The following is a 107,088-nucleotide window of genomic DNA, read 5'->3' as shown; positions in this document are numbered from 1 at the left end:
TGTACCGTCCACAGTGTAGAAAACGGGAATTTTCCGCTTGAGGTGCGCCTTGACAGTCCATACCGCTGCCTTCTAGTGTCCACTGTCAGACCAACTGTCCACAAAGTGGATAGCTACGAACTCAATGAGGAGACGCCCGTGTCAAAGCTCCAGCCCACTCCCGCCGCGGCCCTCGCCGGCACCCTCCAGGACGGCATGACCCTCGCCGTTGGAGGCTTCGGCCTCAGCGGCATCCCCGCAGACCTGATCGACGCCGTCCGCGACTCCGGTGTCAGGGACCTGACCGTGGTCTCGAACAATATGGGGGTGGACGGCAAAGGGCTGGGCATCCTGATCGAAGCCGGCCAGGTCCGCAAAGTCATTGCCAGCTACGTAGGCGAGAACAAGCTCTTCGCCGAGCAGTACCTTGCCGGCCGCCTGGAGGTGGAGTTCACGCCGCAGGGCACGCTGGCCGAGCGACTGCGGGCAGGCGGCGCGGGCATCCCCGCCTTCTACACCAAGACCGGCGTAGGCACCCTGGTGGCCGAAGGCAAGCCGCATGAGGAGTTCGACGGCGAAACGTACGTCCAGGAGCGCGCCATCCGGGCCGACGTCGCGCTTGTCCATGCCCACACCGCCGACACGGACGGAAACCTGATCTACCGCTACACCGCACGGAACTTCAATCCGGTGGTCGCGACCGCCGGGATCCTGACCCTCGCTGAGGCCGAGGTGATCGTGGAGCCGGGCGCGCTGGATCCGAACCACATTGTCACGCCCGGCGTCTTCGTCCAGCGCTTGGTCCAGGCCAGCAGCAGGGCCAAGGACATCGAACAGCGCACCGTCCGGCCGCGCACTGCTGCGGTACCGTCCGAACCGCTGGCCGTCTGACCACGCATCACTTATCGAAAAGGAGCACCCCATGGCCTGGACCAGGGATGAAATGGCTGCCATTGCAGCCGAAGAATTGAACGACGGCGACTACGTGAACCTGGGAATCGGCATTCCCACACTGGTGGCCAACAACCTGCCCGACGGCGTCCGGGTTGTCTTGCAGAGCGAGAACGGCCTGCTGGGCATGGGCCCGTTTCCGTACGAGGGCGAGGAGGACGCCGACCTCATCAACGCCGGCAAGCAGACCGTCACGGTCCTGCCCGGCGGAAGCATTTTCGACTCGGCCACGTCCTTCGGCATGATCCGCGGCGGCCACGTGAAGGTGGCAATCCTCGGCGCCATGCAGGTGTCCGGCAGCGGAGACCTCGCCAACTGGACCATCCCCGGAAAAATGGTCAAGGGCATGGGCGGCGCCATGGACCTGGTGGCCGGGACCCCGCGGGTAGTGGTCCTCACCGAACACAATGCCAAGGACGGCAGCGCCAAGATCGTGCGGCAATGCAGCCTGCCCCTTACGGGACTGGCGTGCGTGGACCGGATCGTCAGCGACCTGGCTGTCTTCGACCTCTACAAGAACGACGACGGCGGGCGGCAGCTCACCCTGACCCGGCTCGCTCCCGGGGTCACCGTGGAGGAGATCCGGGAGAAGACGGAGGCCGGCTTCACCGTCGCACTGGATGACGCGGCCGCCGCAGAACCCACCCTGGAAGGAGCCACGGCATGAGCCTGCAGGAACAGTTTGGCAAGGATGTCCTGCTGACCGGCTGGGGCCACAGCCGGTTCGGCAAGCTCAGCGATGAGACGCTGGAATCCCTAATCGTCCAGGTGTCCACCGAGGCCATTGCGAATGCAGGCATCGAGCCCGGCCAGATCGACGAAATCTACCTCGGCCAGTTCAACTCGGGCATGATGCCCCTGGCATTCCCGTCCTCGCTGGCGCTGCAGGTCTCACCCGAGCTTGCCAACGTTCCCGCCACCCGGGTGGAGAATGCCTGCGCCTCCGGTTCGGCCGCATTCCAACAGGGCACAAAATCACTGCTGGCCGGCACCGCCAAGACCGTCCTGGTGATCGGCGCTGAGAAAATGACCCACGCCGGCGCGGACGTGGTGGGGGCCGGCCTGCTGGGCGCCGACTACGACATGGCGGGCAAAGCCTCCACCACTGGCTTCACGGGGCTCTTTGCCGAGGTGGCCAAGCACTACGCGAAGCGCTACGACGCCGACGGGAACCTGGGCGACGTCCTGGGCAGCATCGCCGCCAAGAACCACCGCAATGGCGTGGACAACCCGTACGCCCAGCTCCGGAAGGATCTCGGCGAGGAGTTCTGCCGCACCGTCTCGGACAAGAACCCCATGGTGGCCGATCCCCTGCGCCGCACTGACTGTTCCCCCGTCTCGGACGGTGCTGCCGCCGTCGTGCTGTCCACCTCCGCTGCCAGCGGCGCCACCGCGCCCGTGCGGCTCGCCGGCTTCGGCCAGGCCAACGACTTCTTCCCGGCAGCCCGCCGCGACCCGGTGGCCTTCAACGCCACGCGAATGTCCTGGCAGCGCGCATTGGCGATGGCCGGCGTCGGAATCGAGGACCTGGACTTCGCCGAAGTGCATGACTGCTTCACCATCGCCGAACTGCTGATGTACGAGGCGATGGGGCTGGCCGAACCGGGCCAAGGCGCCCGCGCACTTGAGGAAGGCTGGGTGTACAAGGACGGCAGGCTTCCCGTCAACGTCTCCGGCGGCCTCAAGGCCAAGGGCCACCCCGTGGGCGCCACCGGAGTGTCGCAGCACGTCATCGCCGCCATGCAGCTGTCCGGGACCGCCGGGGCCATGCAGTTGGCCAACCCCCGCCGCGCGGCCGTCCAGAACATGGGCGGCGTGGGCATCGCCAACTACGTCAGCGTCCTCGAAGCCGTCTAACCCCCTCGGCCCTGGGAGGGTTAGCCGCGGGAACGGATCAGGGCCGCGATCCCCGCGAAGCCCAGGCGGTCCGCATTTTGCAGGGCGGTCCTGCCTTCGGGGTCGCGGATCTCGGGGTCTGCGCCGGCCTCGAGGAGCAGGCGGACCACCTCCTGCTGCCGCGGCCCGCCGCTGTTCAACAGGATGGCCTCCTGCAGCGCGGTCCAGCCCAGGTTGTTGACATGGTTCACCGGCACTCCCGCCTCGATGAGGATCTGCACCGTCTCCACATGCCCGTGCTCGCTGGCCGGAATCAGCGCCGTGCCGCCGTACCGGTTGGTGCTGGCGACGTCGACCCCGGCGGCCAGGGTCAGCGTGAGCACCTCGTTGTAACCTTCCGCTCCCGCGTAGAGGAACGCGGAATCCTGGATGGCATCCTTGGCGTTCACGTTGCCCCCGCGCGCAATCAGCTCCCGGACCAGCGGCGCATCGTTGGCTTTGGCGGCGGTGATGAGTTCCTGGTCAAGCTGTGTCTGTTCCGCTGCGGACAGTACCGGTGCAGCGGGAGGCTGCAAGGTTGGCGGCGGGGTTGGCGGCGGGGTTTCAGGACCGGCAACGGCCGACGGCGGAGGGGCCGGCGGCTGCTGCCCCTCCTTCGGCGCCGCCTGGCACGCCGTTACCGACACGGCAAGGCAGGAGACCACACACAGGGCCACGGACCACCTCATGCGCCCAGCCTACTGAGCGGCGGCAGCGACGGCATCGGCTCCGGCTGCCGCGCATGCCTCGTCCAGGGCACCGTCGGGAGCACCGCCGACGCCGATGCCCGCCACGGAAACGCCGTTTACCTTCAACGGGACACCTCCAGCGAGGAAGAGCGTGCCGGGAAGGTCGGCAATGCTGGGACCGGTTCCGTTGACCCGCTTGGCGAGTTCACTGGTGGGGGCACCAAACGCGGCTGCGGTGTAGGCCTTCTGCCGGGCCGCCTCAATGGTGTGCTCAGCGGCGTTGTCTCCGCGCAGCAGCGCCTGCACGGTCCCGAAGCGGTCCACCAGCGCCACTGTGACGAACGGCAATATGTCCGCCTGGCACTTGGCAAGCGCGGCCTGCACGGCCTTGGCCGAAGCGCCCACGGAGATCCGGTTTTGCTGCACAACGTTCTCGGGTATCGGCTGGATGTCTGCGGCGGGGACAGCCGTTGAAGCGGGGCCGGCCCCGGCGTTGGCGGCTGCCGTCACACCGGCGGTGAGGGCAAGGGCGCCGGCGGCTGCGGCGGCAAATACTTTCGTGGACTTCTTCATGCTGTTTTCCTTTGGTGGGCAGGGCCTGAACGGGTACGCATCAATCCTTCCGGGAACAGCCCTCCGTGCCATCGGGCCTTTGGCTGCTCCATCCTGCTCCAAAAGGCCAGCCGTATCAGCCAAAAGGCTGAGAGACGCAGCGAAGGCCCGGGCAATAGCATGGTGGATAGCCTTCCCCCTCCCCGAACCGGAATCCCATGCCTACCCGAGCCTCCGCCCCTTCCCCTGCCGATGCCGCTGCAGATGCAGATGCCGCGGCAGGGATCCTGGCACGCCGCGCGGCCAGCACCAGGAATGCCGCCCCAGTCCCCTTGGCCGGCATCGCCGCGGCCGTCCACCTCGGTTTTGCCGTGCTCCTGGTGGCATCCCTGGTCCGCTACGTGATGCGCCACAGCCCTGCGGACAACCTGCTGGTCCTGGGACTGGCCGCGGCCGCCTGCCTGCTGTACGCCGTCGTCGCCGTCCTGGCCTGGCGGAAGCGCCCGGGGGTGCCGTGGGTGTTCGCCCTGGTGGCAGTCTGGGCCGTCCTGGTCATCGCGGCGCCCAGCTTCGCCTGGTGCTCGTTCGCGCTCTTCTTCCTCAGCCGGAGCGCCTTGGCCGGCGGCGCCGCCTATGCGGCAGCGGGCGTGACCGCCACTGCCACTGCCGCCGGCCTGTTCCGGATGAGCGACGGCACGGACCTGGCCATGCTCCTGGGGCCCCTTGCAGTGGGAGCCATGCTGACGCTCATCTACGACAGGATCCAGGACGATGCCCAGGAGCAGCGCCGGCTGCACGCGGAAGTTTCCCTCGCCCAGGGTCAGTTGGCGGCCAGCGAGCGCCGCGCCGGAACCATTGCCGAGCGTGAGCGGGTCTCCCGGGAAATCCACGACACCGTGACCCAGGGGCTGGCGAGCAGCCTGCTCCTGCTTGAGGCGGCTGGACGCGCCTGGCCGGAGCCCGCCGCCCGGGCGGACCTGAACCGGGCCACCACCCTGCTGCGGGGAAACCTGTCCGAGACCAGGAGCCTGGTGCATGAGCTCGCGTCCCCTGGCCTGGACGGGTCCGCGCTGCCGGATGCCTTGCTGGTGGCGGCCAGGCAGTATGTGCCCGAGGTCCGGCTCCTGGTCACCGGCGAGCCCCGCCCCGTGCCTGCTGAAGTCCGCCACGCCCTGCTCCGCGTGGCGCAAAGCGCCGCCTCCAACATCGCACTGCATTCCGGCGCATCCATTGCCACGGTGACCATCGGTTACCTGCCGGACACGGTCACGCTGGATATTTACGACGACGGTGCGGGCTTCGATCCTGCGGCGGCAGCACCGCCGTCGAACACCGGAGGGTACGGACTGCGTGCCATGCGGCAGCGCGTGGAGCAACTGGGCGGGACCTTCTCGGTACAAAGCGCCCCCGGTGAAGGGACTATCGTGGCAGCCCAGGTCCCCGCACCCGGGGACGGGCGGCATCCAGTGGAGGACCAAGCATGAGCGCGATCACCGTGCTGCTGGTGGATGACCATCTGGTGGTGAGGAGCGGGCTGCGCGCCCTGCTGGGCACCCAGCCCGACCTGCAGGTGACCGCGGAGGCGGCATCCGGGGAGGAAGCGCTGCGACTGGTGCAGGAGCACGGGCCGGCTGTGGTGGTCATGGATCTGGCCATGGGACCGGGGATGGATGGGATCGAGGCGATTCGAAAGATCCGCGAGCGCAACCCGAGGCAGGCCATCCTGGTGTTCACCACCTATGATTCCGACGCGGATATTGTCCGTGCCGTGGATGCCGGGGCCATGGGTTATTTGCTGAAGGATGCCGCGCCCGAGGAAATTTTTGCGGCCATCCGGGGCGCGGTCCAGGGCAAAAGCGTGATGAGCCCGCCAGTGGCGTCGCGGCTGTTCCAGCAACTGCGCAACCCGGAGGAGGTCCTCACGCCGCGCGAAGCGGAACTGCTGAGCCTCCTCACCCAGGGGCTCAGCAACAGGGAACTCGGACAGCGGCTTTTCATCTCTGAAGCCACCGTGAAAACGCACCTTGCCCACATCTATGCCAAGCTCGGGGTGGACACCAGGGCAGCCGCAATCGTTGCCGCCATCCGCCGTGAAGGGATGCGTTGACCTCGACAAATGTGGCGTTACCCTTGCAACCGCGGCCTGCGCCCCGTACGTTGGGGACTGCGGGGGACGTTCTCCCCGCACTCCTGGCCGATGGCCCGGGGAGAGAATCAGAGTCACACGAAGGAATGCAGCCATGGCAACAGGCACAGTTAAATGGTTCAACGCCGAAAAGGGTTTTGGCTTCATTGCCCCCGATGACGGGTCCGCTGACGTTTTCGCCCACTACTCCGCAATCGCCAGCAGCGGATACCGCTCACTCGATGAGAACCAGAAGGTTGAATTCGATGTGACCCAGGGCCCCAAGGGCCCGCAGGCGGAGAACATCCGCCCGCTCTAAGGCTTAGGTGACCGCCGGTCCGCCGGCGGAACCCCGTATCCTGCAGCGGCCTCTTCAGCATCTTTGCTGGAGGGGCCGCTGTTTTGCTTCCCTCCTGCTTCCGCTGCCCCGCCGACGTCCATTTTTGGGATAATTGCCTGGTGAGCGGACAGCACCAGGACCCCTGGGAAGAGTTCGACAGGCTCGGACCTGCAGTGCCCGACCGTGTTCCCGGGCACCCCGGCGGCGAACCCCTCGGCTTCGGTTTCCGCACCGGAGTCCGCAGCGCGCGGGTCGCCCTGGGGTTTGCCATCTACACCCTGGCCCTGGGGACGGTCCTGGCCCTGACCGGATGCGTGGTGTTCGCCGCCCGGGGCCAGTGGCTCCTGGTAGCCCTGATGCTGGCCATCGAGGCGGCCTTTATCTTCGCCTTCAGCCGGCTGGTGGCCCTGGCCCGGACACGGTCCCCCCGCCGCCCACCGGGCCATGGGTTCCCCGAAAAACCTGCTTGACCTTGACGCAGCGTCAACCCCTACGCTCAAAGCATGCAAGCAACAGAGGGGAAGGCGGGGCCAGACTGGTCGATCCAGGACGTGGCCCGGATTACCGGCACCACCAGCCGGACCCTGCGCCATTACGACGACATCGGGCTGCTGAAACCCAGCCGGGTGGGCAACAACGGCTACCGCTACTACGACGGCGCCGCCCTCCTGCAGCTTCAACGGATCCTGCTCCTGCGGGAGCTTGGGCTGGGCCTGCCGGCCATTGCCGAGGTGTTCCGCCAGCAGGGGGATGCAGTGAGGGCTTTGAGCAGCCACCTCGAGTGGCTGGGCCGGGAACAGGAAAGGCTGTCGCGGCAAATGGCATCCGTCCGGCAAACCATCGAGAAAGTGAAAGGAGGAGGCGACATGGTGGCGGAAGAGATGTTTGACGGCTTTGACCACACGCAGTACAAGGACGAGGTGGAAGAGCGCTGGGGCAGGGACGCCTACGCGAAGAGCGACGCCTGGTGGAGGGGCATGGGCGTGGCGGAAAAACGGGACTGGAAGGCACGTGCCGAACAGCTCGGAAGCAGTTGGCTGGCTGCCGCCGCTGGAGGAATCCCGGCCGACGGGCCGGAGGCTGAGGACCTGGCTGGACAGCACGTCGCCTGGCTGGCTTCCATCCCGGGTACACCTGCCTCTGAGCGCGGTGGAGATCTTAAAGGCTATGTCATCGGGCTGGCGGAGATGTATGTTGCGGACGCGCGGTTCGCTGCCAACTACGGGGGCGAAGCCGGGGCAGGATTCGTTCGGGATGCGCTGCGGGCGTACGCGGAGAAGCACCTGTAAGCGCGCAGCCGCCTTCGGCGGCAGTCAGGCCGGTCAGCCACGCAGCTTCCGTAAGGCCGCTGCGGTCCCGGCCAAGGCGGCCGCGCCCATGATCCGACGCTGCGCGGTGCGACGCCTGCCGTGCCAGCCGCCCGTAACCGAACCTTTTCGAATCGTTTCGGATGGGCGGTGGAGGTTTCCGGCGGTGATGGGCGTGGGCTTCCGCCGGGGCAGCTGGGTTTTGTCCACCTGCCGGGCGATGGCGCCTTCCACCTTCCGGGGGCTGACCTTGTGCTGCAGGATCAGCAGGCGGCCCGCTGGTCCCCCCACCACGGTTTCCCGCCGGGGCCGGGTAATGGTTTTCTCCACGGCCCGCGCCACCCGTTCCGGCGTGAAGACAGGAGGCATCGCGGACGCGCGTCGGCCCGTGTAATTGGCGGCATGCTGGTAGAACGGTGTGTCGATGGTGGCCGGGAGGACAGTGCATGCGTCCACACCGGACACCTTTTCCAGCGCCAGCTCAGACCGAAGGCTGACGGTGAGGGCACGGACGGCGGCCTTGGACATGGAATAGGCCGCGTTGTAGGGCAGGGGGGTTTCTCCCACCACGGAGGCAATGTTGATCAGGACTCCGGAGTTTTGGGCAGCTTGCAGTTTCAGGGCCGCACGGGCACCGTTCACGTAGCCGGAGATATTGACGTCCAGGACCCGCTGGAAGTCCGCGGGCGGAATGTCGGCCAGCCGTCCGAATGCCGCTACCGCCGCGTTGTTGATCCACACATCGAGCCGTCCGAACTCCGCCACGGCACGTGCTGCCAGGCCCTCCACCATCGCCGGATCCGTTACGTCCGTTGTTACCGCCAGCGCCTCTGCGCCGCGTTTCCTGCATTCCTCCGCCACTGCTTCAAGTTCTTTGGTGCCACGGGCCGCCAGGACCAGCCGGGCTCCCTTGTCCGCTAAACGAAGCGCTATGGCCCGCCCGATTCCGCTGGACGCTCCGGTGATGACAACTACTGATTTCCTGATGCGCATCGGATTCCCTTCCGCCTCCGCCAAGGGAGCATAACTAAAGTAAGTATGCTTATCTCTTTGATGCTAGCCAGTGGCAGGCCCAGGGACAACGGCAAGGGCCTGCGCCGCAGCAGCACCGCCGCGCACTGGCCGGCCTGCGCGGCGCCCCGGCGGGCGCGGGTTTCAGGTGAATGCAGGTGTCGTGTGAATGCGGTTGTCGGGCGACTGCCCCCGTCACGTGAATGCCGATTTACCTGTCACGGCCCGGCCCACAATGAGGGAGTTGATCTCGTAGCTGCCCTCGTAGGTGTACAGGATCTCCGCGTCGCCGAAGAGCTTGGCCATCTCATAATCCGCGCTGATACCGTTGCCGCCCAGCAGGGAGCGTCCCATCGCCACTGACGCCCGCGCGAGCCTGGTGGTGGTGGCTTTTGCCATGGCTGCCTGCACCATCTCCAGCTTGCCCTGCTCCTGGACCCTGGCAAGCTGCACCATGAGCGCCAGCGATGCGGTGGCGTTGCCCAGGATGTCCGCAAGCTGCTGCTGGACGAGCTGGAACCCGGCCAGTTCCCTGCCAAACTGCCGGCGGCCCAGAGAGTAAGCGCGGGCTACGTCGAAAGCGGCAAGCTGGATTCCCGCGGCCTGCCAGCCCACCCAGGCCCTTGAGTCCCGCAGGAGTTCGTTCGCCCTGCCAAAGCCGGTGGCTCCCGGCAGCAGGTTGGCAGCCGGAATCCGGACATCCTGCAGGGTAATGTCGGCGTTTTGCATGATCCGCAAGCCGATCTTGTTGTTGATCTTGGCGGCCGCATAGCCCGGCCGGTCCGTTTCGACAATGAAGGCTTTGATCTGCAGGTCTGCCTCGTCCCGGGCCCACACCAGGGCGAAATCGGCGATGGTTCCCGCCCCGATCCAGCGCTTTGAGCCGTTCAGGACCCACTCGCCGCCATCCAGCCGCGCCGAAGTGGCGAGCCCGCCGGCGATGTCCGAACCATGCTCGGGTTCGGTCAGGGCAAACGCCCCCAGCCGGGTGAAAGTCTTCAGCCCCGGCAGCCAGCGGCGCTTCTGTTCCGGGGACCCCAGCAGGTCAAGGGTGCCGATGATGAGCTCGTTGTGGATGCCCGCCAGCGCCGAGAGGGAAACGTCCGCCCTGGCCAGCTCGACGTACATGAGTCCTTTGAAAAGCGTGGAGCTGCCGTCCAGCTGCAGGGCGCCGAGGCCGTGCCCGCCCATCTCCGCCAGCAGGCCGAAGGGGAACTCTTCACGGTTCCAGTAGTCGATGGAGGCCTTGCGCACGTCGGCCTGCAGGAAGTCGCGGATGTCCAGGTACCGCATGTGTTCATGCGGCGGCAGGAGGTCTGCCACGTACATGAGGTCGGCATCGGGGAACGGAACTTCCTTGCGGCTTTCCCGGGGCTGCACCGGCGTCAACCCCTTCCGCTTCCCTGACGATTGGATGTCCTAGTATATTCACAACGCAGGCAAAGGGTGACGCAGGTCACGCGGGTGAAAGGTTCTCTATGGGTATTCCGCTGCCCCGCGATCCCATTGCTGAAGCACGGCGGAACTGGGAAGAACACGGCTGGGCGGACGTCGCAGCCTCCATGGCCGCCATCACGGCCATCATGCGGACCCAGCAGATCCTGCTGGCGAGGATCGAGTCCACCCTCAAACCCTTCGGCCTGACCTTTGCCCGTTACGAGCTGCTGGCGCTGCTGAGCTTTGCCCGGAACGGTTCGCTGCCCATGAAGAAGGCGAGCGCCCTGCTCCAGGTCCACCCCACGTCCGTCACCAATGCGGTGGACCGGCTGGAGCGCGCCGGGCTGGTGGCGCGGTCCCCGCATCCCACGGACGGCCGGACCACACTGATAGAGCTGACCGCCAAAGGCCGGGCCCTGGCCAAACGGTCAACAGCGGCGCTCAATTCAAGGGTCTTCAGCGCTCCGGGCTTCGAGCCGGCCGACGTGGACCAGCTGATCCGCATCCTGGCGGCGTTCCGCCGGAACGCCGGCGACTTCACGGACGATGGCAAGTAAAGGGAAAACTGCGCGGCGTGGTCCGTCAGCTGTTGACTTTCTGCCGCTTCAGCCGCCTGGCCACCAGCAGGGCCACGGTGACGGCCAGTGCGCCATACACCGCGTAGTTCAGGAACCGCGAGTACTCCTCGATCAGCCGGTATTGGGTGCCCAGCAGGTACCCCAGTCCTATCAGGGCCCCGTTCCACAGTCCGCTCCCCGCCACCGTGTACAGGCTGAAGGTCCCCAGCGGCATGCCGGATGCCCCGGCCGGGAGTGAGATGAGGCTGCGGATGCCGGGCAGCAACCGCCCGAAGAAGATCGAGGACCTGCCATGGCGGCGGAACCAAGCAGCTGCGCGCTCGAAGTCGTCCCGGTCCACCAGGGGCAATTTTGACAGCCCGCGGATGGAACGCTCGAGGCCCAGCCTGGCGCCAAGCCAGTAGAGGAACAGTGCGCCCAGGTAGGCACCGAGGGTGCTGGTGACAAAGATAAGGACCAGGTTCAGGGACCCCTGCTTGGCCAGGTAGCCCGCCAGCGGCAGAATGACTTCGCTGGGAATGGGCGGCAGCACGGTTTCTGCCAGCGTAAAGGCGCCCACTCCCCATTCACCCAGCTGTTCGATGGCCCGGGCGGCCATACCCACCAGCCCGGTGAGGTTATCCGTCGATCCCGCTGCGTCCCCCGCCATTCCCCACATACAACTCCCCGTCCGTATCCAGGCCTTTCTGCCCTGTCTACCTTACGCACCTGTGAAAAGTCTGGGTCGTGCGGGGTTCAGGCCGGCCTGGCCCGGACGTGCATCCGCTCCCCCTGGGTCCCGAAGAGACTGAGGAATTCCACTGCCTTGCCGTCGGCCCGGCCAAACCAGTGCGGTACCCGGGTGTCAAACTCCGCCGCTTCGCCTGCTTTGAGCACCAGGTCCCGGCTGCCCAGCACCATGCGCAGCTTTCCGTTGAGGACGTACAGCCACTCGTACCCTTCGTGGACTTTTGGATCCGGTTCTTCCAGCGGCCCGGCAGGCAGGATGTGCTTGTACGCCTGGATCCCGCCGGGCTTCCGCGTCAGTGGAACAATGGTCATCCCGTGGGCCTCGATGGGGCGCAGGTGGACCCGGGGATCACCGGTAGCGGGAGCACCTACAAGTTCATCAAGGGGCACCTGGTGCGCCTTCGCCAGCGGCAGCAGCAGTTCAAGGTTGGGCCGCCGCTGGCCGGATTCCAGCCTGGAGAGCGTACTCACCGAAATACCGGTGGCCTCGGCAAGGGCTGACAAGGTTGTTTCGCGGCTCAGCCGGAGGGCCCGCAACCTCGGACCGACAGCAGCCAGGACATCGTCCATCTGGTCATCCATACTGTCATTTTGCCATTACGGCAAAACACTTTGCCAGTTCTGAATGTGCCGTTCCAGGCTTGAACCATGACCAAAAACAAAGAACCAATTGCAGACGTCCTGATTATTGGGGGCGGCGCGGCCGGTCTCAGTGCAGCCCAGATGCTGGGCAGGTGCCGCCGCTCCGTGACAGTGGTGGACAACGGCCAACCGCGCAACGCCCCCGCCCAGGCAGTCCACGGCTTCCTGTCCCGGGATGGAATCAACCCCGCCGAGCTCCTGGCAGTCGGCCGTGCCGAGGCAAGGCAGTACGGCGCGGTTATCGTCCGGGGCACTGTGCTGGCTGCGGGTGGAAATTTGGAGCAGGGCTTCGAGGTAACGCTCGACGACGGCACGCCCCTTCGCGGCCGGCGCTTGCTGGTTGCCACGGGCCTCGTGGATGAGCTGCCCGCCATCGAGGGGCTCCGCGGGCGCTGGGGCAAAGACATCCTGCACTGCCCGTTCTGCCACGGATGGGAAGTCCAGGACCAGGCCATCGCGGTTGTGGGCAGCGGTCCCTGGTCCGTGCACCAGGCACTGCTTTTCCGTCAGTGGAGCAGCAACATCACCCTGTTCCTCAACGACAAGCTGGTTCCCGCAGACGCCGACGCTGAGCAGCTGGCATCACGGGGTGTCAAGGTGGTGGCCGGGCGGGTGGAGGCCGTAAGGGTTGAGCAGCGCCGGCTCCGGGGGATCGCTTTGGCGGGAGGCCCGGAAATCGCCGTCGAGGCGGTGGTGGTGGGACCCACCGCCCAGGCCCGGCTGGAAGCTTTCGCCGGCCTCGGACTGGTTCCGTCCGTCCACCCGGCAGGCGTGGGCACCTACCTCGAAACCGATGCCGACGGCGCCACGTCAGTCCCCGGCGTCTGGGCAGCGGGCAACGTCACGGACCTGAAGGCCCAGGTGCTGGCCTCGGCGGCAACCGCGGCCTGGACCGCCGTCGTGATCAATAACCACCTGATGGCCGAAGAAACGGCGGCAGATGTCCGCGCCTACCGGGAGAAACTTACCCTCACCGGTGCTTGAACCCGGGCTGGCGTTTCTCGGTGAACGCGGCCATCCCTTCCTTTTGGTCCTCCGTGGCGAAGAGGGAGTGGAACAGCCTGCGTTCGAAGAGGACGCCCTGCGCGAGTCCGGTTTCGAAGGCAGCATTCACGGCTTCCTTGGCCACCATCGCCACCGGCTTGGACTTGGACGCGATCACCTCTGCCACCTTGATGGCTTCGTCCACCACGTCCTCGGCCGGGACCACGCGGGACACCAGCCCGCACCGGTCCGCTTCCTCCGCCCCGATGAAACGGCCGGTGAGGATCAGGTCCATGGCTTTGGCCTTGCCCACCGCGCGGGTGAGCCGTTGCGATCCGCCCATGCCCGGCAGGACACCGAGGTTGATTTCGGGCTGGCCGAACTTCGCGTTGTCCCCGGCGATGATGAGGTCGCACATCATTGCCAGCTCGCACCCCCCGCCCAGCGCGAACCCGGATACCGCGGCCACGGTGGGGATACGGAGCCGGGTGAAGTCCTCCCAGCCGCGGAACCAGTCGGCGGCGAACATGTCCATGTAACCCTGGTCCGCCATCTCCTTGATGTCTGCTCCGGCGGCGAAGGCCTTCCCGGAGCCTGTAATGACCACCGCCCCCACCCCGGGATCGGCATCCATGGCCCTGACGGCGGACACGAGTTCCTCCATGGTTGCCTTGTTCAGTGCATTGAGGGCCTGCGGCCGGTTCAGCATTACCAGGCCCACCCGCCCCCGCTGCTCCACCAGGATGTTGGCGTATTCCGTCACTCGGGGCTCCCGTCGTCGTGTGCTGCGCCGGCTGGTTCAGCGGGCGCTGCGTTGGATGATGCGTTATCTGCTGCAGTGTCCGGTCCGGCGCCGGCGGCGTGGGTGGACTTGTCCCGGATCTCCGTGATGATGCCCGAGAAGTCTCGCGCAGCTCCCTCCCCCGCCGCAAACGATCCGTAGATCTCCGCCGCGAGGGGCCCCATCCGCGCGGCCACGCCCGTGCTTTGCAGGGCGTTAAGGGCCAGCTTGAGGTCCTTGGCCATCAGGGCTCCGGCGAAGCCCGGCTGGTAGTCCCGGTTGGCGGGACTGCCGGGAACGGGACCGGGTACGGGGCAGTTGGTGGTAAGGGCCCAGCACTGCCCCGATGCCGCCGATGCCACGTCGAACAGCGCCTGGTGGCTCAGGCCCAGCTTTTCGGCCAGGACAAAAGCCTCGCTGACCGCGATCATGGAGACGCCCAGGATCAGGTTGTTGCAGATCTTGGCGGCCTGGCCCGCACCATGGCCTCCGCAGTGGACCACGCGCTTGCCCATGACCTCCAGCAGGGGCCTTACCGCTTCGAAGTCCTCGGCGCCGCCGCCCACCATGAAGGTCAGGGTGCCGGCCTCGGCGCCCACCACGCCACCGGAAACGGGGGCGTCCACGGAACGGTGTCCGGCGCCGACGGCCAGCTCCGCTGCTTCCCGCGCCTCATCAACGTTGATGGTGGAACAGTCCAGGAACATGGTTCCGGGCCGGGCTGCCGCCAGGAGCCCCTGCTGGCCTTCCATCCCGCGGTAGGCATCCAGGACCTGCTGCCCGCCGGGGAACATGGTGAGGACAACATCAGCCCCGGCCACCGCTTCCGCGGCACTCGCTGCAACAGGAACCCCCTTGGTCCGCGCTGCTTCCAGCGCAGCAGGCACCACGTCGAAGCCTGTCACGGGATAGCCTGCCGCCACGAGATTGAGGGCCATGGGCCCGCCCATGTGCCCGAGGCCCAGGAATGCGACAGTGTATTTCTCAGGCATGGTCAGGCTCCTTCGGGTTCGGTTCCCGGCTGAAGTGCAGGGCTGGCTGCAGGTGCACCGTGGAGAGGTCCAGTTCCCGGCTGCCCAGCGGTTCGAAGAATCCCTCCACCCGCGCCGGCAGCACCTCAGCAAGGGTGGGCGGGTCCCAGCGCGGGGTCCGGTCCTTGTCCACCACCTGCGCCCGGATGCCCTCCCGGAAGTCAGGCGCGGCCAGGAACCGGAGCCCCACCCGGTATTCCTGCGCGAGTGCTTCGTCCAGTGTCCGTCCCCTGATCCGGCGCAGGGAGGCCAGCGTGACCTTCACCGATGTGGGCGACTTCGCTTCGATAGTGCCGGCAGCTGCCACAGCATCGGCACTTCCTGCACCTTGGTAGGCCCGCAGCCGGCGGACAATCTCCTCGGCGTCATCGGAGGCGTAGCAGTCATCGATCCACTGCCGCTGCCCTTGCAGCACTGAAGGCGGGGCTTCTTCGCTGCAGCGGCCGACGGCGGCCTCCGCGGGTTCCGCTTCAAGCGCTGCCACGAGTGCGGGGAGTTTTTGGGACGGAACGTAGTGGCTGGCCAGGCCCAGGAACAGGGCATCCGGGCCAGTAAGGTGGGCCCCCGTCAGGGCGGCGTGGGTTCCGGTTTCACCGGGTGCCCGGGACAGCAGGAACGTCCCACCCACGTCAGGGGCAAACCCGATGGTGGTTTCCGGCATGCCCGTCCGCGTACGTTCGGTAACCACGCGGAGGCTGCCATGGGCGGAGATTCCCACTCCGCCGCCCAGCACCAGCCCGTCCATCAGGGCCACATAGGGTTTGGGGTAGCGGGAGATGAGGGAGTTGAGCCGGTATTCGGCCTCCCAGAAATGCGCCGTTTTGTCACCGCCCCCCAGCATGTCATCGTAAATGGCCACGATATCGCCACCGGCACACAGCCCCCGGTCACCCGCGCCCTGCACCAGGACCGTGGCAACGCCGTCGTCGTCCGCCCAGGCGGTGAGCTGCTCCAAGAGCCGCTCCACCATGCCCACCGTCAGCGCGTTAACGGCCCGGGGCCGGTTGAGCGTCATTACGCCCAGCCGCCCGCGGCGCTCGAACACCACCTCGCCGGCGCCGTCCGCCGTGAAGCCCCCGCCTGTCATCCCGCCCGCTGCACTTTCCGTCATCAACTTCCTTCCGGCATCACGAAACTGGCGCCGTGCCGTAGTCCCGAAGGCCAGCGCGTGGTCACCGTCTTGGTTTTGGTGTAGAAGCGGAACGCGTCCGCGCCGTGCTGGTTGAGGTCCCCGAAGCCCGAGGCCTTCCAGCCGCCAAAGGTGTAGTAGGCAAGGGGCACCGGGATGGGGACGTTGATGCCCACCATGCCCACGTCCACCCTGGTGGCGAAGTCCCGGGCGGCGTCCCCGTCGCGGGTGAAGATGCCCACCCCGTTGCCGAATTCGTTCCCGCTGCACGGCTGCAGGGCCTCGTCGTAGCCTGCCGCCCTGACCACGCTGAGCACCGGGCCGAAGATCTCGTTCCGGTAGATGTCCATGTCCGGGGTGACGTTGTCGAACAGCGTGGGCCCCACCCAAAAGCCGCCTTCATGGCCGGGCACGGTGAATCCGCGGCCGTCTGCCAGCAGGGTGGCACCCTCATCCACTCCGGACTGGATGTACCCCTCAATACGTTCCTTGGCGGCCTTTGAGACCACGGGGCCGAAGTCGGAACCTTCCGCCAGGCTATGGCCCACCTTCAGGGCGGCCACGCGGTCCCGCAGTTTGGCCACCAGCCGGTCTGCCGTTTCCGCGCCTACCGGGACTGCCACCGAGATGGCCATGCAGCGCTCCCCGGCGGAGCCGTAGCCTGCACCGATCAGGGCATCCGCGGCCTGGTCGAGGTCCGCGTCGGGCATCACCACCATGTGGTTCTTGGCTCCGCCAAAGCATTGTGCGCGCTTCCCATGGGCTGCCGCGGTGGCATAAATGTACTGGGCAATCGGCGTGGACCCCACAAAACCCACCGCTTTGACCTGGGAATCCTCCAAGAGCGCATCCACGGCTTCCTTATCGCCGTTGACCACATTGAAAACGCCATCGGGCAGGCCCGCCTCGGCATACAGCTCCGCGAGCCGGAGCGGCACCGAGGGATCACGTTCCGAGGGTTTGAGGATGAACGCGTTGCCGGCGGCCAGGGCAGGGCCGGACTTCCACAGCGGAATCATGGCGGGGAAATTGAAGGGCGTAATGCCGGCCACCACACCCAGCGGCTGGCGCAGCGAGTGGATGTCGATGCCCGGCCCGGCGTCGCTGGAAAACTCGCCCTTGAGCAGGTGGGGAGCGGCGGCGGCGAACTCCACTACTTCCAGGCCCCGCTGGATATCTCCCCTGGAGTCGGCGAGGGTCTTCCCGTGTTCAGCGGACAAGAGCCGTGCCAGTGCGTCCAGATCCCGGTTGACCAGGTCTACGAACCTGAGCAGGATCCGGCCGCGCCGCTGCGGATTCATGGCCGCCCACTCCGGCTGCGCCTTCCCGGCGACGGCGACGGCGTTCTGCACCTCGGCGCGGCCCGCCAGCGGCACCAGGGCCTGGACCTCGCCGGTGCACGGATCAAACACGTCGCCAAAACGCCCTGACAGGCCGTCCACATGCCGGCCGCCAATGTAGTGGGACAGTTCGCGGGCCATGACTGGACGCTCCTTCGACTGTGATCCAGGCCATCTTTGATGCGAATATACTCGGACTTCCTACTAACTGCCACTGGGCCGGTCCAGCCCTGGTCCGGGTCCGCAATTCCGGCGCTCACGGTAAGTTAGGAACTGTGAAGATAGCTACCTGGAATGTGAACTCGCTCCGTGCCCGCGCCGACCGTGTTGAAGCCTGGCTCCAGCGCAGCGACTGCGATGTCCTGGCGATCCAGGAGACCAAGTGCAAGGATGACAACTTTCCGTGGGAACTCTTCGAGCGGATGGGCTACGAGGTGGCCCACTTCGGAGTGAACCAGTGGAACGGCGTGGCCATCGCCTCCCGCGTGGGGCTCGAGGACGTGGAACGGACCTTCCTGGACCAGCCCTCCTTCGGCAAGGCGGGCAAGGACCCTGTCCAGGAGGCCCGCGCCATGGCAGCAACCTGCGCCGGGATCCGGATCTGGAGCCTGTATGTGCCCAACGGCCGGTCCCTGGACGACGAACACATGCCCTACAAGCTCAAGTGGCTGGAAAGCCTCAAGACGCACGCGCAGGAACTGGTCACGCAGGACCCGCAGGCCCAGGTGGCGTTGATGGGCGACTGGAACATCGCGCCCTTCGACGAGGACGTCTGGGACATCGACCTGTTCATCAACAACCGCTCCACCCATGTCAGCCCGCCGGAGCGCGCCGCCTTCCATGCCTTCGAATCAGCGGGCTTCACTGATGTGGTGCGTCCGTACACTCCGGGGCCGGGCGTGTACACGTACTGGGATTACACCCAGCTGCGCTTCCCCAAGAAGGAGGGCATGCGGATCGACTTCGTGCTCGCCTCCCCGGCCCTGGCCGCCCGGGTTACCGGCGCATCCATCGACCGCGAGGAGCGCAAGGGCAAGGGTGCCTCGGACCACGCACCTGTTGTGGTGGAATTGGCGGATTGATGACTGCTTCCTGGACCCACGCAAGGAGACCGTGATGACCGGAAACCTCTACCGGGGCCAGGCCGGCCTGCCGTTCTCCTCCACGCTCCGCGTCTACGAGCCGCTGGAGGCCTTCCCCGAGGAACAACAGCAGGCAATCAAGTCGGCAGGGGCTCGTGCTGCGTCCCGTGCCGCCGTCGAAAACGCTGAACTGCTGGCGTCCCTTGGGCGGATCACCCGTTCCGGCGGTGATCCCTTCCCCACCGGCCGAACGGACCTGGTGCGGGTCACCACTGCGCCCGCTCCCGCAGGAGGAACGTCCGACGACGGTGCTGACGCCGAGCCTGTCCTGTTGTACTGCCCCAGCCAGCTGGTGCTGCGGGCAGGACTGGCGGCGAACGCTTTGATGGAAGGCATCCACGGGCCCCTTGCGGAACTGCTGATTCCCGAGGAGCAGCGGGACAAGCACCAGGAACGGATCGACCAGGTCAAGGCCCGCGACGGTTCGATCCGGGTCCACACCCGGGCGTCCACCTGGGGAATTCCCTTCAGCTGGTTCTCGCTGTTCATGGAGTCGGACCGCAAGGACGTGGTGGAATCAGGCGGGCGGATCGTCACGGTCCGGGTGTGGGCGCCAATCACTGAGGCCTTGGAGCGCGCCCGCTATGCGGTGGCCAACCTTGCCCTGGCCGCCCCGGACCTGGACATGCTTGACGACCTGGCCCAGCTCACCGAGTGGCTGGAACAGTTCCATGTGGACTCGATGGTGGAACTGGATTACGGCGCCGTCGCGGACAAGGTGTATCCGGACGATTCGCCCATGGACATCAGGCTGGGAATCGAGTGCCTGGCGGAGGGCGACATGACCGGTGCCGCCGCTGCGTACCGCCGGCTTGCCTCCCGCTGGATCCCCATCCGCCAACTGGCCCGGGCTTCCTGAATCCGCGCTTCCTGCACCCGCGCGGAACCCGCGTCAATCGCTAAGACTGGGGCGGCGCCGTCGTCCTTCGGATGATCAGTTCATGGGGCGCGACGGCAGACTGTACTGCACCGAGGGCTCCGTCCAGTTCATCCAGGAGCATCTTAGTGGCCAGCTCAGCCTGCTCGTCAGGGCGCTGCCCCACGGTGGTCAGGCCCATGGCGTCAGCGAAATCATGGTTGTCGATGCCCACCACGGACAGTTCCTCCGGCACCCGGACCCCCAGCCGGGTGGCTTCGAAGATGACGCCCATGGCCATCTCGTCGGAGGCGCAGAAGATCGCCGTCGGCTTTTCCCCTGGTTTGGCCCAAAGCCGGCGGAAGGCTTCCTGCCCGCTGCGGACGGTGAAATCCCCCCACTCGTCCCATTCCGGCCTCGTCGGGAGCCCCGCCGCGGTCATCACATCCTTGAACGCAAGGATGCGGACGCGCGGAACGTCGAAGTTTAAGTCCGTTTCGTCGTCGCCATGCAGCAGCGCGATGTTGCGGTGGCCCAGGTCGATCAGGTGCCGGACTGCGGTGGAGGCGGCAGCGTAATCGTCGATCCCGATGTAGGCGCACTCTTCAACGTGCCCGCCCACCACTACCAGCGGAATGTCGATTTTCTGGAGATGGTCCAGTTCCTCATGGGACAGCGCCATACAGAGCACCAGCAGGGCATCGATCTGCTTGTAGACCATGGTCTTGCTGAAGAGCCGCTCCCGGTTGCTGCCGTGTCCGCCGAGATTGAACAGCGAGAGGTTGTAGTTCCGGGCGTGAAGTTCCCGGTCTGCGCCTTCGATGGCTTTCGAGAAGAACCACCTGCTCACGAAGGGGGCCAGCACTCCAATGGTCCTGGTCCGTCCCGTTGCCAGGCCGGAGGCGGAGGAGGAAGCCACATATCCCAGGTTCCCGGCGACCTCCAGGATTTTTTCCCTGGTGGCGGGCGAAACCCGGGGAAGGCCCCTTACTGCCCGGGACACTGTTGCGGTGGAGACTCCCGCTGCGGCTGCCACGTCCTCGATGCTGACTCCGCTGTGGCCGCCCCGTTGAGACCTTTCAGTTATGCGTGCCACGCTGTCCCCTCATGTACTCCCTGCAGGCACCGGTCCTGCTTTGTAGCGATGCTGCCATGGTATTTCGGGCGCGGGCTTGCATCGCAGTGTTACCCGCTTCCGGAAAATCGACGGCAGGCGGGCCGGGGAGCTTATCTCCGGTCCGGAAGCCGCCGCCGGAGCCGCACCATTCCATACAAGGCCAATAGGGTTGCCAGCAGGCCAAGAGCCCAGCCGAGTGCAGGCTGCGCGGTCACCTCCATCCAGACGGTGACGACGAGGAGGACCAGGGCCCAAAAGCCGAGGAACCCGATGATGATGTCAAAGTCCTCGCCGGACCTGACCCGCCGGCGGTCGCCTCCCGCCCCGGCGGACCGGGAGCGGGAAGCTTCGCCTGTCACTTGACCGCACCTGCCGTCAGGCCGGCAACGATCTTGCGCTGGAAGACCAGCACCAGGATCACCAGAGGAATGGTGACGATAGTGCCGGCGGCCATGATGGCCGTGTACGGGATCTGGTTGGGTTGGGCGCCGGCAAAGCTGGCGATAGCCACGGTGACCGGCTGTGTCGCGTCATTCGACAGCTGGCTGGCGATCAGGAATTCATTCCAGGAGGAGATGAACGCCAGGATCGCCGTCGTGAAGATCGCCGGAGCGGCCAGGGGCATGATGACCTTCCGGAACGCCTGGCCCTGGGTGCAACCGTCAACACGGGCCGACTCTTCCAGTTCCCACGGCATTTCGCGGAAGAAGGAGGTCAGCGTGTAGACGGTAAGCGGCAGGACGAAGGAAATGTTCGGGATGATCAGCGCCTGGTAGGTGCCCATCCAGCCGATGTTGGTGAAGAGCTGGAACAGCGGGGTGATGAGGGCAACGCCCGGGAACATGGAAGCGCCCAGGATGAAGCCCAGCACCAGGAACTTGAACCGGAAATTCAGTCGGGCAAGTGCGTACGCGGCGAACACGCCGATCACCAGCGAGATGACTGTAACCGTCACGCCGATGAACACGCTGTTCAGCAGCGCTTGGCCGAACCTGTTGCCGAACGATGTGTCGAAGGCGGTGGCGAAATTGTCCAGGGTTACGTGCGTGGGCCACGGGGTTGTGTCGTAGGTGAATCCGACCTCGCGGAACGCCGTCACCACCATCCAGTAGGCGGGCGCCAGGCACCAGATCAGGATGACGGCGGCGCTGATGTATGTTCGGGCGCTCGCCCACTTCTCCCGGGTTTGGGCAGCCTTGCGGCCCTTGTCCTGCTGCGCCCGCAATGCCGTTGCGGCAGTTGTGGATGTCATTTCTTCCCCTTACCGGTGGCTCCGCTTTGCTCCACGACATTCGCACCAAGGAACCGGACGAAGATGAATGCGACCAGGAAGATGATGAGGAACGTGATGGTGGACAAGGCAGCAGCCGAGTTGAACCCTTGCCTGATCTGGTTAATCACCAGGATGGACAGCGTTGTGGTGTTGTTCGCACCGCCGGTCAGGATGTACGGAAGGTCGAACATGCGCAGGGCGTCCAGGGTACGGAAGAGGATGGCCACCATGAGGGCGGGCTTCACCAGCGGGAGCGTGACCAGCCGGAAACGCTGCCAGGCAGATGCCCCGTCCACCTTGGCGGCTTCGTAGACCTCGGCCGGAATCATCTGCAGGCCGGCCAGGATGAGCAGCGCCATGAACGGCGTCGTTTTCCACGTGTCGGCAATGATCACGGCCCACTTCGCCGGCCATTCACTGCCGGTCCAGAGGATCGAAACGTTGAACAGCTTGTTGATGATGCCGTTGAAGTCGAACATGAAGAGCCAGAGCTGGGCGGTGACAGCGGTGGGGATGGCCCACGGAACGAGGACTGCTGCACGCACCAGGCCGCGTCCCTTGAAGGTCCGCGCCATGATCATGGCCATCCAGAAACCAAGCACCGTCTCGAAGGCCACGGTGATAACCGTGAAAAGGAACGTGGTTCCGGTGGCCGTCCAGAACTGGCCGCCCAGGGTACCCGGTGGGCAGGCGACGGTGCCGCCGCCCGGGGCGGCACACTGCTGTCCAAGCCAGTTCACATAGTTCTGGATGCCGGCAGGGCCCCCGGCGGTGAACAGGCCGGTGGCCGGGTCCAGCCCCGCGTCCTTCTGGAAGGACATCACAATGGCGCTGATGATGGGGTAGACAATGACGATGCCCAGGGCGATGATGGTCGGCGCCAGCAGCCAGGAGGCCCATTTGCCCTGGCTAAGGATCCGGTTGTCTTCGCCTACGCCCTTGGGGCCGTGATGGACATCGGGCGTGCCCGACGCCGGCTTTACCGGCGTCGGGCCCAATTCGGTAGCCATGGCTGGTTACGATCCTGCGCCAGCGGACTCGATGGACTTCTGCATATCGGACAGTGCGTCCTTAGCGGACTTCTCGCCCTTCAGTGCAGCGTAGGAGTTCTCCTGGATGGCCTGGGTGACTGCCGGGTAGAACGGGGTTACCGGGCGCGGCACCGCGTTCTCGATGGAGGTCTTCAGGACAGGCAGGTACGGCAGCTTGGCAACCAGTTCCTGGTCTTCGTAGAGATCACCGAGGACCGGTGCCAGCGAACCCTGTGTGGCGAAGAACTTCTGCTGCTCTTCCTCGATGAGGAACTTCACGAAGTCCCGGGCCGTGGCCTTGTTCTTGGAGTAAACGCTGATGGCGGCATTGTGTCCGCCGAGCGATGAAGCACCGGGGCCATCCTTGCCGGGCAGTGCAGCCATGCCCAGGACATCCTTCACCTTGGATGAACCTTCAGTGGTTGCCAGGTTGTAGACGTACGGCCAGTTGCGAAGGAAGAGCAGCTTGCCTTCCTGGAAAGCGCGGCGGCTTTCCTCTTCCTGGTAGGTGATGGCCTCGGCCGGGATGTTGCCGTTCTTGAAGGCGTCCACCAGGTTGTTCAGGCCTTCCTCGGCCTCAGGGGTGTTCAGGTTCGGCTTGCCCTCGTCATTCAGGACGGATCCGCCGGCTGAGTTAATTGCCTCGGACGCGTTGACGGTGAGGCCCTCGTACTGCTTGAACTGGCCTGCGTAGCAACCCATGTTGTTTTCCTTGGCGATGGAGCACATGCCCATCATCTCGTCCCAGGTTTTGGGTGCTTCGGGAACGAGGTCCTTGCGGTAGTAGAGGATGCCGCCGTCGGACGAAACAGGGGCGGTGTACAGCTTGTCCTGGTAAGTGCCTGCCTCGATGGTGGGCTGAAGCATGCCGTCCGTCTCGATGGCCATGTCGCCTTCGAGCGGCTGCAGCCAGCCGCGTGCTGCGAACTCAGCAGTCCACACGACGTCCACGCTGACGACGTCATAATTTTCGTTCTTGGCCTGGAAATTCTGGACCAGGTCATCGTGCTGCTGGTCGGCCTGGTCGGTCTGCTCCTTGAACTCGACCTTTTCGTCCGGGTGGGCAGCGTTCCACTTTTCGAGGAGGGGACGCACAACATTGCTGTTGTCCTTGCCCTGGACATAGGTGATAGGTCCCCGGCCCTCAAGATTGGCTTCGGCGTCGCTGCCACCACCGGTGGTCCCGCCGCCGCCTCCGCCGGCGCATGCGGTCAGGGAAAGGGCCAGGATGCCTGCGGTTGCAGCTGGCAGTAGGAATCTAGGGGTTTTCATTAGCTTGAAGCTCCTCGCTGAGTGACAAGTAAGTCGGCAGTGCGCTTGCTGGGTGAGGTTGATGTGGTGACCATCACACTAGTAAGGTTGCCGCAGGTAATGCAAGCGTTTACATCAAAAAGTTATCTGAGAGGAACCAAATGTCCAAGCTGGCCGTTCCTGCCTCCGATGCAACCAGGCAATGGTGGACTGACGCCGTCGTCTACCAGATCTATCCCCGCTCCTTCGCCGACGGCAATGGCGATGGCATGGGGGATCTACGCGGCGTCATGGATCATCTCCCGTACCTGGAGCGGTTAGGCGTGGATGCCATCTGGCTGTCCCCGTTTTACAAGTCGCCGCAGGCAGACGGCGGGTACGACGTTGCCGACTACCGGCAGGTGGACCCCCTGTTCGGGTCGCTGGCGGACTTCGACGCGATGTTGCAGGAAGCCCACCGGCGCGGCCTGAAGGTCATTGTGGACCTGGTCCCCAACCACACGTCTGACGAGCATGCCTGGTTCCAGGCCGCGCTTGCCGCACAGCCAGGCTCCCCCGAACGGGACCGCTACATCTTCCGCCCGGGCAAGGACGAGGCGCCGGGCTCCGGTGACGGCAATCGGGCACCGAACAACTGGAAGTCCATCTTTGGCGGACCCGCCTGGACCAGGATCAAAGAGAAGGACGGCTCGCCAGGCGAGTGGTACCTGCACCTCTTCGACACAAAGCAGCCGGACCTCAACTGGGAAAACCACGAGGTGCAGGAAGAAATGCGCTCTGTTCTGCGCTTCTGGCTGGACCGGGGCGCGGACGGATTCCGGGTTGACGTGGCCCACGGCATGGTCAAGGAGCCAGGCCTTCCCGACTGGGAGGGCGTGGCCGCAATGGTTGAGGGAACCACCGCCGACCACAAAGTGGAGGTTCGGAGGGAGCCCCCACCCCCGGGAGATGCCCCCGGAGCCCACACAAATGCCGAGGAACCCCACCGGGCGGTATCGCCGGTCTACCCGCCCTCGCCTTTCTTCGACCAGGACGGCGTGCACGACATTTACCGTGACTGGCACCGGGTCCTCGAAGAATACGGCAGCGACCGGATGATGGTGGCCGAGGCCTGGGTGGAACCGGCCGAACGCCTGGCCCTCTATGTGCGGCCGGATGAGATGCAACAAGCCTTCAACTTTGACTTCCTGATGGCCGGCTGGAACGCCGAGCGCATGGCCGAAGCAATCGACGCGTCCCTGAAGGCCGCCGCAGCAGTTGGGGCACCCTGCACCTGGGTGCTCAGCAACCACGATACTGTCCGCCACACCACCCGGTTCGGACTCGCGGATCCCACCACATTCCCCAAGGGCATCGCCGCGTACGATGAGCAGCCGGACGCCGCCCTGGGACTGGCGCGCGCCCGTGCCGCCACCCTGGTGGAACTGGCCCTGCCTGGTTCCGCCTACCTGTACCAGGGCGAGGAGCTGGGACTCCCCGAACACACCACCCTTCCGGACGACGCGCGGCAGGACCCCACGTTCTTCCGAACCCAGGGGGCAGAAACCGGACGGGACGGCTGCCGGGTACCCCTCCCCTGGGCCGCGGAAAAGCACGGATACGGCTTCGCCGAGTCATTCCCCGGTGATGCGGCTCCCCCATGGCTCCCGCAGCCCGAAAGCTTCGGCCCCCTCGCTGCGGACCAGCAGGACGGCGAGGAAGGCTCCACCTTGGAGCTGTACCGGGCTGCCCTGGCGTTCCGCGCCGTGCGGCAACTTGGAAAGGGCTCACTGCAATGGGACGAGGTCCACGCACCAGAGAGCGGCCTGCTGGCCTTCCGGAACCGTGACGTTCTGGTCCTGTCGAACATGGGGTTCGCCTCGGCGCCCATCCCGGAAGGCTATTCCGTGGCGCTCTCCAGCGGGCCGGAGCCAGAACAGGAATGGCGGCTCATGGATGAGGTGCCGGTAGACTGCACCGTCTACTTGACCAGGAGCCCTGCCTGACCAGACGCAAGCGTCAGCGGACGCGTTCGGCCCTGCCGAAGCGCGTCCGTGCGCCGGCACCGATGTGGATAAGGACGGGGATGTCCTTGCCGAGGACGGATTCAAGGGCTTCCACCAGTCCAGCAACTTCTGCGGCGAGCAGGTGCGGCGCCACCCCCTGCCGGGGCAGGAGCCGGACCTTCAGTGCGGGTGACCCCTTGACGTCATAGGTGACCACCGTGGCGCCGGCGAGGTCCGGCCGGCCCGCGAGGGCGTGTTTGAGTGCCTGCTCGGCCACTCCCCCGCCGATCCGGACATCTCCCGGAACCGCTCCGGGATCGTAATCCGCGGCGAGCAGGTTGGCGCGGCCTTTGCCTTGCTGGGCAATCCAGGCCACCATGAGGCCGATCAGGACCAGCAGGGCGAGGGCTACCAGGATCCACAGCCAGCTTTCCGGCCGGCCCGGGAACCTGGTGGCATTAAAGGCATTGTTGGCTCCCTGCCAAATGCCTGCAGCCCAGGAATGCCACCAGGTGGCCACCGCAGGGACTGCAGCCAGCAGCATCAGCAGGCCGCCCACGGCAAGCAATATGAGGCCCAGGACCGCGATGAGAATCCGGTTCAGCAGGCTCGGAGTGCTGTTCACGCGCCGATCACCCCCGAAGGGGCAACATTGATGCGGGGCTCCGGTGAGGGCTCCAGCGCCATGGCGTTGAGTTCATCGCGGACGGCGGCGAGCACGCCTTCCTCGTCTACCGGCACGCCGGATGTTGGCCGGACATTTACTGTGACCTGCCGTTGCGAGACCACCACCATGACCTGCTCCGGCGCCACGTTGGCGGCGAGCCGGGCACGCCGGGCCAACGAGGAGGCAACCACCTCGTCATCCACCACTACGGCGGGACCCCGAGCGTCCAGGGCATTGACTGACAACAGGTGCCGTGCACGCCGCCCGGGCAGTACCCCGTTGAGGAAGAAGACCAGGCCCACCATGGCCAGGACCGCACCGATCGCGCCGAGCAGCAGCAGCGGAATCCCCGAGGGCAGGGCCACGATCCGTTCCGCTGCCACTTGGGGCTCTATGAGCCATGCCGGCTGCCCGATGGCATGCACCGCGGCCTCGAGGAGGCCATACGCGGCGAGCGCCATAACCATCACAGCTGCCACGGTGGCCACAACAGCCCGTGTTGAATGGGTTTCGCGATGCAGGATCCTCTGCATGTCCGGCCCCTGGTTTCCGCGCCTGTGCAGGGCCGTGGCGGAGCTGGCGGTTCCTTCCGCGCTTCCGCTCTGGTCCGTCCGACTCATTTCACCCGCCCTCCTTCCCTGATCCTGACGCCGCTGATCCTGATATCCACGCGGCTCAAACGCGCGCCGCTGAGCTTCGTGACGGTTTCCAGGATGTGGGTTTTGGCGTTGACGGCGCGGTCCCAGATAGAGCCGCCGAACGCCGCCACCCGCCCGGGGTCCGTGGCCACCGGCTGCAGCGGCGGAACGCTGATGGGCGCGACGAGGGACAATGCCAGCAGCCCGTCGTCGTCCGCCCAGTCAGCCCGCACGTCCTGGGCGTCGACGTCCAGCGCCTGGGCGGCCGCCACCTTCGCGAGGCTGGTCAGTGCCTGAGTGCTGATCCTGTTGTGGCCGCTGAGCACCTGCGCCCGCACGGCCGGCGCGGCGGGGTTCATGAGGATGAGCGCCGGCCGATGATGGCATCCAGCACGCCGCGCAGGTCCAGCTTCCCCTCGGCGGCACGGCCCAGCAGCGCGCCGATCGCCATGAACAGCAGCGACACCAGGAAGCCCCAAAGGCCGAACTGCAACGACATGAAGGCGACGAACGCGCCCATCGCCATGCCCGCAACGGTGAGATTCACAGCAGAGCCTCCCTGTCAGTGGAGCCGGAGGGGGTGGGTTTGACGGGAGGGGGCACGTAGACGTCCGTGATCTCCACGTTCACCTCGATGACCTGCAACCCCACGAGTTCCTCCACAGCGCGGTAAACAGCGGCCCGCACCTGGTCGGCCAGCGAATGCAGCGGCGTCCCATAACTTGCCACCAGGCTGATGTCCACGGCCACTTGGGTTTCACCCACTTCCGCATGCACACCAGCCGCATGGTCCGAACTGCCGACGGCGTCACGGATGGCGCCCAGTGCACGCGAAGGCCCGGAGCCCAGGGAGTAGACGCCCGGCACGGCCCTGGCGGCGATGCCCGCCACCTTGGCCACGGCTGTTTCGGAAATCACGGTGCGCCCCAGCGCGGAAGCAGGGACAGGAACCGGCGCGGCGTGGCTGTAGATGCCCGCCTCGGGTTGTGGGTTCTGGTATTCCATCAGGCACTCCCCCTTCTGTTGTTCCCAACCCTATCCCTTGGCTGCGACTTAACGGCAGCAGGCAGGGACGCCGGAATACCGGACGTCCCTGCCTGTATTTCAGCAGCTGTTGGGGCAGCCGTTTACTTGTAGTGGCCCTCGCCGCCGACGCGGACGTTGGTGGGCAGGTAGCCGAACGGGCCAAGGCCGTTCTGGCCGAAGCTGCGGTCCACCTGGGTCACGCCGTTCTTGAAGTTGATCTTCACGGTCGGGGAGAGCGAGCCGCCGCGCACGCCGTTGACGTTGTCAATGAACGACTGCACGAGGCCGTTGGGCTGCACGTAGTGCGAGTAGGCCTGGAACTGCCGGCCGTTCTGCTGGCCGGAGATGCTGCCGCTCGGGTTGTTCGCGGGCAGGTTGAGGTCGGTGGGCGAACCGAGTGCCAGGCCGGAATTGTTGACGGGCTGGTAGTCGGAGCGCACGCCGTCGCCCACGAAACCGTAGACGCCATCGGGGCCGCGCATGCCGGCCGCGTACGTGAACTGGTGGCTGATCGTGTACAGGTAGTACTTGTTCTTGCCGTCCTCGTTCTGGATGAAGATCTGCGGACGCTCAGTCTGGTCGTTGACGCAGTTCGCGGAGAGGATCGGCGGCAGGAAGGACCACTTGGTCAGGTCCTTGTTGTCCGCGACGGCGAGCCCCACATTGCCGGTCTGGTAGTAGGCGCCGCTGCTGTTCACCTCGTCGAGGGATTCTGCGTTGGCATCGCCCTCACGGTAGCCAAGGTCTTCCTCGGTGCACTGGTACTCGCCGCGGTTGCCGCCCGTGTTGCCTTCGAAGACCATGAAGGTCTTGCCCGGGTGGGCCGGGTCGGCGAACGTGAACGGGTCGCGGAACGCGAAGCCCGGGTTCTGCTCCTTGGTCTGGTACATCGTGCCGTCCGGCTCGAGCAGCTTGGTGTGCTCGAAGCCGTCGAAGGTCACGCCGTTTTCGTCAGCGTGGATCTTGCCCAGGGCCTTGGCGATGGCTGCGTCCGGGGCAATGCCGCCGCCGCCGGCGTTCCGCTCTGCCGCGTCGTGGAAGGTGGTGGCCGTGTAGAACACGTTCACGTGGTTGCCCTGCATGAGGCGGGTGGAGCCGGACCATTCGGTGTTGCCGATGGAGGCGCCGTCCACGAAGAGGTGTCCGCCGTAGTTCCACTTGTCCTTGGCCGGGTCGGCGTTGGTCTTCCGGAAGAAGTAGCCGATGCGGGCGTTCCAGTGGCGCTGGTCGAAGTTGTACCCGGCGTGGCGGTCAGCGACGAGCGAGAAGATGACGTCGTAGCCCTTGTAGCTGATCTGGTTGGCGTTCTCGTCCGTCAGGGACCAGGTGTCCCAGACCCAGACGTCCTCGTTCATGGTGGGGAAATCCTCGGGGATTTCCGGCATGGTGACGTCAGGGCTCATGGAGTTCTGTCCGGGAGCCACGGTGGTGTCGCTCTGCGCCATGATCTGGCTGGCATCGGCGCGCGTCCACTTGGAGGTGAAGTCCGACGCCGGGTCGAAAGCCTCCTGCGTATGTTCCGTTGGGAGGGGGAACCCGGGGGTCGGGGCGGGCATCTGCTCGGCTGCCGGCGGATCAGCTGGTTCGTTGGCCTGGGCGGAGGGAACGGCCAGGAAGGCCGAAGCCGCTACGGCCGTCGCCAGCGCTGCGGCGGCAGGACGCCACCGCAGCAACCGGGAGGTTCGGGGGTGCTTGTGCATGTTTTGCTCTTCTCGCGGAGTTGAAACTGTTCGTGGAAGACGGGCTCACGCCCAACCCTTCGAACTCCGGCGGTCCCAGCGACACTTTGCAGGCGTCATCGGGGACGCCGTTGTATCGAGGGGAACGGGGATGGGTGGTCCCCGTAGAAGGAGCCAGCAAGTGGTGCTTTTCTGGCCCGGCTCCACGCTAGGCAAACCCCGCGGAAGAGATCAAACCATGTTTCGGCAGCGCCCCCGGCCCTACCAGCGAGTAGGTGCAAGCGCTTACGCATTCCAAGGCGCGCGCGTGCCATAACGGTTTTTCTCAAGCAAATGTTTCACATGTCAGACAAATTTTCTTTCTTGTCTACGGCGACGGGACTCTATCGCTGCGCTTTCCGTCCGGCTCCCCAGGGTCCGGAGCTGCGGTTCCGGCGTGCCCGAACAGAAGCTTGTTCGCGGATCCCGGCCATCGAGGGCAGGATTTCTGAACAAGCCCAGGAGACAGCAAGCAGGACGCGACGCCAACAGAAACGCACGGCCAGTGAGAGAGCGTGAGGCCAAAACAAGCATCAAGTGAGAGAGCGATCGGCCAAAACCGGCATCAAATGAGAGAGCGTCGGCTGGGGCGGGGAGAACGGGATGACGCCAACAACCCCGGCTTGGCGGCTCAAGAGCCCGCCCGGGTTTGAAGTTAAAGCAGAAAAGCACCAGTTCCGAAGAACTGATGCTTCCCAGTGGTGGCTCCGACCGGCGTCGATCCGGTGACCTTTCGATTTTCAGTCGAACGCTCTACCAACTGAGCTACAGAGCCTAGGTGACTAGTCACCATGAGAGCCGGAATCTCTTCCAACAATCAGAGCGACCCTGACGGGACTTGAACCCGCGACCTCCGCCGTGACAGGGCGGCGCGCTAACCAACTGCGCTACAGGGCCTTGCGTTTCTTGCTTCAGCAGCATCTCTACCGCTTTTTTCAAGGCTTCCAGCCTACCAGACATTTTCTGCCTGCTTGACCAGTTCCTTGCGTACCCCCAACGGGATTCGAACCCGTGCCGCCGCCGTGAAAGGGCGGTGTCCTAGGCCGCTAGACGATGGGGGCCAGAACCCGTTCGGAACAAAATAAAAGGCGTAAAGCGGGGCTTTGCGTCTTTGTCCTTTGCGTTTCTCCGAACTGGACTCTAAAACTATAGGGCCTAGTCAGGAATAATCCAAAATCGGCCAAAAACACCGGCGGAGAGCCGGCCGGACGGGTGAAGATGGACGGATGGACGCCGTAGCAGCCCTCAACGAGATCGCCTTCTGGCTGGAGCGCGGACGCGCCGCCACCTTCAAGGTCCAGGCTTTCCGCAAGGCGGCTGCGGCCATCAGCCCGCTCCCCCCGGAAGAAGTGGCTGAGCGGGCCAGAACCGGGCGGCTGAAATCGATGAAGGGTATCGGCGACCGCACCTACCAAGTCATCCGCGAGGCGGTGGAGGGGCAGGTCCCCGAATATCTGGCAGACCTCCGCGAGAAGGGTTCCCAGCCGCTGGCGTCCGGCGGCGGCGCCCTCAGGGAAGCGCTGCGCGGCGACCTGCACAGCCACAGTGACTGGTCCGACGGCGGCTCCCCCATCGAGCTGATGGCAGCCGCCGCGGGGGTACTGGGGAGGGAGTACCTCGCCCTCACGGACCACTCCCCCAATCTCACCATCGCAAACGGCCTCTCCGCCGAGCGCCTGCTGCAGCAGCTGGACGTGGTGGCTGCCATCAATGACGGCTCCCGCCCCGGCCCCGACAGCCAGGCCGGCAATCCCGCCAGGCTGTTGACCGGCATCGAAGTGGACATCCTGGAATCCGGGGAACTGGACCAGGACCCTGAGCTGCTGGACCGCCTGGACATCGTGGTGGCAAGTGTCCACTCCAAGCTGAGGGCGGACCGGAAGACCATGACGCGCCGCATGCTGGGCGGCATCCAGGACCCGCACACCAACGTCCTGGGGCACTGCACCGGCCGTTTGGTGGAGGGGTCCCGGGGCACGCGGCCGCCGTCGGAATTCGATGCCAAGGAGGTGTTCGCCGCCTGCGCGGAACACAACGTGGCGGTGGAGATCAATTCACGGCCCGAACGCCAGGACCCGCCGGACGCCCTGATGCAGCTGGCGCTCGAGGCAGGCTGCCTGTTTTCGATTGACAGCGACGCCCATGCCCCCGGCCAGCTGGACTTCCTGCAGTACGGCGCAGAGCGGGCGGAGCGCAACGGCGTCCCCGCAGAACGGATCATCACCACCTGGCCGGTGGACCGCCTGCTGGCATGGGCGGCCGGCAACTAGGCCTATCGGGCAGCGTCCGCGAGTTTTTGCCTGAAGTCTGCCTTTGTGCTGAGGGTGAGCTTTTCGCCGTTCAGGAAGAAGGTGGGCGTTCCGGAGACGCCCAGCGCCTCACCGTCCGCAATGTCGGCCAGGATCCGGTCCTCGGTGGCCGGGTCAGCGATGGCTGCATCGTAACGCGCCAGGTCAAGCCCGAGTTCCCCGGCATAGGTGCGGAAGAGGGGAGCCTGGGACTGCTGGCTCCCGGCCCATTGGGACTGGGTTTCAAAGAGCCTGTCTGCCATCTCCTGGTACTTGCCCTGCTGCCCTGCCGCCTCCGCCGCCAGCGCCGCCTGCCCCGAATTCGGGTGGGCGGACAAAGGGAAGTGCCGGTGCACGAACGTGATCCTGTCGCCGAACTCCGCCTTGAATTCCGCCACCACCGGGTGGATGGACGCGCAGGAGGGGCATTCGAAATCAAGGAACTCCACCAGTTGCGCCCTCTCCACGGCCGGGCTGGTCAAGCGGTGGCTGTCCGCCCGGACGAGCTGCTCCGCTCCGCCTGCCGGGGGCGCGGACTCCTGTGGTTTCCCGAGGGTCATGGCCGCGTACCAGGCCGCTCCGCCAACAACTATCAGTGCGAGGACAATCCAGATGATTTTCCTGACAAAACGTGCAGTATCGCGGGGTGGAGCAGGATGTGAGACCATAACCCGCATCCTAGCCGAGGAGCGGATTCCCGCAGGCGCAGCGGCAGGGATCTTTGGCAGGAAGTTGCTTAGACATGGCTGATTTCCGCCAGCCCGGGGCCTCTTCCCACGGCTAGATTGGCTCCATGGCTTCAAGCACCCCCGTCGGCACGACGACTCCCCCAACCACGCCCGCCTCCCGCGTCACGGCACTCGGCGTGGCGGCCATGGTAGTGACGGTGGTCCTTTGGGCGTCGGCCTTCGTGGGGATCCGGGCTATCGGCCCCCACTTCTCCCCCGGCTCCCTGACGCTTGGCAGGCTGGCGATTGCCGCCGTCGTACTGGCCGTGCTGGTCCTCCCGCAACTGCTGAAGAGCCGCCTCCTGCCGAGGGGCCGGGAGTGGTGGCCCATCCTCGCGTACGGGGTGATGTGGTTTGGCGGGTATAACGTGGCCCTTAACGCGGCCGAGCACGTGCTCGACGCCGGGACCAGCGCCCTGCTGATCAACGTCAACCCCATCCTGGTAGCGATCATGGCGGGCGTTTTCCTCAAGGAGGGCTTCCCGCGGTGGCTCATCATCGGAAGCCTGGTTGCCTTCGCCGGCGTGGCGTTAATCGCCTTCGGCTCCAGCCAGGCGTCCACGCCCGGGGAACGGCCGACGGCGGACATGGCAGGCGTGCTCCTCTGCCTCCTTGCCGCCGTGCTCGCCGCCGTCAGCGTCATCATCCAGAAACCAGTGCTGCGCAAGTTCCCGGCGGCCCAGGCCACCTGGTTCGGGATCCTGGTGGGGGCACTGTGCTGCATTCCCTTCGCAGGCCAGCTCGCGGCGGAGCTGCAGGCGGCGCCAGCGCAGGCAACGTGGGGCCTCGTCTACCTGGGGATCTTTCCCACGGCAATCGCCTTCACAACCTGGGCGTACGCCCTCTCACTGGTTGACGCCGGAAAACTGGCCGCCACCACCTACCTCGTCCCCGGAACCACAATCCTGATCTCCTGGCTCCTGCTCGGTGAGATCCCCACGGTGCTGGGCCTGGTGGGCGGACTCGTCTGCCTGGTTGGCGTGGGACTGACCCGGCGCAGGGGCGGACCAGCGCGGCGCGCCACAACCGCGGGATCCCGCTAAAGTCGGAGTATGCCAGCCAGCCTGCCGCCGGGCCTGCCGATCATTCCGGAGGGTCCCAGCGAGCCCCTCCACTTCACCATGTCCGCGGATGAGTTCGAGGTGGCCGTCCAGGACGCACTGGACAGCATTCCGGACAAGCTGGCCCGCGCCATGGACAACGTGGCCGTCTTCATCGAGGACGACTACGTGCCCCGGCCCGGGGAGGACCCGGACACCGTCCTGCTGGGGCTTTATGAGGGCGTTCCGCTGACCGAGCGGGACTCCTGGTGGGACGCCGGTTCCCTGCCCGACCGGATCACGATCTTCAGGGAACCCATCCTGGAAATCTGCGCGTCGCGTGAGGACGTCATCCACGAAGTGGCAGTGACAGTGGTCCACGAGATAGCCCACCATTTCGGGATAGACGACGAGCGGCTGCACGAGCTCGGCTGGGGCTAGCCTTGTAGGCATGGGACACGACCACAGCCACACCCACGGCATTACCGCCACCGGCCGGCACCGCAACCGGCTTGTGGCAGTCCTGGCCATCACGCTCGCCGTGGTCCTGGTCCAGGTGGCGGGGGCCATCCTTTCGGGTTCACTGTCCCTGCTCGCCGACGCCGGGCACATGCTCTCTGACGCGGCGGGCGTCACCATAGCCCTGCTGGCCTCGTGGATAGCAGGGCGGCCCGCCAGCGACCAGCGGACCTACGGCTACCAGCGCGCCGAGGTCCTGGCGGCCCTGGCCAACGCGCTGATCCTGATCGTGATCTCGGTGGTCATTTTCACCGAAGCCATCCGGCGGATCGGTGCGGCCCCCGAGGTCCAGACAGACATCATGCTGTTTGCCGCCATCCTTGGTACGGCAGCCAACGTGGCCTCCCTTGTCATCCTGCATGGCGCCCATCAGCAGTCCCTCAATGTCCGCGGGGCCTACCTGGAGGTCCTTGGCGACCTCCTGGGTTCCTTTGCCGTGATCGCCGCGGCACTGGTCATCATGGCCACCGGGTTCCAGGCTGCCGACACCATTGCCTCGGTCCTGATCGCCCTGATGATCCTCCCGCGGGCCTGGGCCCTGCTCCGCGACGTGGTGGATGTCCTGCTGGAAGCGAGCCCCAAGGGCGTGGACGTGCAGATGATCCGGGAGCACATCCTGTCCGTCGAGGGCGTGACGGATGTGCATGACATCCACATCTGGACAATCACCTCGGGTGTTCCCGTCTTTTCGGCCCACGTGGTGGTAGAGGACGGTGTGCTCAACGCCCGCGGCGCCGACCAGCTGCTGGACAAGCTCATCACCTGCCTGGGCTCGCACTTCGACACAGACCACTGCACGTTCCAGCTGGAACCCGCCAGCCATTCCGAACACGAGGCGCACCAGCACGCGTAGCCGCGGCCTGACCGGTAACGGCATCCTGCCGCGACACGCGGGACCAGCCTGCGCTCGAATGACAGCCTTGTGGTTTATGTTACTGATGTGACTTTTGTTGCCAAAGTGCATACTGTCACGTAACCTCGTACTGCTGGCGGGCATTAGCGGGGCAAAACCCATGCCTCCACCAGAACCTCCAGCGGTAACGTTTCGAGGTTTCTGCACATGGTTTTGATCAGATCCGGGCGCAGGCCCCGGTGCTCCCGCGGCTCTTCGTTCCCCGTCCCGGGCACGTCCCCCGCCAGTCGCATGGACAAGCCGACGGCAGGATCATGGCGCGCAGCCAGTGCAAAACCACTGCTCAGGGCGGCTGCCCTGGCCGCCGTCGTTATGGTTGGAATGCCAGCCACCGCGGCAATTGCCTTCCCCGCGCCGCAATACCCGGGCATTTCCGTCCCCGCCTCGCCGGAAGTCCCCTCCGCGGAGGACATCGCCGCTGCCAAATCAAACGAGGCTGCAGCGGCGGACCAGGTAACCACCATCGAACGCATCCTTGACGAGGCAGCGGGAGCACAGCAGGCCGCCTTTACCGTAGCCATGCAGGCCAACAATGCGTACAGCGAAGCCTTGGTGGAGCTCCAGCAGCGCACTTCGGCTGCAGACGTTGCGTCGGCCAGGGCCGCCACGGCACAGGAACAGCAGGACAAGAGGCGCAAGGAGGTAGGGCAGCTTGCCGGCGACCTGTACCGGAACGGCGGACTGAACCCCAGCCTGGGCACCTTTGTCAGCGGCGGCAGCGAAACCCTTCAGCAGGCGGCCACGCTGCAGGCCCTCTCGGCCAGCCGGAACCGGGCCTTCCAGGCGGCAGACTCCGCAGCCGAGGCGTCCCGCTCCCTGACCGCAGCCGCAGAGGATGCCACCAAGGCCGCCAACGACGCGGCCAGGACCGCCGAAACACGGAAGACCCAGGCCGAGGAAGCCAATGCTGCGTCTGCCAAAGCCGTGGCGGATGCCAAAACCCAGCGCAGCGTCCTGGTGGAGCAGCTGGCACAGCTGCGGAACACCACCGTGGCGCTGGAATCGGCCCGGGTGGATGCCCTGGACCGGCAGCGGGAAGAGGCCCGGCTGGCGGCGCTGACGGCCGCAGCGGAGCGGGCAGCGGCAGCACAACCCCAGGAGCAGCGTGCCCCGGCGGTTGACCGTCCGGAGGGGGCAGCGCCCGCCCCTGCAGCACCCGCCGCGCCGGCGGTTCCGGCCCCAGGGCCAGTGCCTGCGCCTGCACCGGCTCCGGCACCTGCGGCACCACCTGCGGTTCCAGCACCCGCTCCGGCACCCGCACTAGCTCCAGCTCCGGTGCCCGCACCGGCCCCAGCGCCAGCGCCAGCGCCTGCACCGGCTCCGGCTCCGGCGCCCGCACCGGCTCCGCCGCTGGGCGGCGGGACCCACGAAGCGGCCATCTCGGTGGCCCTGGGCAAGGTGGGCGCTCCCTACTATTACCAGTGGGGCGGAACGGGCCCCTACGGCTTTGACTGCTCAGGGCTGGTGCAGACCGCCTTCGCGGCCGCCGGGAAGTATCTTCCGCGCACGGCTGCCCAACAGTACGCCGCCGCACCGGTCCACGTGCCCATCTCGCAGGCACGGCGCGGCGACCTGCTGGTGTGGGGATCGCCGTCGAACTTCTACCATGTGGCCATCTACCTGGGGAACGGGCAGGTTGTCCAGGCGCTGAACCCGCAGGAGGGCATCGGCGTCACCCAACTCAGCGCCATGGCCGGCATGCAGCTCTACCCGTACGCGGCACGCTACTGAGACACAGCGGATTTCCTCAGCTCAGGATGTCCTTCGTGACGAACCTGCCGTAGGCGAGCGCACCGAAAACCGCCACGTAGCCGGCCTGCAGCAGGGCGTTACTGGCAAACGAGTCCCACAAAACAGGCTGCCGGAGCAGGTCCCCGAACCCCAGCCAATAGTGGCTGAACAGCCACGGGTGCAGCCACTCAAGCTGGGGAAGCTGGTCAAGGACCTGGGACACCACCGAGAGCACCACCGTGGCTGCCATTGCCCCGACCGGCACCACTGTCAGGGTGGACAGGAACAGGCCGACGGCGGAGAGCCCTGCGAGGGAAACGGCCAGGTACGCGGCGATCAGGAGGAGACGGAGTGCTGCCTCCGGCGGCTGGATCACGTCACCCGATAAGAGGGTCACGGGTCCCACCGGAAAGAGCAGTGTTCCAATGGCCGCTCCTGCTGCGGCGACTGTGAGCGGCGCGGCGAGGCAGAAACTGAGCGCACCCGCATACTTCACCAGGAGCAGCCGGACCCGGCCTGCCGGGGCGACCAGCAGGTACCTCAGCGTTCCCAGATTGGCCTCGCCCGCTATGGTGTCCCCCGCAACCACGCCCACCGTGAGCGGCAGGAAGAGCGGGACGGATACCAGCATGGCCGTAAAGGCGACGAAGAGCCCGTTTTGCGTGATGCGGTCCAGGAACGCGGGACCCCGGCCGGGAGGAACCGCTGAGGAAATCCGGACAGCCACTGCAATCAGCACCGGGATGGCAGCCAGTGCCAGCAACAGCGCCCAGGTGCGCCGGCGCCGGAACAGCATCGTTATTTCCGACCACAGCAGGGACAAGCCTCCTCCCCGGGACCTTCTGGAGCTATTGGGCCACATCGAAGCCCTCCCCTGTAAGGGCAACAAACCGGTCTTCAAGGCTTTCGCGTTCCACGGCAAAGCCTCGGATCCTGACGTCCGCCCTGACCAGTTCCGCCACGATGTCCTCCGGTGCCGGCCCTCCCGTGCGGGCATCGACCCCGTTCTGGGTGCCTGCGAGGAAGGCCGTCACCACGTCCCCCTCCGGCTGGGCCTGTGCGCCCTCCGGCGCCAGCCCGAGCGCGGCGAGGACAGCGGACGCCGGCCCCGGGTCAGGTGTGACCAGCCGCAGGCGCGAACTCCCGGATCTTCGCAGTTCGGACAGCGGCCCCTGGGCCACGAGCCGGCCTGCGCTCATGACTGCGGCGTGGGTGCAGATTTGTTCCACCTCGGCCAGGAGGTGGCTGGACACGAACACGGTTGTTCCGTCCGCGGCGAGTGACCGGACCAGGTTCCGTACTTCCCGGGTGCCCTGAGGGTCCAGGCCGTTGGTGGGCTCGTCCAGCACCAGCAGTTCCCGGGGTGACAGGAGGGCATTGGCTATGCCCAGCCGCTGCTTCATGCCGAGCGAATAGGCGTGGACGCGTTTGCCGGCCGCATGGCCCAGCCCCACACGTTCCAGGGCCCTGCCCACCCGCGCCCGGCGCGTGGCTGGATCGGCATGCGGACCAGCGGCGTCAAGCCGGTGCAGGTTCGCGGTCCCCGACAGGAAAGGGTAGAAGGCCGGGCCCTCCACCAGCGCCCCCACGCGGGGCAGGACGTCCTTGAAACTGCCGGGCATCTCCTTCCCCAGCAACCTGACGGTCCCGGTGCTGGCTCCGGCGAGGCCCAGCAGCATGCGGATGGTGGTTGTTTTGCCTGAGCCATTGGGGCCGAGGAATCCAAAGACGGAACCGGGCGGCACGGCAAGATCCAGGCTGTCCACGGCAACCTGCTGCCCGAACCGCTTGGTCAGTCCCAGGGTTTCAATGGTCAGGCCATATGTCCAGCGTTCGGGGCCTTCCGCGGCCCCCGTCACGGGGCAGACGATGCGGCTTGCAGCTTGTCCGCCGGGACCATTCCCGCAAAGACGCGGCCGTCGTCGGTGAGCAGTATGTTCACGAGTGCGGTGGAGAGCAGCCGACCGCCGGGGACGGCGACGGCGGCTTGGGACAGCACCGGATTCTGCGCCAGTGCGGTACCCAGGCTGGAGCCTGCACCCGAATCAGCCGGAATCTCCACCACGGTTTCCCAGCCCTTGCCACTCAGGTAGGGACTGGCCTTGTCTTCCAGGCTGGCAGCGGGGCCCTCCGGGAACGCGGGACTGAGCGGCCTGTGGGGAGGCTGCCGAAGCTGCAGTTCCTCCACCGTGCTTCCCGGCGGGGGGACGAAAGTGAAGAGTGCATCATCCGGTGCTTCCAGTGAGAGGCTGGTGAAGCCGGCTGTGAAGGCCGGTTCCGCGGCGCCGCGGGCTGTTACCGCCACGGAGAGCGGCATACCGTTTTCCCCGTCGACGGCGATATCCACCTTGCCCACCAGCGTGCCGGCGGTGCGGGGTTCCAGGACCAGGTTGTACGCGGGCCGCCCGGCCACCTGGACGTCCTCACCGACGAACACCGCGGTGGAGCTGTCTGCCGCGGCAAGGAACTTCCGTGCAAGCTCCTCCGGAGTGGGCGGGACCGGCGGGGCGTCTCCGCTTTCACTTGGCTGAGGGCCCGGGAGGGCCGGGTCCGTTAGCGGCAGGTCCTGCGCGTGCGCGGGCAGGGTGAGGTGCGCCGCAGAATTGTCGCGGGATGAGTAGAACCATACGTCGCTGCCGCGCCTGATGACGTCCCGTTCCGCCAGCCGGTCCACTACCTGGATCCGTGCCTTGTCCTTCCCGCCCATGAACACGCGCGCCGTGTGCTCGCCGGTGAGGAATTCGATCGCCGATGCCGCTCCCCCCACTGATGCCGGGCCGGACGTCGGTCCGGTTGCAGGCAGCTCCGGCAGCCCGAGGTCGGAAGTCTGTTTAAGTGTGCCGGAGAAGGTGTGCGTGCTGTGGGTGCCGAGGAGCACCAGGACCTCATCGGGCGTCTTCACGGGAAGCGGGTCGCCGGCGCGGGCCGGGATGGAACCAATCAGTACGCCGGCAGCAATGACTGCCGGGACAGCGGCAGCCGGCACCCACCGCACCCAAGCCGGCGCCGTGGCAGGCCGTGTCATGGGGGGCCGGTCGAGGAGCGGCAGTTTCATGGCAGGACGTTTCGTGACAGGACGTCTCCGTCGTTGGAGCCCATGATCCAAGCGTACGCCTGCAGACCGCCGCACACATCCTTCCGCGGTGCGCCACAGGTCCGGGTTCAGCCGAGAACGGGCCCGAATCGGGCACGGTCCGCAAGGCGCGGGTCTTCACGGTCCGGGACAACCATGACCGGTCCTTTGGCGTGGTGGAGAACGCCGTCCGAGGTTGAGCCCAGGAGCATCCCCGTGAAGCCGCCCCGGCCTCGGGTTCCCACCACCACCAGTTCCACGTGACGGCTCTCCTCGACCAGGACATCAACCGGCGAGCCGTCCCTCAGCTCGGATTCGGCATGGAGGTTGGGAAAGTGGCTGCGGAGCCAGGCCATCCCCGCGTCCAGGGTTACCTGGATGTCGGCGAACAGGGCCTTGCGGTCCATCGGGGCAGGCACCCATGCCAGGGAGCCGCTGTATTGCGGGACCGCGCAGACGACGCGAAGTGTTGCGCCCAGGCGTTCGGCCTGGTCTGCCGCTTCGAGGACCGCCACGCGCGCCTGCTCGGAACCGTCAACCCCCACCACCACCACGTTCTCCACGCGCTGGTGCCCGGACTTGGCCTGCTCAGCTTTGACGCGCCTGTCCTCCGTGGTCTCCCCCAAGCGGTCCGCGCAGATCAGGGGCACGGTGACAGTGGGGCACTTGGCATGGGCCGGCAGGGCACTGCTGACCGAACCGAGGAGCCGTCCCACGAAACCGCCGCGGCCGCGCGTGCCGAAAACCAGGAGCTCTGCGGTTTCCGACATTTCAAGGAGCACCCCGGAGGCGTCACCGTTTTCCACAGATGCCGTGACATCGATGTCGTAGCCGGACACTTTCTCCAAGGCCTGCTTTACCACTGCCTCCGCACCTTCGCGGATCACGGAATCGTCAACGGTGGCATACCCGCCGTCGAGCCCGGATGCTGCAAAAATCGGCACGGAGTAGGCCGTGACGATATGCAGCGGACGGCGCCTGCGCTGCGCCTCGCGTGCCGCCCAGACCAGGGCGCACTGGCCATGGTCCGACCCGTCCACGCCAACAACGATCCCCCGGGGAGCGGCAGGACTGGCGCCCCCGTCCTGCGGGTCCCGGTGCAACTCTTGTCCGCCCATGGGGGCCGCCTCCTCGCGATACTGCATGATGTTGCGGCTATTCTGCCAGAAATCCGGCCCTTCCCCGTTCACCCCGCAACCCCGGCCTGAACTGGGACGAGAGGCAGATTTCCGCTTCTCACTATTCTCTGTCCGGGGAGCCATAGCAAGCCCGCCAGGACCCGCAACCGCGGCTTATCCACAGGCTTTCCAGTGCTCCCCGGAAAGCGCCTTCACCGGACGGAAAATGTTTTCGGATTTGGGCTATCCACGGCCCGAAATGTTCTGTAGTCTTCAGGACATTGTTGGTCCGGGACGCCGACTGCCTCATTCGTCAGAGCTGCCCGGCAACGCATTGCGGCCGGACTTTGGGGGTAACGGGACGCGCGCGGGCGAGGACGCCTGCACCTGTCGAAGCTTCGAAGGAGGGAATCTGTAGTGTCAAGCATGCCTGGGAATGCCGGGACGGAGCAGACAACCACGGTCATCATCGGCACCGGCCTGTCCGGCCTGGCGGTGGCGGCTGAACTGTGCCGCCGCGGCGTCGACTCCATCGTGGTGGACGGACTGGACATCCTGGGCGCATCCCACCCGGCCAACACAGCGTCCCTGCAGCGGTGCGACGCTGCCGACTCCGACACGCTCCGGGAACGCAACGAGATTCTCCGGCACCTCCGGAACTACGCCGCGAGCCACGATGTGGATATCCGGAACACCACCCGCGCGGTCCAACTGACCATGGTTGACGGCCTGGCATTGGGAGGTGGCCTGGCAACGCCTGCACGCCCGCAGTGGGAAGTGCGCACGCCCACGGGGATCCTGGTGGCGGACAACATTGTCCTGACCCGGTGTGCCCACAGCCAGCTCCGCCGGATGATCAACGACTTCGGAATCGCCGTGGGCCGGAACCTCACCGCCGCCATGCGGGCCATCGGGATTTACCTGGTGGGGGTGGGTGAGCTCATCACCCCGTCACCCAAGGAAGTCCTGCGCCAGGCCAAGACTGTGGGCCAGGCGATTTCCGCGAAGGTCAACCCGGACAGCGGACCCTACCCTGCCACCGGAAGTTTTGCGGCCCTGCCCTGCTAGTGTCCCCCGGCGCTCCGGGCCACATGCATCCCGGCAGCCGTGGTCATTCCTCGTCCGCGCCGGCGCTGAGCCGGCGCCGGGCGAGGACGGCAAGGGTGGCCAGCAGCCCAAGGGCAACGGCCGCGAAAATCACGATGCTCCACTGGAACGGCTGCGCGGCGTCCACTGGTTCGGCGGCCTCTGCCGTGGTGCCCGGCTGGGCGGTTCCCATGGCAGGTGCCGTAGCGGCGGCGGCAGCTGCGCCACCCGCCGTCGGACTCGCCGCGGGCGCCCCCTGCGCGGCGGAAGCGGCCGTAAAGGCAAAGGTCCCCTCGATGGGGTGCGAATCGGCACTGACCACACGCCAGGCAACCGTGTACTCGCCCGCAGGGCCTCCGTCCCGCAAGTTCTGGGAGGCCACGTTGTCCACGATCTCCACCGGCCCCTCCGCCCACTCGGTGCCCGAGGCATCCTTAACGGAGAATGAAGCGCCGATGCCAAGCGGATTGTTGTTGAACGTGACCGAGACCTTTTCCGGCGGCGCGGCAACCGACGCGCCCTGCGCGGGAGTGCTGGATTCAGCAGCGTCGTGCGCGGCGGCGGGCCCGGAGAGGCCCAGCACGGCGGCTGCGAAAACGAGGAATCCGAGCCCAAGGGTCAGGATCTGGCGGCGGATGGGACGCATGCTGTGGCTGCTCCTTGTGTTGGCTTCCTTACAGACTAAGCGAAATTGCCGGCTGCCCGGCCGCCGCCACCATAGGATGCAGGTATCCCCACAGACTCCCCCGGAGGACTAATGCTTAAGCAAGGCTCTGCCCTGGACCGGTATTTCAAGATCACTGAGCGCGGTTCCAACCTCTCCCGCGAGATCCGCGGCGGCTTCGCCACGTTCTTTGCCATGAGCTACATCGTGGTGCTGAATCCCCTGATCCTCTCCGGTCCGGACTCCAGCGGCACCACTCTTGGCTTCACGGCAGTAGCCGCTGTGACGGCCTTTGTTGCGGGCATCCTCACCATCCTGATGGGAGCGTGGGCCAAGCACCCCTTCGCGCTGGCCACCGGCCTGGGCGTTAATGCGTTCGTGGCCGTCACCGTGGCCACGAACCCGGGGCTGACGTGGCCGGACATGATGGGCCTGGTGGTTCTCTCCGGTGTCACCATGCTGATCCTGGTCCTCACCGGTTTCCGGACCGCAGTTTTCAAAGCTGTCCCGGACGGCCTCAAAACCGCGATCGTAGTGGGAATCGGCCTCTTTATTGCGCTGATCGGGCTTGTCAACGCAGGCTTCGTCCGCCGCATCCCCGACGTGGCGGGCACCACCGTACCCGTTGGCCTGGGGTACGACGGCAAGCTCCTGGGCTGGCCCACAGCCGTGTTCATCTTCGGCCTGATCCTGACCATCGCGCTGGTGGTCCGCAAGGTCAAGGGCGCCATCCTGATCGGCATCATCACCTCCACCATCATCTCGGTGCTCCTGGAAATGACCCTTCACATCGGACCGAGCTTCGACGGCAAGACCTCCAACCCGCAGGGCTGGTCCCTGGTGGCCCCCACATTCACGGGATGGGCCGCCCCGGACCTTTCGCTGATCGGCAAGGCAAACCCGTTCGGGGCCTTCGAGCACCTCGGTTTCGTTGCCGCCACCCTCCTGGCCTTCGTGATCCTGCTCAGCATCTTCTTCGATGCCATGGGCACCATGGTGGGCCTGGCCAACGAGGCCGGAACGGTTGACGAACACGGCAATATCCCGGATGTTGACCGCGTCCTCCAGGTGGACGCGCTGGGCGCGATCGTGGGCGGCGGCGCATCCGTGTCCTCCAACCAGATCTACGTTGAAGCCGGCGCCGGGATCGGCGAAGGTGCGCGCACGGGTGTCGCCTCGATCGTCACCGGCCTGCTCTTCCTGGTGGCCATGTTCTTCACCCCGCTCATCAACCTGGTCCCCTTCGAGGCCGTTGCCCCTGCCCTTGTGGTGGTGGGCTTCATGATGGTGTCCCAGGTGGGCAAGATCGACTGGCAGGACTGGGGCATTGCGATCCCGGCGTTCCTGACCTTCACCTTGATGCCGTTCACCTACTCCATTGCCAACGGCCTGGGCGCGGGCTTCATCGCGTTCGTCCTGATCCGCACTGTCCAGGGCCGGATCAAGGAGATCCACCCGCTGATGTGGGCCGTGGCAGGAGCATTCCTGCTGTTCTTCGCTGTGGGTCCCATCGAGGCAGCCCTGGGCATGTAGCCCGGAGGTGGCGGGCCCCAGGGTCCGGCACCTGCGGAAGGCGGCCCCTACACCGGTGTGTTCGGGGCCAGCCCCTCATCACCGGACACGGCACGCGCCTTCTTTTGGCGGAGCCTGTCCAGCCGGTTCATCAGCGGCGAGGTGGTGGCGCCGTGGATCACGATGGACAGCGCCACCACCAGCCCCACAAAGGACCAGAGCCACTCCGCCTGGTCCGCAAACTCGCCCTTGCCCAAGGCATAGGAGAGATAGTAGAGGGAACCGATTCCCCGGATCCCGAAGAAGGACAGGGCAATCCGTTCCCGGGGACCGGTCTTTCCACCGAGCAGCCCCACCCATCCCGCCAGCGGCCGGACCACCAGCAGGAAAGCCAGCGCCACCACTATTTCGGCCCAGCCAATTCCTTCCAGCAGCCCGCGGGCGATCGCCCCTCCCAGCAGGACCAGGATCACTACGGTCAGGAGCCGCTCCAGCTGCTCCACGTAGGAGTGCAGCACCCGGTGGTACCCGTGGGTGCGTTCCGCGGCACGGATGGTCACGGCGCAGACGAACACCGCAATGAAGCCGTAGCCTTCGACCATTTCCGTCAGGCCATAGGCCAGGAAGGTTGCGGCCAGGGCCACGAACCCCTCCGAGTGGTTGGACAGACGCAGGCTTTCTGCCCGCGCGGAGAAGAAGAGCCGCGCAAGCAGCTTGCCGGTGAGGAAGCCCCCCAGCAGCCCGATCGCCAGGCGCCAGAGGACATCAACGCCAAACCATTCCGGGAACCAGGCGGACGGGGACGAACCCACGAGGCTGATGGCGATGGCCAGGTAAACAAACGGGAAGGCAAGCCCGTCATTGAGGCCTGCCTCGGACGTCAGGCCGAAACGGACTTCGTCCTCTTTGTTGGCGCCCTCGTCCTCGTCCGCGGGCTCCCCCACCTGGACCTCAGAGGCCAGGACCGGGTCGGTAGGCGCGAGGCTGGAGGCCACCAGCAAGGCCGCGCCCAGCCCCAGGCCGAGGAACCAGAGCCCCAGCAGCGTCAGCCCAACAATGCACAGCGGCATGGCGATTCCCAGGAGTCGCCACGTGGTGGACCAGCGCCGGCGGCCCACCGGCCGGTCCAGCGCCAACCCGGCGCCCATCAGCGAGATGATGACGCAGATCTCGGCGAGATGGGTGACGAAATCACCATGTGCCAGTGGGTCCGGGTCAGGTAGATCGGGAATCAGGGCGAAGACAGCCATTCCCGCGCCGAGGAACACCATTGGCATGGAAAACGGCGTGTTGCGCAGCAGCTTGGGCAGTACAGCGGCTACGAATACGGCCAAACCCGCGGCAGCAAAAAGGACGTTGGGGGCTTCAAACATAAGGCTGTTCTCCGGCCTGGATATCTTGGCGCCGTGGCGCTGGCAAGGTGGGGCAATCCCCGGGGAGGGACTGCTCCACAATATCCCCTGCCACAGGACGGCCGCCCAGATCTTGCATTCCAGACAGGACGACGGCGGCGCTGCTGGTTTTCGCGGTCGGCGTGCGGTGAGCTTGGGGGATGGATTCCCTTAACGTTCCCGTTGATATCCCGCCGCAGCCTTGGAGCGGCCGGTTCGACGGCGACGGCGCCAGCCACCGCCGCTGGTGGCAGGCGGTCTTGCCCTACGACGGCGGCACGGGCGTGGCGGGGGCCGCCGGCACTGCGGCGGGGAACGCATGCGGCAGGCCGGCCGCCCTGCTGGGATTCGCCAGCGATGAAGGCGTCCGCAGGAACAAGGGCCGCACCGGCGCGGCGGGTGCACCCGGCGCCATCCGAAGTGCCCTGGGCCCGTTGGCGTTCCACGGGGACCGGGCCGTGGCGGACGCCGGGGACGTAGTGGTTGCCGGCGGGGACCTGGAGGCCGGGCAGGAGCGCGCAGGCCGCGCCGTGGCTGCACTGCTCGACGCCGGCTGGCTCACCGCGATGCTGGGCGGCGGCCACGAAACCGCCTACGCCAGCTACCTGGGGGTTACTGCCTCGGCAGCAGCACAGGGCCGCCGGCTGGGAATCCTGAACCTCGATGCCCATTTCGACCTGCGCGACGAGCCTGTCCCCAGCTCCGGAACTCCCTTCCTCCAGATGGCCCGCGCTGAGGCCGCCGCCGGGCGGGACTTCCGGTACGCCGTCGTCGGAATTTCCGAGCCCAACAACACGCGCGCACTCTTCGACACCGCTCACGCCCTGGGCGTGCGGTACCTGCAGGACGAGGAGTGCGAACCGGAGCGGGTGCGGACGTTCGTGGCCGACTTCCTGGCGGGCGTCGACCTGCTCTACCTGACCATCGACCTTGACGTCCTGCCGGCCGCTGTGGCTCCCGGCGTCAGCGCGCCGGCCGCGTACGGCGTGCCGCTCCCGGTGATCGCCGCGCTATGCCGCCAGGTGGCGGAAAGCGGGAAGCTGCTGCACCTGGACATTGCCGAGCTGAACCCTGCGTTCGACGTCGACGGCCGGACCGCACGGGTTGCCGCTCGCCTCCTGGACACGCTGCTGCGCTGACCCGGCGCTTGTCCCTGGGCCGGTGCTTGTCCCTGACCCGGCGTTTATCCCGGGCCGGGGCGCGTGCCGGTGGGCCCTGTTACTGGCCTTTCAGGGCATAACGGCGCTCCGGCCGTCCCACCCCGTACTTGAGCCTGACCTCCAGGGAGCCTTCGTCGTGCAAATACTCCAGGTACCGGCGGGCACTGACCCTGGACGTTCCCAGTTGTTCGGCCACCTCCGCCGCTGACACGTCGCCCTCGGCTGCTTTCAGTGCCGCTTCCACCAGTTTGAGGGTTTCAATGCTGCAGCCCTTGGGCAGGGGCCGCTCCGTCCGGTCCAGCTCCAGGCCGAAGACCCGGTTGACGTCCGACTGCTCGGCCACGTCCTTGGCGGAATCCAGGCCCTGGTAGGCACTGCGGTAATGCTCCAGCCGTTCCTGCAGGTCCGACTGTGAGAAAGGCTTGATCAGGTAGTGCACAATGCCGCCGCGCAGTGCCTTGCGGACTGTCTCCACTTCGCGCGCCGCGCTGATGACGAGGACATCGAGCTCCGGTGCGACGCCGCGGAGCTGCTGCATGAGGTCCAGGCCGTTGATGTCCGGGAGATGGATGTCCAGCAGCACAAGGTCCGGCTGCAGCCGCTCCGTTTCCTCCACGGCCTTGGCTCCGGTGTGGGCCACGCCCACCACGGTAAAGCCGGGCGTCCTCTGGATGAACCCGGCGTGGACCTTGGCCACCATGAAGTCGTCGTCGACGATCAGTACCTTGATCATGGCTGATGTGCCCCTTTGGTAAATCGTGCGGTGAAGACGGCCCCGTTGCTGTTGGCCACGGTGAGGTCGCCGCCGGAGCGGCGGCATACCACCCTTGAGAGTGCCAGTCCAAAGCCGCGGGCCTCGGCCGGGCCGGCCTCCTTCGTGGAGAACCCCTGGCGGAAAATATCCTCCACGGCCTTGGCGGGGACTCCCGGGCCGGTGTCATGGACGGTCACGGTGACGTGGTCCCTGGAGTCTTCCACCAGCACCCGGACCGCTGCCCCTGGAAGCCCGGTGACGGCGTCGAACGCGTTGTCCACCAGGTTCCCCACGACGGTGGTGAGGTCCCGCGACAGGTCGTCGCCAACGGGGTCAAGGGCCGACTTGGGGTCCAGCTGCAGCGCCACTCCTCGCTCGGTGGCAAGGCTGGATTTTGCGATTAAGAGTGCGGCAAGCGCCGGGTCCTGGATCCTGCTGGTCACCTCATCGTTCAGCCTGGTCCGGTCCACCGTGGCGCCGTTGACGAACTGCACCACCGAATCGTACTCACCGATCTGGATGAGCCCGGAAATAACGTGCAGCTGGTTGGCGAACTCGTGGGCCTGGGCGCGCAGGGTGTCAGTGGCAGTCCTGGTGGCACCCAGCTCGCGCTCCAGCGAGGACAATTCCGTCCGGTCCCTCAACGTGGTGACCGAACCGATGTCGCGGCCCCGCGAACGGATGGGCACACGGTTCAGCACCACCAGGCGCTCGCCCACCAGCACCAGCTGGTCCGGGTCCGGCTGGTCCCGGGTCAGGACCACCTTCAGCGCCGGGTCCACCGGAAGTGCTCCAAGCTTCTTGCCCACACAGTCCGGCGGCAGCCCGAGCAGCTTCCTGGCACTTTCATTGGCCACAGTGATGCGTTCATGCGGGTCCAGGGCCACCACGCCTTCCTTCAAGCCGTGCAGCATCGCTTCCCGGTTTTCCACCAGTCCCGTGATCTCGCTTGGCTCCATCCCGAGGGTCTGGCGTTTGACGCGGCGGGACAACAGCAGGGATCCCGCAACGCCCAGGACGCTGGCCACGCCGAGGTAGGTCAGGAGGTTGGGAACGGCGTCGCCGAGCCGTTCCAGGGTGGACGGGTAGTTGCGGCTGATGGCTGCGATGCCGATCATCTTTCCCGAATCGTTGAGAACCGGGACGTGGGCGGAGAGGACGGCGGTCCCGCCCTGGTCCAGGACGCCCGTCCAAGCCCGGCCCTCCATGACCCTGCTGGTTCCCAGTTCCAGGGGCTGGCCCAGCAGGCCCGGATCGGAGGCGGCCACCACCATTCGGTCCAGTTTCGCGAGCGCGACGTGGGACGATCCCGAGACGGTCCGGACGGACTCGGCGACCGCGGGAAGCGCTGAACCAACACGCGGCTCTGCATCCGGCAGCAAAGCCCGGACTGCCGGGTTGTTGCCGAGCGCCTCCGCGGCGGAGAGAGCCCTCCTGCCCTCGGTGCGCTCGAAGGCGGCAGCGGACTGGGCCAGGGACATAGCCACTACAGCCACGAGCACTGCCAGGACGATCAGCAACTGCAGCACAAGGTACTGCCCGGCGAGGGACATTCCTCTTCGTCGAGTCACTGCGTGGATTCCTTTTGTTTCTGATGCGGCACGTACGGCGGCAGTACCGGGAACTATATCCCAGCGTAGCCCCGCTGCTGCCGGCATTGGGCGCCCAGGTGGGACGCCGGAAACGTGAACGCAATGAACTTAACTTTCTCTGCGTACACAAGAGTGATGACCGTCACTGGCGGCCCTAGCATCGAAAGCACAGACCAGGTCCGCTGGTCATTTTGTACAGAATTGCATTACTGAGAAGAGGAACACCATGCGCCAGATCCGCGCATTGCGAGTTGCCGCCGTCGCCGCCGGCATCGCCCTGATGGCCACCGGCTGCGGTGCCACCGGCAAGAGCTCCACCGGTTCGGAAAGCTCCGGCGCTGCCGCCGGACCCATCACCGGCCTGCAGATCATGGTCCCCAACACCCCGGGCGGCGGCTACGACACCACTGCCCGTGCAGCCGCCAAGGTCCTCGAGGACGAGAAGATCACCAGCAGCACCGAGGTCTTCAACCTCGCCGGCGCCGGCGGCACCGTGGGCCTGGCCCGCGTGGTCAACGAAAAGGGCAACGGCGACCTGGCCATGCTCATGGGACTGGGCGTGGTGGGCGCCAGCTACACCAACAAGTCCGAGTCCAAGCTGACCGAGACCACTCCCCTGGCCCGGCTCATCGAGGAACCCGGCGCAATCATGGTCAGCAAGGATTCCCCCTACAAGACCATCGACGACCTGGTGAAGGCCTGGAAAGCTGACCCCGCTTCCATCTCCGTGGGTGGCGGCTCCTCCCCCGGCGGCCCCGACCACCTGCTGCCCATGCAGCTGGCCGGTGCCGTGGGCATCGACGCCACCAAGGTCAACTTCGTTTCCTACGACGGCGGTGGCGACCTGCTGCCGGCCATCCTGGGCAACAAGCTCGGCTTCGCAGCCTCGGGTGCCGGTGAGTACCTGAAGCAGATCGAGTCCGGCGAAGTCCGGGTCCTGGCCACCAGCGGCGAAGAGCGGCTGGAAGGCGTGGACGCTCCCACGCTGAAGGAATCCAACATCGACCTGGTGTTCACCAACTGGCGCGGCATCGTGGCCCCTCCGGGCATCAGCGACGAGGACAAGGCATCCCTGATCGCAGCCCTTGAGAAGATGCACGAAAGCGAAGGCTGGAAGGAAGCACTGAAGACCCACAGCTGGTCCGACGCCTTCATCACCGGCGACGAATTCGAAACGTTCCTCACCGAGCAGGACAAGCGGGTGGCGGACGTCCTCACCAAGCTTGGGTTGGCGTGAGCTCCCTGACCACAGGCCTGAAAGGCCGCGCCGAGCTGGGAGTCGCACTCCTGCTCGGCGTGGCCGGCGTCCTGGTCTTCCTGGACGCCAACGGCCTGGTAACCCCGTACTCCCAGTCGGACCCCGTGGGTCCCAAGACGGTCCCGTACATCGTGGCCGGACTGCTGGTGGTCTGCGCGGTCCTGCTGGCCATCAACGTCATCCGGGGCGGCCAGGGCGAGGCGGAAGGCGGCGAGGACATTGACCTCACCCACCCTGCCGACTGGAAAACCATCCTGCCCCTGGCGGGCGCCTTCATCCTGAACATCCTGCTCATCGACTGGGCCGGCTGGGTCATCTCCGGCACCATCCTGTTCTGGGGCAGCGTCCTGGCCTTGGGCAGCCGCCGCTACATCCGCGACGGGCTCATCTCCGTAGCCCTGTCCCTGCTGACCTTCTACGGCTTCTACCTCGGCCTCGGCATTGCACTGCCCGCCGGACTCCTGGAAGGAATCCTCTGATGGACGTCTGGTCCTCACTGATGGACGGTTTCGCCACCGCCCTCACCCCCATGAACTTCCTCTACGCCGTGATCGGTGTCCTCCTGGGCACCGCCGTCGGCGTCCTCCCCGGGCTGGGCCCGGCCATGACCGTGGCCCTGCTGCTGCCGGTCACCTACGCGCTGGAACCCACCAGTGCCTTCATCATGTTCGCCGGCATCTACTATGGCGGCATGTACGGCGGCTCCACCACCTCCATCCTGCTGAACACACCCGGTGAATCCTCGTCCGTGGTGACGGCCATCGAAGGCAACAAGATGGCCAAGGCCGGGCGCGCCGCACAGGCGCTGGCGACGGCGGCCATCGGCTCCTTCATTGCGGGCACCATCGGCACCGCCCTCCTGGCCGTCTGCGCCCCTGTCGTTGTTGAGTTCGCCGTCAGCCTCGGCGCACCCAGCTACTTCGCCATCATGGTCCTGGCCCTGCTTGCCGTCACCGCAGTCCTGGGTTCGTCCCGGCTCCGCGGGTTCGCCTCGCTGGGCCTTGGCCTGGCCATCGGCCTGGTGGGCATGGACTCCGTCACGGGCCAGCGCCGCCTGACCTTCGGCCAGCCGCTGCTCGCGGACGGCCTGGACATCGTGGTGGTGGCAGTGGCCATCTTCGCAGTGGGCGAAGCCCTGTGGGTTGCCGCGCACCTGCGCCGCACCCCGCTGCACGTCATCCCGGTGGGCCGGCCCTGGATGGGCAGGAAGGACTGGAGCCGCTCCTGGAAGCCCTGGCTCCGCGGCACGGCCTTCGGCTTCCCGTTCGGCGCCCTTCCCGCCGGCGGCGCGGAAATCCCCACCTTCCTCTCCTACGTCACCGAGAAACGCCTCAGCAAACACCCCGAGGAATTCGGCAAGGGCGCCATCGAAGGCGTCGCCGGCCCGGAAGCAGCCAACAACGCTGCCGCCGCCGGCACGCTGACCCCCATGCTGGCACTCGGCCTGCCCACCAACGCCACCGCCGCCGTCATGCTGGCAGCTTTCACCTCCTACGGCATCCAGCCCGGCCCCCAGCTCTTCTCAAGCCAGGGCCCGCTGGTGTGGGCGCTGATCGCGAGCCTCTTCATCGGCAACCTGCTGCTCCTGCTGATCAACCTGCCGCTGGCTCCGCTGTGGGCCAAACTCCTGCAGCTGCCCCGGCCGTACCTGTACGCAGGCATCCTGTTCTTCGCCACGCTGGGCGCCTACTCGGTGAACCTGCAGGCGTTCGACCTGGTGATCCTGCTGGTCCTCGGCGCCCTGGGCTTCATGATGCGACGCTTCGGACTGCCTGTGCTCCCGCTGATCCTCGGCGTCATCCTTGGCCCGCGCATCGAAGGCCAGCTCCGCAAAACGCTGCAGCTCAGCGCCGGTGACCCGGTGGGACTCTTCAGCGAGCCGATCGCCGTCGTGATCTACATCATTGTGGGGCTCATCCTGGCCTGGCCGCTGCTGTTCAAGCTGATCCGGCGGAAGCGTCCGGCGCTTGCCACAGCCGGTCCGGCCGCTCCCAGCGCTCCCGACGCTCCTTCAGGCAGCTCCGCACATGCAGAACTGCCCGTCCATGCAGAAAACTCCGTCCGCGCAGAAAAGAAGGAGACACCATGACCATCGTGGTGGGATACGTCCCGACCCCCGAGGGTGAAGCAGCCCTGACCCAGGCCATCACCGAAGCCCGGAAGAACAACACAAAACTGTTGGTGATCAACTCGTCCAAGGGGGATGCGCTGGTTGATAACCGTTACGCCCAGGAGCCGGAGATCCAGAGCATCGAGGACCGGCTGGCAACCCAGGGCATCGACCACGTGATCAAGCAGCCGGTCCGTGGACACGATGCCGCCGCCGAAGTTTTGGATGCGGCGGAGGAGAACAACGCGGACCTGATCGTGATCGGGCTCCGCCGCCGCACTCCGGTGGGCAAGCTCATCATGGGAAGCGTGTCGCAGCGGATCCTGCTTGAGGCGGATTGCCCGGTCCTTGCCGTGAAGGCCCTCTAGCCGGCCGCTCGTTGGGGCATCCCGCCGCTATCCGGCGCGGAACAGCTCCTGGCGCTGCCGGCCCAGGCCCTCTACTTCCACCTCCACGACGTCCTCCGGCTGGAGGTAGGGAAAGCGGCCGCTAAGGGCAACACCTTCTGGAGTCCCGGTGATGATCACATCACCGGGCTCCAGTCGCATGTACTGGCTGCAGTGGTGCACCAGGGTGGGAGCGTCGAAGATGAGCTGGGATGTGTCCGAATCCTGCCGCGGCTCCCCGTTGACCCAGCTCCGCAACGGCAGGTTCCCGCCGTCGATATCATCCGCCGGAACCAGCCACGGCCCAAGGGGCGTGGAGCCGGGCAATGACTTTCCCTTGGTCCACTGCCCTGCCGCCCCGGGCAGCTGGTACTCGCGTTCAGAGAAATCATTCGCGGTGACGTATCCCGCAATGCAACCCCTGGCCTCGTCAACGGATTGCAGGTAGCTGGCCTCGCTGCCGATCACGATTCCCAATTCCACCTCCCAGTCGAATTTGCCCGAGCGCGGCGGGATGGGAGCGGGGTCGAAGGGACCGGTGACCGTGTTGCTTGGCTTGAGGAAAACTACGGGGATTTCAGGCGGGGCTGACCCTGATTCCGCTGCATGCGCGGCGTAGTTCATGCCGATTCCAACCACCGCGCCCGGCCGGGCAATGGGCGCTCCGACGCGGAGATCCCCTGCCCCTTCCACTAGCGGGAGCGCGCCCGCCCGTAGCGCTTCCCGGACTTTGGCCACGCCGCCGGACGCCAGGAAGGCCCCGTCCACCTCCTCCGTGAGGGGCAGCAGGCTGAAATACCGGTCCTGCCGGCCATGCCCGTCCGCAGCCCGAACCAACACGGCCGGCTGCTCCCTGCCGTTTTCACCGAGGCGCACGATTCTCATCCGGAAATCTCCTTCGATCTGACGATGTTGCGGGGTTGCGTTTACATCGTGGCTGATGCCGTGACCCGGCCGCCAACGCACCCTTTTATGACCGGCCGCCCCGCCAAACCCTCCTGGTGGAACCCCCACCCGGATCCGCAGAAACAGCAGTCATCTGACATCTCCCACGAGCAGTCGGTAGAATGGACAGGCCATCTGGCATGAAACACAGAAAGTTCATTACATGACGACAGCAACCATGGAGCGCATCACCGCCGCTTCCGCCCCCGACGAAATGGCGGTGCCCAGGTCGATCGACCTGGAGTTTTCCACTGCGCAGGAAGTCCACATCGGGCTTGAAGAAGCAGTTGCCGAAATGATCGAAGTTGCGGCCCAGGAAGCATCCTGCGGCATCCTGGTCACCAGGCTGCACCCGGGCCGCTACACGGTAGCCCTGGACGAATCCGTACCGTTCGGCGAAACCTACGAGGCCATCGCCGCCTAGGAAGCGGTATTACAGACCTGCGTTATCGGCCTGCCCCGAGCAGTTCAGGGCAACAAGAAATCCCCGCCACTGCTGGAGCAGTAGCGGGGATTTCTGTTGATGCGTCCTGGGGGCTGCTAGCCGCGGCGCACCTGCACGCCGTCGGATTTAAGGAAGAGCTGCTTCTCCGACGGACCGGCCGGCACAAGCCACAAAACGTTTCCGCTCTGCGATACCTCTTCCACCTCCCCGGCAGCAATCACATGCGCATGCTTGATGATCTCGACGCGGTCTCCGGCATGGAGGGTCCTCCAGTCGGAAACAGCGGCGGCATGGGCATTGCGTCTTGATAGGACTGCCCCACGTGCTTTCATTTGAACTTCTACCCCTTTGTATACGTTCGGCGCCACAGCCTCTGCGATGTGACTTTCACTACACCTTCAGTTCTACTACACTCGCGGACCGCGGTACCGCCGTGTCGGAGAAAATTCCGGCAGGCGGACACTTTTCCAGTGGGCGCTGAAGATTGTTCGGAATCAGGCCAGCTTTCCAACGGCTGATTCAGCCGCGCGGCGCACCTCCCCAGCAGCAACCAATCGGTCTGCGGCCTCCAGCTCAGGTGAGAGGAACCGGTCCGTCCCGGCACCTGCCACAACATTCCGCAGGGCCTCGACGACGGCGGCTCCGGCCGGACCCGGCGTCAGCACCCCGCCGGAGAGCTGGGTGCGGATATCGAGGGCCCGTGCCGACGTCACCAGCTCGATGGCCAGGACGCGGCGCAGGTTCTCAACAGCCTTTCGCAGCTTGCGTGCCGCGTGCCAGCCCATGGACACATGGTCCTCCTGCATGGCCGAGCTGGGAATGGAGTCCACTGATGCCGGGACGGCGAGCCGCTTGTTGTCCGAGACGAGCCCGGCCTGGGTGTATTGCGCAATCATCAGCCCGGAATCCACGCCGGGATCGGCCGCGAGGAAGGCCGGCAGGCCGTGGGAACGGGCCGGATCGAGCATCCTGTCCGTGCGCCGTTCGACAATGGAGCTGAGGTCGGCCACGGCGATGGCCAGGAAATCCAGGACATACGCCACCGGGGCGCCATGGAAGTTTCCGTTGGAGCTGACCCGCCCGTCAGGCAGGACCACCGGGTTGTCGATGGCGGCGGCGAGTTCCCGGGACGCCACCAGGTCCGCATGGTCCACCGTGTCCCGGACAGCCCCGGCAACCTGCGGCGCGCAGCGGAGTGAGTAGGCGTCCTGCACCCGGGAGTCGCCCACCTTGTGCGACGCCACGATCGGGGAGTCGGACAGCACGCGCAGCATGTTATCTGCACTTGCGGCCTGCCCCGGGTGCGGACGCAACGCGGCATGCAGCTCGGGCAGGAACACCTGGTCGGTGCCCAGCAGCGCCTCGACGCTCATCGCAGCGGTGATGTCCGCCGTCGTCAGCAGCTGCCGAAGGTCCGCGATAGCCATGAGGAGCATGCCCAGCATGCCCTCCGTGCCGTTGACCAGCGCCAGCCCTTCCTTTTCAGCAAGGGTGACCGGCTCAATGCCGTGCGCTGCAAGCAGCTCCGCGACAGGCCGCTCTCCCCGACCGCCGTACGTTACGCCGTCGGGCCCTTCCGCCTCACCCTCGCCCATCAGGACCAGCGCGCAGTGGGATAGCGGTGCAAGGTCGCCGGAGCAGCCGAGCGAACCGAATTCGCGGACCACGGGCGTGATGCCGGCGTTCAGCAGGTCAACCATGGTCTGCAGGACCACGGGACGGACGCCGGTGCGGCCGGAGGCTAAGGTCTTGGCGCGCAGGAACATGATGCCGCGCACCACTTCGCGCTCGACGGCAGGTCCCATCCCGGCGGCGTGGCTGCGGATTAGGCTCTTCTGGAGCTGGGTGCGCAGCTCATTCGGGATGTGGCGGTTGGCAAGGGCACCGAATCCGGTGGAGATGCCGTAGGCGGGGGTATCACTGGCGGCGAGGTCGTCGATGTGGGCGCGGACCTTGGCCACTGTTTCCAGCGCTTCCGCGGAGACGGCCACTTTGGCGTCGTGGCGCGCGACGGCGAGCACATCCTCGGGCGTGACGCCGCTGGAGCCGAGGGTGACGGTCAGCGGTTCGTGGGTTGTTAGGGTCATGATTCCTACTTTTTGTGGTGTGTGGTGATCGATTGCTCCGTATCTGTCGTTTTCAGGGCTCTAAACGACAGGTACGGAGCAATCGATGGACTAGTTGGTCTCGGAAGACTCTTGCATCGGGATGCGGACGCCGCGTTCCTTGGCGACGTCGAGGGCTCGTTCATAGCCGGCGTCGGCGTGGCGGATGACGCCCATGCCGGGGTCGTTGGTGAGGAGGCGCTCGAGCTTCTGCGCCGCGAGGTCGGTGCCGTCGGCGACTGAGACCTGGCCTGCGTGAATGGAGCGGCCGATGCCCACGCCGCCGCCGTGGTGCAGGGAAACCCAGGTGGCACCGGAAGCGGTGTTGAGCAGGGCGTTCAGCAGCGGCCAGTCGGCGATGGCGTCCGAGCCGTCGGCCATGGCTTCCGTTTCGCGGTACGGGGAGGCCACCGAGCCGGAGTCCAGGTGGTCGCGGCCGATGACGATGGGGGCCTTGACCTTCCCTTCCTTCACCAGCTGGTTGAACAGCAGGCCGGCCTTGTGGCGTTCGCCGTAGCCCAACCAGCAGATGCGCGCCGGGAGGCCCTCGAACTCCACGCGTTCACCGGCGGCGTCAATCCACCGGTGCAGGTGCTTGTTCTCCGGGAACAGTTCCTTGATCGCCTCGTCCGTGACGCGGATGTCTTCGGGGTCCCCGGAGAGCGCCACCCAACGGAACGGGCCCAGCCCTTCGCAGAACAGCGGACGGATGTAGGCGGGAACGAAGCCGGGGAACTCGAAGGCGCGGGCGTAGCCGCCTTTGCGGGCTTCGTCGCGGATGGAGTTGCCGTAGTCAAAGACCTCGGCGCCGGCGTCCTGGAATTCCACCATGGCCTGGACGTGCTTGGCCATCGATGCCTGTGCCTTCTTGGTGAATCCTTCCGGGTCGGCTTCGGCTTCCCGGTGCCACTCGGCCACGGAGATTCCCTCAGGCAGGTAGGAGAGCGGATCGTGGGCGGAGGTCTGGTCGGTGACGATGTCCACCGTGAGTTCGCCGGCCTGGTGGCGGCGAAGGATCTCGGGGAAGACCTCGGCAGCGTTGCCCACGTAGCCCACGGACCAGCCGCGGCGCTCTTCCTTGGCCTTGAGCACCTTGGCGATGGCGGCGTCGAGGTCTGTTTCGACCTCGTCCAGGTAGCGCTTGCCGGCGCGGCGGCGCAGGCGAGTCTCGTCGACGTCGACAATCAGGCAGGCGCCCTCGTTCAGGGTCACGGCCAGCGGCTGGGCGCCGCCCATGCCGCCGCAGCCTCCTGTCAGGGTCAGCGTGCCGGCGAGGGTGCCGTTCTCGTCTCCGGTCAGCTTGCGGGCGATTGCGGCGAAGGTTTCGAACGTGCCCTGCAGGATGCCCTGGGTGCCGATGTAAATCCAGGACCCGGCGGTCATCTGGCCGTACATCATAAGGCCTTCGGCCTCGAGCCGGCGGAACTCGGGCCAGTTGGCCCAGTCCCCCACCAGGTTGGAGTTGGCCAGCAGCACGCGAGGGGCCCACTCGTTGGTGCGGAAGACACCCACGGGCTTGCCCGACTGGACCAGGAGGGTCTCGTCCTTTTCCATGGTTTCCAAGGTGCGGGTGATGGCGTCAAAGGCGGCCCAGGACCGGACGGCGCGGCCGGTGCCGCCGTAGACCACCAGGTCATCGGGGCGTTCTGCCACTTCCGGGTCCAGGTTGTTCATCAGCATGCGCAGCGGGGCTTCGGTCTGCCAGGACTTGGCGGTGAGCTCAGTGCCGCGGGCTGCTTTGACCGGGCGGGCACCGGTGGTGAAATCGGCGGGTGCCATGGTGGCTCCTTTTCTTGGTGTCTGTGGTGTGGAAGAAGTTCTGTATCAACTAAAGCCCGTTGCGGTAGGGCTTTATAGAGGTTTAGGAAGGGCCCTGTCCGGCATTCCAGACGGTTCCCCACCCCCGCTTGCGCTATCACTTGTCGCCGTCAAAGGGCCCGAATGGGGACCAGGAGTGATAGGGAAAATTGGGGTTTGGGGCTACTTTGCGGGCCGGCCGTGGAGCCGGACCGAGAGTTCGTCGGCGACCTTCTGGACGCGCCCAGCCAGGACGGGCCACTGCTCTGCCGGCACTTTGTCCTCGAGGAACGTCACGGCGACTGCCGCCGTCGGCCATCCCAGGTGGTCCGTGACTGCGGCGGCGATGGAGCCGAAGCCGGGCGTGACCTCGCCGTGTTCGGTGGCGTAGCCGCGCTGCCTGACCTGGTCCAGGTGCGAGGACAGCGCGGAGTACTTCATGATGGCGCCTTCCACCTCATGCCGGGCAGTAAAGGCCGCGGCATTCGGATACAGCGCACGCACCTGGGACTTGGGCAGCGCCGCCAGGATGGCACGGCCGCTGGCGGTGAGGTGGCTGGGAAGCCGGACGCCGACGTCGGTCACCAGGGAGGGGCGGTTTTTGGCCCGTTCCTCCACGATGTACAGCACGTCCCGCCCGTGGAGCACCGCCAGGTGGGAACTCTCGCCGAGCGCGTCCACCAGGGAAGCAAGCAGCGGACGGCCCAGCCGCGACAGCGGCTCCTGCCTGGAGTAGGCGGAACTGAGCTCGAACGCGCTGATGCCCAGCCCGTACCGCTGCTCCTCGTGCAGGTGGAGCACAAAGCCGTTGGCCTCCATCACGCCCAGCAGGTGATAGACGCTGGAGCGGGGCAGGCCCAGGGAAGACGCAATTTGGGACGCCGCCATGGGACCCCGCCGCGATGCCAGCAGTTTGAGGATGCGCAGCGTGTTCTCTGCGGCGGGGACCTTGGACGTCACCTTCGTGGCCGCCTTCGGCGCCGCTTTCATGCCGCTGCCGGCCTGCGCCCCTGCCTCCGTAGTCAACACCTGTCCTCCTTGGTTATGCCGGACCCCCGGAGCTGTCCGAGATCCCGTACTTAAGCTTGCGCCTCCTGCGGGCTCATAACACTCTGGAACGCGCGCAAGGTGTCTGGTATGCCGGACAGTCGCCTCCCGTCCATCAACCCTGCTGCCGTACGCTGGGTTTATGCCGTCCAGTACCACAATGAAGGCCGTTGGAGCCGCCGCAGTTGCCCATCAATTGGGCCAGGCATGAGCACCCGGGACGTTCCTGCGCGGAACGGGGACCTGCCCCCTGTTGGCCGGCCCGCCGAGTGCGCCCTGCTCCAGGCAGGAATCACTTCCCTGGCCGAGGCAGCTGCACTTGGCCGCAGGAAACTGCTGGCAATGCACGGCATCGGCCCGAAGGCCGTTCGGCTCCTTGAAGCGGCTGCTTTGGAGCGCGGACTTACCTTCCAGCCTTGAACGGCGCCATTCCCCGGCGATGAAGGCGCTGGAGGAGCAAGGACCTGGTCCCTGGATGCCCAATCATCCGGCATCCCTGCCTATGTGGATATCGCGGCACCTTCCCGCGCCACCTGAACCGGAAAGCAGCGACCTGTCCAATCTGGAATGAAAGACACCAAGCCACCGTGAGGCACATCACGTCGCCCGGCAAAGTGGTCTGCTGGTTAGCGGTTCCCCTCCCAATGACGAGAAGGTTATTCACATGCAACCAGCACCAAGCCCAACCCGGAACGGAAGTCCGGCCGCCCGGCAAACCGCAACATCCGCCGTCGGAAGCGTCCTCAACCGGGGCCTGAACGTGCGCCACATCCGGTTCATGGCGCTGGGCTCGGCGATCGGTACGGGCCTTTTCTACGGTTCAGCCTCGGCCATCCAAAAAGCCGGCCCTGCCGTCCTGCTGGCCTACGTCATCGGCGGCGCGGCGGTGTTCATGGTGATGCGGGCCCTCGGCGAGATGGCCGTGCGGCATCCCGTCTCCGGCTCGTTCGGCCAGTACGCCAGCCGCTACCTCGGCCCGCTGGCCGGCTTTGTGACCGGCTGGACCTACGTCTTCGAAATGGCGATCGTGGCCATCGCCGACGTCACCGCATTCAGCATCTACATGGGCTTCTGGTTCCCGCAGGTTGAACGCTGGATCTGGATCCTGGCCATCATCCTTTTCCTGGCCGCGCTCAACCTGCTCAGCGTCAAGGTCTTCGGCGAGCTGGAATTCTGGTTCTCGCTGGTCAAGGTGGCGGCCATCATCGCCATGATCGCCGGCGGGGCAGCCATCATCGCTTTCGGCTTCCAGGCCGGGGACTCCACCGGTGCGCCGGGCCTCGGCAACCTGGTTGAACACGGGGGATTCTTCCCGTTCGGCTTTGAGGGGCTGCTCGCATCCTTCGCCGTCGTGATGTTTGCGTTCGGTGGGATCGAGACGCTCGGCATCACGGCCGGCGAGGCCGCGAACCCCAAGCAAGTCATCCCCAAGGCCGTCAACACTGTTCCGGTGCGCGTCCTGCTGTTCTACGTCCTGACGCTGGGGGTGCTCATGAGCCTCTTCCCGTGGGACGCGATCGGCAGCAACGGCAGCCCCTTCGTCCAGATCTTCAGCGGGCTGGGCGTCCCGGGGGCACCACACATCCTCAACGCTGTGGTGATCACCGCCGCGCTCTCCGCCATCAACAGCGACATTTTCGGCGCCGGACGCATCCTCTTCGGCCTGTCCCGCCAAGGCCACGCCCCCGCTGCCTTCGGCAAAGTGTCCAGGCACGGCGTCCCTTGGATGACGGTGGTGATGATGGCCGCGATCCTCCTGGTGGGCGTGGTCCTCAACGCCGTCATCCCGGAAAACGTGTTTGTCCTCATTGCCTCCATTGCCACGTTCGCCACCGTGTGGGTGTGGGTGATGATCCTCGCCTCGCACGTCGCCATGAAGCGGGAGATCGTACGGACTGGCCTGCCGGCGTCCGAATTCCCTTCGCCGTGGTGGCCCGCCGCCTCCCTTCTCACCATCGCCTTCATGGCGCTGGTGATCGCCGTCCTGGGCGCGTTCGAGGACACGCGCATCGCGCTCTACGTGGGCGGGACCTGGCTCGCGTTGCTGGTTCTGGCGTTCCGGCTGTGGGTCAAGGGTGACGGACGACGGCGGGCGGAGCTTGTGGACGAGACCTCACCGTTGCCGCTGGTCACCACATCCCCCTAGGCAAACACTCTCCAGGCCCAACGCCCGCCCGGCGCTCTCTCACTTAATGCTGCTTTTGGCCGGACCCTCGCTCACTCGATTGGGAAAAGTGAGAGAGCATCAGCATTTAAGCGACATCAAGTGAGAGAGCGTTGCCGGGGGCGCCGGCTGAGGGAGGTTCGGGAGGTCAGGAAGCCACAGCGGCAGCCCGCACGGCCTCGGCCAAGGACGTGGCGGGACGGCCAATCAGCTTCCGCAGGTCGCCGGTGCTCACCAGGAGGTCGCCGCGGGCGATCCCCAAGTCCGAATCGGCAAGGATCTGCGCGAAAGCCTCGGGCACCCCAACCCCGGCCAGCAGGCCCGCGTAATCCTCGGCCGGAAGGTCCTGGTAAGTGACGTTCTTGCCGGTGGCTGCGCTGATTTCGGCGGCAAGTTCAGCCATGGTGAACGGCTCATCGCCGCCCAGCTCGTAAACCTTCCCGGCCTGGTCTTCGGAAGCAGCCAGCACGGCAGCGGCCGCGTGCGCGTAGTCCACCCGGGCAGCAGCACTGACGCGCCCATCTCCGGCACTCCCTGCGAGGCCGCCCTGGGCGAGCGTTCCCGGCAGCTGGTCCGTGTAGTTCTCCAGGTACCAGCCGTTGCGCAGGAGGACAAAGGGAACACCGGATTCCTTCAGGATGGCCTCCGTGGCCTGGTGCTCGGCCGCCAGCTTCATCCCGGTGGTGTCAGCGTTGGCGATGCTGGTGTAGGCCAGCAGCTCCACGCCCTCGGCTTGTGCGGCCTCGACGACGGTGCGGTGCTGCTCGACGCGTTGGCCCACCTCATTGCCGGAGATGAGGAGCACCTTCCTCGCACCCTTCAGGGCCGCGGCAACAGAAGCCGGGTCTGCGTAGTCCATGCCCATAACGCGGACGCCACGCTCCGCAAATCCTGCAAGTTTTTCCACGGAACGTCCCGCAGCCACGATGTCTCCCGCAGGAACGCCGCGTTCCAAAAGTGCCGCGACAACGTGGCGTCCTAGGTTCCCGGTTGCTCCGGTGATGACGATGCTCATGATGTTTGCCTCTCTTTGGGGGTCTGTCAGGAAGCACAACCACGGCCCTGCGGGATAACTTCCCAAAAGAGAGTACGCACTTTGAAGTAAGGTACTGGTATGGAGGTTAGTAGCAGGCGCCCTGCAGGCCATGCGTCACCACTTCCGCCGGCTCTTGCCGACGGCGTCTTCCCGGCCGGGTGCCCCAGCCGGACTGTGCTGGACCACGTCACCAGCAAGTGGGGCGTGCTCCTCCTCCTGGCACTGTCCGAGGGCCCGCAGCGGTGGAGTGAACTCCGGCGGCGGGCCGAGGGCATCAGCGAGAAGATGCTGGCCCAGACCCTCAAGACCCTCGAACGTGATGGCCTGGTCCGCAGGGAGGCCCAGCCCGTCATTCCACCGCGCGTGGACTACAGCCTTACGGAGCGCGGCTATGAGTTGAGCGCACTCCTGGTTCCCCTGGTGGCCTGGGCCTTCGAGAATGCGGATGACATCGTGAAGGGGCAACCATAGCTGGCGGGGCCCGCCCACCCCAAGGAAGCCTTGGGCGGTCAAGTACCCGCCCGTGAAAAAAGCGAGTACTTGTTACTGGTGTGACTGGTGTGATTAGCGCGTAGCTTGGGCGTAAGGTGCCAGCCGGAATTGGAGGGCCGCCCTCACGCTGGGAGCGTTCCGGTTAACCGCACCGCCAGTGGGCGGCCCATGCCGCCTTCGAGGAGTTGGTACGCATGGTCAAAGCCGAGGTCCCTGATGTGTCCAGCATGGGCCGGCCGGTAAGCCTGGCCCAGATCGCACTGCAGGCCTGGCTCCACCTCACGAGGTGCCTCGCCCCGCGGTCACCCTTCAAAATCGGTGATGCGGTGGTGGGGGACGATCCCTTCAAGGGACGGCGCGAGGGGGTGGTGGTCTTCCTGCAGGGCACCTCCGCGGGGGTGGACACCGCACAGGGAGTCTTCTTCTACGACCACCGGCAACTGCGGCACCTGGACTGACCCCGCCCCGCCCCGGAGTTTTTGGGCAGATATGAGGACTTCAACCGCGCTTCTAAACCGTGGTATCTGTCCAAAAACTCCAAGGGGTGGAGGGGGTGGTTGGGGCGGCTACCGGGCCGACCAGCCACCGTCCATGGTGTAGCTGGCGCCCGTCACCATGCCGGCGTGGTCGGATGCCAGCCAGGCCACCAGGGAGGCCACCTCCTCCGGCTCCACGAGCCGCTTGATGGCGGACTCGGTCAGCATGATCTTCGCCAGCACTTCGGTTTCGGGGATGCCGTGGACCTTCGCCTGGTCTGCTATCTGCGACTCCACAAGCGGCGTGCGCACGTAGCCGGGGTTGATGCAGTTGGACGTCACGCCGTGGTCCCCGCCCTCAAGCGCAGTCACCTTGCTCAACCCTTCCAGCCCATGCTTGGCGGATACGTAGGCACTTTTGAACGGCGAGGCCCTGATGCCGTGCACGGAGGACAGGTTGATGATCCGGCCGAACCCGTTGTTGTACATGTGCGGCAGTGCCGCCCGGATAAGCAGGAACGGCGCCTCAAGCATGAGTGTGATGAGCCGGCGGAAGTCGGCCGGCTCAAACTCCTCGATGGGGCTGATGCGCTGGATTCCTGCATTGTTCACCAGGATGTCGCAGTCCAGGCTCAGGGTGGCGAGCGAGTCCACGTCCAGCAAATCCACTGCCCATGAAGTGCCGCCCACCTCGTCGGCGAGTGCTGCCGCTGCACCCTCGTCAACGTCCGCGATTACCACCTTGGCCCCCCGTGCGGCGAGGGCGCGCACACTGGCAGCGCCGATGCCCCCGGCTCCGCCCGTGACCAGTGCCTTGCGGCCGTTCAATGTGCTTTCCATAACACTCCCCTTCGGCTGATCCAACAGACTGTTCCGCGGCTTTAGCAGCTCAGCGCGTGGCTGCCGCTACCGCCAGGCCTTCGCGTTCGGCGTCGGCCCTGTCCACGTCCTCCAGGGCTATGCCCTTGGTTTCCTTGAGGCTCAGCACCGCCACGGTGGTGACGGCGCACGCCACCACCAGGTAGATGGCGGTGGGAACCCACGAGCCCGTGTCCTTCAGCCACTGGGTGGCCAGGAGCGGCGCCAGCGAACCGGCAACGATCGAGGTGACCTGCGAGCCCAGCGACACCCCGGCGTAGCGCATCCGGGTGGGGAAGAGCTCCGACATGATGGCCGGCTGCCCGGCATACATGAAGGCGTGCAGGCAGAGGCCGATGGTCACGGCCAGGACGATCACCACCGCGTTCTTCGTGTCGAACATGGGAAACGCGAAGAAGGGCCAGGTGGCACCGGTGATGGCGCCCACCAGGTACACAGGCTTGCGGCCCCAGCTGTCCACGAGGCGTCCCACCTGCGGGATGACCAGGAAGTGGATGACGTGGGCAATCAGCAGGGCGAGCAGGAGCGAGGACGTGTCGTACTTGTGGACGCTCTTGAGGTACACAATCGCGAAGCTGACCACGAGGTAGTACATGATGTTTTCCGCGAACCGGAGGCCCATGGCCTGCAGGATGCCCTTGGGGTACTTGCGGATGACCTCGCGCACGCCGTAGCTCACGGCCTGTTCCTGCTCCACGAGTTCCTTGGCCTTCAGGAAGATAGGCGCTTCAGTAACGTGCGTGCGGATGTAGTAGCCCACGAAGACGATCACCGCGGACAGCCAGAATGCCACCCGCCAGCCCCAGCCGAGGAACGCTTCCGGGCTGAGCATGGAGGACATGATGAACAGAACCAGCGTGGCCAGCAGGTTGCCCACCGGAACGGCGGACTGGGGCCAGCTGGACCAGAATCCGCGGGACTTGTTGGGGCTGTGCTCGGCGACGAGAAGCACGGCGCCACCCCATTCGCCGCCCAGGGCGAAGCCCTGGATAAAGCGCAGGAACACCAGCAGTGCCGGTGCGAGGTAGCCGATCTCGGCGAAGCCCGGGAGGCAGCCCATCAGGAAGGTGGACACGCCGATGATCACGATGGTGAGCTGCAGGGTGGGCTTGCGGCCCAGCTTGTCACCAATCTGGCCGAAGACGATGCCGCCGAGCGGCCGTGCAACGAAGCCCACGGCGTAGGTGATGAACGCCTGGATGATGCCGTCCAGCTCGTTGCCGGTAGCAGGGAAGAAGTACTTGCCGAACACCAGGGTTGCGGCAGTGGCGTAGAGGAAGAACTCGTACCATTCCACCACGGTGCCAACCATGGAGGCTGCGACGATCTTCTTGAGGCCGGCGCCCTTTGGGGCAGGCTCGGCCGATGATGCAGAGCGTTGTTCTACGCTCATATGTTTTTCTCCTTAGTGTCCACGTCGACACGTGCTGTGATGCGCAGCACTCAATGGGCTCAGATGAGTATTGCCGCAGAAAGTCCGCGGTTCAATGGCCAAACCGGCACCGCCTGTGTGCAGAATTGCAGATATGGATACGAACCCGGATGACCTGCTGGTCCTGCTGGCCGTCTCGCGGTCAGCAAAATTCACGACGGCGGCCCAGGCCTTGGGACTGAACCACACCACTGTCTCGCGCCGGATAGCCGCCCTGGAGAAGTCGCTGGGCGGCCGGGTGCTGGCCCGGGCAGCGGGAGGTTGGGAACTGACCGACCTTGGCACCCGGGCCGTGCGGGTAGCGGAACAGGTGGAGGCGGCGGTGGGCACGCTGGGACCCGCTGGCAAGGAACCGGACCCCATTACCGGCGTCGTCCGCATGACCGCGACGGACGGGTTCAGCGCCTATATCGCCGCGCCTGCCGTGGCGCGGCTGCGGCGGAACCATCCCGGGCTCAGCGTGGAAGTGGTGACCATGACGCGGCGGGCACTGCAGCAGCGTTCGGGCCTGGACATCGAAGTGGTGGTGGGCGAGCCGCAGGTGCACCGGGCCGAAGCGGTGCGGCTGGGCGAGTACATGCTGGGAATGTACGCCTCGCGGGCCTACCTTGCTGCGCATGGAACTCCGGCCACCGTGGCCGAACTCAACGAGCACCCGCTGGTCTACTTCGTGGATTCCATGCTGCAGGTGGATGACCTGGACGCGCCCCGCCGGCTGGTGCCCGCCATGCGGGACGGCCTGACCTCCACGAACGTCTTTGTCCATGTGGAGGCCACCCGCGCCGGGGCCGGGATCGGTTTCCTTCCGTGCTTCATGGGCGACCTGCACGGGGACCTGGTCCGCCTGCTGCCGTCCGCGATTTCCGAACTGCTGCCCTACTGGATGGTGCTGCGGCCGGACTCGCTGCGGCGGCCGGCCGTGGCCGCAGTGGTGCAGGCGTTGCGGGAGCAGGTGGCGGAACACCGGGACTGGCTGCTGGGCCGGGGTTCTAACTGACCGGGGCAGGCGGGTCGTGGCGGACGGGGGAACCGGCGGCGAAGGCCCGGACCTGGTCGTCATCCCAGAGATGCGCGGGGACAGCACCGCCCAGCAGCCGGCGGTGCAGCTTGGGATCGTCGCCGAACGGGGCATCGCTGCCGGCCATCACCATGTTCCCGTAGCGCCGGCCCTTCAGCATGGCGGGGTCGGCGATGATCACGGTGTACTTGAAAGACGCCGCGATGGTGGCGGCGTCCTCCCGGGCGTTCTTCAGGTCCGGCGCGTCCCCGGAGTTGACCACGTACAGGCCTCCCGGGGCCACCACCCGTTTCACGTGGCCGGTGAACTCCGCCGTGGTGAGCGGCCGGGGTGTGACGGCGCCGGCGAAAACGTCCCGGATGATGAAGTCCCGGGTATCCGGGGTGAGGCTCTCGGTGACTTCGCGGGCCTCCCCCACGCGCAGGCGCAGCAGCGGGGCTTTGGGCAGGTCGAACCAGCCGCGCACATATTCGGCCAGCTTGCCGTCCAGTTCCACCACTACCTGCCGGGCGTCCGGGTAGACGGCGTGGAAATAGCGGGCCAGCGAACAGGCGCCGCCGCCCAGGTGGAGGCCGCGCAGTTTCGGGCCGCCGCCGGAGGAACTACCCGACGGCGGCCAGCGCGACTCGATCAGCGCCGCCATCCAGCGCATGTACTCGAAATCCAGGAAAAGCGGATCCGCGAGGTCGATATGGGAGCTCATCACCCCGTTGATCTTCAGTAACCAGCCCGTGGAGTTGTCCTGGTCCGCGATCAGCTCGCAGTCGCCGGTATCGATGTAGTAGACACCTTCAACGGGGCCGCTGGGCCTGCCGCCGGCCGGCACTTCCACCACTCCGGCCACCGGCCTGTTGCCCGCCCTGCCACCTGAACCACCTGAGCGTCCGCGCTTGGCCACTACCCCAAGCCCGCTTTACGCATGGCCCGTCCGCCTTTATCCATGGTTCAACCCTAGTTGGTGGGAACAGCTCCCTCGCCCTCGCGGATCCGCTTCACCACGGCGGTGGTGGAACGTTCGGCAACATAGTCCAGGATGGCCACCCGGCCCCCGTACTCCTCCACGGACGGCGTCTCGGCGAGCATCTCCGGAGTGTAGTCCCCGCCCTTCGCGTACACCTCGGGCCGAAGCTGCCGGATCAGGGGTGCTGCGGTGGGTGTATCGAACACCGTCACGTAATCCACGCAGCTCAAGGCGGCCACCACCGCGGCCCGGTCGGCCACCTGGTTGATGGGGCGGCCTGCGCCCTTCAGCCGACGCACGGAATCGTCGCTGTTCAGGGCCACCACCAGGACGTCGCCCAGCTGCTTTGCCTGGTTCAGGTAGCGGGTGTGGCCACTGTGGAGCACGTCGAAGCAGCCGTTGGTCAGCACGATCCGCTGGCCCTGGGCCCGGTGCAGCTGCAGCTGCCGTTCCAGTTCGTCGGCCCCCAGGGCAGTGTCGGCGAAAGCCTTCAGGTAGCGGCTGAGCGCGGCCGTGCTGCACACCGACGTGCCTGGCTGGTGGACCACCACATCCGCAGCGGACTGCGCCAGGTCCAGGCTCGCCGTGAGCGGCAGCCCGGCAGTACGGGCCAGGGTGAGGGCCGCCACGAAGGTGTCCCCTGCACCGGACGCCTGCTTTTCGGCAGCGGGACGTGCCCACGTCCGGTGCCGCACGCCGTCGGGCGTCAGGAGGACTGTTCCGTCGCGGTCCAGGGTGACCACCACGGCCCGGGCACCGGTGGCGGCCAGCAGCTCCCCGGCGTGGTCCCCCACGGCCGCCACCCTGTCCTGCCCGTCCGGCAAGCGCAGGTCCAGCAGCCGCGCCGCCTCCTGCGCGTTGGGGGTCACCAGGTCCGGACCGAGCGGCGCCCAGGGGCGGGGGTCGTGTGAGTCGACCACCAGCAGCGGGCGCCCTGCCGGTTCGGCCCGGTCCTTGCCCGCCAGGGCGTCCATCAGGCCGCCCCGGACGGGGTCGGCAAGGACACCGGCGCCATAGTCGCAGACCATCACGGCGTCCTGGTGTTCGACGGCGGCCCGCACCGACGCGGCGAGCTCCGCCAGCGCATCGGCCGGCACAGCTTTGGCGCAGTCATCGATGCGGAGCATCACCTGGCCGCCGCTGCTGATCCGGATCTTGGTGGTGGTGACCATGTCCGGGTGGTCGAGCAGGTACGTGACGTCGATTCCCGCCGCCACCAGCTGGTTACGGAGGTCCACGCCGGCGTCATCCGTTCCGATGATTCCGGCAACGGACACCCGTGCGCCCAGGGCGGCCAGGTTCATGGCCGTGTTCGCCGCCCCGCCCGGCACGGATTCACGGGACTGGACGTCCACCACCGGTGCGGGTGCCTCGCGGCACAGCCGTTCAATGGTGCCGCTCCACCAGCCGTCCAGCATCACGTCACCCAGCACCAGGATGGCCGGCTGTTCCGCTGCCAGCCGGCCGGGCAGCCATTCGGAGAGGGCGCGCTGCTGGGAGAGGTCCACTCCGGCGGGGTCGCCGGGAGCGGGTTCACGGTGAAGCCCATCGCTCGGCTGGCTCATGGCTGCCCCTGTCCTTTGGATTCCCTTTCAGCCGCAGCCGGAGGCGCGGCTATGTGCACCACTTTCACCCGGCTGAACTCGTCCAGCAGCTCAGGACCGTAACCGAACCCCGCACCGCTTTCACCGCGCGGCTGGGCTGCGCCGCCGGGTGCGCCGCCAAACACCTCGTTGACCTTGACGGTTCCCACCGGGAGTGCCGCCACGGCCTGCTGGACGTGCGCCATGTTGCCGCTCAGGACTGTGGCGGCCAGGCCGTACTTGCCGCTGCACGCCAGCCGCAGTCCGTCGTCAAACGACTTCACCACCTGGACGGGAGCAACCGGCCCAAATGTTTCCTCCGTCATGACCTGCATGCTGTCCGTGCACTCCAGCAGCACCGTGGCCGGATAGAAGGAGCCAGGACCGTCGGGAAGGACTCCGCCTTCCACGGCATGCGCGCCCTGGCTGAGCGCATCTGTGACGTGGGCGTGGACGGCGTCACGCATCCGCTCGTCCACCAGCGGGGCCACCGTGCCGTTGTTGTTGCGGAGCGCCGCTTCAGCTTCCAGTGCTGCGCAGAACTCCTTGGCAATGGCCTCGTGGACGTAGATTCGCTCCACTGCCACACAGATCTGGCCGCTGTTGCTGAAGGCGCCAACGGCCGCCTGCTCGGCCGCCCATGCTGGATCAACATCCCGGTCAACGAGCAGCGGATCGTTTCCGCCGTTCTCCCGGATGACATGGGCTCCGGTCAGTGCGCCGGCCCTGGCAATGCGGGCGCCAGCGGCGCTTGAGCCCACGTGCGCCACCACGTCCACCTGGGACTCTGCGAGCAAGGCCCCCGCTCCGGCCCCTCCGTTGATCGTCTGGAAGACGCCGGGCGGAAACGCGGGTGCCAGGACCTCCCCCAGTGCCTCACCGAGGCGCGGGCAGCGCTCACTGGGCTTGTGGACAACCGTGTTTCCGGTAACCAGCGCGGCGCCGATCAGCCCGCAGGCCACGGCAACGGGATCGTTCCACGGGGTGAGGAGCGCGGCGACCCCGCGCGGCTCCGCCACGGTGTAGTCCGAGGCAAGGCGGTTTCCGCGCAGGCTGAGGCCGCGGTGGACAGGCCCGAGTTCGGCGTACTGCTCAAGGGTGGAAACCCCGGCGCCGATCCCGGCCAATGATTCCTCCACCGGCCGCCCGGTTTCGCTGGCGTTGAGCTCCGCCAGTTCAGCGGCGGCGGCATCCAACGCCCGGGCAGCAGCGCGGAGTGCGGCGCCCCGTTCTGCGGGAGCAGTGGAAGCCCAGTCCGCCGCGGCGCTCCGGGCAACGTCCACGGCGCGGGTCACCGCGTCCGGCCCGGCTTCCGGCACGGTCCAGAGGACATCGCCGGTGCGCGGGTTCCGGATGGTGATCCCGGCGCGCTCAGCTGATCCGGGGCCTGCGGCTGTTTCAATGGCAGTAGTGGGCATGGTGTTCCTCCCGTCGTGTGGGGTCTGATGGATGTGCAGTCTTTAGGGCCAGGAGCCCTCTTCCTCGTGGCAGATCAGCATTTCGCGGACCTCGCAGCCGACGGGCTGGTTCAATGCGAATAGGATGGCCTGCGCCGTGTTGGCGGGATCGTTGAGCCGTGAATCGTCCTGCGGCTTGTACTGCTCGGTGCGGTCATCGAAGAACCGCGTCTTCATGCCGCCGGGAATCATGGTGGTGACGCCGATTTCGCCGCCGGTCTCTGCTGCAAGCGCGTGGCTGAAACCCACCACGCCGAACTTGGAGGCGCAGTACGCCGTGGCATCGGCCACCGCACGCTTACCCAGGGTGGATGCCACGGTCACCACGCGCCCGTGTGAGGACTTGAGGTAGGGCAGCGCCGCGCGCACCACGGAGACGGTGCCCATCAGGTTCACTCCGATGACCTTTTCCCACTCCGTGGCTTCAACATCAGCCAACTTGCCGCAGCGGTCGATGCCGGCCGCGGTCACCACGGCTTCCAGGCCGCCCAGCGATTCGGCGGCTTCCCGGACGGCATTTTCCACGGCGGCGCGGTCCGCAACGTCCACCTCGAATGCCTTGACGGCGGAGACGCTGCTGATGTCGCGGTCCAACACCACCGGGGTGCCGCCGGCTTTGAGCACGGCGTCGACGACGGCGGCCCCCAGACCGGAGGCACCTCCGGTCACGAGCACGCGGCCTGGGTTGTTGGTGGCAGGCACAGTTGCTTCTGCAGTCATGGTGTTCCTTTCACTGGGAAAAACAAATCACTGGGAAAACTTGAAATGGTGGCTGCTGCCGTACCGGGCAGCCCGTCAGCTGACCTTGGCCAGTGCATCGGCGAGGCCGGTAGTGGAACGGGCAGGGTGGTAGGGGACAGTGAGGCAGCGTCCTCCCCACTTCTCCACGAGGTCGGCCTCCGGCAGGCGGGCGCCCTTGTAATCGCCGCCCTTGACCCAAATGTCCGGGCGAAGGCGTTCCAGGGCAGCCTCCGGAGTGTCTTCGTCGAAGATCATGACGGCGTCCACGCATTCCATGGCCAGCAGCAGTTCTGCCCTGTCCTGCTGGCCGATGATGGGACGCTCCGGACCCTTGAGCCGGCGCACCGAATCGTCCGAGTTGAGGCAGACGATCAGGCAGTCCCCCAGTTCCCGGGCTGCTGCCAGGGACCGGACGTGGCCGGCGTGCAGCAGGTCGAAGCAGCCGCCCGTTGCCACCACCGTGCCGCCGTTGTCCCGCACAGCGCGGGCCAGCAGCAGTGGCTCACTGCCGCGGCGTTTGCCGGCGCCCTGGCTCCGCGGCTTCCGTATGCCCGGGCCGGAATCGACAGCGGCGGGCGCTCCGGGATCCGCTGCAACAGTGTCAGGCAGGGCGGAGACGCCCCCGCTGGCCAGGAAATCTGCCGCGTCATGGACTGCCAGCGCGGCGGCTTCCTCAAGGTTCCGGCCAGCCAGGAGGTGCACCGCCAGGCTGGCGGCCAGGCGGTCCCCCGCACCGCAGGGATCACCCGCTTCCACCCGCGGCGCCGGAACGTGGTGGGGAGAATCACTGCCCGCACGCAGGAGTACCGCTCCGTGCTCGCCCTTGGTGACCAGGACGGCACGGCTGCGCCATTGCTCCAGCAGGATCCGGCCGGCGCTGACGGCGGGGTCCTGTTCCTCGCCTTCCGGGGACTCTGTAGCCCTGGCTGCCAAGCGGGACTGGGCTGCCTTGGCGGCCTCCGCAAGGTTGGGCGTCACCACGGCTACGCCGGGAACCGGATCCGCACCGGCGGGGTGCGGGTCCCAAATAATGGGAACTCGGCCGGCCAGCCGGGCCAGGAGGTCACGGAGCTGGGGATTGGCGGCAAGGCCGCGGCCGTAGTCCGCCACGATGATCACCCCGGCCGTCTCCACGGCGCGGAGCATAGCGGGACTCACGGCGGGAACGGGGGATTTTTCGCATCCCTGGTCGAAACGGACCACCGCATGCGATCCTGCCCTGACCCGTGTCTTCACCGGGGAAGGGTGGCCGCTGGGGCCCGACACAAGCCGTACCCCGGCGAGGTGCGCTTCGAGCTGCCGGCCGGCGTCGTCATCGCCCAGGACGGTCACCAGGGTGACGGGCCAGCCGTCGCCTGCAAGCATCCGGGCCACCAGCCCGGCCCCGCCGGCGCGCCGCTTGACCCTGGAAACGTCCACCACGGGAACCGGCGCGTCCGGGCTGAGCCGGGTAGCCTCACCGGAGAGGTCGACGTCCAGCATGACGTCCCCAACCACTACGATCCTCATGCCCTGCCTCCCCGCCTCGGCAACCCGGCGTCAGGAGCGCCGCGGCGGCCGACTTCGAGGTCGAAGACCCGGCACATCGCATGCAGGGCGATCAGGTGCCCTTCCTGCGCGTTGGCGTTAAGGGCGTCGATCATCACGGCTTCGTCGCAGGCTTCCGCCAACGGATTGGGTCCGGCACCGGTAAGTGCCCACGTGGTGATGTTCAGTTTCGAGGCGGCGTCGGCGGCACGCAGCAGGTTCGGACTCTTGCCGCTGGTGGACAGCAGCATGAGGACGTCGCCGGAGCGGCCATGCGCACGCACCTGTCGGGCAAAGACGTCGTCGTAGCCGTAGTCGTTGGCGATCGCCGTCACGGCAGAGGACTCCGCATGCAGGGAGATCGCGGAAAAAGGCACGCGCTCGCCGTCGAACCTTCCCACCAGCTCAGCCGTGAGGTGCTGCGCTTCAGCTGCCGAGCCGCCGTTTCCCGCGGCGAGGAGGCGCTGCCCCCGCAGCAGCCGCTGGGCCAGTTCCACGCCCCAGTCCGCGAGGCGGCCGGACTGGCCGCGCAACGACTCCAGGGCCGGGAGCACGCTGTCCAGATGGGTCTGCACAACGTCTGCGCCCACCGGGTCCACGAACCCGGGACCGGGGAGAACGGCGGGCAGCGGCACAGGCGTGGCCAGCATCCGCACGTCGGCTTCCCGAAGGGACCATTCTGCAGTCACAGTGCCGCTCCTTCCATCGGGGCCACGGCGGCGGGAGCTCCTGCCACCGCCAGCTGATAGGCCTTCTCGGTTTCCGCAGCCACCCTGTCCCAGGAGTAGCGGGTCCTGGCGCGGAGCATGCCGGCCTGTCCCAGCTCGGTCCGCAGGGCGGGGTTGTCCAGCAGCACGGCCAAGGCGGAAGCGATCGCCTCCGGGTCGCGGGGCGGCACGTGCAGTCCGGTCCCCCGGTCCACCACGGTGTCGCGAAGGCCGCCCACTGCCGCTGCCACCACAGGCACGCCGCACGCCATCGCTTCGAGCGGGACGATGCCGAAAGGCTCGTACCATGGGGCGCACACCACGGCATCGGCACTGCGGAAGATCCCGGGCATCTCAGCCCGTGATACCTGGCCCTGCAGCCGCACCTGCCCGGCAACGCCGAGCTCGGCGGCGAGCTCCAGCAGGCGGCGTACTTCCGGATCAGCGTGAAGCACCCCGGAGTCCCCGCCGCCGCCCACGATCAGGAGTTCCACGTCGTCGAAGCCTGCTTCCCGCAGGAAGGGCAGCGCCCGGATCACCAGGTCCACGCCCTTGCGCGGCACCAGCCGGCCCACCGAGAGGATGCGGTGCCGGCGCTGCCGCTGGGCAACGGGCCCTTCGCCGGAGAAGAAGCCCAGGTCGACGCCGCAGGGCGCAATGGAGATCTTGCCGGTGTTGATGCCCATGGCCTTCAGCTCAAACACCTCGTCGGAGCAGGTGGCGATAATGCGGTCCGCGGACCGCCCCACCCCGGGTTCCAGCCAGCGGCGTTCCTGGGGGCTGGTGTCCTCGGCGCCCTGGTGCCTGCGCTTGACGGTGCCCAGTGCATGGAACGTCTGGATAACGGGGACCCGGTACCCGGCGTCCGGCCGCCTGGCGGCGTCCAGCGCGGCCAGCCCCGACATCCAGAAGTGGCCGTGCACCACATCCGGCGGCTGCCGGCCCCAGTCCTTCGCAACTCCGTCCGCGAGCTCCCCCATGAAGGGCAGCAGTTCGTCCTTGGGAACGTGGGCGGCGGGTCCGGCATCCACGTGGACCACCTCGAGGCGGCCTCCCACCTTGACCCTGGCGGGAAGCTCCGTTGCGTCCCTGCGGGTGTAGACAGTGACGTGGTGGCCGCGCTTCGCCAATGCTTCGGACAGTGCGGCAACGTGCACGTTCTGCCCGCCGGCGTCCACCCCGCCCAGGGCCGCCAGCGGACTGGCATGCTCGGAAATCATCGAGATTTTCATGGGGTCTTCCTCTCTCGCGCCGGGACGAGGATCCGCTCGTCCCGGCCGTTGATACCGCGGCCGCCGGGTTCCATGCCAAGATCCGCCAGGAGCTCATCCCAGCGGTCAAGGAACTTACCCAGGCCGTAACGTTCCAGTGCAGCCTCACGGGCGGCGACTCCCCGCCGTCGGGCCTCATCCGGATTGGCGACAAGGCGCTGCGCGCAGCGAAGCAGCTCGTCGATGTCGGCGGAGACGGCGCCGGCTTCCGGCGGCACCGCCCGCGGCGCTTCGGTGGTGGCCAGTGCAACTACCGGCATGCCCAAGTGCATGGCTTCCAGGAGGGACAAGCCCAGGGAGGTCCAGCGCATGGGGTGTACGTAGACCCGGCAGCGGGCCAGTTCGCGGTGCAGTTCGAGGGTTTTCAGGTCGCCCCTGGAGGTGAGCCGGGCCTGGTCGATGCCTGCGGCGGCCGCCAGGCCGTCCGTCTTCATGCCGAAGACCTGCAGCGGTGCCACGGACGCGAAGGCGGGGAGCAGGTCCGTGCCCGTAACGCGGCCCCGCCGGACAGGCTCATTGACCACCACGCCCAGTTCCGGCAGTTCGCCAGTGTAGAGGTGTCCCGGGTCCGGAATGCCGTGTTCGATCACCAGGCTGCGGGCCGAGCCGTTATCCCAGGCGAGCCTGTTGAAATGCGTCACGTGCACCAGGGGGATGGCACGCTGGTCCGCGAGCGGGTGCCGGGCGAAGGGAAAGCCCTCCTTGGGCGTGTTGTGCTCCAGGTAGGCAGCGGGCAGGTCAACGCCGGGCCGTCGCCCCAGTACGCGTGCCAGTTCCTCGATTTCCTCCGGGCGTTGAAGGACGACGGCGTCCACGGACTCCGCGTCCAGCGTTGCCAGCTCCACCTCCCGCACCGATGCAGGCCAGTCCCTGCCGGCACGGCCAAGTCCCCAGGCACCACCTCCCGGCAGGACGGGAAGGAGGTATTCATGACGGCCGCGGACAAAGGCGTCCGTCCAGGAACCGTGGACATGCCAGAGCAGGATTCTCATCTGTTGCGGGCCTTTCTACGGGTGCTGACGTGCGTACTGAAGGAGCTCACTCCGCCCATGAGGCGTTCCACGGCTGCCACCACATCCTCCGGGGCAACCGAGGCCAGGCACGGGTGGCCGGGAACCGGACAGACCCTGGCGCGGGACATCCTGCAGGCGGCGTTCTGGTCGCCCAGGAGTTCCAGGGGAACCCCGTACGGGGCCCAGCGGATGGCCGGCACGACCGGTGAAAAAAGGCAGGCAACGGGTGTGCCGACAGCGGCGGCCAGGTGGGCGGGACCGGTGTTTCCGGTGACGACGGCGTCGGCGCCGGACATGACGCCGGCCAGCGTATGGAGGTCGGTGCGGCCGCCGAGGTCCAGGGCCGAGGGACCTGCCACGGTTGCTGTGAGCGAGGTTTCGCCCGGCCCGCCGGTGACCACCACCCGGTGCCCGGCTCCCTGGAGGAGTTCGACGGCGGCTGCGTGGTGCAGCGGCGGCCAGGCCCTGGCGGGCACGGCGGCGCCGGGGTGGACCACCACGTACGGCTCCTCGCCCACGAGATCCCGGACATCGGGTACGGAGGCGAGGCGGAGCTTGCCGTCATCCGCTGCCGGAAGCCGGAAGCCCGCCGCCTCCGCGATGCCCAGGGCGCGTTCGGCCTCCGGCTGGTCCTCGGGGAAGTCCTCCCCGGGTTTGAGCCGGACGTCCAGGAGGGACCCTGCATAGTCGGTGGAAGCTCCGGTGATGCGTTCCACCCCGGCCAGCCGCAGCAGCAGTGCGAGCGGCAAAGGCGACTGGTGGAAGGAGGTGAGGATGACGGCCTCGGTGATCCGGGAGTTCCGGACGTACTCAATCAGCCGGTCTGCGTGCGGACCAGTCATCTTGGGCGCCGGGTTCATGATCCACGGGCTGTCCCAGCTGTAGACCTCCGAGACTCCCGGCAGGATCCCGGCCGCAGCTTCCCCCTGCCTGCCGCACAACAGGACTACGTGGTTGGCCCTGCTGCCATCCGGGATCCTGCCGTTGGCTACGGCCCTGACCGCAGGGCCGGCCAGCAGGACATCGCCCATGCTGTCCAGGCGAGCCACCAGGACGCGGCCCATTACCGCCCCTCCTGCAGCAGGAGCACGGCCCCTGCCAGGTCCGGTGCCACCAGGCGCGCATCAGCCACTTCTTCGGGGAGGGTTACCGGGGTGGGGACCAGGACGCCGGTGGCACCGGCTGCTTCGGCAGCCCTGACGTCGGCGCCGATGTCGCCAATGAGCGCTGCCTGGGACTCGGGGACGCCGAGTTTCCGGCAGGCGCTGTGGACCATTCCCGGCGCGGGTTTCCGGCACTGGCAGCCGTCCTGTTCGGCATGGGGGCAAACTTCCCAGACGTCAAAAGGGCCCAACAGTTCCTCCACCCGTGCGTTGACGCCGGCAACGTCCTCAGGGGTGATGAGGCCGCGGGCGATGCCGGACTGGTTGCTGACCACGCCGGTTGCTATGCCCTCGGAGCGCAGCGCGTCCAGGACGGCCTTGGCGCCGGGCATCGGCCGGACAAGATCGGGGTCCCCGTTGTAGGGCACATCGACCACCAGGGTCCCGTCCCGGTCGAACAGGACAGCCCTGAGCTTGGAGGTTACGGAGCTTCCCATACCCTCACTGTTCCCCACTGCTGCTGCTCCTAAACAGGGCCGGATGCTTTTCTCACCTTCCGGTCGTCTTCGGCACCCCGGCCTGAGCAGGCAAGATAGCCTTGGCGTCGCTGCTTGATGCTCCTCCTGGCGGGTCGGGGACGTCCTGTTCCAGCGGTCCTGTGGGGGAATCGGGAGCTACCGGGTCCGTGCCCGGCCGGCGCCCCTGCGGGCCGGGCTCGTGCGTGAGGGAGCAGGGCCAGGCACCCCCCGGACTGTCCGGAAGGAGGCGCCGGAAGCCGCGGCACTGCCGGTCCTGCGCGTAGCGCTCCCGGGGGCTTCGTCCTGCTCCCCTGGCACTGCGGTGCTTGCGAGCCTGCGCTGCAACTCCACCAGCACGCGGGCAAGCCGGCGCGAAACCTGCATCTGGGACATGCCCAACCGCTTCCCGAGCTGCACCTGGGTCTCTTCGCAGAAGTAGCGGCGGTACAGGAGCTCCCGGTCCGCGGAGTCCAGGTCCTGGATCGCGTCACGCAGGCAGGCCAGCTCCTCAAGGCGTTCCAGCGGTGTTTCGGGGCACGCGAGCACCTCGCCGATGGACGGTGCGTCCGAGTGCGGGTTGACGGCGTCCAGCGAGTCCGGGTGCATGCTACTTGACGCCGAAATGGCTTCCTGCACTGCCGCCGGATCCTCATCCAGCGCCCCTGCCAGTTCAGCCACGCTGGGATTCCGTCCCAGGGACTGGGTCAGCTCCGGCTCGGCCCGGAACATCCGGGTCCGTAAGTCCTGGATGTACCTCGGGGGGCGGACCACCCAGGTGCGGTCGCGAAGATACCGTTTCAGCTCTCCGGTGATGGTGGGGGCGGCGTAGGCCGGGAAGCTTTCCCCCTTTGACTGGTCGAAACCGCGTGCAGCCTTAACGAGTCCGAGGTATGCCACCTGGTTCAGGTCTGCCCGTTCGCGGCCGCGGGCCTCGAAGCGGGCAGCCAGCGCCTCGGCCAGGTCCAGGTAGCCGAGGACCAGATCGTTTTCGAACGTCTGGCGAAGCCGTCCGGCACTGCTGCCGGAACGGCTTTTTCTCGGGGTTTCTGGCTGCTGTTGGTGGACAGGCGTAGCATCCACGGCAAGTGCGGGAAAGTATTCGGGCATTGTCGTTGGTTCCCTCGGTCGGGTCCGAAAGCCTGCGGCAAGACTTAGAAGTAGGAAATCATAAGGTTGCTTATAAAACAATCCTTGGCGGTACTAGGCTCGGTGTGTAAGCGCTTCTGACCAGCCACGCCAAGGAGTCCTTGACATGCACATTGCCATCACGGGAGCCAGCGGAAACGCCGGCACCGCACTGCTGCGCAGGCTTCAGACCCACCTTGCCGAAAAACCGGGAAGCCTGAAACTGACCGGCATCAGCAGGCGGCGTCCGGACACCGGCGCCGCCCCCTACTCCGGCGTGGAGTGGCACACCTTGGACGTGGGACTCGACAAGGACCAGCCGCTCCTTGACGCCGCACTGGCAGGCGTGGACTCCGTAGTTCACCTTGCGTGGCAGATCCAGCCCAACCGGGACCTGGAGCAGCTGTACCGGACCAATGTCACCGGCACCAGGAACGTTCTGGCGGCCGCCGGAAGGGCGGGCGTGAAGCACATCGTCTGCGCCTCGTCGGTGGGGGCGTACAGCAAGGCCCCAAAGGACCCGCGGAGCGACGAATCATGGCCTGCCCGCGGCATGGCCGGCTCGCACTACAGCCGGCACAAGGCCGAGCAGGAAGAGGCCCTGGACGCCTTCATGGCGGCGGAGCCGGGGATTTCGGTTGCCCGGCTCCGGCCGGCCCTCATCTTCCAGCGGGATGCCGGAAGCGAAATCGGACGATACTTCCTTGGTCCGCTGATCCCCCGGCTGCTGCCAGGCAAACTTCGGATTCCGCTTCTTCCGGCCCCGGACAACCTGGTTTTCCAAGCGGTCCATGCCGATGATGTGGCCGACGCCTATTGGCGGGTGGTCGACCAACGGGCTTCCGGAGCCTTCAATGTTGCCGCCGAGCCGGTGCTGACCCCACAGGAGCTGGCGCGCATCCTGGGGGCCAAAAGGATCCTTCCGATCCCGATGAAACTGCTTCACGGCGTGGTGGGCCTGGCATGGAGGTTGAGGTTGCAGCCCACGGATTCCGGATGGGTGGAGATGGCGGCAGGCGTCCCCGTCATGGATACCGGCAGGGCGCGCCGCATCCTGGGGTGGGAGCCAAGAACCGCGTCCACTGACGCAGTGCGGGAGGTACTTGAGGGCATGGGAACGGGGGAAGGAGTCACTCCCTCCCCCGTCCTGGAACCAAGGAATCCTGCGTCTACCGCAGAAAGCTAGATGCCCGAACGTGGATTCTCCCGATCCACGTGACTGCCACCTGTTGGATTGGAACCGTCCTCGAGGCGGTCATTCCGGACATCATCGCGGTGGACGCCGTCATTACGTGCTGCATCATTGCGGGCACCGTCCGGCCCGCCGCCATCGCGAAGGGCCGCATCCCGGGCAGCCGGGCTCGCAGCAGCTGCAGGCGCATTACCCGTGGTGCCGCCAGGGCCCGTGCCATCGCGGCCGCTGCCATCGCCCCGGCCCCCCTTGATGTCCGGGTCAATTTCATCCGCTTTCCGGGTCCGCTCATTTACGTCATCCCGAAGCGTCCGGGCCTCGGAAGCCTGCTGGTCGGCCTGCTGGCGCAGCCGGGCGGCCTCCACCTGCGCCTGCTCCGCATCAGCCCTGGCGCGCGTCGCCTTGGCCTCGCGCTCGCGCGCATCCAGTTCCCTGTTCTCGGCTTCGCGGCGGATCTCAGCGGCCTTCTCGCGGTGGGCATCGTCCCGCTTCTGCTGAATAGCCTTGCGCCGACGCCCTGACGCGAGCAGCAGCAGCACAACCAGCACCACCACAACAACGGCAACTACCACCCAAACCCATGGAGCTGTTTCCACGTTACCCACCACTTTCACTTCGTTATGACCAGCAGGCTTCTGCCTTCCGGCTGATTCTTTTGGAACCGTTTTACAAGTCGCTTAGCAAGGGTACTTACCTTTTATTAGTAATCATGCTTATTATTTTACGGCCAGTATTGCTGGTTCTTGATCAAAAACAGGCCTTCTTGGAAAGAGAGAGCGAAGATGACAGAGAACCAATGGCCCGAGGATCCCGCCCGCACGGCTCCCCCGGCCTCGACAGGAATCGCCGGCGAGCGAACGGCAACCACTTTTCCCTCCGCCGCCTCTCCCTCCTACGGCGAAGGCCAGGGTGCCTACGGGGAAGGCCAGAGTGGCGCCGGAGGATCCCGCAAGGACGCTGCAAAGGAAGAAGCAGCTGACGTAGCCCGGACCGCAAAGGGTTCCGCGCAGAACGTTGCCCAGACCGCCAAGGAAGAAGCTGCGCATGTGGCCTCCGAGGCTAAGTCCAGCGCCCAGGATCTGTTGCACCAGGCGAAGTCGGGCCTTACGAGCCAGGCCGGGACCCAGCAGCAGAAGGCGGCGGAAGGTATCCGCACCATTTCGAGCCAGTTGCAGAGCATGGCCGACGCCCCTGACCAGCAGGGTGTTGCCAGCGACCTGATCCGCCAGGCCGCCCAGCGCAGCGAGTCCATCGCCTCCTGGCTGGAGAACAAGCAGCCGGGTGATTTGCTTGGCGAAGTCCAGAGGTTCGCCCGGAACAAGCCGGGAACCTTCCTGCTGCTGGCCGCCGGTGCCGGTGTCCTGGCCGGCCGGCTCACCCGCGGCCTCACCGCCGGTGCGACGGAAAGCTCCTCCACCACTGGCACCGCCACCAGTACCGGTACCGCCGGACTCGCAGGCCAGTACGGCGGAGCCGAATACTCCGGCACTCCGTACGGCGACCAGTACAGCGATTCCTACGCTCCGGCCGGCGGCACCGTGCCGCCCCCGCCGGTCCAGCTTCCCGGCCCGGCAACCACTACTGCAGGCTACGACGGCGGCGCTCCGGGCAGCGGCTACACCGACCCCACGCGTCCTGCCAGCCCGCTGGACAGCCCCCAGCTGGTGGAAGAGCCGTGGTCCGGCAACCGTGTCGCCGACGATCCGCTGGGCGACCGGGACCTGGCAGACGATCCCATGGGCGTTGACCCCCTCACCGGAGACCGCCGCCCCGACGGGCAGTCTGGCAGGCTGTGATGAGTAGTTCTATTCCGGAGATGCCGCCGAGTGCGGCGCATCAGAAGGCCGATAACGCTTCGCTGGGCGAGTTGCTGGGCGACGTGACGCGGGACCTGTCCACGCTCATGCGCCAGGAAGTGGAGCTCGCCAAAGCCGAACTCAAACAATCCGCCACCAAGGCCGGCAAGGGCTCGGGCATGCTCGGCGGCGCCGGCGTGGCCGGACACTTCGTCCTGATCTTCCTCTCTCTTGCCCTGATGTTCGCCCTGGGCGCGCTCATGCCGCTGGGCTGGGCCGCCGTGATCGTCGCCGTGATCTGGGGCATCATCGCCGCCGTCCTGGCCGCGATGGGCCGCAAGGAACTCAAACAGATCAAGGGCCTGCCCCAGACAGGCGAAACACTCTCAGAAATTCCCCCAACCCTAAAACCAGGTGAGGTAAACCGATGAGCGATAACCCGGACGCAATCCGTTCAGACATAGAAGCCACCCGCGCACGCCTGGGCACCAACGTGGACGCGGTCGCCGACAAAGTCACCCCATCCAACATCGTCCACCGCCAGACCGACAAGGTAAAAGGCGCCGTCACCGGGGTCAAGGAGAAAATCATGGGCGCAGCAGATTCCGCCAGCACCACCGTCCAGGACACAGTCCACTCCGGCGCCGGACACACCGGCAACGCCATGCACTCCACCGGAGAAACCCTCCACGGCGCCAAGGACACCGCCGCAGCCAAACTCAACGACGCCGGCACCGCGATCTCCCAAGCACCGGACCAGGTCAAAGCCAAAACCCAGGGCAACCCCCTGGCCGCCGGCCTGATCGCGTTCGGCGCCGGAATGCTCATCTCCTCCCTGATCCCGGCCAGCCAAAAAGAACGCCAAGCCGCCGACCAGCTCAAAACCGCCGCCCAGCCCCTGGCCACCCAGGTCACCGACGCCGCCAAAACCGTCGTCGAAGACCTCAAGGAACCAGCCCAGGAAGCCATGGACAACGTCAAGGCCACCGCCACCGACGCAGCCCAAAACGTCAAAACCGAAGGCCAACACGCCGCCACCGACGTCAAAGACCGCGCCACCGACGCCAAAACCAACGTCCAAAACACCTAACGGGCCGCTGCGGCACCGCAAGGCAATAAGCACCACCTGACAGGCCGGCCCGCCACAACCGCGGAGCCGGCCTGTGAGGTTCAGGCCCTGATCGAGAGGACACTCCATGGCCACTCACGACTCTTCCGAAACCAGCACCGCCAAGGCAGGACAGGCGCCGGATCCAAACGATTCCCGTAAGCCGGACAGTCCCAAGGAACTGGACAAGCCAAACTGGAAATACATCCTCAAGAAAACCCTGCGGGAGTTCAACAAGGACCAGTGCCCCGACCTGGCTGCAGCCCTGACCTATTACGCGGTACTGTCGCTGTTCCCGGCCATCTTGGCACTTGTATCCCTGATAGGGCTTTTTGGTGACCCGCAGAAGACCACCGACGCACTGCTGCAGATCGTCAGGGGATTTGTGCCGGCCGAGACTGCTGACACGGTAGGCGGAGTGGTGTCAGACCTTGCCAGTGCACCGGCCGCCGGGCTAACCCTGATAATTGGTCTCGCCACCGCCCTGTGGTCTGCTTCCGGCTACGTGGGCGCCTTCGGACGGGCCATGAACCGCATCTATGAGGTTGATGAAGGTCGGCCGTTCGTCAAGCTGCGAGGCACCATGCTGGTGGTCACGCTCCTGGCCGTGGTGATCGTGGCAATCCTGGCAGGCATGCTGGTGCTCAGTGGCCCGGTGGCAGAAGCCGTGGGCGGCCTGATCGGCCTGAGCGGCGTGTTCCTCGCCATTTGGGACATCGCCAAGTGGCCGGTCATGGTGGGACTGATCATCGTGATCATTGCGGTCCTCTACTACGCCACGCCCAACGTTAAGCAGCCCAAGTTCAAGTGGATGAGCATGGGGTCGGGCATCGCACTGTTCGTCTTCCTGGTGGCCTCACTTGGTTTCGGGTTCTACGTAGGCAACTTCGGAAACTACAACAAGACGTACGGCACCCTGGGCGGCGTGATCGTGATGCTGCTGTGGCTGTGGATCCTGAACATGTCGCTGCTCTTCGGTGCCGAGTTCGACGCCGAGATGGAACGGGGGCGCCAGCTCCAGGCCGGCATCAAGGCTGAGGAGACAATCCAGCTGCCGCCCCGGGACACGAAGAAGAGCGAAAAGCTGCAAAAGCAAGAAGAGGAAGACATCAAGCACGGCCGCGAGCTGCGGGAAAAGTACAGTGCGGAAAACGGGACGGGCACGGACCAATCCGGCTCGGACCAGGACAGCACCGAGGAGCGGGAACCGCACCGGGACAGGGTCCGGGACAAGGTGCGCCACCGGACCGGGGAATCCCCTGACGACGGCCGGAACGGCGCCCCTCGCAACGGCAGCAGCTAGGCGGGTCGGCGGGGGCTAGGCAGGACCTTCAAGATAGAGGAAAATTGTCTTGGAGGTCCTGTTGAGGCTTCCCGGGCTAACAAGGTTTCCCGGGGAAAAGGCGGGGCCGGCGGCGAGATGGCCTCTTCTGAGACCGAGGCCAGTCCCCCCAGTCGCCGTCGGCCCCCTCGCCCTTGAAAAGCACCGCTTAACGGTACGGAAGGGACCCGGCTGGACGCGCGACTGGATGCGCGGCTGAACGGCGTGACTGGACAAAGCAGCCCGCCCTGCAATACGTTCAAGATTAATCTGCTGGCCTCTCCGGGAGCCGGCAGGACCGCTGAAGCAGATACGGCGGCATCACGGTCGACCCCGAATGAGCGGACATGCCTGCTACACATTTTGAAGAATTTATCGCCGAAGCAGTTGTCCCGGACAGGGAACCCGGACTTGGCCTGGGGCGTGATGAGCTCTACGGGCTCTACACCAGCTGGTGCCTGCTCCACAAAGCCCAGCTGCAGGCTCCCGAAGCCCTGTGGGAAGCGCTGCTGGAACATGGCGTCAACCCGGACAGCAACAACCTGTCCATGACTGGGCCGGCCGCCGCCGACTACATCGTGGCCAGCGCGCCGGACCTGGTCTAGGACCTGGCTGGCCTGTTGAAGTTTCCCCGCCACTGGCTAGCATGAAGGCATAGCCGGGGGCGTGGGCGCCTCGGGTACCAGCCGAAGGAGCAACGCCATGGGTTTGGACGACAAGATCGACAACGCTGCCGAGAAAATGGGCGGCAAGGCCAAAGAGGCCACCGGCAGGGCCACGGATGACGAACGCCTTGAGGCCGAAGGCCGGATGGACCAGACGAAAGCCGACCTGAAGCAGGCCGGCGAAAAAATCAAGGACGCCTTCAAAAAGGAATAAGGGCCAGGGCTATGGCCTGGCCGCCGGCAAGAGGGGCTGTTGCGAATGTGCAACAGCCCCTTTTGTTTGCGACGGCAGGCCATCGGACGCGGGCGGCCCGGCCGCCGGCAGAGTGGACCCGGACACTCCCTAGGCGGGTTCGGTCACTTTGGCCGTGGGAGCCATGGTTTCAGCGTTCACCATCCAGGCCAGCTGCTCCAGCCGTTCAATGGCCGCATGCAGCAGGTCTGCACTCGTGGGGTCCTCCTCGTCCACCTCATCATGGACGTCGCGCATGGTCTGGACGGTGCGTTCCAGCCTGGCAGTGATCAGCTTGACGGTCTCTTTGGTGGAGGTGAGGCCTTCCGGGAACCCTTCCAGCCGGCTGCCGGCAGAGACAGTGCTGCTGCGCCCGTCCGGGAGGGCCTGCAGGGCACGCATGCGTTCGGCCGCCTGGTCCGCGAAGAGCCTGGCAGCGGCAATGATCTCGTCAAGCTGCAGGTGCAGGTCCCGGAAGTTCGTGCCCACCACGTTCCAGTGGGCTTGCTTTCCCTGAAGGTGCAGTTCGATGAGGTCCGTGAGCACCATCTGTAGATTGCTGGCAAGGGTGGGTGACGCTTTCATCAAATTCCTCCACTGCTGCTGTCGGTCCCGGCTGAACTCCAGCCGGAATTAATTCTAAGCATACTTAGCAGTTTCCCTGGCAATCCGGCACCGACAGCGGGCGCTAGGTGATGCGTGCCAGCGCGAATCCGTCCCAGCCTTTCGAGCCGACGGTCTGGATGACGGTGGCATCGAGCCGGGGGTGCTCCCCCAGGAGCTTGAGCGCATCAATAATGCCGGGCGCATTAACCGGGTCCGCCTCCGGATCCAGGATGGCGCCTTCCCAGACCGTGTTGTCCAGCACCACCACAGCGCCGGGCCTGCCCAGCCGGACAGCCCAGTCAAGGTAGCGGCTGTTATTCTCCTTGTCCGCATCAATAAAGATGAAATCGAACGGCTCCCGGGCTTCCTCCTCCAGCGAGGCAAGTGTCTCAAGCGCCGGCCCCAGCCGGATCTCCACTTTCTCCCCCAAGCCAGCAGCATCGATATTGGCCCACGCGACCTCCGCGTGCTGAGGCAGGAATTCGCACGTGACCAAAGTGCCGTCGTCGGGAAGTCCGCGGCCCATCCAGATGGTACTGAAGCCGGCTAGCGTTCCTATCTCCAGCACGCGCCGGGCGCGGGAAACCTGGACCAGGAGCTTGAGGAGCTTACCGGCATTGGGCGCGACTTCGATAGGGGGCATGCCGGCCGCGGCGGCGGAGTCGATGGCCTGCTGCAGTCCCGCATCGGGGTGGACCACCACGCGGGACAGGAACTCTTCGGCGGCAATCCACTCCGGCCGGGGCTTGTGCTCGAACATTGCCACAGTTTGGCACGGGCCGGCGTACGGGTCCAGAGATAATGCACGACGGCGGGAGGCCGCCTCGGGCGGCGTCAGGAACCGTTGCCCAGGGCTTCTTCCAGCCGGTCCACTTTCGCCGTCAGCTCGCCGGTGTAGCCTGGCCGGATATCCGCCTTGATCACCAGCGAGACGCGGCTGCCGTACTGCCCCACCGCCTCCGTGGCCCTCTTCACCACATCGAAGACCTCGTCCCACTCACCCTCGATAGTGGTGAACATCGAGTCGGTCTTATTGGGGAGGCCGGATTCCCGGACGATCCTGACGGCGGCAGCAACGGCGTCGTGCACTGATGCATCAGTGGGGCGGGAACCTTCGCTGGGGGCACCGGAGGGGGCAACAGAAAAAGCAAGCAACATGGTGCCAGTTTGCCACGCACGGCGCCAGGGAAGGGGCGGGTGGGCGTCACATAAGGCCCTACCCTCCAGTAACGGTGAACGCTGGAGGGTCCGTTGCTAACCTTTTCGCATGAGCCTCGCAGTCGCCCGCAAGCCCCTCCGCGCCGACGCAGCGCGGAACGTGGACAAAATCATCACGGCGGCGCGCCAATGCTTCCGTGAATTCGGGCCGGACGTACCACTGCAAACCATCGCGGCAACGGCAGGGGTTGGCCCGGCCACCCTGTTCCGCAACTTTGCCGATAAGGAAGAGCTGGTGCTTGCCGCACTGAACCGGCAACTACGCCTCTCCGTGGATCCGGTGATCGACGGCGCGCTGGCCGACATCGATGCAGCAGCGGGGCTGCTGCGGGTGATGGAAGCGCTCATGGATGCAGCGAGCGATGACGCCAACCTCCTGGGGGCAGTGGCAGGCCGGCGTGAGCTCCTGACCGGCATCACCGGGTCCCTCATGGAATCCATCAGTGTGCTGCTGCAGCGCGGCCAGGGTCAGGGAAGCCTGCGCACTGACATCTCCATGACAGACATGTTCCGGCTGCTCGCGATGCTGATCGGCGTGGTGGACACCATGGAGCCCGGGTCCGATGCCTGGCGGCGCCCACTGGCACTCGTTGAAGATGCCATCCGCACCACCCGGCCCACGCGCCCGCTTCCGCCGCACGTTCCGGTCCCCGGCTCCCCAGCGGCCGGACAGGGGAACGGGCAACAGCTGCCGTAGGCGCAGGCTGGGCCTTATTGTCGGCATCCAGCAGGTGCAATACACTCAAGGTGGGTTACGCAGCCAGCCCTCTACTTTGGGATGGAGTGACTCCGTGCAGCAATTTTGCCATTCCCGGCGCGTCCTGGCCGCACCGAAATGAACAGCTCAAAGCTGAACCATTACCTCAACGATCCCCGCGGCCCCGAAGAAGTCCTTCCGGCCTTGAGCGGGGAGGAACTCACAAAGCTGCTGGATGCCCTGTACCAGAACCTGGACACGCCCGAACCCGAATTCGGCGCACAGGCGTGGTACGAGATGGCCGCCGAAGAATCCTGCCGCCGCGCGGGATCGCCTGACAGCTCAGCCCACGGCGTGGCCTAGCCCAGCCACCGTTGCAGCCAGGCGCCTTCCCTAATGTCCTGGAGCTTCCTCAGATGCTGAAGCCTGTCCCTCGCCGTCCTGCTGCGCGGGGTGCCCATGCTCCCCGTGGTGCTCGTGGTGGTGGAACTCGTTGGGGATGTGGTGCTTGGCTTCCATCAGGTGCTGCTGGAGCTTCTCCTCGGCATCGCGACGGCGGCGGGCCGTATCCCGCATCTCCCTGGTGGATTCAGAGCCCCGCGGATCCAGGTAGCCCTGCCGCGGCTTGCCGTGCTGCTCCGGTGAGCGCGTGTCCTGGCTTGATGTTCCCGCGGCCTTCATTCCGGCCTCAGCATCGCGGCCCTGGTCGTCGTCCGGCAGCTCCGGACGTGACTGATCGTTCATCTCGGTTCCTCCTTTGTGGCCGGCGCAGTGGTTTTGCGGCCTGGTTCCAGTCCACCACACGGCCACGGGATGGGGTACCTCAGCTTGCGCCCGGTCCTCCCCTGTTTTGAAGCTCCTGGTGGACCAGGGCCTGGAGAGCGGGGACCGGGGACGCCGGATCCAGCTCGAGCGCCTTCCGCAGGCTCTCGGAAAGCATCTCCAGGTCCGCCGCGGGTACGTCGGACAGGCTGGCGAACCGGGTAAAGAAACGCTTGGCAGGAAGGCCCGCCCGCCGTCGGACGTTTTTGTGATGGGGACGTCCGGATCTTTCCCCGGCCGCATGCAGCTGATTTTCCATGGCGCCCATTCGTACGAGATACCCATGGCCAACTGCATAGCCGTTTTTATAGTACAACCGGCGGCACGCATTGCATGTGACCTTCGTCACGTCCTCGAGCCGGGTGTTTGGGTTGCGTCAGTTCCAGCCCAGCATCCTGAGCAGCGCGGCCGTCCCCGCGCCGGCGAGGACCACCACCAGGAAGGGCGCCCGAAGGGCCAGCGCTATGGCGGCGGCGGCCAGGGCACCGAGCCGCGCGTCAACTGCCAGGGACTGTCCGGTAGCAAACGTGTTCACCACGGTCAGGGACGCCAGCAGCCCGATGGTCATGGTGCCGGCAACCCGGGACATGCGCGGATCCTCCAGCAGCCTGGCCGGAACGAAGTATCCCACCAGTTTCCAGGCGTAGGCCAACAGGCAGGCAATCAGCAGCCAGATCCAGAGACTCATTCGGCACCCTCCGGACGCGTTTTTCCAGTATTGCCCGGAGCGCCCTGCGCATGCCCGGCACGGTGATCGCCGTGCCGGTGCCGTTCCCTGAACGGGTCCACGTCCGGCTCCAGGCCTTCATCGCTCCGGCCGTGGCTGAACCAGCCGATCACCGCAGCCACCACAGCCGCCACCAGGATGGGCACGCCAGCCGGAACGAACGGCACAGCCACCACGGTGGCCACCGCACACACCACGGCGATCGCGATGGGTTCACGCCCCTTGAGCCGGGGCCAGAGCAGTCCCAGGAACGCTGCCACCGCGGCACCGTCCAGCCCCCATTGCTTCGGATCGCCCAGTCCGCTGCCGGCCAGGGCGCCGATAGCGGTGAACAGGTTCCATAGGACATAGATGCCGATGCCCGCCGCCCAGAACCCGCGGCGCTGCTCTGCGGGATCGGTCTGGCCCGAACTGGTGGCCGTGGATTCGTCGATGGTCAATTGGGCTGCCACGTACTTCCGCCAGCCGGTGGGGTGCAGGAGCGCATTGAGCTGCATCCCATAGATTCCGTTGCGCATGCCCAGCAGGGTGGCCGCACTCATCGCCGCGATGCCGGACCCGCCGCCGGCCACCACGCCGATGAACGCGAACTGCGAGCCGCCGCTGAACAGGAGCAGGCTCAGTGCCATGGTCTGCCAGAAGGTGAGGCCGGACGTAACCGAGAGCGCCCCGAAGGACACGCCATAGAGACCGGTGGCAATGCTGATGGAGAGGCCCATCCGCACCGCCGGGGACGCCAGCAGGGTCACGGGCGTGCTCCCGCGGCAGGTTTCCGCAGGCTCCATGCCCATGCAATCAGGGGTGCCTGGAGCGGAAGGCGGACGGTGTGCACCTTCCGCTGCGCTTCGGACCCCTGCGGCCCGTACGCCCGCCGAAGGACATCGAGATGGCCGGCCAGGAAAGCAGTGAACATCACGGCGGTGCCGGTGGCCGCCGCTTTCCGCGTTGCCGGAACAAGGATTCCGACGGCGGCCGCCAGCTCCAGCAGCCCGCTCACGGCAATCCATTCCTCCCGGGAAAGGAGGGCCAGCGGACGGGGCGGTGCGGCACCTGGGCTGGCTCCGGCGTCGTCACGGCAGAGGAAGTCCGGGACCACCTGGTGGTAGAAAGCGGGGTCGCGGAAGTGCTTCATGGCGCTGGCCGCGAGGAGTGAGCTCATGGCTGCAGCGGAAAAGGTTTGGACGGCCCGGCCGGAGCGGGGAAAAAGCATGGTCCCACTCAACCACAGGCGCGGAGGGCGGCTGAAACCGTCAGCTACGGGCGGGGTCCGAATTTCCATCGGGGAGCGGGGGGTGTGGCCCGGCTATCCTCCCTGCGGCGAGGCCACCTGCAGCTGGCTCAGCACCCGCGCCGGCACGTTTGTTGTGATCTCCTGGACGCCCAAGCCTGTGCAGAGCGCCACGTCCTCTTCCGAATCAACGGTCCACACCCGGAAACGGCGTCCTGCAGCGAGCCAGCGCCGGGTTGTTGCCGGATGCCGCCGCAGGTAGTGGATGCCGGGTCCGGCCAGGCCCACTTCACCGTTGTCCAGGATCCGCTCGCCTTCAAGCCGGGTTGCCCTCATCAGGTTGGCAACGGCACTTCCGGTCAGCAGACCGAAGCCCAGGCCGCCCCGGATCACCCGGATGTCCACGTCGTCCACCAACTGGCAGACGTACTCCGGCGGAACCGACGCGAGCAGGTGCCGCACGGAATCCGGGCTGAAACTCATAAACGTCACGGACACGTTGTCCAGCGAAGAGCCGGCCGGGTCCCACCCTTCGCTCCGCAGCACCGCCAGCACCCGGTCCTCCAGCTTGAGCTGGTACGGGCTGGGATGCTTGAACTCGATGGCAAGCCTCACCGGCCGCCCCGCACCCCGGAGGATCGCCAAAAGCTCGGGCAGGGTGAGGAACTGCTCGGACCTCGCCCCGTACATCTCGGGGATGCGGACGCCCTTCCAGGACGAAAAATCGAGGTGCCGCAGCTCCCGCAGTGTCCGCTCGGCCACCGGCCCGGTCCCGTCCGAGGTCCGGTCCAGGTTGGCATCGTGCAGGAGGACAACATGCTGGTCCCGGGTCAGGTGGACGTCGCACTCCACGCCGTCGGCCCCGTCCGCCAGGGCCTGCAGGTAGGCCGCCCGGGTATGCTCGGCGAACGCGGCGCTGGACCCCCGGTGGGCAAAGACCAACGGCCGCTGCGTCACAGGCTCATCACTGGTCATGCAGACACGGTAGCCGACCCGGCCCGTACTGCGGGGCTAGGCTTGGCACATGCAGGTGAACTCTGAGCCAACCACCCGGGAAACGCCCACCAGGCCCGCACCTTCCGCCCCGCCCCAGCCGAAGGGCCGGGGCAAGTCGCGTGCCGCCGTCGTCCGTCATCAACTCAGCGCCGGCGACGCCGAAAAGGCGGCAGCGCTGCGGAAAATGAAGCTGGTGGCTTTGGGGCTGCTGGTGGTGATGGCCGTGATCTTCGTCTTCGCCTTCGCGCTCCAGAAGGAGTACCCGTGGCTTGAGTACGTGCGGGCTGCGGCGGAGGGCGGCATGGTGGGTGCACTGGCTGACTGGTTCGCCGTCACGGCACTCTTCAAGTACCCCATGGGCATCAAAATCCCACACACCGCCATCATCCCCCGCCGGAAGGACCAGATCGGCGCCTCGCTGGGCGAGTTCGTGGAAACCAATTTCCTCTCGGAGCAGGTGGTCCAGGAGAAGCTGGCCAGCGTGAACATTGCCCGCCGCGCCGGCGAATGGCTCGCCACGCCGGCCGGTGCGGACCGCGTGGCCAAGGAAGGCGCCGCCGTCATCCGGGGCCTGTTCAAGGTTTTGAACGACGACGACGTCCAGGCCGTCATCGAGGGTATGGTCCGCAAGCATCTGCTGGCCCCGCCGTGGGGACCTCCCGTGGGCAAGATGGCGGAGCGGATCTTCCACGACGGACACCACCACAAGCTGGTGGACCTGCTGGTGGACAGGGCGGCTGACTGGGTGGATGACAACCACGAGACCGTCACCCGGCTCGTGTCCGACCGCTCCCCCACCTGGGTGCCGCAGTTCGTGGACGGACTTGTGGGCGACAAGGTGTACGTGGAAATCCTCAAGTTCGTGCGCGCGGTGCAGGCCGACCAGAACCACCAGGTACGCCAGTCCATCGACAAGTACCTGAACGACCTGGCGCAGGACCTGCAGCACGATCCCGCCATGATCGCCCGCGCCGAGGACATCAAGGCCCAGGTGCTGGGTGATCCGGAGGTGCGCGAACTTGCCTCCAGGACCTGGGGCACCGTGAAGAATGCGCTGCTGGGCGCGGTGGACGATCCGGACAGCGAGCTGACCATCAAGTTCAAGGCCGCCGTGCGCGACTTCGGTTCCCGGCTCGTCAGCGAGCCCGAACTGGCCGGAAAGGTCAACACCTGGATCGGCGACGCCGCGAGCTACCTGGTCCGGACCTACCGATCGGACATCGCCGGGGTCATCACGGACACGGTGGCACGCTGGGATGCGGAGGAAACCTCGCAGAAAATCGAACTCCAGGTGGGCAAGGACCTGCAGTTCATCCGGATCAACGGCACGGTGGTGGGCTCACTGGCCGGCCTGGCGATCTTTACGGTGGCACACCTGATCTTTGGCTGAGCCTGCACCAGGGCAAACCTAGGCGAAGGACTCCAGTTCAATACCGGCGGCTTCGAGCCCGGCCCGGACAGCGGCAGCGATGTCAATTGCCCCGGGGGCGCCGCCAGGCAGGCACAGTGAATCCGGCCGGAGACTCACCACCGTGCCGTCCACCGCCACCACTTCGCCTTTGGCAGCCAGCCGCACGGCCCGCTCGACGATCACGTCGACGTCGTGCAGCACGGCACCGTCCTGCGAGCGCGGCACCAGGGTGCCGTCAGCGTGGTAGGCGCGGTCCACGAAGGCTTCAGTGAACACCGGGTGCCCGGCATCCCGGGCCTGCTTCAGGAGCTCGGAGTCCGCGAGCCCCAGGATGGGCAGGCCAGGATCGTAGGCGTTCACCGCAGCAACGACGGCTGAGGCCTGCTCGGCGTCGTGCACAAGCCGGTCATAGAGCGCGCCGTGCGGTTTTACGTAGTCCACGGAGGCACCCACCGCGTGGGCCACGCCGTCGAGCGCTCCCAGCTGGTACAGCACGTCCCCGAAGAGTTCGTCGAAGCTCACATCCATGGACCGGCGGCCGAAACCGGCAAGGTCCCGGTAGCCCACCTTCGCGCCTACGGTCACATCCAGCTCGTACGCTGCCCGGCAGCTGTCCAGCATGGTGACCGGGTCCCCTGCATGGAAGCCGCAGGCAACGTTGGCGCTGGTGGCAAGCTGGACCATCGCGGCGTCGCCTCCCATGGTCCAGGAGCCGAATGATGCGCCGAGGTCAGCGTTGAGATCCAAGATTGTTGCCTTCCAGCGTCAGGTTGTCCGGTGCAGCGGCGTTGAGCTCGCCGGGGATGGTGTCCGGCATCGGTCCAAACGCCTCCTTGGCGTTGGCCACCACCGCACGGCCCATGATGAGGTTACCGGCTCCGCCCACCACTGCACCGATCCCGAACGGCAGGGCCCTGCCGAACAGGGCCGTGCCCTGGCGCTTGAGGAGGTTCTTCAGGAAAGCTTTCTGGATCCTGCTGCGGATGCTGCCAAAGCCGGGCACGGGCATGGACTTGGAGAGGACATTGCCCCAGGCTTTGGTGGGGCTGGTGCCCTTGCCGGCAGCCTGGCCGCCCAGCGTCCCCAGCAGGGCCGTGCCCTCCTCACCCAGCATGATGGCCATGACCATGGTGCTGGCCTTCTCCGGATTGGTCAGCCGGATACCGTGCAGTTCCGCAAGGGAAGTGGAGTAGAGGGCTGTTGCTTCCAGGAAGCCGACGGTGGCTGCGGCGGAGAGCCCCAGGGACGCCACGGTGCCCACTCCAGGCACGACGGCGGTGGCCCCCACCACTGCGCCGCCGCCTGTGACGGCACGCAGGTAGTCGCGCTCCAGGATGTCAGCCAGCTGCGCGGCCGTGGCCCGGGGGTGCCGTTTCTGGAGCCGCCGGATGTAGGCCACCACCAGCGGACGCTGGATTTCCACCGCTTTCAGGAGCATGTTGTGGACTCCGGGCTTGGGCTTGCCCTCTGCGTCGAACACTGCGTTGTGGGCGGTTTCCTGTGCGATTCGTACTGCGGGATTGCTGCGCTTGGCCATGGTCACCTCTGTTTGTCTCGCCAGCCAGGCTGGTGCCGGAATTCCTGATACTAAGGTTGCTTAACATTAGGCCACGGCAGGAGAGGTCCCCACCCCGGCGCGGAAGGAGTCCCCCACCCGGCCGGCGGTCCAGTTGCCCGGCTCCCCCGCAGATAGCCCAAAGCCTAGACTTAGCCTATGCCCACCCCCAAAGCCCTGCGGCCCTTTGCCCACCGGGAGTACCGGATCCTGATCGCAGCGCTGGCCATCTCCATCTTCGGCTCCGGCATGTGGGCCGTAGCCATGGTCTACCAGGTGATCCATCTGGGCGGCGGGCCGCTGGAACTGTCCGTGGTGGCCGCCGCCGGCAGCGTGGGTTTGGTGGCCTTCGTCCTGGCGGGCGGCATCGCCGCCGACCGGATCCCGCAGCGCCGGCTGATCATCGCCGTGGAAGGCGCCAACCTTGCGGTCATCGCCACAGTCAGTGGACTGGCCATGTCCGGGCTGCTCCAGCTGTGGCACGTTGCGGCGGGCTCGTTCGTCCTTGGCGTCGGGGCGGCCTTCTTCTTCCCCGCCTACTCCGCTATCCTGCCGCGCATCCTTCCCGCCCATGACCTGCTGGCCGCCAACGGAATGGAGGGGTCCATGCGTCCGGTCCTCCAGCAGGCCGCCGGTCCCGCCGTCGCAGGCATCGTGGTGGCCGCCCTTTCGCCGTCACATGCCGTTACAGCCGTTGCGGTCTGCCACCTGCTGGCCTTCATCGTCCTGAACTTCCTTGGCCAGCACGCACTGGCGGCTCCGGGGAACGGCGCGGGCGGCAGCGGGACAAGCGGGACAAGCGGGACCGGGACAAGCGGGTCCGTGGCAGCGGGCGCTGACGTTCCCAGGCCGTCTTTCTTGCAGGACCTGCGCGAGGGCGTCAGCTACACCTTGCGGACGCCCTGGCTGCTGTGGACCCTGATCTGGGCCTGCATCTCCGTGCTGTTCCTGATCGGCCCCATCGAAGTGCTGCTTCCCTTCGTGGTCCGGGACCAGCTGGCCGGAGATTCCCGGATGTTCGGGTTCCTCCTGGCCATCATGGGCGTGGGCGCGGCACTGGGATCGCTGCTGACTGCCTCATTCCGGCTGCCGCGGCGCTACCTCACGGTGATGATGGTGTCTTGGGGCGCAGGCAGCCTGCCGCTCGCCGCCGTCGGAATCATGGACAATTTCTGGGCAATCGCGGCCGCGCTGCTGATCTTCGGCGCCACCGGCAGCGTGGGCATGGTCATCTGGGGCACACTGCTCCAGCGCCGCGTCCCGCCCCACCTCCTGGGCCGGGTCTCCAGCCTGGATTTCTTCGTCTCGCTCGCCCTGATGCCGGTTTCCATGGCACTGGCCGGTCCGGCCGCCGAGGTCCTGCCGATCTGGCTGATCTTCCTGGTGGCCGGCGGGGTGTGCCCCGTCATGGCGGTCATTGCCATGGCAGCCGCGAAAATGCCCGACGACGAACTGTCCCACCCGCTGGACGTGTCGCCTGAGGTGGAACCCAGCGCAGCGGCGGGAGACTAGGCTCCCGCCGCGGCACTTACTCCTGGACGCGCACCACCGGGATACTCGCCGTCGGATGTCCGCTGGGGAACACCGTAGGCTCCGGTTCCGGCACGGGATCAAGTTCCACCTGGACGGGCTCGCCGCCGACGGTGACAACCTTCCCGCGGACATCGACCTCCAGGGGTTCGCCGGACTGGATGGCCAGCGTGATGGCACCGGCATCGAGTTCCACCAGCAGCAGCCGGCCCCGGATCTTGAGGTGGAAGGTCAGCCCTTCCCACTCGGCCGGCAGCCGGGGGTCAAAGAACGGAACGGGCCCCTGGTCCCGGAGCCCCGCAAACCCGCACACCAGGGAGCTCCAGACCCCGCCCGTGGACGCGATGTGGACGCCGTCGATGGTGTTGCCATGGGTGTCGTCCAGGTCGATGAACACGGCGTTGGTGAAGTGTTCCAGCGCTTCACGCGCGTACCCCACCTCGGCGGCCATGATGCCCTGGACGCAGGCGGAAAGCGTCGAATCTCCGGTTGTCAGCGGATCGTAGAAATCGAAGGCCCGGTGTTTTTCCTCCGCCGTGAAATCCTGCCACTGCAGGAACATTGCCAGTACGGTATCCGCCTGCTTGAGGACCTGGTGCCGGTAGATCACCAGCGGGTGGAAATGCAGGAGCAGCGGGTACTTGGACCGGGGCGTGGTCCAGTCCCAGGGTTCGAGGTGCATGAAGTCGTTGTCCTGCGAATGCACCTGCATCCGGTCATCGAAAGGCAGCTGCATGCGGCTGGCCGCCGCCTCCCACAGCTGCCGCTCCTCCTGCGTGATCGCGGGATGCTCCAGTGCGGCGGCGGCACGCAGGTTAAAGCGCGCCATCACGTTCGTGTAGAGGTTGTCATTGACCACGGCCGTGTACTCGTCCGGGCCGGTGACACCGTGGATATGGAAAAGGCCGTCCTTGCCGAAGAAGCCCAGCGAGATCCACATGCGCGCTGTTTCAATCAGCAGTTCGGCGCCCATGCCGTCCCGGAAGGCAACATCGCCGGTGGCCCAGACGAACCGGTTGGTGGCAAAGGCAATGGCCGCGGCGATATGGAACTGCGCGGTGCCCGCCGCGTAGTAGGCACTGGCCTCAAGGCCGTTGATGGTGCGCCAGGGGAACAGCGCGCCTTCCACGCTCAGTTCCTTGGCGCGGATCTTCGCTTCCGGAAGCATGCCGTGGCGGAACTCCAGGACCCGGCGCGCCCCAACGGGGTTGGTGTAGGTCAGGTACGGCAGGAGGTACACCTCCTGGTCCCAGAAGTAGTGTCCCTCGTAGCCGGAACCGGTGACGCCCTTGGCAGGGATCCCCGCGACATCGGCACGCGCCGTTGCCTGGGCAAGCTGGAAAAGGTTCCACCGGATGGCCTGCTGCAGCTCGGACTGGCCCTGCACCACGATGTCCGAGGTTGCCCAGTAATCGCGGTAGTGCGCTTCGCTCTCGGCAAAGATCTCCCCTACGGGCCGCAGCCCTTCTTCCGCTTTACCGGCGGCGTCAACGGAGGGGTCCTGCACGGCGGGGCCGGCCGCGTAGCTGACGCTTTTTTCCAGTCGGAACGGCTCACCGGGGCTGACCGCCAGGACATAGCGCACGCTGCTGTCGTCCTGGTCAACGCGGGTTTCGAACGGCTGGTGGCCGGCGGAGGTCCAATGGTCCACCGCGACGCCGACGCGCTGCTCGGATTCGGCGGCTTCCCAGGCCAACCGGAGCGAGCCGTCGCCGCCGTCCAGCCGCAGGGGCAGCAGGACGCGTCCTGCGTGCCGGCCCGCGCGTCGCGGATCATGGGCGGAGTGGTCTTCCACCGGCTGGTCCTGGCGGTTGATGACCGAAGAAGTGACGTCCACGGAGACCTCACGGTCGGTGGCTACTTCCAGTGAGATGCCAAGGCTTCCCCGGGACGCGAATCCCACAGCGCGGCGTTCGGTGGTGGTGACCACGGCGCCGGAGCGGCACTGCCAGGTGATCCGGCATTCGTAGGCTCCGGTGGCGAAGTCAACCGAGCGCCGGTAGTCCAGCACCTCGGATTCGGCCAGGCTGAGGGATTCCCCGTCAATGATCACGGTGAAGTTGTTGGCGTCCGGGATGTACAGGATGCGCTGGCCGGTGCGGGCGAACCCAAAGGCGTTTTCGGCGTGCTTGATGTCCCAGATTTCGTGCAGTCCGTTGATGAAGCTGCCGGGAAGGTCCACGTCCGCTGCCGACCAGTGGGCCCCACGGATTCCGAGGTGTCCGTTGCCGAGGGCGAAGAGGGTTTCCAGCGTCCCCTCGTTCCCTGGCTCGTGGCGTGTTTCCACGAGCTGCCAGGGGGTGTTGGGGAATCTTTCGCGGTCCGCGGAGATCAGGGCCATGGTGTTGGGTCCTTATGCATTGGCCGGGCAGCTGGTTTGCTGCCGACCTGGGGATATGTGGGGAATGAGGTACTGCGAGGATCTGCCGGGGGAAGCGGCACGCGCCGCCTTGGGAAAGGCGGCAGTTCTTGAGGCAGGAGGTTTTTAGGGAAGCAGTTCGTCGAGGTCGTTGACTACCACGGTGGCCCCAGCGTCAAGCAGCGTTTGCCGCCCGGCACCCCGGTCCACTCCGATGACCGAATGGAAGGATCCGGCGTCGCCGGCCTGGACACCGGAAACTGCGTCCTCCACCACCACGCATTCCTCCGTGGGGAGGTCCAGCAGGCTGGCGGCGTACTGGTAGGTTGCGGGGCTCGGCTTGCCGGGCAGCCCCTCCCTGGCGGCCACCACGCCGTCCACCACCACAGGGAAGAGGCTGCTGAGCCCGGCGGCCTCCAGGACGGCGGGAGCGTTCCGGGAGGACGAGACGACGGCGACCTTCAATCCCCGTTCCAGCGCAGCTTCGAGGAACCGCACGGATCCTTCAAAGGGCTCCACGCCGGCGCTGACGATGTCGTTGAAAATCCTGTTCTTGCGGTTGCCCAGACCCTGCACGGTGATGTTGGCGGCGTCGTCATCGGTGGGGCCTTCCGGGAGTTCAATCCCGCGCGAAGCCAGGAAGTCGCGGACGCCGTCGAAGCGCGGCTTTCCGTCGATGTGGTCGAAATAGTCGCTTTCGCTGTACCCGGCAACGTTCGGCTGCGAGGCAAGGAAGCCCTCAAAGAGTTCCTGCCACGCCTGTTCGTGAACGGTCGCCGTGGGGGTCAGCACGCCGTCCAGATCGAACAGGATCGCGGATGCTGCAGTCCATGCGGACAGTTCGGCACCTGTCTTTTCTGTTGCGGTGTTTTCAGTCATCAGCTTGTGGTGTCCTTTCAGGACGGCGGGCAGCCTCGAAGGCGGTGTGGGGAAGGTGGAGGCGTCGATGCCCGTACGGTCTGCAGCGGCAATGGGTGCGCCGCCGGAGGGGAAAGCGGCGGCCGTGGACTCGCCGGCCGATGTATTCCTTCCATCATGGACACGGCGCCCGCCCCCGGACAAGCCGGGAGGCCTTCCGGAGACACCGGAAAAACGAGGGGCAACCAGGGCCGTACCGGTTTCCAGTAACCGTCCGCACCGCGCTGATCTCCTTGTCCGCCCAGCTCAAGGCCGCATTTACAGCCGAAGACGAGTGTAAGCGCTTACAAATTTGGCTTGCAACTGTTTTTTCTGCCGGCTTTCCCTTGAAGATCCACGTGACGCACCTCTCAGGGTTTCCCGGTTCCGAAGCGCCGGGATTAAGTATCCCCTGCCCCGTTTGCCCGAAGCACATAATGGCGCAGGAACGCGCTGACGTCCACCATCTCGGTCTTGGACATGGCATGCCCCATGCCCGGGTAAGTCCGCGCGGTGAGCAGGGTGTTTTCCCGGAGCCATTCTTCCGTGTATGCGATGGCATCCTCGTTGATCACCAGGTCCGCCTTATCCCTTCCCCAGAAGAAGGGCGGCTTGGTGTCAAAGGATTCGGTGAGGGAGAGCAGCTCATTTTGCAGGACAAATCCGGACAGCCCCACCACGGCTGCATAGTCCTTGGGGTGGAGGCGCAACAGCGTGCTCGCCATGGCCATCCCCTGGGAATATCCGAGGAGGCTCACGCTGCTGTGCTGGCCCTTGACGGTGCTGATCCAGCCCTGAACGGCGCTGGCGGCCCTGATGACGTCAGCGAAATCATTGGCAAGGAAGTAGTCCAGCAGGAACCAGCCCCAGTGGTCTCCGATCGGCATGGGGGCCCGCAGCGCTGCGCACGTGAATTCCGCCGGCAGGTACTCGAAGAGACGGACCATGCGCGACTCGTCGGTGCCGTAGCCGTGCATCATCACCAGCAACGGCGTTCCTGCCCGCTCGCCCTCAGGCTTGGACCACACAACTGTTTCCATCGAATCAGCCTAGCCAGCCAAGCCAGCCCGCCGCTTGAGCCGTGCCGGTTGCCGGCCGCCGGAAGCAGGACCAGCATGAGTTTCCTGAAAGGTTGTTACGCATCTGAAACGCGCAGGGACGGGCCAGATCGTTGATCAGGACCCCCCTGAGCTGTAGCGTGGCGAGTAACGGACAGCATGCTTATCATCCGCCATACGGGCTAAGAAGCGGCCCATCCACGACTAGAAGGAGCAGTACATGAGAATCGGATCCTCCATTTTCCTCATCGCCCTCGGCGCCATCCTCGCCTGGGCAGTCGCTCCGGGCCTCATCCCGTTCGTGGACCAGGTGCTCATCGGCTACATCCTGATGGCAGTCGGCGTCATTGGATTGATTGCCTCACTCATCCTCGCCTCGCCCGGACGCAGCCGGCGGATCAGCGAAACCCGCTCGGTAGTGGATCCCAACACAGGCGAGCGGATCACCCGGAACGAAAGCCGCGACGGCGGAATCTAGCGGGCACGCGGGTCCGGGCCGGATTGACTGGCTGGACAGAACATGACCCCGGAAGCCGGGCCAGACCATCACGGTCGGGTCCGGCTTTTTGCTGCCCAATCCCAGACCTGGACAGACTGGCAGCGCGGTGCATTTTGTTTCCTGTGGGTTTCCATTGACAAACCAACACAAGCAAAGATAAAGTCAAGTAACTCAACATCAGTGTGATGCCAGTCACGCACCTGCAGCCGTCCGAAACCGCCAAGAGCACCGTCGGCTGCGGCATCGAAAACCATCAACAGCCGCACCATCAAGCCTTACGCAACGGAGGGTATGTGTTCGCCGAGGAGCGCCAGCAGCAGATTGCCGAGCTTGTAGCCGGCAGCGGCCGGGTCAGTGTGACCCTCCTGGCCGAGCGCTTCCGCATCACCACCGAAACCGTTCGCCGCGACCTGGCCGCCCTCGAAAATGCCGGCACTGTCCGCCGTGTCCATGGCGGGGCCGTTGCGGCAGACCGCTTCAGCACCACGGAGGAAAGCGTCACCGAGCGCGCCATCCAGCGGCCTGACCAGAAGATCCGGATCGCCGAGGCTGCCCTGGCACTTATTCCGCGGAACGCTGCGGGGAGCGTCCTGATCGACGGCGGCACCACCACCGAAGTCTTGGCTGACATGCTCTCCCGGCGCGCCGCCGTCGAACCTTCCGACCCAACGGAGCCGCGGGCAGAACTGGTGGCCATCACCCATGCCGTCCCCATCGCCGGCAAACTCTCCAATGTGCCCGGGATTGCCCTGGAGGTCCTGGGCGGCCGGGTCCGCGGCATTACCCAGGTGGCCGTCGGCCAGGCCACGGTGGAGGCGGCCGGCAAACTCCGCCCGGACATCGCCTTTATCGGCACCAACGGAATCCACGCCGGTTTTGGCCTCAGCACTCCCGATCCTGAAGAAGCTGCCGTCAAGGCAGCCTTCGTCCATTCGGCACGCCGCATTGTGGTGCTGGCCGATTCATCCAAACTGGACACGGAAACCCTGGTCCAGTTCGCCTCCCTGAAAGATCTGGACACCTTGATTACAGACAGCGAACCGGGCCCGGAACTTGCGGCCGCCCTGGAAGAAGCCGGCGTTGACGTGGTGATCGCATGATCGTCACCTTCACCGCCAACCCGAGCCTGGACCGCACTGTTGCGCTGCCCGGACCCCTTGCACGGGGCGAAGTGCAGCGTGCAGTCTCCGTCAGCCAGGAATCGGGAGGAAAAGGCGTCAACGTTTCCCGCGCACTGGTGGCCTCCGGCCTGGAATCCGTGGCCGTCCTTCCGGGCGCGGACAGCGACCCCGTCCTCGCAGGCCTGCGGGAAATCGGAGTGCCGTTCGTTTCACTGCCCATCGATGAGCCGCTGCGCACCAACGTTGCCCTTACCGAGCCCGGCGGCGTGACCACCAAGATCAACGAGCCCGGTCCGCTGCTGGACGCAGACCAGCAGGAAGCCCTGATCAAACTGCTGTTGGAAAGCTCACGCGGAGCCAGCTGGGTGGTCCTCGCCGGTTCGCTCCCGCCAGGCTTTCCTGCCGATTTCTACGCGACGGCGGCCCGCCGGATCCGCGCAGCCGGAAACGGTGACGCTCCGCACATCGCCGTGGATTCCTCCGGCGCCCCGCTCGCCGCGGCGATGTCCGGCGATGAATCCGGTACTGAAGGTACCGGCACTGGTTCGGGCAAGCCGGACCTCCTCAAACCCAACGCCGAAGAACTGGCGGAACTGGCTGCTGCAGCCGGCTTCGCCACGGCCACCGCTGACGAACTGGAAGCGGATCCGGCGGCTGCCGCGGCCGCCGCTGCCGCAGTGGTCCGTGCGGGCGTGGGTGCCGTCCTGGCAACTCTCGGTTCCAAGGGAGCTGTCCTGGTAACGGCCGACGGCGCGTGGCTGGCCACGCATCCGCCGGTCGCCGCGGTCAGTACGGTCGGCGCGGGCGACTCCGCACTGGCCGGTTACCTGCTCGCCCACGGCCAGGGCGCCGCCCCGGCCGATTGTCTTCGCCAGGCGGTGGCCCACGGTGCCGCCGCCGCCTCCCTGCCCGGTTCCACGGTTCCGGCAGTTCACCAAACCACCCCGGACGCCGTAACCATCACGGCCCTTCGAAAGGATTGACAGTGACTCAGCTCATCACCACGGAACTGGTCGAGCTCGACCAGAACCTGGGCACCTCGCCCGAGGCGGTGATCCGGCACCTCGCAAGCAAAGTAGCTGCCGCCGGACGCGCAACGGAAGTTGAAGGCCTTTTCGCCGACGCGTTCGCGCGGGAGCAGAAAACCGCCACCGGCATCCCCGGCGGCATCGCCATCCCGCACTGCCGCTCAGCGGCCGTCACGGAACCCACCCTGGCCATGGCGCGCCTGGACCCGAAGGTGGACTTCGGGGCCAAGGACGGACCCGCAGACCTGATCTTCTTCATCGCAGCACCGGACGGAGCAGACCAGGAGCACCTCAAACTGCTCTCCAAGCTCGCCCGGTCCCTGATTAAAAAGGACTTCACCGCAGCCCTCCGCAGCGCTTCCTCCCGCGAGGAGATCGTGGAACTGGTGGACGGCGCCCTCGCCGACAAGCCCGCCGCCCACGCGGCCACGGTCCCAGCCGGAGCAGCCGCCGGCGCCTCGGCAGGCTCCGCTTCCGGTGCTTCGGCAGCCCCCGTTTCCACAGGCTCAGCCGCGGAATCCGCCGGCTCCGGCAACTCCGGGCCCAAGCGCCTGGTGGCTGTCACCGCCTGCCCCACCGGCATCGCCCACACCTACATGGCGGCTGATTCCCTCGTGGCCGCGGCCCAGGAAGCCGGAGTTGACCTGCAGGTGGAGACCCAGGGTTCCTCCGGCGCCAAGCCGCTGGATCCCGCCGTCATCGCAGCTGCCGACGCCGTCATTTTCGCCGTGGACGTGGACGTTCGCGGCAAGGAGCGCTTCGCCGGCAAGCCCGTCATCAACGCTCCGGTCAAGCGCGGCATCGACGAACCCGCCAAAATGGTCCAGGAAGCGCTCGCAGCAGCGTCCGACCCCAACGCCCGCCGGGTCCCGCACTTCGGGGCAGAAGAGCAGGCTGACCAGGCTGCCGCCGAGAAGGGCGAGCACATTGGGCAGAAGCTCAAGAGGGCACTGCTCACCGGCGTGAGCTACATGATCCCGTTCGTGGCCGGCGGCGGCCTCCTGATTGCCCTGGGCTTCCTGCTGGGCGGCTACCTGATCACGGACTTCGCGGACACCATCGTGACCACGAACAACTTCTTCAACCTGCCCACCGAGTATCCCGAACAGGCCGTCGGCCCGCTTGGTGCCTACCTCGGCGCGGTGCTGTTCAAGATCGGTGCCCTGTCCATGGGCTTCCTGGTTCCGGCCCTGGCAGGTTACATCGCCTACGCCATCGCCGACCGGCCCGGCATCGCCCCCGGTTTCGTGGCCGGTGCAGTCGCCGGATTCATGGGTGCCGGCTTCCTCGGCGGCATCGTCGGCGGCCTGCTGGCCGGCTACATGGCGCACCTGATTGGGACATGGTCTGTCCCCCGCTGGCTGCGCGGCCTGATGCCTGTGGTGATCATCCCGCTGCTTGCCTCCATCTTCGCTTCCGGCCTCATGTTCCTGGTTCTTGGCGGACCCATCGTGGCGCTCACCGAAGGACTGAACAGCTGGCTGTCGGGCCTCACCGGTGCCAGCGCCATCGCCCTGGGTGTCATCCTGGGACTCATGATGTGCTTCGACCTTGGCGGTCCGGTCAACAAGGTGGCCTACGCCTTCGCCGTGGCCGGCCTTGGTGCCGCAACGCTGGACAACCAGGCCCCCTGGCAAATCATGGCGGCGGTCATGGCCGCAGGCATGGTGCCTCCACTGGCCATGGCCCTGGCCTCAACGGTGCTGGATAAGAAGAGCTTCAGCCTGGCTGAACGTGAAAACGGCAAAGCCGCATGGCTGCTGGGCGCGTCCTTCATCTCCGAAGGCGCCATCCCCTTCGCCGCAGCCGACCCGCTGCGCGTCATCCCCGCCAGCATGCTGGGCGGCGCGGTGACGGGTGCCATCTCGATGGCAGCCGGTGTCGGTTCCAAGGCGCCTCACGGCGGAATCTTCGTGTTCTTCGCTATCGAGAACTTCATCATGTTCGTCGTCGCGATTGCAGTTGGTACGGTGATCACCGCCCTGTCCGTGATCGCGCTCAAGCGCTGGGCAGTGAAGAAGTCCGTTGATACGGTTGAACCGGTTCCCGTAACCGTCTGAGCCGGCTCACCGGGACAACTTACCGGCGCTGGACCAACAGCACGCCGCAAGACAAAAAGGAGCAACAATGCCAGAACGCACCGCCACCGTCGCCAGCCGGGTTGGCCTGCACGCCCGCCCCGCCGCCATCTTCGCTGAGGCAGCAGGAGAATACGACCTGGACATCACCATCGCCCGGGAAGGCGAGCCTGCCGACGAGGCCATGGATGCTGCCAGCATCCTGTCCCTCATGAGCCTGGGCGCCTCGCACGGCGACGTGGTGGTCCTCCGCGCAGAAGGTGACGGCGCGGACACCGCGCTGGACCACCTGGTCCAGATCCTCGAAACGGATCACGACGCCGAGTAGCAGCAAAGGCTGCCAGGGCACCTGCGTGCCGCGGCCGCCGTCGGGCCTTCCTGTTACGGGAAGGGCACGACGGCGGCTGCCGCATTTAACCGCAACCTGACCTACTTTGCCTTCTTGGCAGTCAGCAGCAAGTACTCCCACTCCATCTGGAAGGGAGTGTCGCCGTGGGCGTCGCCGAAGGATTCGGCGAGCTCGGTCAGGGCCTGGTCCAGGGCTTTCACTTTGTCCCCGTCCTCGGCGATGAACTTGTAGACCGAGATGATGGGGCCGTAGTGGGACTTGAAATAGCGGACAAAATCCTCCGGCCGGTGGAAGCTCCGGACGGCCAGCGTCTGCTTGCGGGCATGGACGTCCGTGATCCTGTCCCCCATCAATTCGCGGACATGGTCCTCGCTCCCCCACAGCGGCGCAGGCTGGGCGCCGGGCGGGGGCGGCGGGGCGAAGGGCTTCATGGTGGCGAACATCCTGCCGATGAACCCTTCGGGTGTCCAACTAAGCAGTCCGATGGTGCCGCCCGGCTTGCAGACACGCACCAGCTCGTCCGCTGCCGCCTGGTGGTGGGGCGCGAACATGGCCCCGAGGCAGGACATGACGGTGTCGAACTCGTCGTCGCCGAAAGGCAGGGCCTCGGCATCTGCTTCCTGCCACTCCAGGCTGACTCCCCGGTTGGCCGCTTCCCGGCGTCCGGCCTCGAACAGCTCGGGGGTGAGGTCGGCGGCAACCACCTTGGCGCCCATCATTGCGGCCGGGATTGCGGCGTTCCCCGAACCGGCTGCCACGTCCAGGACCCGCTGCCGCGAGTTAATGCCGCAGGCCTCCACCAGGACGGCCCCGAGTTCAAGGAGCATCTCGTCAGCCAGGGCCGGGTAGTCCCCGGACGCCCACATGGCCCGGTGCTTCTTCTTGAGCTCCCGGTCCGCCTCCGCTGCCTGCGCCTGGTCGTTCATGTCCGAGTCCCTCTCCTGTGGCCGGTCAGAGTGAGTGACAGCACGCTGTTGGCACAGCGGAGGCTGCGATGCGACTCATTGTGGACGCACGCGGCCCCACTGTAAAGAGGGATCCGCTACCGGAAACCAAGCAAGCTTAGTAGTTTCATGTGTATGGCATCTACTGCAGGGAGCGGCGCCCCCGGCCGCACACAGTCACGCAGGCTTTCGCGCCCTGGTGCCTGTCGCCTTGCCGGCAGTAGTTTTTCCGACAGTGCTCTTGGCGGCGGTGGTCTTGGCCGCCGGCTTGGCGGCCGTCTTCCCGCCCGTGGACTTGGCCG

Annotated in this window: 113 protein-coding genes and 3 tRNA genes (1 of these 116 only partly in view); 47 read left to right on the top strand and 69 right to left on the bottom strand. The window is 66.4% G+C overall.

What is annotated here, in order from left to right:
- Window positions 1-138 precede the first annotated feature (138 nt).
- The 3 genes from ASPHE3_RS02690 to ASPHE3_RS02680 are packed head-to-tail and all read left to right on the top strand — an operon-like array spanning window position 139 to window position 2,787.
- The gene (locus ASPHE3_RS02690; protein WP_013599695.1) at window positions 139-870 is read left to right on the top strand and encodes a CoA transferase subunit A; all 732 of its coding nucleotides are present in this window, start codon (window positions 139-141) and stop codon (window positions 868-870) included.
- 31 nt (window positions 871-901) lie between these two features.
- Window positions 902-1,597 (top strand): CoA transferase subunit B, encoded by a 696-nt coding sequence (locus ASPHE3_RS02685; RefSeq protein WP_013599694.1) that lies wholly within the window; start codon window positions 902-904, stop codon window positions 1,595-1,597.
- Entirely contained in the window at window positions 1,594-2,787 is a 1,194-nt protein-coding gene (locus tag ASPHE3_RS02680; protein ID WP_013599693.1) for an acetyl-CoA acetyltransferase, read from the top strand. Before ASPHE3_RS02685 ends, ASPHE3_RS02680 begins: the two co-directional genes overlap by 4 nt.
- 20 nt (window positions 2,788-2,807) lie before the next feature.
- Here the strand turns inward: ASPHE3_RS02680 and ASPHE3_RS02675 are convergent, their stop codons facing one another.
- Window positions 2,808-3,494 carry an ankyrin repeat domain-containing protein gene (locus tag ASPHE3_RS02675; protein ID WP_041651899.1) on the bottom strand — a complete coding sequence of 229 codons (687 nt, stop codon included), beginning with the start codon at window positions 3,492-3,494 and terminating at the stop codon, window positions 2,808-2,810.
- Between the two features lie 9 nt (window positions 3,495-3,503).
- The gene (locus ASPHE3_RS02670) at window positions 3,504-4,067 is read right to left on the bottom strand and encodes a GlcG/HbpS family heme-binding protein (protein ID WP_013599691.1); all 564 of its coding nucleotides are present in this window, start codon (window positions 4,065-4,067) and stop codon (window positions 3,504-3,506) included.
- 197 nt (window positions 4,068-4,264) lie between these two features.
- On the opposite strand from ASPHE3_RS02670, the gene ASPHE3_RS02665 reads away from it, so the two are divergent.
- The 5 genes from ASPHE3_RS02665 to ASPHE3_RS02645 all read left to right on the top strand — a co-directional run bounded on the left by ASPHE3_RS02665 (window position 4,265) and on the right by ASPHE3_RS02645 (window position 7,800).
- Entirely contained in the window at window positions 4,265-5,530 is a 1,266-nt protein-coding gene (locus ASPHE3_RS02665) for a sensor histidine kinase (RefSeq protein ID WP_013599690.1), read from the top strand.
- Window positions 5,527-6,153, top strand: coding sequence for a response regulator (locus ASPHE3_RS02660; protein WP_013599689.1), 627 nt, complete (start codon window positions 5,527-5,529; stop codon window positions 6,151-6,153). Before ASPHE3_RS02665 ends, ASPHE3_RS02660 begins: the two co-directional genes overlap by 4 nt.
- A gap of 133 nt (window positions 6,154-6,286) precedes the next feature.
- On the top strand, window positions 6,287-6,490 hold the full coding sequence (locus tag ASPHE3_RS02655) for a cold-shock protein (protein WP_013599688.1): 204 nt from the start codon (window positions 6,287-6,289) through the stop codon (window positions 6,488-6,490).
- Window positions 6,491-6,630: 140 nt separating this feature from the next.
- Window positions 6,631-6,981: a hypothetical protein gene (locus tag ASPHE3_RS02650; protein ID WP_013599687.1), complete on the top strand. Its 351-nt coding sequence runs from the start codon at window positions 6,631-6,633 to the stop codon at window positions 6,979-6,981.
- A 33-nt stretch (window positions 6,982-7,014) separates the two neighbouring features.
- Entirely contained in the window at window positions 7,015-7,800 is a 786-nt protein-coding gene (locus ASPHE3_RS02645) for a MerR family transcriptional regulator (protein ID WP_041651897.1), read from the top strand.
- Between the two features lie 33 nt (window positions 7,801-7,833).
- On the opposite strand, the gene ASPHE3_RS02640 is transcribed toward ASPHE3_RS02645, so the two are convergent.
- Both ASPHE3_RS02640 and ASPHE3_RS02635 read right to left on the bottom strand, forming a co-directional pair.
- The gene (locus ASPHE3_RS02640; protein WP_013599685.1) at window positions 7,834-8,811 is read right to left on the bottom strand and encodes an SDR family oxidoreductase; all 978 of its coding nucleotides are present in this window, start codon (window positions 8,809-8,811) and stop codon (window positions 7,834-7,836) included.
- Between the two features lie 213 nt (window positions 8,812-9,024).
- Entirely contained in the window at window positions 9,025-10,158 is a 1,134-nt protein-coding gene (locus ASPHE3_RS02635; protein WP_081459882.1) for an acyl-CoA dehydrogenase family protein, read from the bottom strand.
- Between the two features lie 149 nt (window positions 10,159-10,307).
- On the opposite strand from ASPHE3_RS02635, the gene ASPHE3_RS02630 reads away from it, so the two are divergent.
- On the top strand, window positions 10,308-10,823 hold the full coding sequence (locus ASPHE3_RS02630) for a MarR family winged helix-turn-helix transcriptional regulator (RefSeq protein WP_013599683.1): 516 nt from the start codon (window positions 10,308-10,310) through the stop codon (window positions 10,821-10,823).
- Between the two features lie 25 nt (window positions 10,824-10,848).
- On the opposite strand, the gene ASPHE3_RS02625 is transcribed toward ASPHE3_RS02630, so the two are convergent.
- Window positions 10,849-11,502, bottom strand: coding sequence for a DedA family protein (locus tag ASPHE3_RS02625; RefSeq protein WP_013599682.1), 654 nt, complete (start codon window positions 11,500-11,502; stop codon window positions 10,849-10,851).
- 77 nt (window positions 11,503-11,579) lie between these two features.
- On the bottom strand, window positions 11,580-12,155 hold the full coding sequence (locus ASPHE3_RS02620) for a helix-turn-helix domain-containing protein (protein WP_013599681.1): 576 nt from the start codon (window positions 12,153-12,155) through the stop codon (window positions 11,580-11,582).
- A gap of 66 nt (window positions 12,156-12,221) precedes the next feature.
- Here ASPHE3_RS02620 and ASPHE3_RS02615 point away from each other — a divergent pair, with 66 nt between their 5' ends.
- Window positions 12,222-13,199 carry an NAD(P)/FAD-dependent oxidoreductase gene (locus ASPHE3_RS02615; RefSeq protein ID WP_013599680.1) on the top strand — a complete coding sequence of 326 codons (978 nt, stop codon included), beginning with the start codon at window positions 12,222-12,224 and terminating at the stop codon, window positions 13,197-13,199.
- Here ASPHE3_RS02615 and ASPHE3_RS02610 read toward each other — a convergent pair.
- From ASPHE3_RS02610 to ASPHE3_RS02595, 4 genes are read right to left on the bottom strand one after another with little or no spacing between them, the layout of a single operon-like run.
- Entirely contained in the window at window positions 13,186-13,962 is a 777-nt protein-coding gene (locus ASPHE3_RS02610) for an enoyl-CoA hydratase (protein WP_013599679.1), read from the bottom strand. The two genes, ASPHE3_RS02615 and ASPHE3_RS02610, sit on opposite strands and share 14 nt — an antisense overlap.
- On the bottom strand, window positions 13,959-14,972 hold the full coding sequence (gene mmsB, locus ASPHE3_RS02605) for a 3-hydroxyisobutyrate dehydrogenase (RefSeq protein ID WP_013599678.1): 1,014 nt from the start codon (window positions 14,970-14,972) through the stop codon (window positions 13,959-13,961). The genes ASPHE3_RS02610 and mmsB overlap by 4 nt, the downstream gene beginning before the upstream one ends.
- Entirely contained in the window at window positions 14,965-16,122 is a 1,158-nt protein-coding gene (locus ASPHE3_RS02600; RefSeq protein ID WP_013599677.1) for an enoyl-CoA hydratase/isomerase family protein, read from the bottom strand. The genes mmsB and ASPHE3_RS02600 overlap by 8 nt, the downstream gene beginning before the upstream one ends.
- Window positions 16,122-17,621 carry a CoA-acylating methylmalonate-semialdehyde dehydrogenase gene (locus tag ASPHE3_RS02595; protein WP_013599676.1) on the bottom strand — a complete coding sequence of 500 codons (1,500 nt, stop codon included), beginning with the start codon at window positions 17,619-17,621 and terminating at the stop codon, window positions 16,122-16,124. Before ASPHE3_RS02595 ends, ASPHE3_RS02600 begins: the two co-directional genes overlap by 1 nt.
- Window positions 17,622-17,755: 134 nt before the next feature.
- On the opposite strand from ASPHE3_RS02595, the gene ASPHE3_RS02590 reads away from it, so the two are divergent.
- Together ASPHE3_RS02590 and ASPHE3_RS02585 are read left to right on the top strand one after the other, a co-directional pair.
- Window positions 17,756-18,562 (top strand): exodeoxyribonuclease III, encoded by an 807-nt coding sequence (locus tag ASPHE3_RS02590; RefSeq protein WP_041651895.1) that lies wholly within the window; start codon window positions 17,756-17,758, stop codon window positions 18,560-18,562.
- Window positions 18,563-18,596: 34 nt separating this feature from the next.
- Complete coding sequence (locus tag ASPHE3_RS02585; protein ID WP_013599674.1) at window positions 18,597-19,481, top strand: hypothetical protein; 885 nt, start codon at window positions 18,597-18,599, stop codon at window positions 19,479-19,481.
- Window positions 19,482-19,521: 40 nt separating this feature from the next.
- Here the strand turns inward: ASPHE3_RS02585 and ASPHE3_RS02580 are convergent, their stop codons facing one another.
- From ASPHE3_RS02580 to ASPHE3_RS02560, 5 genes are all read right to left on the bottom strand, one after another.
- On the bottom strand, window positions 19,522-20,574 hold the full coding sequence (locus ASPHE3_RS02580; RefSeq protein WP_041651893.1) for a LacI family DNA-binding transcriptional regulator: 1,053 nt from the start codon (window positions 20,572-20,574) through the stop codon (window positions 19,522-19,524).
- Window positions 20,575-20,705: 131 nt separating this feature from the next.
- Entirely contained in the window at window positions 20,706-20,954 is a 249-nt protein-coding gene (locus ASPHE3_RS02575) for a hypothetical protein (RefSeq protein WP_013599672.1), read from the bottom strand.
- Window positions 20,951-21,847 carry a carbohydrate ABC transporter permease gene (locus ASPHE3_RS02570; RefSeq protein ID WP_013599671.1) on the bottom strand — a complete coding sequence of 299 codons (897 nt, stop codon included), beginning with the start codon at window positions 21,845-21,847 and terminating at the stop codon, window positions 20,951-20,953. Before ASPHE3_RS02570 ends, ASPHE3_RS02575 begins: the two co-directional genes overlap by 4 nt.
- Complete coding sequence (locus tag ASPHE3_RS02565) at window positions 21,844-22,878, bottom strand: carbohydrate ABC transporter permease (RefSeq protein WP_013599670.1); 1,035 nt, start codon at window positions 22,876-22,878, stop codon at window positions 21,844-21,846. Before ASPHE3_RS02565 ends, ASPHE3_RS02570 begins: the two co-directional genes overlap by 4 nt.
- Before the next feature lie 6 nt (window positions 22,879-22,884).
- Complete coding sequence (locus ASPHE3_RS02560) at window positions 22,885-24,171, bottom strand: ABC transporter substrate-binding protein (protein ID WP_013599669.1); 1,287 nt, start codon at window positions 24,169-24,171, stop codon at window positions 22,885-22,887.
- A gap of 140 nt (window positions 24,172-24,311) precedes the next feature.
- On the opposite strand from ASPHE3_RS02560, the gene ASPHE3_RS02555 reads away from it, so the two are divergent.
- Window positions 24,312-26,135 carry a glycoside hydrolase family 13 protein gene (locus tag ASPHE3_RS02555; protein WP_013599668.1) on the top strand — a complete coding sequence of 608 codons (1,824 nt, stop codon included), beginning with the start codon at window positions 24,312-24,314 and terminating at the stop codon, window positions 26,133-26,135.
- A gap of 13 nt (window positions 26,136-26,148) precedes the next feature.
- On the opposite strand, the gene ASPHE3_RS02550 is transcribed toward ASPHE3_RS02555, so the two are convergent.
- The 9 genes from ASPHE3_RS02550 to ASPHE3_RS02510 all read right to left on the bottom strand — a co-directional run bounded on the left by ASPHE3_RS02550 (window position 26,149) and on the right by ASPHE3_RS02510 (window position 31,245).
- Window positions 26,149-26,760, bottom strand: a complete 612-nt coding sequence (locus ASPHE3_RS02550) for a hypothetical protein (RefSeq protein ID WP_013599667.1) — start codon at window positions 26,758-26,760, stop codon at window positions 26,149-26,151.
- Entirely contained in the window at window positions 26,757-27,422 is a 666-nt protein-coding gene (locus tag ASPHE3_RS02545) for a hypothetical protein (RefSeq protein WP_013599666.1), read from the bottom strand. Before ASPHE3_RS02545 ends, ASPHE3_RS02550 begins: the two co-directional genes overlap by 4 nt.
- Window positions 27,419-27,799 (bottom strand): hypothetical protein, encoded by a 381-nt coding sequence (locus tag ASPHE3_RS02540; RefSeq protein WP_013599665.1) that lies wholly within the window; start codon window positions 27,797-27,799, stop codon window positions 27,419-27,421. The genes ASPHE3_RS02545 and ASPHE3_RS02540 overlap by 4 nt, the downstream gene beginning before the upstream one ends.
- A complete protein-coding gene (locus tag ASPHE3_RS02535) occupies window positions 27,796-27,987 on the bottom strand; it encodes a membrane protein (protein ID WP_013599664.1) in 192 nt (63 codons plus the stop codon). The genes ASPHE3_RS02540 and ASPHE3_RS02535 overlap by 4 nt, the downstream gene beginning before the upstream one ends.
- On the bottom strand, window positions 27,984-28,445 hold the full coding sequence (locus ASPHE3_RS02530; RefSeq protein WP_013599663.1) for an Asp23/Gls24 family envelope stress response protein: 462 nt from the start codon (window positions 28,443-28,445) through the stop codon (window positions 27,984-27,986). Before ASPHE3_RS02530 ends, ASPHE3_RS02535 begins: the two co-directional genes overlap by 4 nt.
- 122 nt (window positions 28,446-28,567) lie before the next feature.
- Window positions 28,568-30,166, bottom strand: a complete 1,599-nt coding sequence (locus tag ASPHE3_RS02525; protein WP_013599662.1) for a glycoside hydrolase family 68 protein — start codon at window positions 30,164-30,166, stop codon at window positions 28,568-28,570.
- Window positions 30,167-30,883: 717 nt separating this feature from the next.
- Window positions 30,884-30,959: transfer RNA gene (locus tag ASPHE3_RS02520), tRNA-Phe, on the bottom strand.
- Between the two features lie 48 nt (window positions 30,960-31,007).
- A tRNA-Asp gene (locus ASPHE3_RS02515) sits at window positions 31,008-31,081 on the bottom strand.
- Window positions 31,082-31,172: 91 nt separating this feature from the next.
- Window positions 31,173-31,245: transfer RNA gene (locus tag ASPHE3_RS02510), tRNA-Glu, on the bottom strand.
- 165 nt (window positions 31,246-31,410) lie between these two features.
- Here ASPHE3_RS02510 and ASPHE3_RS02505 point away from each other — a divergent pair.
- Window positions 31,411-32,454, top strand: a complete 1,044-nt coding sequence (locus ASPHE3_RS02505; protein ID WP_013599661.1) for a PHP domain-containing protein — start codon at window positions 31,411-31,413, stop codon at window positions 32,452-32,454.
- Window positions 32,455-32,456: 2 nt separating this feature from the next.
- Here the strand turns inward: ASPHE3_RS02505 and ASPHE3_RS02500 are convergent, their stop codons facing one another.
- Window positions 32,457-33,140: a DsbA family protein gene (locus tag ASPHE3_RS02500; protein ID WP_013599660.1), complete on the bottom strand. Its 684-nt coding sequence runs from the start codon at window positions 33,138-33,140 to the stop codon at window positions 32,457-32,459.
- A 125-nt stretch (window positions 33,141-33,265) separates the two neighbouring features.
- Between ASPHE3_RS02500 and ASPHE3_RS02495 the strand changes: the two genes are divergently transcribed.
- The 4 genes from ASPHE3_RS02495 to ASPHE3_RS02480 all read left to right on the top strand — a co-directional run bounded on the left by ASPHE3_RS02495 (window position 33,266) and on the right by ASPHE3_RS02480 (window position 37,403).
- Window positions 33,266-34,243: a DMT family transporter gene (locus tag ASPHE3_RS02495; RefSeq protein ID WP_013599659.1), complete on the top strand. Its 978-nt coding sequence runs from the start codon at window positions 33,266-33,268 to the stop codon at window positions 34,241-34,243.
- 9 nt (window positions 34,244-34,252) lie between these two features.
- A complete protein-coding gene (locus ASPHE3_RS02490) occupies window positions 34,253-34,681 on the top strand; it encodes a metallopeptidase family protein (protein ID WP_013599658.1) in 429 nt (142 codons plus the stop codon).
- A 10-nt stretch (window positions 34,682-34,691) separates the two neighbouring features.
- Window positions 34,692-35,612 carry a cation diffusion facilitator family transporter gene (locus ASPHE3_RS02485; protein WP_013599657.1) on the top strand — a complete coding sequence of 307 codons (921 nt, stop codon included), beginning with the start codon at window positions 34,692-34,694 and terminating at the stop codon, window positions 35,610-35,612.
- A gap of 381 nt (window positions 35,613-35,993) precedes the next feature.
- The gene (locus ASPHE3_RS02480; RefSeq protein WP_013599656.1) at window positions 35,994-37,403 is read left to right on the top strand and encodes a C40 family peptidase; all 1,410 of its coding nucleotides are present in this window, start codon (window positions 35,994-35,996) and stop codon (window positions 37,401-37,403) included.
- A 16-nt stretch (window positions 37,404-37,419) separates the two neighbouring features.
- On the opposite strand, the gene ASPHE3_RS02475 is transcribed toward ASPHE3_RS02480, so the two are convergent.
- From ASPHE3_RS02475 to ASPHE3_RS02460, 4 genes are all read right to left on the bottom strand, one after another.
- Window positions 37,420-38,265: an ABC transporter permease gene (locus ASPHE3_RS02475; protein WP_041651891.1), complete on the bottom strand. Its 846-nt coding sequence runs from the start codon at window positions 38,263-38,265 to the stop codon at window positions 37,420-37,422.
- Complete coding sequence (locus ASPHE3_RS02470; protein WP_013599654.1) at window positions 38,252-39,262, bottom strand: ABC transporter ATP-binding protein; 1,011 nt, start codon at window positions 39,260-39,262, stop codon at window positions 38,252-38,254. Before ASPHE3_RS02470 ends, ASPHE3_RS02475 begins: the two co-directional genes overlap by 14 nt.
- Window positions 39,259-40,458: a LolA family protein gene (locus ASPHE3_RS02465; RefSeq protein ID WP_013599653.1), complete on the bottom strand. Its 1,200-nt coding sequence runs from the start codon at window positions 40,456-40,458 to the stop codon at window positions 39,259-39,261. Before ASPHE3_RS02465 ends, ASPHE3_RS02470 begins: the two co-directional genes overlap by 4 nt.
- 107 nt (window positions 40,459-40,565) lie before the next feature.
- Complete coding sequence (locus ASPHE3_RS02460) at window positions 40,566-41,594, bottom strand: universal stress protein (RefSeq protein ID WP_013599652.1); 1,029 nt, start codon at window positions 41,592-41,594, stop codon at window positions 40,566-40,568.
- A 426-nt stretch (window positions 41,595-42,020) separates the two neighbouring features.
- Here ASPHE3_RS02460 and ASPHE3_RS02455 point away from each other — a divergent pair, with 426 nt between their 5' ends.
- Window positions 42,021-42,662 carry an NAD(P)-binding protein gene (locus ASPHE3_RS02455; protein ID WP_013599651.1) on the top strand — a complete coding sequence of 214 codons (642 nt, stop codon included), beginning with the start codon at window positions 42,021-42,023 and terminating at the stop codon, window positions 42,660-42,662.
- A gap of 43 nt (window positions 42,663-42,705) precedes the next feature.
- On the opposite strand, the gene ASPHE3_RS02450 is transcribed toward ASPHE3_RS02455, so the two are convergent.
- A complete protein-coding gene (locus ASPHE3_RS02450) occupies window positions 42,706-43,326 on the bottom strand; it encodes a copper resistance CopC family protein (protein ID WP_013599650.1) in 621 nt (206 codons plus the stop codon).
- Window positions 43,327-43,437: 111 nt separating this feature from the next.
- Between ASPHE3_RS02450 and ASPHE3_RS02445 the strand changes: the two genes are divergently transcribed.
- The gene (locus tag ASPHE3_RS02445) at window positions 43,438-44,877 is read left to right on the top strand and encodes an NCS2 family permease (protein ID WP_013599649.1); all 1,440 of its coding nucleotides are present in this window, start codon (window positions 43,438-43,440) and stop codon (window positions 44,875-44,877) included.
- A 47-nt stretch (window positions 44,878-44,924) separates the two neighbouring features.
- Here the strand turns inward: ASPHE3_RS02445 and ASPHE3_RS02440 are convergent, their stop codons facing one another.
- The gene (locus ASPHE3_RS02440) at window positions 44,925-46,229 is read right to left on the bottom strand and encodes a cation:proton antiporter (protein ID WP_013599648.1); all 1,305 of its coding nucleotides are present in this window, start codon (window positions 46,227-46,229) and stop codon (window positions 44,925-44,927) included.
- Between the two features lie 179 nt (window positions 46,230-46,408).
- Between ASPHE3_RS02440 and hutG the strand changes: the two genes are divergently transcribed.
- A complete protein-coding gene (gene hutG, locus ASPHE3_RS02435; RefSeq protein ID WP_013599647.1) occupies window positions 46,409-47,386 on the top strand; it encodes a formimidoylglutamase in 978 nt (325 codons plus the stop codon).
- Between the two features lie 79 nt (window positions 47,387-47,465).
- On the opposite strand, the gene ASPHE3_RS02430 is transcribed toward hutG, so the two are convergent.
- Both ASPHE3_RS02430 and ASPHE3_RS02425 read right to left on the bottom strand, forming a co-directional pair.
- Window positions 47,466-48,140 (bottom strand): response regulator, encoded by a 675-nt coding sequence (locus ASPHE3_RS02430; RefSeq protein WP_013599646.1) that lies wholly within the window; start codon window positions 48,138-48,140, stop codon window positions 47,466-47,468.
- Complete coding sequence (locus ASPHE3_RS02425) at window positions 48,137-49,714, bottom strand: sensor histidine kinase (RefSeq protein WP_013599645.1); 1,578 nt, start codon at window positions 49,712-49,714, stop codon at window positions 48,137-48,139. Before ASPHE3_RS02425 ends, ASPHE3_RS02430 begins: the two co-directional genes overlap by 4 nt.
- A 265-nt stretch (window positions 49,715-49,979) precedes the next feature.
- Here ASPHE3_RS02425 and ASPHE3_RS02420 point away from each other — a divergent pair, with 265 nt between their 5' ends.
- From ASPHE3_RS02420 to ASPHE3_RS02405, 4 genes are read left to right on the top strand one after another with little or no spacing between them, the layout of a single operon-like run.
- Entirely contained in the window at window positions 49,980-50,990 is a 1,011-nt protein-coding gene (locus ASPHE3_RS02420) for a Bug family tripartite tricarboxylate transporter substrate binding protein (protein ID WP_013599644.1), read from the top strand.
- Window positions 50,987-51,490, top strand: a complete 504-nt coding sequence (locus ASPHE3_RS02415) for a tripartite tricarboxylate transporter TctB family protein (protein ID WP_013599643.1) — start codon at window positions 50,987-50,989, stop codon at window positions 51,488-51,490. The genes ASPHE3_RS02420 and ASPHE3_RS02415 overlap by 4 nt, the downstream gene beginning before the upstream one ends.
- Window positions 51,490-53,100 carry a tripartite tricarboxylate transporter permease gene (locus tag ASPHE3_RS02410; RefSeq protein ID WP_013599642.1) on the top strand — a complete coding sequence of 537 codons (1,611 nt, stop codon included), beginning with the start codon at window positions 51,490-51,492 and terminating at the stop codon, window positions 53,098-53,100. The genes ASPHE3_RS02415 and ASPHE3_RS02410 overlap by 1 nt, the downstream gene beginning before the upstream one ends.
- Window positions 53,097-53,489, top strand: a complete 393-nt coding sequence (locus tag ASPHE3_RS02405) for a universal stress protein (RefSeq protein WP_013599641.1) — start codon at window positions 53,097-53,099, stop codon at window positions 53,487-53,489. The genes ASPHE3_RS02410 and ASPHE3_RS02405 overlap by 4 nt, the downstream gene beginning before the upstream one ends.
- A 27-nt stretch (window positions 53,490-53,516) precedes the next feature.
- Here ASPHE3_RS02405 and ASPHE3_RS02400 read toward each other — a convergent pair whose 3' ends face one another.
- Window positions 53,517-54,392 (bottom strand): fumarylacetoacetate hydrolase family protein, encoded by an 876-nt coding sequence (locus ASPHE3_RS02400; protein WP_013599640.1) that lies wholly within the window; start codon window positions 54,390-54,392, stop codon window positions 53,517-53,519.
- 223 nt (window positions 54,393-54,615) lie between these two features.
- Between ASPHE3_RS02400 and ASPHE3_RS02395 the strand changes: the two genes are divergently transcribed.
- Entirely contained in the window at window positions 54,616-54,876 is a 261-nt protein-coding gene (locus ASPHE3_RS02395; RefSeq protein ID WP_013599639.1) for a hypothetical protein, read from the top strand.
- 116 nt (window positions 54,877-54,992) lie between these two features.
- On the opposite strand, the gene ASPHE3_RS02390 is transcribed toward ASPHE3_RS02395, so the two are convergent.
- The 4 genes from ASPHE3_RS02390 to ASPHE3_RS02375 form a co-directional block, all read right to left on the bottom strand.
- A complete protein-coding gene (locus ASPHE3_RS02390) occupies window positions 54,993-55,229 on the bottom strand; it encodes a hypothetical protein (RefSeq protein ID WP_013599638.1) in 237 nt (78 codons plus the stop codon).
- A gap of 162 nt (window positions 55,230-55,391) precedes the next feature.
- A complete protein-coding gene (gene hutH, locus ASPHE3_RS02385) occupies window positions 55,392-56,984 on the bottom strand; it encodes a histidine ammonia-lyase (RefSeq protein WP_013599637.1) in 1,593 nt (530 codons plus the stop codon).
- 90 nt (window positions 56,985-57,074) lie between these two features.
- The gene (locus ASPHE3_RS02380; RefSeq protein WP_013599636.1) at window positions 57,075-58,781 is read right to left on the bottom strand and encodes a urocanate hydratase; all 1,707 of its coding nucleotides are present in this window, start codon (window positions 58,779-58,781) and stop codon (window positions 57,075-57,077) included.
- A gap of 201 nt (window positions 58,782-58,982) precedes the next feature.
- Window positions 58,983-59,789 (bottom strand): IclR family transcriptional regulator, encoded by an 807-nt coding sequence (locus ASPHE3_RS02375; protein ID WP_013599635.1) that lies wholly within the window; start codon window positions 59,787-59,789, stop codon window positions 58,983-58,985.
- Window positions 59,790-59,936: 147 nt separating this feature from the next.
- On the opposite strand from ASPHE3_RS02375, the gene ASPHE3_RS22535 reads away from it, so the two are divergent.
- Both ASPHE3_RS22535 and ASPHE3_RS02365 read left to right on the top strand, forming a co-directional pair.
- A complete protein-coding gene (locus ASPHE3_RS22535; protein ID WP_254362963.1) occupies window positions 59,937-60,266 on the top strand; it encodes a helix-hairpin-helix domain-containing protein in 330 nt (109 codons plus the stop codon).
- A 244-nt stretch (window positions 60,267-60,510) separates the two neighbouring features.
- The gene (locus ASPHE3_RS02365) at window positions 60,511-61,992 is read left to right on the top strand and encodes an amino acid permease (RefSeq protein ID WP_013599633.1); all 1,482 of its coding nucleotides are present in this window, start codon (window positions 60,511-60,513) and stop codon (window positions 61,990-61,992) included.
- 166 nt (window positions 61,993-62,158) lie between these two features.
- Here ASPHE3_RS02365 and ASPHE3_RS02360 read toward each other — a convergent pair whose 3' ends face one another.
- The gene (locus tag ASPHE3_RS02360; protein WP_013599632.1) at window positions 62,159-63,025 is read right to left on the bottom strand and encodes an SDR family oxidoreductase; all 867 of its coding nucleotides are present in this window, start codon (window positions 63,023-63,025) and stop codon (window positions 62,159-62,161) included.
- A 99-nt stretch (window positions 63,026-63,124) separates the two neighbouring features.
- Here ASPHE3_RS02360 and ASPHE3_RS02355 point away from each other — a divergent pair, with 99 nt between their 5' ends.
- Complete coding sequence (locus ASPHE3_RS02355; protein WP_013599631.1) at window positions 63,125-63,517, top strand: winged helix-turn-helix transcriptional regulator; 393 nt, start codon at window positions 63,125-63,127, stop codon at window positions 63,515-63,517.
- A gap of 215 nt (window positions 63,518-63,732) precedes the next feature.
- A complete protein-coding gene (locus ASPHE3_RS02350; protein WP_013599630.1) occupies window positions 63,733-63,996 on the top strand; it encodes a hypothetical protein in 264 nt (87 codons plus the stop codon).
- A 108-nt stretch (window positions 63,997-64,104) separates the two neighbouring features.
- Here the strand turns inward: ASPHE3_RS02350 and ASPHE3_RS02345 are convergent, their stop codons facing one another.
- Together ASPHE3_RS02345 and ASPHE3_RS02340 are read right to left on the bottom strand one after the other, a co-directional pair.
- The gene (locus tag ASPHE3_RS02345; protein WP_013599629.1) at window positions 64,105-64,854 is read right to left on the bottom strand and encodes a 3-hydroxybutyrate dehydrogenase; all 750 of its coding nucleotides are present in this window, start codon (window positions 64,852-64,854) and stop codon (window positions 64,105-64,107) included.
- A gap of 49 nt (window positions 64,855-64,903) precedes the next feature.
- Window positions 64,904-66,286 (bottom strand): MFS transporter, encoded by a 1,383-nt coding sequence (locus ASPHE3_RS02340; protein ID WP_013599628.1) that lies wholly within the window; start codon window positions 66,284-66,286, stop codon window positions 64,904-64,906.
- 133 nt (window positions 66,287-66,419) lie between these two features.
- Between ASPHE3_RS02340 and ASPHE3_RS02335 the strand changes: the two genes are divergently transcribed.
- Window positions 66,420-67,322, top strand: a complete 903-nt coding sequence (locus tag ASPHE3_RS02335) for a LysR family transcriptional regulator (RefSeq protein WP_013599627.1) — start codon at window positions 66,420-66,422, stop codon at window positions 67,320-67,322.
- On the opposite strand, the gene ASPHE3_RS02330 is transcribed toward ASPHE3_RS02335, so the two are convergent.
- The 11 genes from ASPHE3_RS02330 to ASPHE3_RS02280 all read right to left on the bottom strand — a co-directional run bounded on the left by ASPHE3_RS02330 (window position 67,315) and on the right by ASPHE3_RS02280 (window position 79,331).
- Window positions 67,315-68,241, bottom strand: a complete 927-nt coding sequence (locus tag ASPHE3_RS02330) for a spermidine synthase (RefSeq protein WP_041651889.1) — start codon at window positions 68,239-68,241, stop codon at window positions 67,315-67,317. The two genes, ASPHE3_RS02335 and ASPHE3_RS02330, sit on opposite strands and share 8 nt — an antisense overlap.
- 53 nt (window positions 68,242-68,294) lie before the next feature.
- Complete coding sequence (gene rfaE2 / locus ASPHE3_RS02325) at window positions 68,295-69,869, bottom strand: D-glycero-beta-D-manno-heptose 1-phosphate adenylyltransferase (RefSeq protein ID WP_013599625.1); 1,575 nt, start codon at window positions 69,867-69,869, stop codon at window positions 68,295-68,297.
- A complete protein-coding gene (locus ASPHE3_RS02320) occupies window positions 69,866-71,305 on the bottom strand; it encodes an aldehyde dehydrogenase family protein (RefSeq protein ID WP_013599624.1) in 1,440 nt (479 codons plus the stop codon). Before ASPHE3_RS02320 ends, rfaE2 begins: the two co-directional genes overlap by 4 nt.
- Before the next feature lie 42 nt (window positions 71,306-71,347).
- Window positions 71,348-72,064 carry an SDR family oxidoreductase gene (locus tag ASPHE3_RS02315; protein ID WP_013599623.1) on the bottom strand — a complete coding sequence of 239 codons (717 nt, stop codon included), beginning with the start codon at window positions 72,062-72,064 and terminating at the stop codon, window positions 71,348-71,350.
- Window positions 72,065-72,139: 75 nt separating this feature from the next.
- A complete protein-coding gene (locus tag ASPHE3_RS02310; protein WP_013599622.1) occupies window positions 72,140-73,594 on the bottom strand; it encodes a PfkB family carbohydrate kinase in 1,455 nt (484 codons plus the stop codon).
- Entirely contained in the window at window positions 73,591-74,301 is a 711-nt protein-coding gene (locus tag ASPHE3_RS02305) for a D-sedoheptulose-7-phosphate isomerase (protein ID WP_013599621.1), read from the bottom strand. Before ASPHE3_RS02305 ends, ASPHE3_RS02310 begins: the two co-directional genes overlap by 4 nt.
- Complete coding sequence (locus tag ASPHE3_RS02300; protein WP_013599620.1) at window positions 74,298-75,551, bottom strand: glycosyltransferase; 1,254 nt, start codon at window positions 75,549-75,551, stop codon at window positions 74,298-74,300. The genes ASPHE3_RS02305 and ASPHE3_RS02300 overlap by 4 nt, the downstream gene beginning before the upstream one ends.
- On the bottom strand, window positions 75,548-76,582 hold the full coding sequence (locus ASPHE3_RS02295) for a glycosyltransferase (RefSeq protein ID WP_013599619.1): 1,035 nt from the start codon (window positions 76,580-76,582) through the stop codon (window positions 75,548-75,550). Before ASPHE3_RS02295 ends, ASPHE3_RS02300 begins: the two co-directional genes overlap by 4 nt.
- Entirely contained in the window at window positions 76,579-77,667 is a 1,089-nt protein-coding gene (locus tag ASPHE3_RS02290) for a glycosyltransferase family 9 protein (protein WP_013599618.1), read from the bottom strand. Before ASPHE3_RS02290 ends, ASPHE3_RS02295 begins: the two co-directional genes overlap by 4 nt.
- Entirely contained in the window at window positions 77,667-78,203 is a 537-nt protein-coding gene (locus ASPHE3_RS02285) for a D-glycero-alpha-D-manno-heptose-1,7-bisphosphate 7-phosphatase (RefSeq protein ID WP_013599617.1), read from the bottom strand. The genes ASPHE3_RS02290 and ASPHE3_RS02285 overlap by 1 nt, the downstream gene beginning before the upstream one ends.
- A gap of 177 nt (window positions 78,204-78,380) precedes the next feature.
- Entirely contained in the window at window positions 78,381-79,331 is a 951-nt protein-coding gene (locus ASPHE3_RS02280) for a sigma-70 family RNA polymerase sigma factor (RefSeq protein ID WP_013599616.1), read from the bottom strand.
- Between the two features lie 145 nt (window positions 79,332-79,476).
- Between ASPHE3_RS02280 and ASPHE3_RS02275 the strand changes: the two genes are divergently transcribed.
- Window positions 79,477-80,535 carry an NAD-dependent epimerase/dehydratase family protein gene (locus tag ASPHE3_RS02275; RefSeq protein WP_013599615.1) on the top strand — a complete coding sequence of 353 codons (1,059 nt, stop codon included), beginning with the start codon at window positions 79,477-79,479 and terminating at the stop codon, window positions 80,533-80,535.
- On the opposite strand, the gene ASPHE3_RS21955 is transcribed toward ASPHE3_RS02275, so the two are convergent.
- On the bottom strand, window positions 80,532-81,137 hold the full coding sequence (locus ASPHE3_RS21955) for a hypothetical protein (RefSeq protein WP_147422506.1): 606 nt from the start codon (window positions 81,135-81,137) through the stop codon (window positions 80,532-80,534). The genes ASPHE3_RS02275 and ASPHE3_RS21955 overlap by 4 nt on opposite strands.
- Before the next feature lie 186 nt (window positions 81,138-81,323).
- On the opposite strand from ASPHE3_RS21955, the gene ASPHE3_RS02265 reads away from it, so the two are divergent.
- The 6 genes from ASPHE3_RS02265 to ASPHE3_RS02240 all read left to right on the top strand — a co-directional run bounded on the left by ASPHE3_RS02265 (window position 81,324) and on the right by ASPHE3_RS02240 (window position 85,645).
- Window positions 81,324-82,337 carry a hypothetical protein gene (locus tag ASPHE3_RS02265; RefSeq protein WP_013599613.1) on the top strand — a complete coding sequence of 338 codons (1,014 nt, stop codon included), beginning with the start codon at window positions 81,324-81,326 and terminating at the stop codon, window positions 82,335-82,337.
- Window positions 82,337-82,768 carry a phage holin family protein gene (locus ASPHE3_RS02260; RefSeq protein WP_174266583.1) on the top strand — a complete coding sequence of 144 codons (432 nt, stop codon included), beginning with the start codon at window positions 82,337-82,339 and terminating at the stop codon, window positions 82,766-82,768. The genes ASPHE3_RS02265 and ASPHE3_RS02260 overlap by 1 nt, the downstream gene beginning before the upstream one ends.
- A complete protein-coding gene (locus tag ASPHE3_RS02255) occupies window positions 82,765-83,427 on the top strand; it encodes a DUF3618 domain-containing protein (RefSeq protein WP_013599611.1) in 663 nt (220 codons plus the stop codon). The genes ASPHE3_RS02260 and ASPHE3_RS02255 overlap by 4 nt, the downstream gene beginning before the upstream one ends.
- A gap of 106 nt (window positions 83,428-83,533) precedes the next feature.
- Window positions 83,534-84,748 carry a YihY/virulence factor BrkB family protein gene (locus tag ASPHE3_RS02250; protein WP_013599610.1) on the top strand — a complete coding sequence of 405 codons (1,215 nt, stop codon included), beginning with the start codon at window positions 83,534-83,536 and terminating at the stop codon, window positions 84,746-84,748.
- A 365-nt stretch (window positions 84,749-85,113) separates the two neighbouring features.
- Complete coding sequence (locus tag ASPHE3_RS02245) at window positions 85,114-85,371, top strand: hypothetical protein (RefSeq protein WP_013599609.1); 258 nt, start codon at window positions 85,114-85,116, stop codon at window positions 85,369-85,371.
- A gap of 97 nt (window positions 85,372-85,468) precedes the next feature.
- A complete protein-coding gene (locus ASPHE3_RS02240) occupies window positions 85,469-85,645 on the top strand; it encodes a CsbD family protein (RefSeq protein ID WP_013599608.1) in 177 nt (58 codons plus the stop codon).
- Window positions 85,646-85,774: 129 nt separating this feature from the next.
- On the opposite strand, the gene ASPHE3_RS02235 is transcribed toward ASPHE3_RS02240, so the two are convergent.
- The 3 genes from ASPHE3_RS02235 to ASPHE3_RS02225 form a co-directional block, all read right to left on the bottom strand.
- Window positions 85,775-86,248, bottom strand: a complete 474-nt coding sequence (locus tag ASPHE3_RS02235; protein WP_013599607.1) for a Dps family protein — start codon at window positions 86,246-86,248, stop codon at window positions 85,775-85,777.
- A gap of 103 nt (window positions 86,249-86,351) precedes the next feature.
- Window positions 86,352-87,029 carry an O-methyltransferase gene (locus tag ASPHE3_RS02230; RefSeq protein WP_013599606.1) on the bottom strand — a complete coding sequence of 226 codons (678 nt, stop codon included), beginning with the start codon at window positions 87,027-87,029 and terminating at the stop codon, window positions 86,352-86,354.
- Window positions 87,030-87,103: 74 nt separating this feature from the next.
- On the bottom strand, window positions 87,104-87,427 hold the full coding sequence (locus ASPHE3_RS02225; RefSeq protein WP_013599605.1) for a thiamine-binding protein: 324 nt from the start codon (window positions 87,425-87,427) through the stop codon (window positions 87,104-87,106).
- 109 nt (window positions 87,428-87,536) lie between these two features.
- Here ASPHE3_RS02225 and ASPHE3_RS02220 point away from each other — a divergent pair, with 109 nt between their 5' ends.
- Together ASPHE3_RS02220 and ASPHE3_RS02215 are read left to right on the top strand one after the other, a co-directional pair.
- The gene (locus ASPHE3_RS02220) at window positions 87,537-88,184 is read left to right on the top strand and encodes a TetR/AcrR family transcriptional regulator (protein WP_013599604.1); all 648 of its coding nucleotides are present in this window, start codon (window positions 87,537-87,539) and stop codon (window positions 88,182-88,184) included.
- 138 nt (window positions 88,185-88,322) lie between these two features.
- Entirely contained in the window at window positions 88,323-88,547 is a 225-nt protein-coding gene (locus tag ASPHE3_RS02215; protein ID WP_041652492.1) for a hypothetical protein, read from the top strand.
- A 30-nt stretch (window positions 88,548-88,577) separates the two neighbouring features.
- On the opposite strand, the gene ASPHE3_RS02210 is transcribed toward ASPHE3_RS02215, so the two are convergent.
- The 6 genes from ASPHE3_RS02210 to ASPHE3_RS02185 all read right to left on the bottom strand — a co-directional run bounded on the left by ASPHE3_RS02210 (window position 88,578) and on the right by ASPHE3_RS02185 (window position 91,936).
- Entirely contained in the window at window positions 88,578-88,928 is a 351-nt protein-coding gene (locus tag ASPHE3_RS02210) for a hypothetical protein (RefSeq protein WP_013599602.1), read from the bottom strand.
- Between the two features lie 79 nt (window positions 88,929-89,007).
- The gene (locus tag ASPHE3_RS02205) at window positions 89,008-89,265 is read right to left on the bottom strand and encodes a hypothetical protein (RefSeq protein ID WP_041651886.1); all 258 of its coding nucleotides are present in this window, start codon (window positions 89,263-89,265) and stop codon (window positions 89,008-89,010) included.
- Between the two features lie 117 nt (window positions 89,266-89,382).
- Window positions 89,383-89,694 (bottom strand): AzlD domain-containing protein, encoded by a 312-nt coding sequence (locus tag ASPHE3_RS02200; RefSeq protein ID WP_013599600.1) that lies wholly within the window; start codon window positions 89,692-89,694, stop codon window positions 89,383-89,385.
- The gene (locus tag ASPHE3_RS02195; protein WP_041651884.1) at window positions 89,691-90,524 is read right to left on the bottom strand and encodes an AzlC family ABC transporter permease; all 834 of its coding nucleotides are present in this window, start codon (window positions 90,522-90,524) and stop codon (window positions 89,691-89,693) included. The genes ASPHE3_RS02200 and ASPHE3_RS02195 overlap by 4 nt, the downstream gene beginning before the upstream one ends.
- Window positions 90,479-90,943, bottom strand: a complete 465-nt coding sequence (locus ASPHE3_RS02190) for a DoxX family protein (protein ID WP_013599598.1) — start codon at window positions 90,941-90,943, stop codon at window positions 90,479-90,481. The genes ASPHE3_RS02195 and ASPHE3_RS02190 overlap by 46 nt, the downstream gene beginning before the upstream one ends.
- Window positions 90,944-91,036: 93 nt before the next feature.
- Window positions 91,037-91,936: a glycerophosphodiester phosphodiesterase family protein gene (locus ASPHE3_RS02185; RefSeq protein ID WP_041651882.1), complete on the bottom strand. Its 900-nt coding sequence runs from the start codon at window positions 91,934-91,936 to the stop codon at window positions 91,037-91,039.
- 49 nt (window positions 91,937-91,985) lie between these two features.
- Here ASPHE3_RS02185 and ASPHE3_RS02180 point away from each other — a divergent pair, with 49 nt between their 5' ends.
- Entirely contained in the window at window positions 91,986-93,347 is a 1,362-nt protein-coding gene (locus ASPHE3_RS02180) for a DUF445 domain-containing protein (protein ID WP_013599596.1), read from the top strand.
- A gap of 18 nt (window positions 93,348-93,365) precedes the next feature.
- On the opposite strand, the gene ASPHE3_RS02175 is transcribed toward ASPHE3_RS02180, so the two are convergent.
- Window positions 93,366-94,115: a LamB/YcsF family protein gene (locus tag ASPHE3_RS02175; protein WP_013599595.1), complete on the bottom strand. Its 750-nt coding sequence runs from the start codon at window positions 94,113-94,115 to the stop codon at window positions 93,366-93,368.
- Window positions 94,099-94,905, bottom strand: coding sequence for a hypothetical protein (locus tag ASPHE3_RS02170; protein WP_013599594.1), 807 nt, complete (start codon window positions 94,903-94,905; stop codon window positions 94,099-94,101). The genes ASPHE3_RS02175 and ASPHE3_RS02170 overlap by 17 nt, the downstream gene beginning before the upstream one ends.
- A gap of 177 nt (window positions 94,906-95,082) precedes the next feature.
- On the opposite strand from ASPHE3_RS02170, the gene ASPHE3_RS02165 reads away from it, so the two are divergent.
- Entirely contained in the window at window positions 95,083-96,435 is a 1,353-nt protein-coding gene (locus ASPHE3_RS02165; RefSeq protein ID WP_013599593.1) for an MFS transporter, read from the top strand.
- Between the two features lie 16 nt (window positions 96,436-96,451).
- Here the strand turns inward: ASPHE3_RS02165 and ASPHE3_RS02160 are convergent, their stop codons facing one another.
- The 3 genes from ASPHE3_RS02160 to ASPHE3_RS02150 all read right to left on the bottom strand — a co-directional run bounded on the left by ASPHE3_RS02160 (window position 96,452) and on the right by ASPHE3_RS02150 (window position 100,749).
- Window positions 96,452-98,794, bottom strand: a complete 2,343-nt coding sequence (locus ASPHE3_RS02160; protein WP_013599592.1) for a glycoside hydrolase family 65 protein — start codon at window positions 98,792-98,794, stop codon at window positions 96,452-96,454.
- A gap of 144 nt (window positions 98,795-98,938) precedes the next feature.
- Window positions 98,939-99,691, bottom strand: coding sequence for an HAD family hydrolase (locus ASPHE3_RS02155; RefSeq protein ID WP_013599591.1), 753 nt, complete (start codon window positions 99,689-99,691; stop codon window positions 98,939-98,941).
- A 419-nt stretch (window positions 99,692-100,110) separates the two neighbouring features.
- Entirely contained in the window at window positions 100,111-100,749 is a 639-nt protein-coding gene (locus ASPHE3_RS02150) for an alpha/beta hydrolase (protein ID WP_041651880.1), read from the bottom strand.
- Between the two features lie 238 nt (window positions 100,750-100,987).
- On the opposite strand from ASPHE3_RS02150, the gene ASPHE3_RS02145 reads away from it, so the two are divergent.
- The 5 genes from ASPHE3_RS02145 (at window position 100,988) to ASPHE3_RS02125 (ending at window position 105,821) form a co-directional block, all read left to right on the top strand.
- Window positions 100,988-101,245, top strand: coding sequence for a DUF6458 family protein (locus ASPHE3_RS02145; protein WP_013599589.1), 258 nt, complete (start codon window positions 100,988-100,990; stop codon window positions 101,243-101,245).
- 314 nt (window positions 101,246-101,559) lie between these two features.
- Window positions 101,560-102,366: a DeoR/GlpR family DNA-binding transcription regulator gene (locus tag ASPHE3_RS02140; RefSeq protein WP_013599588.1), complete on the top strand. Its 807-nt coding sequence runs from the start codon at window positions 101,560-101,562 to the stop codon at window positions 102,364-102,366.
- Entirely contained in the window at window positions 102,363-103,370 is a 1,008-nt protein-coding gene (locus ASPHE3_RS02135) for a 1-phosphofructokinase family hexose kinase (protein WP_013599587.1), read from the top strand. The genes ASPHE3_RS02140 and ASPHE3_RS02135 overlap by 4 nt, the downstream gene beginning before the upstream one ends.
- A 2-nt stretch (window positions 103,371-103,372) precedes the next feature.
- A complete protein-coding gene (locus tag ASPHE3_RS02130) occupies window positions 103,373-105,475 on the top strand; it encodes a PTS fructose transporter subunit IIABC (RefSeq protein WP_013599586.1) in 2,103 nt (700 codons plus the stop codon).
- Between the two features lie 67 nt (window positions 105,476-105,542).
- The gene (locus ASPHE3_RS02125) at window positions 105,543-105,821 is read left to right on the top strand and encodes an HPr family phosphocarrier protein (protein ID WP_013599585.1); all 279 of its coding nucleotides are present in this window, start codon (window positions 105,543-105,545) and stop codon (window positions 105,819-105,821) included.
- Window positions 105,822-105,922: 101 nt separating this feature from the next.
- Here ASPHE3_RS02125 and ASPHE3_RS02120 read toward each other — a convergent pair whose 3' ends face one another.
- Together ASPHE3_RS02120 and ku are read right to left on the bottom strand one after the other, a co-directional pair.
- Window positions 105,923-106,768, bottom strand: coding sequence for a class I SAM-dependent methyltransferase (locus tag ASPHE3_RS02120; RefSeq protein WP_013599584.1), 846 nt, complete (start codon window positions 106,766-106,768; stop codon window positions 105,923-105,925).
- 195 nt (window positions 106,769-106,963) lie between these two features.
- Window positions 106,964-107,088, bottom strand: partial view of a non-homologous end joining protein Ku gene (ku, locus tag ASPHE3_RS02115; protein WP_013599583.1) — the final stretch only. 1,084 nt of this gene lie beyond the right edge of the window; only the last 125 of its 1,209 coding nucleotides appear in the window; its start codon lies beyond the right edge, outside the window — the gene reads right to left on this strand; the stop codon is at window positions 106,964-106,966.

This window comes from Pseudarthrobacter phenanthrenivorans Sphe3 (assembly GCF_000189535.1).
GTDB classification, from domain to species: Bacteria; Actinomycetota; Actinomycetes; order Actinomycetales; family Micrococcaceae; genus Arthrobacter; species Arthrobacter phenanthrenivorans.
Note: the sequence above shows the minus strand (reverse complement) of the source record. Positions and strands in the feature narration are given on the sequence as shown.

What these genes read in the sequence shown, in the direction of transcription:
- ASPHE3_RS02355 (WP_013599631.1), top strand. Translation starts at nt 63,125, where the DNA reads ATGGAGGTTAGTAGCAGGCGCCCTGCAGGCCATGCGTCACCACTTCCG.
- ASPHE3_RS02440 (WP_013599648.1), bottom strand. Translation starts at nt 46,229, where the DNA reads ATGTTTGAAGCCCCCAACGTCCTTTTTGCTGCCGCGGGTTTGGCCGTA.
- ASPHE3_RS02170 (WP_013599594.1), bottom strand. Translation starts at nt 94,905, where the DNA reads ATGGCCAAGCGCAGCAATCCCGCAGTACGAATCGCACAGGAAACCGCC.
- ASPHE3_RS02445 (WP_013599649.1), top strand. Translation starts at nt 43,438, where the DNA reads ATGCTTAAGCAAGGCTCTGCCCTGGACCGGTATTTCAAGATCACTGAG.
- ASPHE3_RS02235 (WP_013599607.1), bottom strand. Translation starts at nt 86,248, where the DNA reads ATGAAAGCGTCACCCACCCTTGCCAGCAATCTACAGATGGTGCTCACG.
- ASPHE3_RS02150 (WP_041651880.1), bottom strand. Translation starts at nt 100,749, where the DNA reads ATGGAAACAGTTGTGTGGTCCAAGCCTGAGGGCGAGCGGGCAGGAACG.
- ASPHE3_RS02285 (WP_013599617.1), bottom strand. Translation starts at nt 78,203, where the DNA reads ATGGGAAGCTCCGTAACCTCCAAGCTCAGGGCTGTCCTGTTCGACCGG.
- ASPHE3_RS02200 (WP_013599600.1), bottom strand. Translation starts at nt 89,694, where the DNA reads ATGAGTCTCTGGATCTGGCTGCTGATTGCCTGCCTGTTGGCCTACGCC.
- ASPHE3_RS02490 (WP_013599658.1), top strand. Translation starts at nt 34,253, where the DNA reads ATGCCAGCCAGCCTGCCGCCGGGCCTGCCGATCATTCCGGAGGGTCCC.
- ASPHE3_RS02145 (WP_013599589.1), top strand. Translation starts at nt 100,988, where the DNA reads ATGAGAATCGGATCCTCCATTTTCCTCATCGCCCTCGGCGCCATCCTC.
- ASPHE3_RS02280 (WP_013599616.1), bottom strand. Translation starts at nt 79,331, where the DNA reads ATGCCCGAATACTTTCCCGCACTTGCCGTGGATGCTACGCCTGTCCAC.
- hutG (WP_013599647.1), top strand. Translation starts at nt 46,409, where the DNA reads ATGGATTCCCTTAACGTTCCCGTTGATATCCCGCCGCAGCCTTGGAGC.
- ASPHE3_RS02180 (WP_013599596.1), top strand. Translation starts at nt 91,986, where the DNA reads ATGCAGGTGAACTCTGAGCCAACCACCCGGGAAACGCCCACCAGGCCC.
- ASPHE3_RS02230 (WP_013599606.1), bottom strand. Translation starts at nt 87,029, where the DNA reads ATGTTCGAGCACAAGCCCCGGCCGGAGTGGATTGCCGCCGAAGAGTTC.
- ASPHE3_RS02120 (WP_013599584.1), bottom strand. Translation starts at nt 106,768, where the DNA reads ATGAACGACCAGGCGCAGGCAGCGGAGGCGGACCGGGAGCTCAAGAAG.
- ASPHE3_RS02420 (WP_013599644.1), top strand. Translation starts at nt 49,980, where the DNA reads ATGCGCCAGATCCGCGCATTGCGAGTTGCCGCCGTCGCCGCCGGCATC.
- ASPHE3_RS02210 (WP_013599602.1), bottom strand. Translation starts at nt 88,928, where the DNA reads ATGAACGATCAGTCACGTCCGGAGCTGCCGGACGACGACCAGGGCCGC.
- ASPHE3_RS02245 (WP_013599609.1), top strand. Translation starts at nt 85,114, where the DNA reads ATGCCTGCTACACATTTTGAAGAATTTATCGCCGAAGCAGTTGTCCCG.
- ASPHE3_RS02660 (WP_013599689.1), top strand. Translation starts at nt 5,527, where the DNA reads ATGAGCGCGATCACCGTGCTGCTGGTGGATGACCATCTGGTGGTGAGG.
- ASPHE3_RS02315 (WP_013599623.1), bottom strand. Translation starts at nt 72,064, where the DNA reads ATGACTGCAGAAGCAACTGTGCCTGCCACCAACAACCCAGGCCGCGTG.
- ASPHE3_RS02345 (WP_013599629.1), bottom strand. Translation starts at nt 64,854, where the DNA reads ATGGAAAGCACATTGAACGGCCGCAAGGCACTGGTCACGGGCGGAGCC.
- ASPHE3_RS02630 (WP_013599683.1), top strand. Translation starts at nt 10,308, where the DNA reads ATGGGTATTCCGCTGCCCCGCGATCCCATTGCTGAAGCACGGCGGAAC.
- ASPHE3_RS02545 (WP_013599666.1), bottom strand. Translation starts at nt 27,422, where the DNA reads ATGAGTCGGACGGACCAGAGCGGAAGCGCGGAAGGAACCGCCAGCTCC.
- ASPHE3_RS02525 (WP_013599662.1), bottom strand. Translation starts at nt 30,166, where the DNA reads ATGCACAAGCACCCCCGAACCTCCCGGTTGCTGCGGTGGCGTCCTGCC.
- rfaE2 (WP_013599625.1), bottom strand. Translation starts at nt 69,869, where the DNA reads ATGAGCCAGCCGAGCGATGGGCTTCACCGTGAACCCGCTCCCGGCGAC.
- ASPHE3_RS22535 (WP_254362963.1), top strand. Translation starts at nt 59,937, where the DNA reads ATGCCGGACAGTCGCCTCCCGTCCATCAACCCTGCTGCCGTACGCTGG.
- ASPHE3_RS02430 (WP_013599646.1), bottom strand. Translation starts at nt 48,140, where the DNA reads ATGATCAAGGTACTGATCGTCGACGACGACTTCATGGTGGCCAAGGTC.
- mmsB (WP_013599678.1), bottom strand. Translation starts at nt 14,972, where the DNA reads ATGCCTGAGAAATACACTGTCGCATTCCTGGGCCTCGGGCACATGGGC.
- ASPHE3_RS02505 (WP_013599661.1), top strand. Translation starts at nt 31,411, where the DNA reads ATGGACGCCGTAGCAGCCCTCAACGAGATCGCCTTCTGGCTGGAGCGC.
- ASPHE3_RS02480 (WP_013599656.1), top strand. Translation starts at nt 35,994, where the DNA reads ATGCCAGCCACCGCGGCAATTGCCTTCCCCGCGCCGCAATACCCGGGC.
- ASPHE3_RS02260 (WP_174266583.1), top strand. Translation starts at nt 82,337, where the DNA reads ATGAGTAGTTCTATTCCGGAGATGCCGCCGAGTGCGGCGCATCAGAAG.
- ASPHE3_RS02125 (WP_013599585.1), top strand. Translation starts at nt 105,543, where the DNA reads ATGCCAGAACGCACCGCCACCGTCGCCAGCCGGGTTGGCCTGCACGCC.
- ASPHE3_RS02375 (WP_013599635.1), bottom strand. Translation starts at nt 59,789, where the DNA reads ATGAAAGCGGCGCCGAAGGCGGCCACGAAGGTGACGTCCAAGGTCCCC.
- ASPHE3_RS02190 (WP_013599598.1), bottom strand. Translation starts at nt 90,943, where the DNA reads ATGCTTTTTCCCCGCTCCGGCCGGGCCGTCCAAACCTTTTCCGCTGCA.
- ASPHE3_RS02640 (WP_013599685.1), bottom strand. Translation starts at nt 8,811, where the DNA reads ATGCGCATCAGGAAATCAGTAGTTGTCATCACCGGAGCGTCCAGCGGA.
- ASPHE3_RS02350 (WP_013599630.1), top strand. Translation starts at nt 63,733, where the DNA reads ATGGTCAAAGCCGAGGTCCCTGATGTGTCCAGCATGGGCCGGCCGGTA.
- ASPHE3_RS02475 (WP_041651891.1), bottom strand. Translation starts at nt 38,265, where the DNA reads ATGTGGCCCAATAGCTCCAGAAGGTCCCGGGGAGGAGGCTTGTCCCTG.
- ASPHE3_RS02290 (WP_013599618.1), bottom strand. Translation starts at nt 77,667, where the DNA reads ATGGGCCGCGTCCTGGTGGCTCGCCTGGACAGCATGGGCGATGTCCTG.
- ASPHE3_RS02205 (WP_041651886.1), bottom strand. Translation starts at nt 89,265, where the DNA reads ATGGAAAATCAGCTGCATGCGGCCGGGGAAAGATCCGGACGTCCCCAT.
- ASPHE3_RS02670 (WP_013599691.1), bottom strand. Translation starts at nt 4,067, where the DNA reads ATGAAGAAGTCCACGAAAGTATTTGCCGCCGCAGCCGCCGGCGCCCTT.
- ASPHE3_RS02595 (WP_013599676.1), bottom strand. Translation starts at nt 17,621, where the DNA reads ATGGCCCGCGAACTGTCCCACTACATTGGCGGCCGGCATGTGGACGGC.
- ASPHE3_RS02500 (WP_013599660.1), bottom strand. Translation starts at nt 33,140, where the DNA reads ATGGTCTCACATCCTGCTCCACCCCGCGATACTGCACGTTTTGTCAGG.
- ASPHE3_RS02675 (WP_041651899.1), bottom strand. Translation starts at nt 3,494, where the DNA reads ATGAGGTGGTCCGTGGCCCTGTGTGTGGTCTCCTGCCTTGCCGTGTCG.
- ASPHE3_RS02625 (WP_013599682.1), bottom strand. Translation starts at nt 11,502, where the DNA reads ATGTGGGGAATGGCGGGGGACGCAGCGGGATCGACGGATAACCTCACC.
- ASPHE3_RS02360 (WP_013599632.1), bottom strand. Translation starts at nt 63,025, where the DNA reads ATGAGCATCGTCATCACCGGAGCAACCGGGAACCTAGGACGCCACGTT.
- ASPHE3_RS02450 (WP_013599650.1), bottom strand. Translation starts at nt 43,326, where the DNA reads ATGCGTCCCATCCGCCGCCAGATCCTGACCCTTGGGCTCGGATTCCTC.
- ASPHE3_RS02320 (WP_013599624.1), bottom strand. Translation starts at nt 71,305, where the DNA reads ATGCCCACTACTGCCATTGAAACAGCCGCAGGCCCCGGATCAGCTGAG.
- ASPHE3_RS02495 (WP_013599659.1), top strand. Translation starts at nt 33,266, where the DNA reads ATGGCTTCAAGCACCCCCGTCGGCACGACGACTCCCCCAACCACGCCC.
- ASPHE3_RS02300 (WP_013599620.1), bottom strand. Translation starts at nt 75,551, where the DNA reads ATGAAAATCTCGATGATTTCCGAGCATGCCAGTCCGCTGGCGGCCCTG.
- ASPHE3_RS02485 (WP_013599657.1), top strand. Translation starts at nt 34,692, where the DNA reads ATGGGACACGACCACAGCCACACCCACGGCATTACCGCCACCGGCCGG.
- ASPHE3_RS02600 (WP_013599677.1), bottom strand. Translation starts at nt 16,122, where the DNA reads ATGACGGAAAGTGCAGCGGGCGGGATGACAGGCGGGGGCTTCACGGCG.
- ASPHE3_RS02365 (WP_013599633.1), top strand. Translation starts at nt 60,511, where the DNA reads ATGCAACCAGCACCAAGCCCAACCCGGAACGGAAGTCCGGCCGCCCGG.
- ASPHE3_RS02685 (WP_013599694.1), top strand. Translation starts at nt 902, where the DNA reads ATGGCCTGGACCAGGGATGAAATGGCTGCCATTGCAGCCGAAGAATTG.
- ASPHE3_RS02400 (WP_013599640.1), bottom strand. Translation starts at nt 54,392, where the DNA reads ATGAGAATCGTGCGCCTCGGTGAAAACGGCAGGGAGCAGCCGGCCGTG.
- ASPHE3_RS02540 (WP_013599665.1), bottom strand. Translation starts at nt 27,799, where the DNA reads ATGAACCCCGCCGCGCCGGCCGTGCGGGCGCAGGTGCTCAGCGGCCAC.
- ASPHE3_RS02135 (WP_013599587.1), top strand. Translation starts at nt 102,363, where the DNA reads ATGATCGTCACCTTCACCGCCAACCCGAGCCTGGACCGCACTGTTGCG.
- ASPHE3_RS02680 (WP_013599693.1), top strand. Translation starts at nt 1,594, where the DNA reads ATGAGCCTGCAGGAACAGTTTGGCAAGGATGTCCTGCTGACCGGCTGG.
- ASPHE3_RS02265 (WP_013599613.1), top strand. Translation starts at nt 81,324, where the DNA reads ATGACAGAGAACCAATGGCCCGAGGATCCCGCCCGCACGGCTCCCCCG.
- ASPHE3_RS02410 (WP_013599642.1), top strand. Translation starts at nt 51,490, where the DNA reads ATGGACGTCTGGTCCTCACTGATGGACGGTTTCGCCACCGCCCTCACC.
- ASPHE3_RS02225 (WP_013599605.1), bottom strand. Translation starts at nt 87,427, where the DNA reads ATGTTGCTTGCTTTTTCTGTTGCCCCCTCCGGTGCCCCCAGCGAAGGT.
- ASPHE3_RS02335 (WP_013599627.1), top strand. Translation starts at nt 66,420, where the DNA reads ATGGATACGAACCCGGATGACCTGCTGGTCCTGCTGGCCGTCTCGCGG.
- ASPHE3_RS02185 (WP_041651882.1), bottom strand. Translation starts at nt 91,936, where the DNA reads ATGACCAGTGATGAGCCTGTGACGCAGCGGCCGTTGGTCTTTGCCCAC.
- ASPHE3_RS02165 (WP_013599593.1), top strand. Translation starts at nt 95,083, where the DNA reads ATGCCCACCCCCAAAGCCCTGCGGCCCTTTGCCCACCGGGAGTACCGG.
- ASPHE3_RS02390 (WP_013599638.1), bottom strand. Translation starts at nt 55,229, where the DNA reads ATGAAAGCACGTGGGGCAGTCCTATCAAGACGCAATGCCCATGCCGCC.
- ASPHE3_RS02155 (WP_013599591.1), bottom strand. Translation starts at nt 99,691, where the DNA reads ATGACTGAAAACACCGCAACAGAAAAGACAGGTGCCGAACTGTCCGCA.
- ASPHE3_RS02395 (WP_013599639.1), top strand. Translation starts at nt 54,616, where the DNA reads ATGACGACAGCAACCATGGAGCGCATCACCGCCGCTTCCGCCCCCGAC.
- ASPHE3_RS02340 (WP_013599628.1), bottom strand. Translation starts at nt 66,286, where the DNA reads ATGAGCGTAGAACAACGCTCTGCATCATCGGCCGAGCCTGCCCCAAAG.
- ASPHE3_RS02240 (WP_013599608.1), top strand. Translation starts at nt 85,469, where the DNA reads ATGGGTTTGGACGACAAGATCGACAACGCTGCCGAGAAAATGGGCGGC.
- ASPHE3_RS02570 (WP_013599671.1), bottom strand. Translation starts at nt 21,847, where the DNA reads ATGACATCCACAACTGCCGCAACGGCATTGCGGGCGCAGCAGGACAAG.
- ASPHE3_RS02195 (WP_041651884.1), bottom strand. Translation starts at nt 90,524, where the DNA reads ATGGGCATGGAGCCTGCGGAAACCTGCCGCGGGAGCACGCCCGTGACC.
- ASPHE3_RS02635 (WP_081459882.1), bottom strand. Translation starts at nt 10,158, where the DNA reads ATGTACGTGGCAGACCTCCTGCCGCCGCATGAACACATGCGGTACCTG.
- ASPHE3_RS02565 (WP_013599670.1), bottom strand. Translation starts at nt 22,878, where the DNA reads ATGGCTACCGAATTGGGCCCGACGCCGGTAAAGCCGGCGTCGGGCACG.
- ASPHE3_RS02310 (WP_013599622.1), bottom strand. Translation starts at nt 73,594, where the DNA reads ATGAGGATCGTAGTGGTTGGGGACGTCATGCTGGACGTCGACCTCTCC.
- ASPHE3_RS02275 (WP_013599615.1), top strand. Translation starts at nt 79,477, where the DNA reads ATGCACATTGCCATCACGGGAGCCAGCGGAAACGCCGGCACCGCACTG.
- ASPHE3_RS02160 (WP_013599592.1), bottom strand. Translation starts at nt 98,794, where the DNA reads ATGGCCCTGATCTCCGCGGACCGCGAAAGATTCCCCAACACCCCCTGG.
- ASPHE3_RS02460 (WP_013599652.1), bottom strand. Translation starts at nt 41,594, where the DNA reads ATGGGCGGACAAGAGTTGCACCGGGACCCGCAGGACGGGGGCGCCAGT.
- ASPHE3_RS02555 (WP_013599668.1), top strand. Translation starts at nt 24,312, where the DNA reads ATGTCCAAGCTGGCCGTTCCTGCCTCCGATGCAACCAGGCAATGGTGG.
- ASPHE3_RS02220 (WP_013599604.1), top strand. Translation starts at nt 87,537, where the DNA reads ATGAGCCTCGCAGTCGCCCGCAAGCCCCTCCGCGCCGACGCAGCGCGG.
- ASPHE3_RS02295 (WP_013599619.1), bottom strand. Translation starts at nt 76,582, where the DNA reads ATGAGAATCCTGCTCTGGCATGTCCACGGTTCCTGGACGGACGCCTTT.
- ASPHE3_RS02255 (WP_013599611.1), top strand. Translation starts at nt 82,765, where the DNA reads ATGAGCGATAACCCGGACGCAATCCGTTCAGACATAGAAGCCACCCGC.
- ASPHE3_RS02585 (WP_013599674.1), top strand. Translation starts at nt 18,597, where the DNA reads ATGACCGGAAACCTCTACCGGGGCCAGGCCGGCCTGCCGTTCTCCTCC.
- ASPHE3_RS02615 (WP_013599680.1), top strand. Translation starts at nt 12,222, where the DNA reads ATGACCAAAAACAAAGAACCAATTGCAGACGTCCTGATTATTGGGGGC.
- ASPHE3_RS02645 (WP_041651897.1), top strand. Translation starts at nt 7,015, where the DNA reads ATGCAAGCAACAGAGGGGAAGGCGGGGCCAGACTGGTCGATCCAGGAC.
- ASPHE3_RS02560 (WP_013599669.1), bottom strand. Translation starts at nt 24,171, where the DNA reads ATGAAAACCCCTAGATTCCTACTGCCAGCTGCAACCGCAGGCATCCTG.
- ASPHE3_RS02655 (WP_013599688.1), top strand. Translation starts at nt 6,287, where the DNA reads ATGGCAACAGGCACAGTTAAATGGTTCAACGCCGAAAAGGGTTTTGGC.
- ASPHE3_RS02215 (WP_041652492.1), top strand. Translation starts at nt 88,323, where the DNA reads ATGAACAGCTCAAAGCTGAACCATTACCTCAACGATCCCCGCGGCCCC.
- ASPHE3_RS02250 (WP_013599610.1), top strand. Translation starts at nt 83,534, where the DNA reads ATGGCCACTCACGACTCTTCCGAAACCAGCACCGCCAAGGCAGGACAG.
- ASPHE3_RS02380 (WP_013599636.1), bottom strand. Translation starts at nt 58,781, where the DNA reads ATGGCACCCGCCGATTTCACCACCGGTGCCCGCCCGGTCAAAGCAGCC.
- ASPHE3_RS02425 (WP_013599645.1), bottom strand. Translation starts at nt 49,714, where the DNA reads ATGTCCCTCGCCGGGCAGTACCTTGTGCTGCAGTTGCTGATCGTCCTG.
- hutH (WP_013599637.1), bottom strand. Translation starts at nt 56,984, where the DNA reads ATGACCCTAACAACCCACGAACCGCTGACCGTCACCCTCGGCTCCAGC.
- ASPHE3_RS02530 (WP_013599663.1), bottom strand. Translation starts at nt 28,445, where the DNA reads ATGGAATACCAGAACCCACAACCCGAGGCGGGCATCTACAGCCACGCC.
- ASPHE3_RS02455 (WP_013599651.1), top strand. Translation starts at nt 42,021, where the DNA reads ATGCCTGGGAATGCCGGGACGGAGCAGACAACCACGGTCATCATCGGC.
- ASPHE3_RS02620 (WP_013599681.1), bottom strand. Translation starts at nt 12,155, where the DNA reads ATGGATGACCAGATGGACGATGTCCTGGCTGCTGTCGGTCCGAGGTTG.
- ASPHE3_RS02405 (WP_013599641.1), top strand. Translation starts at nt 53,097, where the DNA reads ATGACCATCGTGGTGGGATACGTCCCGACCCCCGAGGGTGAAGCAGCC.
- ASPHE3_RS02665 (WP_013599690.1), top strand. Translation starts at nt 4,265, where the DNA reads ATGCCTACCCGAGCCTCCGCCCCTTCCCCTGCCGATGCCGCTGCAGAT.
- ASPHE3_RS02465 (WP_013599653.1), bottom strand. Translation starts at nt 40,458, where the DNA reads ATGAAACTGCCGCTCCTCGACCGGCCCCCCATGACACGGCCTGCCACG.